This is a genomic window from Amycolatopsis sp. NPDC104775, from assembly GCF_055583325.1.
In genome coordinates this window covers 1-115,343 of record NZ_JBVJOE010000014.1, presented here as the reverse complement: position 1 = coordinate 115,343, position 115,343 = coordinate 1, and the positions used below count along the sequence as shown (strand labels likewise).

Here is a 115,343-nt window from a genome sequence, read left to right as displayed (position 1 = left end):
GCGTCGGGCAGCACCATCACCCCGGCGGAACTGAAGGCGAAGTTCGACTCCGGCGAGGACTTCGCGCTGATCGACGTCCGCGAACCGCACGAGTACGAGATCGTCAACATCAAGGGCGCCACGCTGATCCCGAAGGACCGGATCCTTTCCGGCGAGGCGCTGGCCGAACTGCCGCAGGACAAGCCGATCGTCCTGCACTGCAAGTCGGGCGCGCGCTCGGCCGAGGCGCTCGCCGCCTTGCACGCGGCGGGTTTCAAGGACGCCACCCACCTCGGCGGCGGAGTGCTGGCCTGGGCCCGGCAGATCGACCCGAGCCTGCCGACCTACTGAGGTTTGCCCGTGAAGGACTCCTTGCCGGACTTGGCTTCCGGCAAGGAGTCCTTCACGCGTTTTCGATCCAGTACCGCAGGTGCGTGACGCCGCGGCCTTCGAGCCGCCGCACCAGCTCCAGTTCGACCTGGCCCAGTCCGGTCGGCTCGAACAGCCGCCGTCCGTCGCCGAGCAGCACCGGGATGAGATGCAGTTCCAGTTCGTCTAGCTGGCCCGCTGCCAGGAGAGCCTGTGCCGCGCCCGCGCCGTGCACCAGTACGGCTCGGTCTCCCGCTTTGTCCCGGGCCTCGTCGGCACACGCGTTGACGTCGGTGTAGAACTTCGCGCTGCCCGGCGGCTCGTCGGCCGGGTCGATGCGGTGAGTGAGCACGTGGATCGGGACGCCGTCGTGGTGGTCGCCGTTCCACCGCTTGGCCAGCTCGAACGTGCGGCGTCCGGAGATTACGGCACCGGTTGCCGAGGCCTCGGCGTACACCTGCCCGTTGACGCCGTCCGACACCCGGTCGTCGAGCCAGTCGAACAGCCGGAAGCCGTCGCGGCCGAGTTCCTGGCCCGGCCGGTCGTCGGGTCCGGCGATGTATCCGTCGACCGACATGGACATGTACAGCCGCACTGGTGTCCTGCTCATTTCTCGTTCCCCTTTTCCGGCCAGTCGGCGGCCGTCATGCCGTCGGCGTGGCCCGCGGGCCACTGGACTAGTTCGATGCGGCGACCGTCCGGGTCGGCGATGAATGCCGTCCGCATGCCCGCTCCGTGTTCGTGCACCGGGGAGACCGGCTCGATCTGGTGGCTGGCCAGCACGGCGAGCGTGTCGGCCATCGACTCGACCTGCACGACGAGGTGGCTCACGTCGGTGCCGCGCTCGACCGGCTCGCCGTCGTGCACGAGTTCGACGGTGACGAACTCGTCGCCGGGGAGCTTGAGCATGGTCAGCTGCCCGACCGGCGTCTCGGGCACCGTGCCGACGGTCTCGTAGCCCAGTGCCGTGTAGAACTCCAGCGACCGCTGGATGTCGGTCACCCGCAGTCCGATGTGCAGGGTCCTCATCCCGGTACCTCCCGTCTGGCCCGCTCTCACCAGTGCGTCGATCGAGGAGCGCCGGATTCGACAACCGGGATTGCCGCTCGGCCATCCGGGCGTTGCGCCCGCGAAGCCGCCGATGACCAGCGAGTCTCGCCAAGAACTCGCCGCGCACCGGCGTACCCTTCCCCTTTGTGCGGTCAACCCTCGAACGTCCCTCCGAACGCGTCTGCTCCGCGTTCGGCAGCGACGCCGACGCCATCACCCTCCTGCCGGACTCGGAGGCCTGGCACGCCGGAGACCTGGTCTTCAAGCGCGTAACCGACCGCTCCCGAGCCCTCTGGACCGCCCGGGCGCTGGACTTCGCTGAGGACCCCGGCCTGCGCATCGCCAAGCCGGTGCGGTCGAGGGACGGCCGCTGGATCGTCGGCAACTGGTCGGCCTGGCGCTACCTTTCCGGCACCACCGAACACCGCTGTGACGAAGCCGTTCTGGCCGCGGTCCGGCTGCACCGGGCCACCGCCGACCTGCCGCGTCCGGATTTCCTCTCCGCCCGGGACGACCGGGACGCCATCGCCGACCGGATCGCGTGGGAGGAACTGGACCGTGCACTGCCTGAGGAAAAAGGCGGCCGCTGGTTCGAGATCCTCGCCCCGGCTCGCCGCCCGATCAAACTCCCGCACCAGGTCGCCCACGGAGAACTCCTGTCCGGCCTGCTCTTCGACGGCGACGCGGCTCCCGGAGTGGTCGATTTCGCCGCGTACTACCGCCCGGGCGAATGGGGTGCCGCGATCGCCGCGGTCGACTCCCTGAGCTGGGGCGGAGCGAGCGGTGCGCTCCTGGAACGCTGGGCGCACCTCCCGGAATGGCCACAGCTCTTGCTGCGCGCCATGCTCTTCCGCCTCGCCTCGCACGCGCTGGACCCCCGGTCCACCAACGCCGCTCTGGACGGCCTGCGCGCCGCGGCCCGCGAGGTCAGCGCGATCCTCTGACTCACTGCGCACCTCCGCCACGACGGCGGGCAATGTCAACTCCCCGAAACATTTCGGCACTTTGAGGTAACACGGCCTCCTTACCGTCGGGTCATCGCCGATCCGAGGAGCGCCTTTGCCGCACGTCGACACACATTGCCCGTACTGCGCTCTGCAGTGCGGGATGCGCCTGGATGAGACCCGGGTCACGCCAAGGGATTTCCCGGTCAACGCGGGCGGTCTGTGCCAGAAGGGCTGGACCGCCGGCGCGCTGCTGGAATCCGGTGCGCGGCTGACCTCGCCGTTGCTTCGCCGAGACGGCGAACTGCGGCCGGTTTCCTGGGACGAGGCACTGGATTTCGTCGCGGATCGGCTGCGGGCTTCGCGTCAGGACCATGGTGCGGATTCGGTCGCGGTGTTCGGCGGCGGCGGTCTCACCAATGAAAAGGCTTACCTGCTCGGGAAATTCGCCCGGGTCGCGCTCGGAACGTCGCAAATCGACTACAACGGCCGATTCTGCATGTCGTCGGCCGCCGCGGCCGGGATGCGCGCGTTCGGTGTCGACCGTGGGCTTCCGTTCCCGGTCACTGATCTCGCGGGCGCGGAGGTCGTCCTGCTCGCCGGGGCGAACCCGGCCGAGACGATGCCGCCGTTCATGCAGCATCTGGACAACGCGGAACTGATCGTGGTCGACCCGCGCCGCACCCCGACCGCCGAGCGGGCCGCGTTGCATCTCGCACCAGCACCGGGGACGGATCTCGCGCTGGCCCTGGGAATTCTGCACGCGGTCGTCGCCGAGGGGCATCTGGACAAGTCCTATGTGGACCTTCGGACGTCCGGGTTCGACGAGATGTGGCGCATCGCCGCCACCTGGTGGCCGGAACGGGCCGAGCGAGTGACCGGGGTCTCGGCCGCGGATCAGCGGCGGGCCGCGGAAATGCTGGCCCGGGCGGGCAACGCGTATGTGCTTACCGCGCGTGGGACGGAACAGCACGCGTCCGGCACCGCGACCGTGGGCGGTTGGATCAGTCTCGCACTCTCGCTGGGGCTGCCCGGTCGCGCCGAGTCCGGGTTTGGCTGCCTGACCGGGCAGGGCAATGGCCAGGGCGGACGTGAGCACGGACAGAAGGCGGATCAGCTGCCCGGCTATCGCAAGATCGACGACCCGGCGGCGCGGGCGCACGTCGCTCAGGTTTGGGGTGTACCAGCGGAGAGTTTGCCGGGACCGGGACGGTCCGCGGTCGAGCTGCTCGACGCGCTGGGGGAGTCGGTCAAGGCGTTGCTGGTGTTCGGAAGCAATCCGGTGGTCTCGGCTCCGCGCTCTTCCCGAGTGCAGGACCGGTTGACCGGACTGGATCTTCTCGTGGTGGCCGACTTTGTCTTGTCGGAGACGGCGGCGCTGGCGGACGTGGTCTTCCCGGTTACGCAATGGGCCGAAGAAGAGGGCACGTTGACCAACCTCGAAGGCCGAGTCCTGCTGCGTCAACGGTCCATTGAAGCTCCGGACGGAGTGCGCAGCGATCTGTCGTTGCTGCAGGGGCTCGCAGTCCGAATTGGACAGCCAGCGGACCGTTTTCCGGACGACCCGGCGGAGGTCTTCGAAGAGCTGCGTGCCGCGTCGAAGGGCGGAGCCGCGGACTACTCCGGCGTGACGTACCAACGGCTGCGGTCCGGGGAAGCGTTGCACTGGCCGGTTCCGGCCGAAACGCATCCCGGCACGCCGCGAATGTTTCTCGACGGTTTCGCGCATCCGGACGGGCGAGCGCGGTTCGCGGATGTCGACCACAGTGGACCCGCCGAACTTCCGGACGAGGCGTTTCCCTTGCAGGCGACCACCGGCCGAGTGCTGCAACACTACCAATCCGGCGCGCAGACTCGCCGGATCGCGGAACTGACGGCGGTCGTGCCGGAGGCGTTCGTCGAGGTGCATCCGGACACCGCGGCTCGCTCCGGACTGGCTGACGGCGACCACGCGGTGGTGCGGTCGCGCCGCGGGGAGACCGTCGCACGGGTGCGGTGTGTGCCGTCGATGCGGGCGGACCTCGTGTTCATGCCGTTCCACTTTCCCGGTGTGGCGCGGGCGAATCTGGTGACCAACCCGGCACTCGACCCGGTGAGCCGGATGCCGGAATTCAAGGTGTGCGCGGTGTCGTTGGCGAGGGCGGAAGCATGAGCGCGCGGAACGTCGTCATCATCGGTTACGGCATGGCCGGGGCACGGCTCGCGGACGAGATCCGGCGGCGTGACCCGGAAGGCGACCGGGTGCGGCTGACTGTGCTCGGCGAAGAACCGCATCCGGCGTACAACCGCGTGTTGCTGTCCACTGTGGTCGCTGGCGGAATGAGCCCGGACACGGTGCGGCTGCACGATTCCGCGTGGGCGGCACAGACGCGGGTCGAGCTGCGGCTGGGAACCCGGGTGGAGCGGATCGACGCGACGCGACGGGTGGTCTGCACGGAAACCGAGGATTTCCCTTACGACGCGGTTGTTCTCGCGACCGGAGCCGCGCCTTGGCTGCCGCCGGTGGAAGGGCTCGAACTCGGACCGGAAGTCGTCACGTTCCGGACCCTGGATGACTGCGCCCGCATTGTGGCCGCGGCACGTCCGGGCGCGCCGGTCGCGGTGCTCGGCGGCGGGTTGCTCGGACTGGAGGCGGCGCGCGGGCTGGCGGGGCGCGGAGCGAACGTCACGGTGGTGCACCCGCAACCGCATGTGCTGGAACGCCAACTGGACTCCGGAGCCGGCCGGGTGCTGGCGCGCCGGTTGGCGGAGCTGGGCGTGACGTTCCGGTTCGAGGTGACGGCTGCCCGCCACCTTCCCGGGGACGGCCTGAAACTCGACGACGGGAGTTTCGTCCCGGCGGATCTCGTGGTCGTCGCGGCCGGGGTGCGCCCGGAGACGTCGCTCGCCGAAGAAGCCGGACTCGCGGTGGATCGCGGGATTCTGGTGGACGATCTGCTTCGGACCAGCGACGGCCGGATCCACGCGCTGGGCGACTGCGCGCGGCATCCGGGTGCGCCAGCGGGGCTGGTGCAGCCCGCGTGGGAACAGGCCGCGGTGCTCGCCGACCTGCTCACCGGCGCGGACGCCACGGCGCGCTATCGCGGCACGCGGACGGTCACCCGGCTCAAAGCCCGCGACATCGACCTCGCCGCGCTTGGCGAAACGCAGGTGACCAGCGAGGACGCCACTGCCGAGGTGGTGACCTTCGACGATCCGACCGGCGGCCGGTACGGCAAGCTCGTCGTGCGCGGCGACCGCGTGACCGGGGCGATCCTGCTCGGCTTGCCAGACGCGGCGGCGACCGTGACCCAGCTGCACGACCGAGGCACGCCGGTGCCCGAAGATCGGCTCGCAGTGCTGCTCGGCCGTGCACTGCCCGCGGGCGCGCCCACGGCGGCGAGCCCGGCGGATCTTCCCGCGTCCACAGTGATCTGCCGCTGCAACGCGGTGACCAAAGGCCGCCTGATCGAAGCCTGGCGGGGTGGCGCCACCGACGCTGCCGCACTCGCCCGCACTACCCGCGCCACGACTGGATGCGGCAGCTGCCGCGACACGGTCGGCGCGGTCGCGGACTGGCTGGCCGCGCAATGACCGCCCCCGGCAACGAGGAGGACGCCATGACCCGCCGTTGGATCGAGCACTGGGATCCCGAGGACGACGAGTTCTGGGAAGCGACCGGCAAGCGCGTCGCCCGGCGCAATCTGTGGTTTTCCGTGTTTTCCGAGCACATCGGCTTTTCGATCTGGACCCTGTGGTCGGTCGTGGTGCTGTTCATGGGCCCGGCCTACGGGTTCTCCGCGGCGGACAAATTCCTGCTCGTCTCCACGCCGACGGTGGTCGGCGCGATCATGCGGATCCCGTACACCTTCGCGGTCGCGCGTTTCGGCGGTCGCAATTGGACAGTCGTCAGCGCCCTGCTGCTGCTCATCCCGACGGTGCTCACCGCCATCGTGCTGCACCCGGGCACCTCGCTCGGCACCTTCGTGCTGATGGCGGCGCTCGGCGGTGTCGGCGGCGGGAACTTCGCGTCCTCGATGGCGAACATCAACACCTTCTACCCAGAGCGGCACAAGGGCTGGGCGCTCGGGTTGAACGCTGGTGGCGGAAACCTTGGTGTCGCGGTGATCCAGCTGGTGGGGCTCCTCGTCATCGGTACCGCTGGTGCGACCGCGCCACGACTGGTGCTTTACATCTACCTCCCCCTGATCGTCATCGCCGCGACTTGCGCCGCGTTGTTCATGGACAACTTGGCCAGCGTTCGCGGTGACACCAAGGCAATGCGCGAGGTAGTCCGTTACGGACACACCTGGGTGATGTCGCTGTTGTATGTCGGGACCTTCGGTTCCTTCATCGGATACAGCTTCGCGTTCGGGTTGGTGCTGCAGAACCAGTTCGGCCGGACGCCGTTGCAAGCGGCGGCAGTGACGTTCCTCGGTCCGCTGCTGGGTTCGCTGTCCCGGCCGATCGGCGGGTGGCTGTCGGATCGCATCGGCGGCGGGCGGGTCACCTTCGCGACCTTCGGGGCGATGGCGTTGGCGACCGTGGTGCTGGTGCTGGCTTCCTCGTCGAAGTCGCTGGGGCTGTTCACCGCGGCGTTCATTGTCTTGTTCGTGCTCACTGGGATCGGGAACGGCTCGACCTACAAGATGATCCCGGCGATCTTCCAGGTGAAGGCGCGCGCGGCGATTCAGGCCGGTGCGGACGAAGCGACGGAACTGCGCAATGCGCGGCGGCTGTCCGGAGCGTTGATCGGCTTGGCCGGTGCGATCGGCGCGCTGGGCGGGTTGTTCATCAACCTGGCGTTCCGGCAGTCGTTCGCCAGCGCGCACAGCGGCGTTCCGGCATTCGTCGGATTCCTGGTCTTCTACGCGGTGTGCGTGGGTGTGACGTGGTTCGGCTATCTGCGCAAGCCGGCGGTGCGCGCGCAGGTGGCGTTGGCAGGAGCGGAGGTCTGAAATGCCTACAGTGGTGGTCGCCGGGCACGGAATGGTCGCGCACCGGTTCGTGGAGGCACTTCGAGCGGCGGACGCGGCGGGCGAATGGCGGGTAGTCGTCTTCGGCGAGGAAAACCGTCCCGCTTACGACCGGGTCGCGCTGACTTCCTATGTGGACAGCTGGGATCCGGCCGCGCTGGCGTTGCCGGGTTCGGACTACGCGGACGACGACACGGTCGATCTCCGGCTCGGCGAAGTCGTCGTGTCAGTGGATCGCGATGCGAAGACGGTGACGACGGCTTCCGGACAGGTCCAGTCGTATGACTCGCTGGTGCTGGCGACCGGTTCCCGTCCGTTCGTCCCGCCGGTGCCGGGGCGGGACCTGCCGGGCGTGTTCGTGTACCGGACGATCGAGGACCTCGACGCGATTCGCGCGGCGGCTGAACGGCAGGGTCGCGGCCGCCGGGCGGCGATGGTGATCGGCGGTGGGCTCCTCGGACTGGAGGCCGCGAAGGCGTTGCGGGACATGGGATTGTCACCGCACGTGGTGGAGATGGCACCGCGGCTGATGCCGTTGCAGGTCGACGATGGCGGCGGCGGTTTACTGCGGCGGCTGATCACGAATCTCGACGTGACCGTCCACACGGGAACGTCGACGGAGGCGATCGAGGCTGACGGGTCACGGCTGTTGGCTCGACTGGGCAATGGCACGGAACTGGACGTCGACCTGGTGGTGTTCTCCGCCGGTGTTCGGCCTCGGGACGACCTGGCCCGGCAGTCCGGTTTGGACGTTGGCGAGCGTGGTGGCGTGCTGGTCGACGCGACGTGCCGGACCAGCGACTCGGCGGTCTACGCGATCGGTGAGTGTGCGGCGGTTGAAGGCCGGGTGTACGGCATTGTCGCGCCCGGGTATGCGATGGCGGAGGTGGTCGCGGCGCAGCTCACCGGCGCGACGGCGAGCTTCCCCGAACCGGACACCGCGACGAAGCTCAAGCTGATGGGCGTGGATGTCGCCAGTTTCGGCGATGCGCACGCGGCCACCGAGGGAGCGCTGGAAGTCGCGGTGAACGACGCCGTGGCCGGTACGTACAAGAAACTCGTCGTCACCGACGATGGCCGGACGCTGCTCGGCGGAGTCCTGGTTGGCGACGCGGCGGAGTACAACACGCTGCGGGCTTTGGTCGGCCGCCCGCTGCCTGCCGACCCGGGTGCGTTGCTCGCCCCTGCTGGCGGCGGCGCGGCGGTCGGCGTGGACGCCTTGCCGGACGAGGCGCAGGTCTGTTCGTGCAACGGAGTTTCCAAGGGCACGTTGACCCGCGCGATCACCGAGGACGGCTGCGATTCGGTCGGGAAGCTGAAGGCGTGCACTCGCGCGGGGACGTCGTGCGGCTCGTGCGTGCCGATGCTGGCGAAGTTGCTGAACGCGTGCGGGGTCGAGCAGTCCAAGGCGTTGTGCGAGCACTTCACGCAGTCGCGCGCGGAGTTGTTCGAGATCATCCGGGCGACGCGGATGACGACGTTCAGCGAGGTAGTGAGCCGGTACGGCACTGGAACCGGTTGCGCGGTGTGCAAGCCCGCGGTGGCGTCGATCTTGGCGACGCTGGGCAACGGGCACATCCTCGGTGGTGAGCAGGCGTCGCTGCAGGACACGAACGACCGGTTCCTCGCGAACCTGCAGCGCAACGGAAGCTATTCGGTCGTGCCGCGGATTCCCGGCGGCGAGATCACGCCCGAGAAGCTGATGGTGATCGCTCAGGTCGCGCAGGATTTCGGGCTGTACACCAAGATCACCGGCGGACAGCGGATCGACCTGTTCGGGGCCACTGTGGACCAGTTGCCGGACATCTGGCGGCGGCTGGTCGACGCGGGGTTCGAGTCCGGGCACGCGTACGGCAAGTCGTTGCGGACGGTCAAATCGTGCGTCGGCTCGACCTGGTGCCGTTATGGCGTACAGGACAGCGTGGGGCTGGCGATCGATCTGGAACTGCGGTATCGAGGGCTGCGCTCGCCGCACAAGATCAAGGCTGGGGTTTCCGGGTGTGCGCGCGAATGCGCCGAAGCACGCAGCAAGGACTTCGGCGTGATCGCCACCGAACACGGATGGAACCTCTACGTCGGCGGCAATGGCGGAGCGACCCCGCGGCATGCGGAACTGCTGGTGTCCGATGTAGACACTGAGACTCTGGTGCGCACGATTGACCGGTTCCTGATGTTCTACGTGCGCACGGCGGACCGGTTGCAGCGCACGGCGCCGTGGATCGAGGAACTGGACGGCGGCCTCGACCACCTGCGCGCGGTGATCGTGGACGACAGCCTCGGCATCTGCGAGGACCTGGACGCGGCGATGGCGAAACACGTCGAGGGTTACACCGACGAATGGCGAGGTGTGCTGGAGGATCCGGACAAGCTGGCGCGGTTCAGTTCGTTCGTGAACGCGCCGGGGACGCCGGACCCGTCGATCTCGTTCCGGGCGGAGCGGGAGCAGAAGGTCCCGGTGCTGCTGGGTGTTCCGGAGGTGCGGCGATGACGATGACCTCATCCTGGACCGCGGTGTGCTCGGCCGCGGACATCCCGGAGTTCTCCGGGGCCGCGGCGTTGATCGACGGTCAGCAGGTCGCGGTGTTCCGTGCTGGCGATCGCTGGTACGCACTGTCCAATTGGGACCCGTGCAGTGGTGCGGCCGTGCTGTCGCGCGGGATCGTCGGCGACGCCGGGGGAGAACCGGTGGTCGCGTCCCCGGTCTACAAAGAACGGTTCTCGCTCATCAGCGGTGCGTGTCTCGACGCGGAGGGGGTTTCGGTGCCGGTGTATCCGGTTCGCGTGCGGGACGGGGTGATCGAGGTGGGATCGCCGTGACCGACGTCCGGCCGCTGGCCGGGTTCACGGTGGGAATCACGGCAGCGCGCCGGGCTGAAGAGCTGGGCGCGCTGCTTGTGCGCCAGGGCGCCGCGGTCCGCTATGGACCGGCGATCCGGATCGTGCCGCTGGCCGACGACACCGAGCTGCACGCGGCGACGATGCGGTTGCTGGAGTCGCCAGTGGACATGGTGGTGGCGACGACGAGGATCGGGTTCCGCGGCTGGATCGAGGCCGCGGAAGGCTGGGGCCTCGGTGAAAAGGTGCTCGATCACCTGTCCAACGCTTCGCTGCTGACTCGGGGTCCGAAAGCGGCCGGGGCGGTGCGGACGGCAGGCCTGGCGGAGGACTATTCGCCCGCGTCGGAGAGCAGCGCGGAGCTGCTGCAGTATTTGACCCAGTCCGGAGTGGACGGACGCCGGATCGCGGTGCAGTTGCACGGGGAGCCGCTGCCGTATTTCACCGAGACCCTTCGGGAAGCGGGTGCGGAGGTCATCGAGATCCCGGTCTACCGCTGGGTGGGCCCGGCCGATCCGGGGCCGCTCGACCGGCTGCTGGACGCGGTCTTGGAGGGCACGATCGACGCGTTGCCGTTCACGAGCGCGCCCGCTGCCGCGTCCACCGTCGCGATGGCCCGGCGGACTGGACGGCTCGCCGCGTTGATCGAGGCATTGAGCAGCCGAGTGGTCGTGGCGTGCGTGGGCCCGATCGCGGCCGGGCCGCTCGCTTCACTGGGAATCCCGACTGTCCAGCCGAGACGGTCGCGAATCGGTGCACTGGCGAGGACGGTCGCCGACGCCTTGGTCGCTGCCTCGCCGACGCTGTGTACCGCTGGTCATGTGCTGCAGATCCGCGGCACCGGCGCGTTGGTGGACGGCGAGTGGCGCGAGATCGCGCCGGCCCCGATGGCGCTGCTGCGCGCTCTCGCCCGGCAGCCCGGCCGGGTGGTCACGCGCCGGGAGCTGTCGGCCGAGCTTCCAGCCGGTGGCGAGGCGCACGCGGTGGAGACGGCGATCGGCCGGTTGCGGACTTCCCTCGGCGGCGCCGGAGTGGTGCAGACGGTGGTCAAGCGCGGCTATCGGCTGGCGGTCAATCCCGGCGACACTCCGGCGTCGATCGGCTAACCTCGGCGCGGTGCGGATGGTGCCCATTCCGCCGGGAACGGTGACGCTCACCGACCGGCGGACAGAACGTAGCTGGACAGTCGACGTGGCCGCGTTCGAGCTAGGCGCGGTCCCGGTCACTCAGGAGCACTACCGCGGCGGCGGGAACCTGCCTGCGGTCGAGGTGTCCTGGCTGGACGCGGTGCGGTTCTGCAACACACTGTCCGAACGGGACGGTCTGCCGCCCGCTTACCGCATCGAGGACGAAGTGACCTGGGACCGGTCCGCTTCCGGGTACCGGCTGCCTACCGAAGCGGAATGGGAACACGCCTGCCGCGCGGGCACCGAAGGCCCGAGGTATGGCGACCTGGATGAGATCGCTTGGTACGAAGGAAACTCCGGCGGCCGGTTGCATCCAGCTGGCGAGAAGCTCCCGAACGCCTGGGGCGTTTACGATTTGCTCGGCAACACCTGGGACTGGTGCTGGGATCTCTACGACCCGGCGGTCTACGGCGAGTATCGCGTCCTCAAGGGCGGCGGTTGGGCCGACGAACACTGGAGCGTCCGGGTGTCCGTGCGCCGGCGGAGCCATCCGACGTTCCGGGTCGACGACGTCGGCTTCCGCGTCGCGCGGTCCAGTTAGGACTGTGCGGAGTCCCACCAGGACAAAATCCGGGTGCCGTACAGCGTCAGCCATTTCGAGGGTTCCCCAGCCGGGACGTCGACCTCGAACCACATGTCACCGGGCAACCGGCCGTCTTGCAGCCAGGTACCGTCCGGCTGCCGGGCCGCGCGAATCCGCTCCACGGCGTCGGCGAGGCGCGGGTCGGGCGGAATGTCGTCGACGATGGCGGCTTCGCGGAAGTATTCGACCGCGTTGATCGCGCTGTAGTGCCACCGCACCGGGTACGCGAAGTGATCCACCCACGACGCCACCTGCTCGCCGGTCGAGAGCCGGTACAGCAGCCGGCGTTCCAGCAGGTACTCCTCGCCGGCGCGGCGGGCGGCGTGCGTCTCGTCGGTGCCACCGGTCGCGACGTCGTAGGCGAGCAAGCCCTTCACCGCGTTCAGCGTCGAGTGGAAGGACGAGCGCTTGGACCCGTCGACCCATTCGCAGTTCCAGCCGCCGTCGGCCATCTGGTGCTCGGGGAACCAGCGGGCGAGTTTCGAGACGTCCACGCCCAGCCAGCCGCCGTTCGCGAGCGTCCAGGCGTTGATGCAGACGTCGACCTCACCGTCCCAATACGGCAGATCGTGATATTCCCACCGGGAATTCTCCGCGATCAATTCCGCGGTGCGGTTGGCGCGCAGCACCGCCGGATCCATGCCCCATTCCCGCAGCATGGTGAGCGACCACGTGGTGGCCGTCCACGGCTGTCCGGTGTCCGGTCCGGGGGTGAAATCCGCCGGGAAGAAAGCGCCGCCCGCCCACTGTCCGTCCGGGTCCTGCCGCGCGAGAAGCTGCGCGCCGAAGCCCTCGGTCGCGATCTTGTGCCGGGTGGCCGTCCACACTTCGGGCGGCGCGTCCGCTAAGTCCCGTTCGACCTGCCAGCGCAGTGCCGGGTCTGAGTCCAGCAGCCATTTCAGCACGTCAGGACTCTAGCTCGCCGGTCAACCCCACGTCACGGAAAAGTCCGGATAGCCCCGCGCGGACGCGACCCGGGCGGCCTCGTCCTCGGCGGCTGTGCGGTCCGATCGGCGGAGCGGGTCGAATTCGGCCAGCGTGAAGACCAGCCGTTTGCCGGACGCCTTCATCCGCCACGTGCCCAGGATCTCGCCGTCGACTAGTAACGCGCCCGGGCTGCCGAGGATTTTCCACACCTCTTTCGCCCGCGCTTTGTCCGGAACGAGGACGGCTTTATCGCGGCCCTGCGTGTACGGATCGAGCGGCGGAAGCAGGCGTACCCCGGAGGGCGACGGCGGATTCTCCAACGCGGCTAAACGATCATTCGGAATGAAGGCCCGCCGGTTGTCCACTTTGACCTCGGTGACCGAGGAAGGCCAAGTATCGCGAACGCAAGTCTTCGCGGTGCCAGCGAAACCGGCCGCGTCACCTGGCGTCGCGGGACCGTTGAAGCGCAAATACCGTTCCAGCACCCGCGAAACCGCGGCGGGAACCGGACGCGTGGACATCCGCCCGCGATCTTCCAAAGGCGCGAGGGTCGCCGGACTCTGCCCGGCCTCGAGCCGCGCGCCACCGTGCAGGGAGGCGATTCGCATGAGCTGTTCGTGCACATGGGTCGCGTTGCAGGGACGGCACCACCGGCTGAACGCGGGCGGCAGCAGCTTGGTGATTTTGGCGCTGACCACGCCCTTGGCCATCGGCTTGGTGACCACTTTGCGAATCGCCCGCGCGGTGGTGAAAAGAATGTCCACGGGGGACACGTCCGCGGCCTGGATGTCTTTCTTCTGCCACAGCATCCGGGCCAGCGCGTCCGAATCGTCCATCGGCACCAAAGCGGATACCAGCTCAGGCAGGTCCGCGCGGCGGTGGAAATGCGGCGCGCCCCGGTGCGACCACACCAGGGCGAACCGCTGATCGTCCACAAGAGACTCCGGCGAGACCGGATCCGGCAACCGCGCGGCCAGCGAGAGCAAAGCGGTGTCGCGCATGCTGTCCTGCAAACCGAGGTCCAGCAGCGGCAGGTCGTACGGATCGGCGACGGAGCGGTGCAGCCCCTGCTCGGCGATCCGGTACGCCAGCGCTTGTTCGCGCGACACCTCCAGCATCGCGGCCTCCTTCAGAGCGTGTAGTCGAAGGTGTAGGACACGGTCGGCTCGCCGAGCACGCCGTGCACCGTCCCGCTGCCGCCGATGCCGCTCAGTTCGCCCGTCCCGGCGCCCGGCACGACCTCGAATTTCGAGCTGATGCTCTTCGGGTCGAAGCTCCACTCCTGGCGGACGATGAACGTGCCGCGGCGGCCGTCGACCGTGCCCTCGAACCGGTCGTAGCCCGGCGACGTGGTCGCGCCGCCGTCGTAGCCCTCGCCCGGGTAGTACAGCAGGTAGTCGCCGGTGGCCGCACCCTGGATCACGCCCGAGTACTCCATCGCGGCGTGCACGTAGGCGACGCGCGGGCCGCCCTCCTCGCCGCTCGCCACGTGCTCTTCCCACTTCGTCATGCCAAACGTGTTCATGCCGCTGAGTTAACCAGCCATACCTGCCATCCTGTGTCAGGTATTTCAGCCATACTTGGCGCATGCGTGCCGGACGTTTGCTGACCGTGCTTCTCCTGCTGCAGAACCGCGGCCGGATGACCGCCGAGGAATTGGCCGCTGAGCTGGAGGTTTCGGTCCGGACGGTGTATCGGGACATCGAAGCGCTGTCGGCCTCGGGCGTGCCGGTGTACGCCGACCGCGGCCGCAGCGGCGGCTACCAGCTCGTCGACGGCTACCGGACCCGGCTGACCGGCCTGAACGAGGACGAAGCCCAATCACTGGCGCTGGCCGGACTCCCGGTGGCGGCCGCCGAGCTCGGGCTCGGCACGGTGCTGGCGGCGGCGCAGCTGAAGCTGTATGCGGCCTTGCCGCAGGAGCTCCGCAGCCGGGCCGGTCGCGTCGCCGAACGCTTCTACCTCGACGTTCCCGGCTGGCATCGCGGCATCGAAAGCCTGCCGACCCTGTCCGCGGTCGCTGACGCGGTGTGGGCCGGGCGAAGGGTCCGCGTCCGTTATGAACGATGGGGACAGCGCGAGGTCGAGCGGGTGCTGGAGCCACTCGGGCTGATCCTCAAAGCGGGCAACTGGTACCTCGCCGCCCGGTGCGAGGGGACCGATCGCACCTACCGGATTTCGCGCATCCACGAGCTGACCGACCTCGGCGAGGAGTTCGAGCGACCGGCGGATTTCGACCTCGCTCGTTACTGGCAGGAGTGGTCGGAGCAGTTCGAGCGCCGGATGTACCCCCGGAAGGCGACAGTCCGCCTCTCCCCGCGGGCACAGGCTCTCGTACCGTTCTATGCGGGCAGTGTCGGCGCCCGGGCTCTTCGGGAGGCAGCCGCCGCCGGAGCGGAACCGGACGGCGACGGATGGTTGACGATCGAGCTGCCGGTGGAACCGGGAGAAGCGGCGATCGGCGAACTGCTGCGGTTCGGGCCGCATCTGGAAGTGCTCGCGCCGGCAGACCTGCGGACGGAACTGGCGGCGGCGATCCAGGAGATGGGGCAGGCGTATGGGTGAGCTGGACGGAGTGCGGATCGGCGTCACGGCCGAGCGGCGCGCGGACGACCTGATCGGCGCGTTGCTCCGGCACGGCGCGGAAGTGCGGCACGCGCCGACGATCACGATCGTCCCGCTGGCCGACGATCCGGAACTGCGCCGCGGCACCGAAGCGGTGCTCGCCGCGCCGGTCGACCTCACCGCCGTCACCACCGGGGCGGGATTCCGCGGCTGGCTCGACGCCGCCGAGGGGTGGGGGCTTCGCGAACCCCTGCTGGACATCCTGTCCAGGTCGCGCATCTTCGCGCGCGGGCCGAAAGCAGTCGGCGCGGTGCGGGGCGTTGGCCTGCGCGAGGAGTACTCCGCGCCCGGCGAGTCCAACGACGAGCTGTTCGGCGCGCTCACCGACGCCGGTGTCCACGGCGCGCGCGTGGCGCTGCAACTGCACGGCGCACCGCTGCCGGAGTACAGCGATCCGCTCGCCGCGGCCGGGGCGTCGGTGCTCGCCGTGCAGCCCTACCGCTGGCACACGCCGCCGAATCCGGAGCCGGTGTTCTCGTTGATCCACGAAGTACTGTCCGGAGAACTGGCCGCGTTGGTGTTCACCAGCGCCCCGGCCGCGACGAACTTCCTGGCACTCGCCGACGAATCCGGCCGCGGCGCGGAACTGCGCGAGACCCTGCGCGGAGGCACGGTCGTCTGCGCGTGCGTCGGCCCGGTGACCGCGGCACCGTTGGAGGCAGCCGGAATCAGCACGCTACAGCCGGAGCGGCAGCGGCTAGGCGCGTTGGTGAAGCTGGTGGTCGCGAAGCTCAGTTAGGACGCTTCGGCCTGCTGTCGTCCCGCGGCTTCTTCGCTGAGACCTTGCCGCCAGTAGCCGGTGAAGCAGATGGCTGTCTTGTCGAAGCCGCGCTCGCGCACAAGGTGTCGCCGAACCAGCTTCACGACGCCTGCTTCCCCGGACACCCACGCGTACGGCGTGCCGTTGGGCAACTCGGCCGCGCGTACGGCCTCTACGAGCGCTTCACCGTGCGTACGCGCGCCGCGGACCACCCAGTGCACCTCGACCGCACCGTTGGTCTCGAAGGTCTGTCGCTCCGCGCGGTCCGGGATCTCGACGTACACCGACGCGCGCGCCGACTGCGGCAGCCTCTCGAGAATCCCGCCGATCGCCGGCAGCGCTGTTTCGTCGCCCACTAGCAGCTGCCAGGTCGTCCCGTCGGGCACGTCGTAGAGCCCGTGCGGCCCGAGGAACGTCACCCGGCCGCCGACCTCCGCCTGCCCCGCCCAGGTCGACGCCGGGCCGCCGCTTTCCTCGTGCAGCACGAAGTCGACGTCCACCTCGCCGCTCTCCGGACGCGCCGCGCGCACCGTGTACGTCCGCATCGGCGGCCGGACGTCGTCGGGCATCGCGAGGTACCGGCGATACCAGGACAGGACGTCGCCGTCCTCCGTCTCCGCGGGCGGCAGGTGCGGCTCCTCGTCGCCGGGGAGCGGGAAGAACACCTTCACGTACGCGTCCGGCGCCACCGGGCCCGCCGCGGCGAGACCCGGGCAGTCGAAGGTGACCCGGGCCATGTGCGGGGTGACCCGCCGGACCGCGGTGACCTTGCCGGGGTGGTAAGTCAGGACGCTCATGAGGTGAGGCTAACCTAAAACGGACGCTTCGGGCTATGGCTGGAGAGGATGGCGGAGGCCACGCTTTTCGGCCCGGCGCGATCGGTGCGCCGGGGTGCTGGCCGTGGGCGCGCCGCTCCGCTCGAGTGCCGCGCCGTATTACGGTGCGGGTTTGGCAGAGGTCCGTGAAGGGCTCCCCGACGAAATCAGATTCTCAAGGAGCCCTTCACGGACGTTCGTATCGGGGAACCGCAGCGTCGGCTGGAAGCTGCCCGTCCGGAAGCCGAGCTAGAACAACCCGGGCGGCTCGTCCTCGCCGGGCTCGTCCCCGTTCGGGCGCCAGCGGTACTTCCGCAGGTCCACCTTGTCGCCGTCCGCCAGCACGCCCTCGGCGCGCAGCCGCTCCAGCTGGTCGTGCAGCAGATGCGGCGCGGGGGTGCCGTTCGCGCGCAGGACGCGGTGCCAGGGCAGGTCGTTGCCGTCCTCGGCGAGGACGCGGCCGACCAGGCGCGGGGAGGGGGCACCGGAGAGCGCTGCGATGTCGCCGTACGTCGCGACTGTCCCCGTCGGTACGTCGGAGATGACTGCGCGTATCCGTTCGTGCAGTTCGTCGTTCATGACCCAGCAGAGGATAGTCCTGCCGAGGGGTGTGCCGGTGCGCCACCCGGGTGAGCGGGCATGGTTCCATCGCTGATGTGCACGTGCGGAGAGCAGGGAACGGGCAGGCGCGGCTGGTGCGCCCGCCGGTCCCCGCCGCACCCACGTTCGCCTGGGACGAGGACGCCCGCAGGCTGCTGTCGGCTCCCGCCGGGTTCCGCCGGGTGCTCGGCGGGCCAGGCACGGGCAAGACGGCGTTGCTCGCCACCGCCGCCGCGCGCCGGATCTCGGAGGGGGCGGATCCGGAGAGCGTGCTGCTGCTCACGACGTCCCGCCGGGCGGCGGACGCGTTGCGGGCCGACCTCACCCGGAGGCTCACGTCGGACCCGGATCAGGAGTCCCCGCTGCCGCGCACGGTGAGCGAACCGCTGGTGCGCACAGTGCATTCGTACGCGTTTTCGTTGCTGCGCCTGGAAGCTCGCGCCGAGGAACTGCCGCCGCCGCGGTTGCTGGCCGGGGCCGAGCAGGACGTCGTCGTGCGCGAGCTGCTCGAGGGCGACCTGGAGGAAGGCGCGACCGGGTGGCCGGAGCAGCTGCGTCCGGCGCTGACCGTGCCCGGGTTCGCCGAGGAATTGCGCGACCTGCTGATGCGGGCGGCCGAGCGCGGGCTCGGGCCGGAAGACCTGACCGAGCTCGGGCATCGCCAGGATCGCGAGGAATGGGTCGCCGCGGGCCAGTTCTGGGCGCAGTACGAGGAAGTCACCCAGCTGCAGGGTGCCGGCGGCAACGCGCTCGGCCTGCCCGCCGCGCCCGCGCTCGACGCCGCCGAGCTGGTGACGTCGGCGCTGCTCGCACTGGAGGACGACGAGGAGCTGCGCGAACGCGAGCGAGGCCGGGTCCGGCACTTGTTCGTGGACGACGCGCACCACCTGGATCCGTTGCAGGTGCAGCTGATCCGCACGATCGGGCACACCGCCGAGGAATTCGTGGTGGCCGGCGATCCGGACCAGTCGGTGTTTTCCTTCCGCGGCGCGGACCCGAAGCTGTTCGCCGATTCCGACAACGACGGCGACCGGACGGTCATGCTGACCACCTCGCATCGGCTCGCGCCGACGGTCCGGGCGGCGGTCGCGAAGCTCGGCGCGACCTTGCCGGGTGCGTCTCCGCATCGGAAGCTGGTTACCCCGCAAGGGAAACGCGGCGGCAAAGTACGGGTGCGGCTGATGCCGACACCGGCGGCGGAGGCCAGCTGGATCGCGGACCAGTTGCGTCGCGCCCATCTTGTCGACGGCGTTCCGTGGTCGGAGATGGCGGTGCTGGTGCGGTCTCCGGCGCGGACTTTCCTGGTGCTGCAGCGTGCTTTGCGGGCGGCGGGAGTGCCGATCGGGTCGGCCACTGAGGAATTGCCGCTGGCGAAACATTCCGCGGTACGGCCGTTGCTGGCGGTGCTGCGGATCGCGGCGGAGCCGGACTTGCTGGACGTCGACATCGCGGAAATGCTGCTGTCCTCGTCGCTCGGCGGGGCCGACCCCTTGGCGTTGCGGCGGTTGCGGCGCGGTCTTCGTCGGCTCGAACTGGCTGGCGGCGGGCAGCGGTCGAGTGACGAACTGCTGGTGGAAGCGTTGCGCGGCGGCGACATTCTCGTCGGTCTCGCGGACAACGAGTCGTTGCCGGTCCGTCGCGTCAGCGAACTGCTGAGAATCACGCACCAGGCGGTGACTCGCGGCGAAGGCGTCGAGCAGGTGTTGTGGGAGCTGTGGCAGGCGAGCGGGCTGCAGGAACGGTTGCTGCGCTTGGTGGATCGCGGTGGCTCGCTCGGTGCGCAGGCCGATCGGGACCTGGACGCTGTGGTGGCGTTGTTCGACTCGGCGGGCCGGTATGCCGACCGGTTGCCCAAGGCGAGTGTCGCGGCGTTTGCGGATTACCTTTCGTCGCAGAACATCGCGGGGGACACGCTCGCTCCGGCCGCGATTCCGGGTGAAGGGGTTTCGCTGCTTACCGCGCACGCGTCGGCGGGTCGCGAGTGGACAGTCGTCGCGGTCGCCGGGGTGCAGGAGGGCGCGTGGCCGGACATGCGGCTGCGTGGTTCGTTGCTGGGGGTCGAGCGGCTCGTCGACTTGCTGTCCGGAGTGGACGAACACGACAAGGTGTCCGCCATCGCGCCGATCCTCGCGGAAGAGAGGCGGCTGTTCTACCTGGCGGCCAGCCGGGCGCGACGGACGCTGCTGGTGACCGCGGTGGCTGGAGAAGACGAGCAGCCGTCCCGCTTCCTCGACGACCTCGAGGAAAATGGTGCCGACGACGGCATGCTCGATTCGCGGATGAAGCCGCCGGGCCGGTCGCTCGTGCTGGCGGAATTGGTCGGCGAGCTGCGTGAGGTCGTGTGCGACGACAAGGCGGAGCCGGAACGCCGGAAGCGGGCGGCGAAGCAGCTCGCCCGGCTGGCCGCGGCGGGGGTTCCGGGGGCGCATCCAGACACCTGGTACGGGTTGATGGAAGCGTCCACCGAGGATCCGGTGCACGGGCCCGGCGACCTGATGCGGATCTCGCCGTCCACTGTGGAAATTCTGGTGAAGTGCCCGCTGCGCTGGCTGATCGAACGGCATGGCGGCAGCGATCCGGCGCAGCTGGCCGCGGTCACCGGAACTCTGGTGCACGGCCTGGCGCAGGCGATCGCCGGGGGCAGCACCGAGGAGCAGATCCAGGCCGCGCTGGACGAAGCGTGGGTGCGCGTGGACGCGGGTGCGCCGTGGTTTTCCCGGCGTGAGCGGTCCCGGGTGGAGCAAATGCTGCGCAACTTCGTTTCATGGCTGGAAAAGTCGCGGCAAGAGCTGATCGAGGCCGGGGTCGAGCAGGACATCGAGGTCGAGTTGCCGATGGGCGACGAAGAGGTGCGCGTGCTGCTGCGCGGGCGCGTCGACCGGGTCGAGATGGACAAGGACGGCCGCCCGGTGATCGTGGACATCAAGACCGGCAAGGTCCCGGTGTCCGGTGCGGACGCGGAGAAGCATCCGCAGCTCGCGGCGTACCAGCTGGCGGTGCTGCTGGGCGCGGTCGAAGGCAAGAACACGCCCGGCGGCGCGAAGCTCGTGTATGTCGCGAAGGGGAACAACAAAACAGGTGCCACGCAACGGGACCAGCCGCCGATGGACGAGAACAGCGGGCGCGAATGGCTGGAACTCGTGCGGTCGGCCGCTGCTGCCGCGGTCGGTCCGGACTACCAAGCGCACGAGAACGCTGACTGCGACCGGTGCCCGGCGCGCGGGTGCTGCCCGCTGCGTCCGGAAGGGCGTCAGGTGACCGGACCGTGAGCCCGGTGGTTATCGCCAACCCCGTCGGACCCGCGGAAATCGCCGATGCCCTGGGGTTGCACCGTCCGACACCCGAGCAAGCGACCGTGATCGCGTCGCCGGTCGAACCTTCGCTGGTCGTCGCGGGTGCGGGCGCGGGCAAGACCGAAACCATGGCCGCGCGCGTGGTCTGGCTGGTGGCCAACGGAATCGTGAGTCCGGAGCGGGTGCTCGGCCTGACCTTCACCCGGAAAGCCGCGCGTCAGCTCGGGGAGCGAGTGCGGGCTCGGTTGCGACGGCTCGCCGGTTCGGGACTGCTGGAGCGGATTGATCCGTCGGGTGCGTTGCGGGCCACTGTGGTCGCGGGCGAGCCGACGGTGCTGACTTATCACGCGTATGCCGGGCGTTTGTTGTCGGAGCACGGTTTGCGGCTTCCGGTACAGCCTGGCGTACGGTTGCTGTCGGAGACTTCCTCATGGCAGCTGGCACATCGGGTAGTGTCCACTTGGGACAATGACCTGGACACCGACCGGGTGCCGCCGACGGTCACCGCGCAGCTGCTCGCGCTCGCCGGTGAGCTTGGCGAGCATCTGATTTCGACAGAGAAGCTCGCGCAGTACACCGAGTGGTTGTGCGAGGTCATCGAAAACGCTCCGCGCGCTAAAGGGCAGCGTGCGTCGCTGCCGGTGAAACTACAGGAAGTGCTGGCGGCTCAACGGTTCCGGCTCGCCTTGCTGCCATTGGTCGAGGATTACCACCGGCGTAAACGGGCGGAAGGTGCGCTCGACTTCGCGGACCAGATGTCCCTCGCCGCGCAGCTCGCGGACGGGTATCCGGCAGTGGTCGCGGGGGAGCGCGAACGTTACGGCGCCGTGCTGCTGGACGAGTACCAGGACACCGGGCACGCGCAACGAGTGTTGCTGCGGTCGTTGTTCGGTGGCGTGGAGCATCCACCGATGCCGGTGACTGCGGTCGGTGACCCGGCGCAGGCGATCTACGGTTGGCGCGGCGCGAGCGCGGCGAACCTTCCCCGATTCACCACGGACTTTCCCCGGCGTGGTGCGGAACGGCTCGAAACCGCGCACGAATTCGGGCTGCTCACCAGTTTCCGCAACCCGCCGGAAATCCTGGAACTGGCCAACGCGATCTCGGAACCGCTGCGGCAGCGCGGACTCGGTGTTGAACGGCTGCGGGCGCGGGACGGGGCCGGTCCGGCGGACATCGCGGTCGCGTTGCTGCCGGACGTGCGCGCGGAACGCGAGTGGGTCGCCGACGCGATGGCACAGCGTTGGCATGCGCAGAAAGAGGAATCCGGAAAGCCGCCGACCGCGGCGGTGCTGGTGCGTCGACGCGCGGACATGGCTCCGATCGCGGCGGAAATGCGGATGCGCGGGCTGCCGGTGGAAGTCGTGGGTCTCGGCGGGCTGCTGGACGAACCGGAGGTCGCCGACCTCGTGTCCACACTGCGGGTGCTCGCCGATCCGCTGGCCGGCAGCGCGGCCGCCCGATTGCTGACCGGTGCGCGCTGGCGGATCGCGGCGGCGGACGTCGCGGCGTTGTGGCGGCGAGCCAACGAGCTCACCTCGCCGGAGCCGCGCGCGAAGGAGGGCGAGGAACCAGAACTGGTCGCCGAACGCGCGGAACAGGCCGGGCTGATGGACGCTGTCGACGACCCCGGCGCGCCCGAGCGTTATTCCGCCGAGGGGTACCGGCGAATTCGCCGACTGGGCGCGGAATTGACCGCGTTGCGGCGCCGGCTGGACCAGTCGTTGCCGGAATTGGTGGCGGACGTCGAACGGACGATGCTGCTGGACGTCGAATCGTTGGCCCGGCCTGGATCGGCGGGCCGCGCGCATTTGGACGCGTTCGCCGAAGTCGTCACGGATTACGCGGAGACCGCGCCGACCGCGACTCTCTTGTCCTTTGTGGACTACCTGAACACCGCGGCGCACGCGGAAGACGGCCTCACGCCGGGCGAGGTGCAGGTGGTTCCGGATCGGGTGCAGGTGCTCACCGTGCACTCCGCCAAGGGGCTGGAGTGGGAAGTGGTGGCTGTCCCGCACTTGGTCGCCGAAGTGTTCCCGGGCAAGCGCCGTTCGTCCTCGTGGCTGCGTACTTCCACCGCGTTGCCCGCGCATTTGCGTGGTGACGCGGCGGATCTCCCGAAGCTGCGGATCGCGGAAGGCTATGACCGCAAAGAAGTGCAGGAAGCGCTGGAACTGCACGAGGAAGGATTCGTCGCGCGTGAAGCCGACGAGGAGCGACGGCTGTGTTACGTCGCGCTGACCCGCTCCGAGCGCGCGCTGCTCGTTTCCGGGCATTGGTGGAACGAAAGCAGTACGCGCGCTAAAGGCCCGTCTATCTTTCTGTCCGAGATCGCCGAGGTGATGCACGAGGCCGATCCGCCGCTGGGCGTAGTGGACGCCTGGGCGGGCGAACCAGCCGAGGACGACGAAAACCCGCTGGTCGCGGACTCGCGGACAGGGCAGTGGCCGGTGGACCCCCTGGGCGACCGGCGGTCCGGCGTGGCCACCGGCGTGGAGCTGCTGCTCGCGGAAATGGCCGCGCTCAAGGAAGAGCCCGAGCCGGAGCCGGAAACTGAGCCGCTCCCGGCGGCTGACGACGACGAAATCCCGCTGCCGCCAGAACCCGAAGACGAAGACGACTACCTGCCGGACGACGAGTACTTCGAGGACGACGAGGACGTCATCGATCCGGAAGACCCGGACGGCTGGGCCGCCGACACCGACGTCCTTCTCGCCGAACGCGCCCGCTCACAGTCCACTGTGGATCGTGTCGCGCTACCGGCGCAGCTGAGCGTGAGCCAGCTGGTCGACCTGGCGTCCGACGCGGATGCTCTGGCGCAACGTCTGCGTCGCCCGCTTCCATTGCCGCCTAACACCTTCGCTCGTCGAGGCACCGCGTTCCACAGCTGGCTGGAGCAACGCTTTTCCGGTGACCGGCTGCTGGAGATCGACGACCTTCCCGGTGCGGCGGACGTCGGCGAGGCCCCGGACACCGATTTCGAGGCCCTGCAAGAAGCGTTCGAGAACAGCGAATGGGCGGACCGGGTGCCGGTGGCGGTGGAGGTGCCGTTCTCCGCGGACGTCGAAGGCATCACTCTGCGCGGCCGGATGGACGCCGTGTACGCGGATCCCGACGGCGGCTGGACCGTTGTGGACTGGAAAACCGGCTCCGTTCCGTCCGAGGAACGCTTGCCAGCCTTGGCGATTCAGCTCGGCGCGTACCGATTGGCGTGGGCCGCGCTCAAGAAAGTCCCAGTGGAACGGGTACGTGCGGCCTTCCACTATGTCCGACATGGACACACGCTGCGCCCGGCCGACCTCCTGGACGCGGAAGGCCTGCGCGCCTTGCTGCGCAACGTTCCGCAAGAGTGAAGCTAGGCCCGATCGCGCACCGTCAACGCCCAGCTCACCAACGGCCACTGCAGCGGCAACCGCAGCCAGGCCACCGCGCGATCCCGAGCCGGACGGCCGCGGCGCTGATAATCCAACGCCATTTTCACATTCCCGGGAAACACGCCGACAAAGAGCAGTGCCGCCGCCAGCCCGCCCAGCCGGCGCGTGCGCGGCAGCGCGATCCCGGCGGCCACCGACAGCTCGGCGACGCCCGAGGCGTACGTCCAAGTGCGCCGGTCACCGGGCAACTCCTTCGGGACCAGCGCGTCGAACTGCTTCGGCCGAGCGAAGTGCAGGACGCCCGCCCCGGCCAGGAGAGCTGCGAGAAGATGCGCCGGACGTTGCGACGCGCGAGGCTGCGACATGCGGCAAGCCTGCCACAGCAGGATCCTCGCGACGGGTGTGCGGGTGCTCCGATTGGGTTATCCTCCCCGCTGTGAGTGACGCCGAACGCCCGCGGGGAGCCGGTGCATGAAGGCCTTGAAACGGCTGCCCCTCAACGTCCGGTTGAACGACCGGCCCGACCACGAGCTCGTCGGCGTGATCCGGATGCCGGAGCTGACGGTCAGCCCGATGCGGTCGATCGTCAAGCGGATCATCGGCGCATTGCTGGCTCTGCTGGCCACGGTGCTGATCGTCTACCTCGACCGGGACGGCTACCGCGACGCGAACGGCGACGGCCTCTCGTTCCTCGACTCGCTCTACTACGCGACAGTTTCCCTTTCGACCACCGGCTACGGCGACATCGCCCCGGCCACCGCGTCCGCGCGGCTGGTGAACGTCATCGTGATCACGCCGCTGCGGGTGCTCTTCCTCATCGTCCTCGTCGGGACCACCCTGGAAGTGCTCACCGAGCGCTCCCGGCAGGCGTTCAAAATCCAGAAGTGGAGGACGAAGGTGCGTGACCACACCGTCGTCGTCGGTTTCGGCACGAAGGGCCGTTCGGCGGTCAACGCGCTGCTCGGCGACGAGGAGGTGCAGGCCAACCGCATCGTGGTCGTCGACACCGACCAGCAGGCGCTGGACGCGGCGAGCGCTCTCGGCCTGGTCACCGTGCACGGGTCGGCGACCAGGTCGGACGTCCTGCGCGTCGCGGGCGTGCAGCACGCGCGAGCCGTAGTGGTCGCGCCGAACCGCGACGACACCGCAGTGCTGGTCACCCTCACCGCGCGCGAGCTGGCCCCGAAGGCGCACATCGTGGCGTCGGTGCGCGAGGCCGAGAACGTCCACCTGCTCAAGCAGTCCGGGGCGAACCAGGTCGTGGTGTCGAGCGAGACCGCGGGACGGCTGCTCGGGATGGCGACGTCCAGCCCGCTCGTGGTGGACATGGTCGAGGACTTGCTGACGCCGGAGTCCGGCTTGGCGATCGCCGAGCGCAGCATCGAACCGAGCGAGGAAGGCGGATCGCCGCGGCATCTGGCGGACACGGTGCTCGGAGTGGTGCGCGACGGCATTCTCTACCGGGTGGACGCCCCGCAGGCGGACGCACTGGAGCCGGGGGACCGGCTGCTGTATGTCAAGAAAGTCACCCAGGTGGACAAGATCGAACGCTGAGTTTCCGGGTCGTGAGGGGAACCCTGGGGGAATCTGATTCCCTCAGGGTTCCCCTCACGGGCGTTTCCTGCTGTGAGCCGGGGGCCAGAGGTGAACGGCGCGTGAGGTCGCGGCCGCGCGCCGCGCCGGGGTCCCCCGTGCGCGGGCACCTCACTGGGTTTTGCCCCCGGCATCTGGAAGCATGGCGTCGTGCAGGTTTCCGACCCCCCGCATAAGAGCCCCGTCAAGCGCGGGCTGCAGGTGGGCATCCCGGTCGCGGTCGGGGTGCTCGTCGTGGTCTTGACGTGGCTCGCCGGCCCGGGGCTGCTCGGCATCCACCCGAAGTCCCCCGGCGCGCCCGTGGACGCCCAGATCACCAAGGCCGTCGACTGTTCCGTCCCCGGGGCGGCCGAATCGGTCTCGTTCCAGCTCGGCGGCAAACCGCGCCAGGGCACCCTCGACGGCTGCGGGCACGGCAAGAACGAGCACCTCCAAGTGCTGGTCCCGGACGACGCCCCGGCCGACGGCGTCGTCTCGGTCAGCATGCCGGACACCGCGGTGGGGGCACAGGACCTGCGCGCGCCGATCGCGCTGGCGCTGCTGGTGTTCGCCTGCTTCTGCGGCGGGATGTACGCCTACCTGGTGATCCGCGGTCCGGGCAAGCTGGCCCTGCTCAGCTGACCACTCCGGACGCAGTGCCGGAGCGGGTCAGCTGACGTCCGACGAGGACGCGGCGAAGGTGTTGCAGTCGGCAATCCGGTTGTCCTTCGCCCCGGCGCGCCACCACTGCGCGTAATGCGCGTTGGTGCCGTGGTCGTGGCTGCGGGAAGTGTTGTCGCCTCGGGTTTCCTGGTCGTTCCAGGCCTTGTTGTACATGTCGCGGGTGATCGTGCCGCCGCGGTCGACGTGCGCGCCCAGGAACATCCCGGAGAAGCACTGCGCCTGCAGTTCTTTGCGACGGGACATTTCGAGGCCCTCGGGGCTGTTCTGCCCGGCCGCGTAGATCTTCTGCCACGCGGCGTCCATGATCCCAGCGACTTCCTGCACGTGGTGGCCGTACTCGTGGGCGAACAACGCCAGGTAGACGCCGGGGTTGTTGCCGTACTGGTCGGTCTGCAGGCCCTTGAACGGGACGTACAGGTTGTTCTCGCAGTAGTACGCCGCGGTCGCGATGCCGACCTGGATGGTGCCGCATTCGGTGTCGAAGCTCGGCCCGGTGGGGAAGTGCAGCGCGGGCGGCGTGAACGGCAGGTTGTAGGACTCGAGGAACGGTCCCCAGGCCGCGTCGAGGCATTTGCTCGCGGCGGTGAAGAACGCTTCCGCGCCGTCCTGCGTGCTCGTCCACGGCGGCAGGTTGCAGACCAGGTTCTGCAGGCCGGCGTTGCGATCCTGCAGGATCGGGTGGTCGGCCAGCTGGAGGATCTTGTGCGGGCCCGCGCTGGTAGAGGTGCTCGGACTCTCCGACGAGCTGGTCGGGGCGCTCGACGCGGTGGACGAGCCGCTGGTGGGCGGCAGCTCGTAGCTGGAGGTCGGCGAGGGCGGCGCGGCCTGGTAGCCGGTGTTGCCGGAACCCGACCCGCGGTTCAGCGAAACGATCGCCACGACGCCCAGCGCCAGCACCGCGACCGCGCCGAGGCACAGCCCGACGATCAGCCCGGTCGGCTTGCGCGGAGGCACCGGATAGGACGGCGGCTGCTGCCACTGCGGACCCTGCGGCGGCGGACCCTGATACGGCGGCTGTTGTCCCTGGTAGGGCCCCTGCCCCGGCTGAGCCTGGTAGGGACCTTGCGCCTGGCCCGGGTACTGGCCCGGCGGCACCGGTCCTTGGCCCGGCACCGGCGGCGGTTGAACGGTCCCGCGTGGCGGCACCTGGCCGTAGGGCGGTTGCGTCATCAGGGCAGTCCCGGTGGGTCTCGGCGCGGGCCGGGCGTTCCCCGGCTTGCCGTTCAGCATATCGGGGGATGCCCGCTCCGCCGCAGCACTTCGCCGGACTGGCTTCCCGTCCGGACGTCCCCCCAGGTCTGGCCGGGTTCGGACGGCTCTGGAAGAGTGACGGCAGCAACCGCAGGGCCGTGCAGACGAGGGGCTCCGATGACAAACTCACCCGGTGCGCCCGGGCCGGGGGACGACACGCCTACGCCGAGCCGGGGCTTCGCCAGTCCCGATCCGGGCGCGTCCGCCGCCACCCCGCCAGCCACTCCACCAGCCACCCCGCCGCGGACCGGCGAAACGGACACTTCGTCCTCGCCGTCCGGCGCGAACGCCGGAAGTGCGCCGTCCGCTGGCGAAAACCCGGCTGGTTCGGCTTCGCCTTCGGACAGTGCGAACCCGGCTGGTTCGACGCCGCACTCCAGCGGCGAAACCCCCGCCGGAACCACTCCGCCGCAGCCGGGCGCGACCCCGCCCGCCGGGGAAACCCAGCACTCCGGCGTTTTCCCGCCGCCCGGAGGGACCCCGCCCCCGCCTCCCGCGGGCGGCCAGTGGCAATCTCCCGGCCAGCAACCGCTCCCGCAGTACCCCGGCGGCCCCGGCCAAGGCTGGAGCCCGAACGGACTGGGCAAACCGGGCGTGATCGCGCTGCGCCCGTTGAACCTCGGCGACATCCTCGACGGCGCGATCACCGCGATCCGCCGGTATCCGCTGCTGATCCTCGGGGTGGCCGCGATCGTCGCGGTGGTCTCGGCGGGGCTGAACCTCGCCGCGTCGCTGTGGCTGGTGCCCGATTTCAACCGGGTCACCCAGCTCGGCCCGGCCGCCACCCCGCAGCAGCAGCTCGACGCGGCCTACAGCCTGCTCGGCTCCGCGCTCACCGCGCTGCTTCCGGTGCTGGTGATCTCCATGCTGGCGCAGACTTTCCTCACCGGGTTTCTCACCGTGGTGATGGGCAAGGCGGTGCTCGGCCGTCCGGTCGACTTCGGTTCGGCGATGCGCGAGGCCGCGCCGCGCCTGCTGCCGCTGCTGGCGGTGACCGTGCTGTACACGCTGGCCACGATCGTCGCCGCGGCGTTCTGCCTGCTGCCCGCTGTGCTGCCGTACGTGTTCTGGTCGCTCGCCGGCCCCGCGCTGGTGCTGGAACGCGGCACCATCGGACAGGCGTTCTCCCGGTCGCGCCAGCTCGTGTCGGGCATGTTCTGGCGGGTGTTCGGGGTGCTGCTGCTGGCGGCCGTGATCGGCTGGCTGATCTCGGCGATCATCGGCATTCCGTTCAACCTCGGCTCGGGCGCGTTCAGCAGCTTGTTCGACCCGCAGGGGGGCGTGCCGAAGCTGACGACCGGCGGGCTGGTGCTGCAGTCGGTGGGCAAGGTGATCGCGGAGACGATCGTCATGCCGTTCACCGCGCTGGTCACCGTGGTGCTCTACATCGACCAGCGGATGCGCCGCGAGGGCATGGACATCGAACTGGCCAGGGCGGCGGGCATCCAGCCGCCGCAACCGCCGCGGCAGGCGTGGTGATCGGTTTTCTCGGCGACGTCCCGGTCGACATCGACCGGGACCCCGCCCGGCTGCGGGCGGTCGAGGAACTGACCGACCCGCGTTACGCGGCCGCGCAGCCGGGCTTTCTCGAGCGGGCCTCGCAGTGGCTCGGGCAGCGGATTTCCGAACTGTTCGACGCGTTGTCCGGGGTGCCCGGCGGCCCCTTCGGCCTGCTGCTCGTCCTGGCGCTGGTGATCGTGCTGATCGTGGTCGTGCGGCTGCGGGTGGGCAAGGTCGGCCGGTCGGCGAAAACGTCCGGCGAGGTGTTCAGCGGACGGCGGCGGACCGCGGACGAGTACCGGAAGGCCGCCGAGGACGCCGCCGCGCGCGGTGATTTCGCCGACGCGGTGCGAGAACGGTTCCGTGCGCTCGTGCGGGGGATGGAAGAACGCGCGCTGCTCGACGTCCGCTCCGGCCGGACCGCGGACGAAGCCGTCGCCGAAGCCGGGAGGTTCCTGCCGGATCTGGCGGTTGAGCTGACGGCTGCCGCACGGCAGTTCGACGACGTGCACTACGGCGGACGGCCGGGTACCGAAGCCGGTTACCGCACACTGTCCGAATTGGACGAACGGGTCCGGCGCGCGCGGCCCGTTTTGGCGGACGCATGAGCACAGCCGTTTCACCGGATCTGCGCCGGATCTGGCGTGGCGCCCGGGTTCCGCTGGCGATCCTCGTGCTGATCGTCCTCGTCGCGCTGGCCATCGTGCTCAGCCGCGGCAAGCAGACCAGCGGGGAATTCGACCCCGGTTCGTACGAGCCGCGCGGCAGCCACGCGCTCGCGCATTTGCTGGAGAAGCAAGGCGTGCAGATCCGCGCCGCGCATTCGCTCGCCGAGGCACGCGAGGCCGCCGACAGCGGAACCTTGCTGATCACCAACCCGCAGCTGGTGCCGTCGAACGGGGTGGCCGAGCTGCGCCGCCGGGTCTCGCACCTGGTTCTCGTCGCGCCCGGAGCGACTGCGCTGGGCATGGCCGCGCCGACTGTTTCGCCGGTGGGTGAGGGAGAGGTCCGTACGCTGCAACCGGGTTGCACGGTCGGTGCGGCGGTCAGCGCGGGTTCGGTCATGCTTGGCGGACGGCATTACCGCACGGACGACACGACGGCGCGAGCCTGTTACCGCGACGACGGCGAAGCGACCTTTGTGCAACTGGCCGACCGTACCGGCACGGTGACCGTGCTCGGCTCGGCGGAAGCGTTCACCAATGACCAGATCGCCAGGGAAGGCAACGCGGCGTTCGGCATGCTGCTGCTGGGCGATCACCGGCAGCTGGTCTGGTATGTACCGTCCACAGAGGACCCAGCGCTGGATGGCGAGAAGAAGCCGTTCGTCGACCTCATCCCGCCCGGCTGGCGCTACGGCGCACTGACCGCGGGTATCGCGATCGCGCTTTTCGCGTTGTGGCGCGCGCGGCGGCTCGGGCCGGTGGTGCGCGAACCGCTGCCGGTGGTGGTGCGGTCGGCGGAAACGGCGGAGGGCCGCGCCCGGCTGTACCGGCGGGGCGGCGCGAGCGGGCACGCGGCGGAAACCTTGCGCGAGGCGGCCCGGACGCGGCTGCGGAAGAGATTGGGATTGCCGCGCGACGCCGGCCCGCCCGCGGTGGTGGAGACGGTGAGCGCGCGGACCGGCCGGGCGCCGAACGAGGTCGGGGCGGTGCTGTACGGCCCGTCGCCGTCCGACGAGGCGGCGCTGGTGCGGCTGGCGGACGAACTGGACGCGGTGGAACGAGAGGTGGAGCGTTCTTGAGTACCGAACAGATGCAGGACGCGCGGGCGGCCCTGATCGCCTTGCGCGCCGAGGTCGGGAAGGCCGTGGTCGGCAACGACGCGGCGGTCACCGGGCTCATCCTCGCGTTGCTCTGCCGGGGGCATGTGCTGCTGGAAGGTGTTCCGGGCGTCGCGAAAACGTTGCTGGTGCGGGCGTTGGCGGCGTCGCTGGACCTCAAGACGACGCGCGTGCAGTTCACCCCGGACCTGATGCCGGGCGACGTCACCGGGTCCATTGTGTACGACGCGCACAGCGGCGAGTTCTCCTTCCGCGAGGGCCCGGTGTTCACGAATCTGCTGCTGGCCGACGAAATCAACCGGACGCCGCCGAAGACGCAGTCGTCGCTGCTGGAGGCGATGGAGGAACGGCAGGTGTCGATCGACGGCGTCTCGCGGCCGTTGCCGGATCCGTTCCTGGTGATCGCGACGCAGAACCCGGTCGAATACGAGGGCACGTACCCGTTGCCGGAGGCGCAGCTGGACCGGTTCCTGCTGAAGCTGACCATGCCGGCTCCTTCGCGCGGGGACGAAATCGGCATTCTTTGGCGGCACGCACAGGGTTTCGACCCGCGCGACCTCGCCGCCGCGGGGGTCCGCCCGGTCGCTGGCGCCGCGGAACTCGCCGCCGCGCGGGAGGCGGTCGCGAAGGTGACCCTCGGCCCGGAAGTGATCGGCTACGTCGTCGACCTCTGCCGCGCGACCCGGGAACTCCCGGCGGTGCGGATCGGCGTTTCTCCGCGTGGGGCAACGGCTTTGCTCGCCGTCACGCGCGCGTGGGCGTGGCTGTCGGGCCGGGATTACGCGACGCCGGACGACGTCAAGGCGCTCGCCCGTCCCGCGCTCCGGCACCGTCTCGACGTGCGGCCCGAAGCCGAACTCGAAGGCGTCACCTCGGACGGCGTCCTCGACCGGGTGCTGGCCTCCGTGCCGGTGCCGCGCTAAATGGCAGTCACCGGGCGGCTCGGACTGCTGGCGCTGCTGGGGGCGCTGGTGGTCGGGCTGCTGTTCCCGTCCGGCACCGGCGTCGCGGTCGTGGTCGCGGTGCTGCTGGTGCTGGTCGTCGTGGATCTCGTGCTGGCCGGGAGTGTGCGGGCGCTGCGGTTTTCGCGCAGTGGCACCACTTCCGTCCGGCTGGGGGAGCCCGCCGAGGTCACGCTGACCGTGACGAACCCCGGCGGCCGCACCGTCCGCGGCTCGCTGCGGGACGCCTGGCCGCCGAGCGCCGGTGCCGACGACCGGCACGCGTTGGTGGTTCCTTCCGGCGAGCGTCGTGCCTTGACGACCGCGCTGCTCCCGACCCGCCGCGGCGACCGGATCGCGGCCCGGGTGACCGTGCGTGCGGTCGGCCCGCTGGGATTGGCCGCGCGGCAGGGCTCGCATGAGGTGCTGTGGAAGGTTCGGGTGCTGCCGCCGTTCCACAGCCGCAAGCATCTGCCTTCTCGGCTGGCTCGGCTGCAGCAGCTAGACGGCCGCAACGCCGTGCTGATTCGGGGCCAGGGAACGGAATTCGACTCCCTGCGCGAGTACGTCATCGGCGATGACGTCCGGTCGATCGACTGGCGCGCGACGGCCCGCGCGGCGGACGTGATGGTGCGGACGTGGCGTCCGGAACGCGACCGGCAGGTGGTTTTGGTCCTGGACACTGGCCGGGTGTCGGCGGGGCGGGTCGGCGACGCACCGCGGCTGGACGCGGCGATGGACGCGGCGCTCTTGCTGGCCGCGCTGGCTTCCCGGGCGGGCGACCGGGTCGATCTGGTCGCTTACGACCGGCGTGTGCAGGCTTCGGTGCCGAACGCTTCAACGCCGTCTTTGGTGAACGCTCTAGCCACGATTGAACCGTCGCTGGTGGAGACCGACGCGCGGGGAATGGTGGCGGAAGTCCTGCGCCGAACGCGGCGGCGGGCTTTGGTGGTACTGCTGACCGGTCTGGAACCGGCCCCGTTGCAGGAGGGCCTTTTCCCAGTGCTGGGGTCGCTGACGGCTCGGCACGAGGTGCTGGTGGCTTCGGTGGCGGACCCGAGGGTGGCGGAGATGGCGGGCGCGCGGGGTTCCGCGGAGGCGGTTTACGACGCTGCCGCGGCGGAACGGGCGCTGGCGGATCGGGAGTCTTCGGTGGCGTGGCTGACCCGGCACGGGGTCGGGGTGGTGGACGCGGTGCCGGAGGAACTCCCACCCGCGCTCGCCGACCGCTACCTGGCCCTGAAAGCCGAAGGCCGCCTCTAGCCAGCCTCGGGAAGCGCGTCCCCGGCGGCCCGGCGGTCGACGTCGCCGGTCTCGCCGTCTCGGGCGGCTCGGCGTCCCAGCGTGAACACGTACGTCAGGAACAGCAGCTCCACCGCCGCCCCGATGCCGATCCGCAGCCACGTCGGCCAGCCGGACGGCGTCACGAACGCCTCGATCACGCCCGACACCAGGAGCACGCACGCCAGTCCCAGCGCGATCACCACTACCGAACGGCCTTGTTCGGCCAGCGCCGCACTCCGCGACCGGCGGCCTGGATCCACGACGGTCCAGCCGAGTTTCAGTCCGGTCCCCGCCGCGATGAACACCGCCGTCAGTTCCAGCAGGCCGTGCGGCAGCAGCAGGCCCAGCAGCACATCGCCGCGGCCAGCGGAGGACATCAGGCCGATCGCCATCCCGGCGTTCAGCGAGTTCAGCCACAGCGCGCCGATCACCGGCAAGCCGAGCGCGACGCCCAGGAACAGGCACGTCGCCGCCACCCAGGCGTTGTTCGTCCACACCTTCGCCGCGAACGACGCCGCTGGGCCGTTCGAGTAGTACGTCTCGTATTGGCCGCCGGGCGCGGTCATCGCCTTCAGCTCGTCCGGCGACACCAGCGACGCGCGCACCTGCGGGTCGCCCGCGATCCACACGCCGACCACTGCCATCACCGCGACCGACAGCAGCGCTGCGGGGATCCACCAGCGCCGGCTCAGGTACACCGCGGCCGGGAAGCGGTGGGTGAAGAAGAGCCCGACCTCGCGCCACGCCGGGTTGTGCGAGCCGGCGACCGCCGAACGGCCGCGCGCGACCAGTGCCGACAGCCTCGCCAACAGTGCCGGGTCGGGTGCGGTCGAGCGGAGCATCGACAGATGCGTCGCCGTGCGCTGATACAGCGTGACCAGCTCGTCCGCCTCCTGGCCGGTCAGCTTGCGCCGTCCGGCGAGCTCGCCGAGCCTGCTCCATTCGGCGCTGTGCGCCGCGACGAACACGTCGACGTCCACCGGCCACCTCCTCGACCGTCAGGATAGAGGCACCGGCGGCGCTCTACGCTGGCCTCGTGCAGGAAGAGTCCGATCTCGTCACCGGTGAGGCCGTCGTCCTCGACCTGCGGGTGGCGAAGCTCGCCAGCCGCGCGGTCGCGATGCTGCTCGACGTCCTCGTCCAGGCCGCGTTGCTGCTGCTCGTGTTCGTCGCGCTGACGCTGACCGCGGGGTCGTTCGACTCGGCGCTCACCGTCGCGCTGATGCTGACCATGTTCGTGCTGGTGGTGATCGGCTACCCGGTGCTGTTCGAAACGCTCAGCCGCGGCCGTTCGCTCGGGAAACTCGCGCTCGGCCTGCGCGTGGTGCGCCTCGACGGCGGCCCGATCAGCTTCCGGCACGCGCTGACCCGCGCGCTCGCCGGGTTCTTCGTCGACTTCTGGGCGCTCGGCTTCCTCGGCGCGGTGGCCGTCATCGTGTCGCTGACGTCGTCGAACGGCCGCCGCGTCGGCGACTACCTCGCGGGCACCCTGGTGATCCGCGAACGCGTGCCGCAGTCCGCGCAGGCGATTCTCGTCGTGCCGCCCGGTCTGGAGGCGTGGGCCGCGCACTTCGACCTCAGCGGACTCTCCAACGACCTCGCCATGGCCGCCCGCCAGTACCTCGGCCGCTACCACGAACTGCGTCCGGAAGCGGCCGCGTCGCTCGGCTTCGGCCTGGCGCAGCAGGTTTCGGCGGCGATCGGGGTGCCGCTGCCGCACGGGATGCCGCCGTGGGTCTTCCTCACCGCGGTGCTGGCCGAACGCCGCAACCGCGACCACGCCCGGATCGCGCCGATGCAGTACGGCCCGCCCGCGTACCCGCCGCCTGCCTACGCACCGCCGCCCGTTCCGCCTCCGGCACCGCCGAAGTCCGACAACCCCTTCACCCCGCCGAGCTGAGGTCATGCTCGCCGACGACGTCACCGTCACTACTGCCCAGGACGGTCAGCTCACGGTCATCGAGCGCATCGTCACCGACGCCCCCGCCGTCCACCGCATTGCCGAACGCGTACCGGTCACCGACGACGAGGACCGGCTTTACGCGATCACTGACCTGCGTCTCTCCGGTGCCGCTTCCGCCGACGGAACGACGATCACGGTCACCGGGCCAGCGACCGTGACGTACACAGTTGACGGTGCGGTCGCCGCTGGCGGACAGGTGCGGGTCCAGCTCACCGGTGGCTGGGACCATCGGCTCGACCGCGTCACCGCCACCTTCACCGGCCCCGGAGTGTCCACAGCGGACTGTTACGCCGGTCAGCCCGGATCGTCCCGGCAGTGCACTTTCTCCGAACTGCGGACCGGGGGAGCGCACGCCGAACAGAACGGGTTGCGGCCAGGGGATCGGATGGACCTGGCCGTCCAAACCGGGCCGCTGCCAGAGAACGCCCGGTTTGTCCCGGCTGGACCGCTGGCCGCCTTCGCGCCTGGCTTCCCGACCGTCCTCAGCGGTCTGGCCCTCATGCTTTACCTCCTCTTCGGCGCGAGCCTGTGGCGACGGCGCAGCGGGCCACCCGCTCCGGGAGTGCCGCCCGCGTACCTCGCGTATGTCGCGCGCGGGGAAGTCGACCTCACCGGCACCGTCCTCGACCTCGTCTCCCGCGGTCATCTGCACATCGCCGACGGGCAGGTCATCCATTACGAAGCCGACCCGCTCACACCGTTCGAGCAAGCCGTCAAAGCCGCTTTCCCGCCAGGGCCGCTCGCTGCCGCACGGCCGGATCAGACGGAACTGCGAGCCCTGCTCGACGCCGAAGCGCGCCGCCAAGGCTGGCTGTCCGCGAGAGAACCCCACGTTCGCCGAGCCGGGCTCGTCCTGGCCGCCGCGGGAGTCGTGGCGACCGTCGTCCTGGCGCTCACCGTCGGCGAGGCGTTGATCGGCGTCGCACTCCTGATCACCGGGCTAGCCACCTTCGCCGCCGCTCCGTTGGTCCCGCCGCAAACCCGCCGGGGCCGTGCGCTGGGGACCCCGGCCGCGCGGGTCGAATCCCCGCTGGCGGCGGAGATCGACGCGATCCAAGCCATGGCCGAACGCCGCGCGGTGGTGTCCGCGCAATGAAACTCGCCGCCCTGCTGGCCATTCCGTTCCTGTGTGCGACGCCCGCTGCAGCGCAGGACCAGCCGTCGCTGCCGGGACTGCCGCAGAGCGTCGAGGTGGCGTTGAAAGTCCAGCGCGACGGCAGCTTGTCCGTCACCGAAGCGGTTTCGGTACCGCACGACACCTCGATGACCCGCACCATCCCGTTGCGCGCCAACGCCCGGGTGCTCGGCATCCGCGACATCAGCATCGAAGGCGCGGGCAACGCCGAATCCGGCAATGACCAGGTGACCTTCTACCTGCGCGGCGGAACGTCGGTCCTCCGGTACACAGTGGACGGTGCGGTCGGCACCAGCCTCGGCGTCGAGCACGTGACCTGGGATGTCGCCGGTGGCTGGGACACCCGCCTCGAACTGGTCCGCGCGACCTTCGCCGCACCCGCCGTCCCCGACGCGCTCAGCTGCCTCGCCGGTCCGCCCGGCTCGGCGACCCGCTGCGGAGCCGCGCAGATCGACCACTCCGGCCTGACCCGCGTTTCCGTGCCGAACCTCCAACCCGGCTCGCGCGTACAGTTGACCGCCGAACTCCCCGGCGGCACTGTCGCCGCGACTGAGCGTCTCGTCCCCAGCGGCCCCTTCGCGGCAAGCGCGCCAGTGTGGTGGGCCTGGCTGGCCTTCGCGGTGCTGGCCCTCGCAGGCGCGGTCATTGTGTTCGTACGCCGCCGAGAAGACCGACGGCCCGGCCGCGCCACTCCCGTACCGCTCCTGGACAACGGCCGCTTCTCTTCACCGGACGGCGTGCTCCCTGGACACGTAGGACTGCTTCTCACCGGACGCGTCAGCTCTATCGATCTAGCCGCGACAGTGCTCGACCTATGCGTCCGTAACTATCTATGGGTCAGCGAAGACGGCCCGCGCAACTGGGTGCTCGTGCGCCGTAACCCACCCGACGAACACCTGACCGCCTTCGAGCGCGCGGCCTACGACGCCGCTGTACCCGGCGAAGCCGCGACGCTCGCAGAGATCCGCGAAGCGGGTGTACGCGAGCTAACCGCCGATACTGTCCGTCGCGGTTGGCGTGCTCCGGAGCGGCTGTCGAAGATCGGCCCGCGGCTATGTGGGTACGGCGTCTTCCTCACCGTCCTGCTGGCCTTCACTGTCGGTTACGCACAACTCGGGTTGGTGCTTCTCGCTGCCGGCATCGCGGTGACGGCAGCCGCTCGGCTCCTGCCGGAGCGAACGAAGGCAGGACTAGACCTCCGAGACCGCCTTCTCGGCCTGAGTGCGCAACTGCGCACGATGGAAGCGCCAGACGACGAACTGCTCGCCTCTCGCGCGCTTCCATACGCGTACGCGCTGGGCGAAGCAGACGCTTGGCTTGTTAACGCTTGTTCGCTGTCGGCGTACTGGTATGGCACCTCCGCCGTGGACGCTGTGCCATTGGCGCGGACCAGCGGATTCGTGGCCGCACTGAGCGTCGCGTTCGAGGGCGCGAGGCACCTCCGACCGGACGAGCCGAAGACGCCCGCGCCTGCGTAGGGTGGAGGCATGGCCGATCCCGAGCTCTTCCGTTTCACGATCGACAACGGTCTGCGCGTGGTGCTCGCTCCTGACCCGACCGCGCCGGTGGTCGGGGTCAGCGTGCACTACGACGTAGGCTTCCGCTCCGAGCCGGAGGGGTTGACCGGTTTCGCGCACCTCTTCGAGCACCTGATGTTCCAGGGCAGCGAAAGCCTGGAGAAACTGGCGCACTTCCGGCACGTGCAGTCCAGCGGCGGCACCTTCAACGGTTCCACGCATCCGGACTACACCGACTACTACGAGGTGCTGCCCGCGGCGGCGCTGGAACGCGCGCTGTTCCTTGAGGCCGACCGGATGCGCGCGCCGAAGCTGACCGCGGAGAACCTGGCGAACCAGATCGAGGTCGTCAAGGAGGAAATCCGGCTGAACGTGCGCAACCGGCCGTACGGCGGATTCCCCTGGATCCTGCTGCCGCCGGTGCTGTACTCCACGTTCGCCAACGCGCACGACGGCTACGGAGCCTTCGAAGACCTGGAGGGCGCGACGCTGGACGACTGCGCCGCCTTCTTCGACACCTTCTACTCGCCGGCCAACGCGGTGCTGACCGTCGCGGGCGATTTCGAGGTGGAAGAGGCGAAGGCGCTCGTCCAGAAGCACTTCGGCGACGTCCCGCACCGGCCGGCTCCGGTCCGTCCGTCGTTCTCCGAACCGCTGCCCACCACGCAGCTGAACGGCGAGCACACCGACCCGCACGCGCCGCTGCCCGCGCTGGCCGTCGGCTACCGGATGCCGGACCCGATCAACGACCTCGACGGCTACCTCGCCTATCTGGTGCTGGCCGGCGTGCTCACCGACGGTGACGGCTCGCGGCTGCAGCAGCGGCTGGTGCACGTCGAGCCGCTGGTGGTCGACATCGGCGCGGGGGCCGGGCTGTTCGGCCCGTTCGAGGCGCGCGATCCGGACACGTTCACCATCACCGCGATCCACCCGCCGGACGTGCCGCGCGAGCGCGTGCTGGCCGCGCTGGACGAGGAGCTGGAGAAGCTCGCGTCCACGCCGCCGGACGAACAAGAACTCAAGAAGGTCACCGCGCGCTGGGCGGCGAGCCTGCACGCGGAGCACGACCGGCTCGTGTCGCGCACGCTCGCGCTCGGCGCGTTCGAACTGCTGTACGGCGACGCGTCGCTGGTCTACCAGCTCGCCGACCGGCTGTCCGCGGTCTCCGGCGAGGCGGTGTCGGCGGCGGCGAAGGCGCTGCGCCCGGACGCGCGCGCCGTGCTCGTCGTCAAGCCCGCAAGCACCGAAGGGACGGAACAGTGACCTCGGCTGAACAGGTCAAAGCCGCACACCGCAGCGCCGAGGAGATCGGCCGCACCGCCACCGGACCGCGTCCGCTGCCCGCGCTCGGGAAGCAGCGCGCCGCCGCCGATCTGTCCCATGTGGACACCACGCTTTCCAACGGGCTGCGCGTGCTCGCGGTGCGCAAGGCGAGCGTCCCGATGGTGGAACTGCGGCTGTGGATCCCGTTCGCGGGAGAGGACCGGATGCACGCGGCCACCGCGGAGGTGCTCGCGGAAACCGTGCTCACCGGAACCGCTCGGCGCGACCGGGTGGAAATCGACGCCGAGGTCGCGCTGATCGGCGGCGACCTCAACGCGGGCGTGGACCCGGAGCGGTTGTACTTCGGCGGCACCGCGCTGTCCGACGGCCTGCCGACGCTGCTGGACGTGCTCGGGGACGTGCTCACCGGTGCGACGTACGGCGACGCGGAGGTCGCGCGCGAGCGGGAGCGGTTGATCGAGCGCATCGCGGTCTCGCGGACGCAGCCGCGCACGATCGCGCGGGAAGCACTGCAGAAGCACCGGTACGGCGATCACCCCGCGACTCGCGAGGTCCCGCAGGCCGAGGATGTCGCCGAGGTGACCGCGGAGCAGGTGCGCGCGTTGCACACCGCTTCGGTGCTGCCGCGCGGTGCCGTGCTCGTGCTGGTCGGAGACCTTGACCCGCAAGAAGTTCCGGCCGAATTGGAGCGCGCGCTCGGCGGCTGGAAGTCAGACCGCTCGGCCGTGGTGCTGCCGCCGCTGCCGACGCTGACCGGCGGCAACGTCCTGCTGGTGCCGCGCGACGGCGCCGTGCAGTCGCAGATCCGGTTGTCCGCGCAGACGGTTCCGCGGGTCGACCCGCGCTACCCGGCGCTGCAGCTGGCGAATCTGGCGTATGGCGGGTATTTCTCCTCGCGGCTGGTGGAAAACATCCGCGAGGACAAGGGATACACCTACGGCGCGCACTCCGGCTTCGAGTTCACCGGCGACACGGCAGTGGTCAATGTGGACGCGGACACGGCCAACGAGGTCACCGCCGCGGCGTACCTGGAGACCCGCTACGAGCTGTTCCGGCTCGGCACCGTGCCGCCGACCGCGGAAGAGGTCGAATCGGTGCGGCAGTACGCGATGGGCTCGCTGGTCACCGGCACGTCCTCGCAGGGCGGGCTCGCCGGGCAGCTGATGGCGCTGGCGTCGAACGGCCTCGGCATCGACTGGCTGCAGACGCATCCGGAGCGGCTCGCGGCGGTCACCGCGGACGAGGTCGCCGAAGCCGCGGCGGAGTTCTTCGCGCCGGGCCGGTTCACCGGCGTCGTGGTCGGCGACGCGGACCTGCTCGCGCCGAAGCTGGCCGCGCTCGGAGTTTCCACCAGCGAGAAGGACTGATGAGCGTTCCGTTCGAACTAGGTTCCCTGCCGACCCTGTCGCGTTCCACAGTGGACCGTCAGGAAACCTTGCGCACCAACCCGGAGCGGCTCGCCGCGAAATGGTCGGAAGCCCGCGTGGTGCTGCTCGACGACACCGGCCGCACGCCGGTCGTCGAAGGCAGCTCCGCGCTGGCCACCCGCAAGGCGATGGACTTCGGCACCGAACCGCCCGCCGACGCGGTGTTCCTCGGCGAGTGGGAGGACGTCGACTACTGGTCGCTGCCCGGTGCCATCGAGGGCGACGCCGACACCGTGCGGCTGGCGGGCAGCTGGGGCGTGATCGAAGAGGTCCCGCGCGCCAACGGCGAGCTGTGGGTCGAGCTGCGCGGCTACGGCGAACAGCTCGACGACACGTCGGCCGGCCTGTTCACCACCGCGCAGGCGCTGCGGAACTGGCGGCGGCAATCGCGCTTCTGCAGCCGCGACGGCTCGCCGACGCGGCTGATCCAGTTCGGCTGGGCCAGCCGCTGCGAAGCCAAGGGCCACGAGGAATACCCGCGCACCGACCCGGCGGTGATCTGCCTGGTCCACGACCTCGATGGGGTCAACGGTTCGCACGTGCTGCTCGCCCGGCAGCCGATCTGGCCGCCGGACCGGTACTCGGTGCTCGCCGGATTCGTGGAGGCGGGGGAGTCCCTGGAGGGCTGCGTCGTCCGCGAAATCCGCGAGGAGGCCGGGATCGAGGTGCGGGACGTGCGGTATCTCGGCAGCCAGCCGTGGCCGTTCCCGCGCTCGATCATGCTGGGCTTCACCGCGCGCGCGGACCGCGAAGCGCCGCTGGTCCCCGCTGAGGGGGAGATCGAGGAAGCGCTGTGGGTGTCCCGAGAGGACGTCCGCGCCGCGTTCCGCAACGCCGGGACCGGCGTGCCGACGCCGATCGCTGGCGGGGCGTCGAACCTGCTGCTGCCGGGGAACTCGTCGATCGCCCGCGTGATGCTGAAAGCCTGGGCCGAAGCCGAGGAGTGACGGGCTCGTGAGTGGCGAGGCCGGGAAGAACCGTCGCCTCGCCACCCACGACCTCCGGCTCCGCCCTTCCGCGCTAGCGCCGCTCGCCGGGAGGGCGCTGCCCCACCGCCAGGGGCTTGAGCGGGGTGGCCGCACCGGCTGCTGAGCATCCACAAAGGACGCCCAGGCCCGCGAAGTACCCGATTCGCCGCAATCTGGCTGGTTCGTGCGGGGACTCCTCACGGACTACGAACCAGCACCCGGCCGCCGGGCTAATCCGCCCGTGGTCGATGCGTGCCCCGCGCTGCCCCGGTGGCCCCTCCCTTTCCCGAAATTCCCGGACCACCCCTTCCCGCTGGTCTGCACCACGTACGGTCCGCGCTCGCCCGGTCACCCTGTGCCGGTCGCCGACATCCCGCGGTATCAAGCCGTTACCCCGCTGTTTCCCGAGCCCATTGACGCCGTGTGGCCGCGCTCACTACAGTCCCGGAAAACCGTCTGTAAAGTTTCCTAATAAAGGAGCAGCCAGGTGCGAGCCGGCAGTCCGCGAACGTTGCGCGAGATGAACGACCGCGCGGCGATCGAGGCGTTGCTGCGGAGCGGGCCGCTCACCCGGGCCGAGCTCGAGGCCGCCATCGGGCTGTCCAAACCCGCTACCGCGCAGCTGCTCACCCGGCTGGAGCAGGAGAATCTCGTCGGCAAGGCCGGGGAACGCGCCGGTGGCGGACGCGGGCCGCGCGCTCAGCTGTGGGCGGTCAACGGCGGCCTCGCGCACGTCGCGGCCGTCGACCTCACCCCGCGGGTCGCGGACTTCGTGGTCGCCGACGTCGCCGGGGCCGTGCTCGCCGAGTACCGCGTGCAGCTTCCGGTGGCCGAGGACGCGGACGTGGTCGGTTCGTTCGGGCAGGCGCTGCGCCGGGTCGCCAAGGCCGCGGGCCTGCAGCTCGACGATCTGTCCAATGTGGTCATCGGGGCGCAGGGCGCGTTCGACCCGCGTACCGGACTGCTGTCGTCGGCCCCGCACATCCCGGGCTGGCTCGGGTTCAACGTGCCGAAGCGGCTGAGCGACGAACTTGGCGTGACAGTCAAGATCGAGAACGACGTAAACCTTGTCGCGGTCGAGGAAATGACCGTCGGCAACGCGCAGGGCGTCGACGATTTCGTGCTGGTGTGGCTGTCCGAGGGCGTCGGCGGCGCGGTCGTCATCGGACAACGGCTGCTGCGCGGCGCCACCGGTGGCGGCGGCGAGATCGACTGGATGCGCGTTCCCGATCCGGCCACTGTGGACACTGGCGACAGCTGGCCGTCCGCCGGGGCCCGGTACGGCAACCTGGTCGATTCGTCGGCGATCGTCCGGCTCGCCAAGGCGCACGGCATCACCGCGGACAGCGGGTGGGACGCCGTCACGCAGGCACGACGCGCGGCACACCAAGGGTTTCTGGACGATCTCGCACGGCGCGTCGCGAGCGGGGTCGCCAGCCTCGTCGCGGTCGCCGACCCGCAGCTCATCCTGCTGTGCGGCGAGACCAGCCGCGCCGGCGGCGACGAGTTCGCGGCGATCGTCGCGGAAAAACTGCACGAACTGGTCCTGCCGCGCACGCCCGTCGGCGTCGCTTCGGTGCAGGGCAACGCGGTGCGCGCCGGTGCGCTGCAATCCGCGCTCGCCACCGCCCGTGAGGACGTCTTCGGCGTCGTCACCCCCACGCTTCTGCGGCCGCGCCGGTCCGCCGGAGAGCAAGCCCCGTCCCCGACCGAGTAGACCCACCGATGGACAGGAGGGTTCATGTCCGCTCCCACCCGCATCCGGAGAATCGTGCGCAAGCGCGGGTCTCTGCTGCTCAGCGCCTTCGCGGCGAGTTCGCTGCTGGCGACTGCCGCGTGCGGCGCCGCCGCGCCCGCAGGCGGCGGTGACGCCGCGGCCCCGCCGAACAAGGACGACAAGCTCACCATCACCGTCTACAGCAAGTTCACCGACCGCGAGTATGGCGTGGTCACGAAGGCGCTGGACAAGCTCAAGGCGAAGTTCCCCAACATCACCATCAAGCACGAGGGGAACCAGGACGACGACAAGCTCACCCAGTCGATCCGCGGCGGCAACCCGCCGGACGTGGCGATCTCGTTCTACACCGACAACCTCGGCGCCTGGTGCTCCACCGGCAGCTTCCAGGACCTGAAGCCCTACATCGACCGCGACAAGATCGATCTCGAGCAGATCCCGCAGGCGGTCCGCGACTACACGTCGTACCAGGGCAAGCGGTGCGCGATGCCGATGCTCGCCGACGTGTACGGGTTCTTCTACAACAAGGCGCAGTTCGCGGCCAAGGGCATCGCCGGTCCGCCGAAGAACACCACGGAACTGTTCGAGGACGTCAAGAAGCTCACCGAGTTCAACCCGGACGGCTCGATCAAGACCGCGGGCTTCCTGCCGTCGATGCCGTTCTACGCCAACCAGGCGCAGTACTGGGCGCCGAACTTCGGCGCGAAGTTCATCGGCCCGGACGGCAAATCGTCGCTCGCTTCCAGCCCCGGCTGGAAGGAGATGTTCGAATTCCAGAAGAAGCTCATCGACTTCTACGGCGGGCACGAGAAGGTCGAGAAGTTCAAGGCCGGTCTCGGTGACGAGTACTCGAAGGACAACGGCTTCCAGACCGGCAAGCTGTCGATGATCTACGACGGCGAGTTCCGCACCGCGTTCATCAAGGATCAGGTGCCCTCGCTCGACTACGGCACCGCGCCCGCTCCGGTGCTCGACAGCCTGGCCGGCCAGTACGGCGGCGGTTTCGGCACCGGCACGATCATCGCGATCCCGAAGGGCGCGAAGAACCCGGGTGCCGCGTGGGAGCTGATCAAGCAGGCCTCGCTCGACACCGACACCCTCGTCGAGATGGCCAACGGCCTGAACAACGTGCCCAGCACCAAGGATTCGCTGAACTCGCCGAATCTGAAGATGCCGCCGCAGTTCAAGACCTTCACCGACATCTACAACAGCGGCAAGCTGGTCGCCAACCCGACCACGCCGATCGGCGACGCGTTCCTCAAGGCGGTCAACGACTTCGCCGAGAAGTGGCAGGCCGGGTCGGTGCCGGATCTGGACGCCGGCCTCAAGAAGGTCGACGCGCAGATCAACGACGAACTGGCGCAGAAGGGCGCCGGCGGATGACCACGCTGACCGCACCGGAAACCGGAACCTCCTCCGTGCCGAACCAGGCGCGGAGGGGGTCTCCCCGGGCCAAGCGCAGGCGCACGGTGTTCTGGTTCATGGCACCGGCCACCCTCGGGTTCCTCATCTTCTTCGCCTACCCGCTGGGCGCCACGCTGTTCTACTCGTTCACCCGCTACGACCTGATCAACCCTCCACAGTGGATCGGGTTCGACAACTACGTGCGCATGTTCACCAGCGAGCCACTGGTGAAAACCGCCGCGTACAACACGTTGTGGCTGGTCATCATCCTGACCGTCTGCCGGGTGCTGTTCTCGCTCGGCGTGGCGTCGGTGATTTCGCGGCTGAAATCGGGCGTCGGCATCGTCCGCACGCTCTGCTACCTGCCCGCGCTCGCCCCGCCCGCGGCCGCGACGCTCGCCTTCGTCTTCGTGTTCAACCCGGAATTCGGGCCGGTGAACCGGTTCCTGCGGCTGGTGGGCATCGACGGCGGATTGTGGTTCAACAGCCCGGAAATGTCGAAGCCCGCGCTGACCCTGCTCGCACTGTGGGGTTCGGGCGAGCTGATGATCATCATTCTGGCCGCGTTGCTGGACGTTCCGCAGGAGCAGTACGAGGCCGCGGAACTCGACGGGGCCGGGCCGGTGCGCCGGTTCTGGCACGTGACGCTGCCGTCGATCTCGCCGGTGCTGCTGTTCGGCGTGGTCAACTCGATGATCTACGCGCTGCAGTTCTTCACCCAGGCGATTGTCGCCGCGTCCGCTTCCGCGGGTACAGCTGACGTCGCGGGGAACTCGAAACTGATCGGTGCGCCGGAAAACTCGACGCTGACGTATCCGATCTGGTTGTACGTACAGGGTTTCCGGTACTTCAACATGGGTTACGCGGCGGCGATGGCAGTACTGCTGTTCCTGGTCTCCGCGGGCTTCACCTGGATTTTGGTGCGGCAAATGCGTAAGACGCAACATCAGGAGGATGGAGCATGACGACGCTTTCGGCACCACCGCGTCCGGCTGCTCCGGTGCATCCGCGGGAGAAGTTCAAGCGGCGCTGGGACAAGAAGCTGTCCTTTGTGGCCACGCACGCGGTCGGCATCGCACTCGGCGTGATCTTCATGCTGCCATTGCTGTTCGTTTTCCTCACCTCGGTGATGAAGAGCGACCAGGCGATGACCTCCAGCCTGTGGCCGACCGAATGGCATTTCGAGAACTTCGTCGAGGTGTTCCGGAAGGCACCGCTGCTGGAGTACTTCGGCAACAGCCTGCTGTACTCGGCGCTGGCCACGATCGGCGCGCTGGTCTCGGCGATCCCGGCGGCGTACGGGCTGGCGAAACTGCGGTGGCGCGGGCAAAACCTGTGCTTCATGCTCGTGGTGGTCGCGATGATGCTGCCGCCGCAGGTCACCGTCGTTCCGCTGTACGACCTGTGGGTGCGGCTCGGGTTCACCGGCACGCTGGTGCCGCTCATCGTGCCGTACTTCTTCTTCGACGCCTTCTCGATCTTCCTGCTCCGGCAGTTCTTCCTCACCATTCCGAAGGACTACCTGGAAGCGGCGAAGATCGACGGCTGCAACGAGTTCCGGGTGCTCACGCGGGTGCTGATCCCGATGGCGAAGCCGGGGATCGCGGCCACCGCGATGTTCTGCTTCCTGTTCACCTGGAACGACTATTTCGGTCCGCTGCTCTACACCGGCGAGAACAAAGACAACTGGCCGCTTTCACTGGCGATCGCGTCCTTCCGAGGCATGCACCACGTCGAATGGAACCTCACGATGGCCGCCACCGCGCTGATCATGCTGCCGGTGATCGTGCTGTTCGTGTTCGCGCAGAAGTCGTTCGTCAAGGGCATCACGTTCACGGGAGTCAAGGGATGAAACTGGCAGTGGTCGGCGGTGGGTCCACCTACACGCCGGAGCTGATCGACGGCATCGCCGGACGGCGGGCCTCGCTCGACGTCGACGAGATCGTGCTGATCGACCCGGACGCCTACCGGGTCGAAGCGGTCGGCGATTTCAGCCAGCGGCTGCTGAACCACGCGGGGCATTCGGCCCGCGTGCGCACGACGGCGAACCTGGAGGAAGGCGTCGACGGCGCGTCGGCTGTCCTCATCCAGCTGCGCGTCGGCGGCCAGAAGGCACGCGCCTCGGACGAGACGTTCCCGCATCTGTGCGGTTGTGTCGGCCAGGAAACTACCGGTGCGGGCGGGTTGGCGAAGGCGCTGCGTACGGTGCCGGTGGTGCTCGACATCGCTGAGCGCGTGCGCAAGGTCGCCGGCGACGACACCTGGATCGTCAACTTCACCAACCCGGTCGGCATCGTCACCCGTGCGCTGCTGCAGGAAGGCCACCGTGCGGTCGGCCTGTGCAACGTCGCGATCAACCTGCAGCGCAAGTTCGCGAAGCTGCTCGGCGCTTCGACCGGCGACGTCAAGCTGGTGCACACTGGACTGAATCACCTGAGCTGGGAACGCGGCGTCCTGGTCGACGGCGTCGACCGGCTGCCGGAACTCCTTGCCCAGCACGCGGAATACCTCGGCGAAGAGGTCAGCGTGCCGGTCGAGTGGATGCAGCGGATGCAGGCCGTTCCGTCGTACTACCTCAAGTACTACTACTCGCACGACGCACAGGTCGCGAAGCAGCGGACCGAGCGTCCGCGGGCCGAGGTGGTCAGCGACGTCGAGGAAGAACTGCTGAAGATCTACCTCGACCCAGAGCAGGTCACGAAGCCGGAGTCGCTGGAGAAGCGCGGCGGCGCGTACTACTCGGAGGCGGCGGTGCAGCTCGTGCACGCGCTGACCTCCGGTGGTGCGGCGGAGGAACACGTGGTGAACGTCCGCAACAACGGCACGTTCGACTTCCTTCCGGACGACGCGGTCATCGAAGTCTCGTCCACTGTGGACTCGGCAGGCGCGACCCCGATTCCGCAGCCCCCGGTCGACCCGCGGTTCGCCGGGCTGATCGCCGGGGTCACCGCCTACGAGTACCTGGCACTGGACGCCGCGATCAAGGGCGGCCGGGACCGGGTCGCGGACGCGCTGCTCGCGCATCCGCTGGTCGGCCAGTACACCAAGGCGGACCAGCTCGCGGACGAACTCGTCGCTCGCAACCGGGATTTCCTGCCCTGGGCGCGGGCATGAGCGACGCCGTCGTCGCGATCGACGGGGGGAACAGCAAAACCGAGGTGCTGGTGGTTTCGCGGGACGGCGTCGTGCTCGGCGCCTCCCGCGGTCCCGGCGTTTCTCCCCAGCGCGTCGGAGTCGACGGATGCGTTGCCGCACTGGAAGAATTCGTTCAGGAAGCCCTCCGCTCCGGCGGCCTGCCGACTGAACCGCCGTTCGCCGTGCACACTTCGGCCTACCTGGCCGGTCTCGACTTCCCCCGCGAAGAAGAGGCGCTGCACGAGGCTTTGTCGGCGCGGGGCTGGAGTTCCACTTTGGACGTCGGCAACGACGTGCTTGCTCTTCTCAGGGCTGGAAGTTCCGACGGCACCGGGGTAGCGGTGGTGTGCGGCGCGGGCATCAACGGCGCCGGCTTCGCCCCGGACGGCCGGTCGTACCGGTTTCCCGCGCTGGGCAAGGTATCCGGCGACTGGGGCGGCGGGTACCGGCTGGGCGAGGAAGCGCTGTGGTGGGCCGTCCGCGCGGAAGACGGTCGTGGTCCGCGCACCGCGCTGGAATCGGCGGTAGCGGAGTACTACGGCGCCTCGACGCTCCTGGACGTGGTGCAAGGCCTGCATTTCGAGGAAATCGACGCCGCCTCGATCCACGGCCTCTGCCCGCTGCTGTTCGAGGTGGCCGCGGCCGGTGACGAGGTCGCCCAAGACGTGGTGACCCGGTTCGCGGAGGAAGTGAGCCTGCTGGTGGCCGCGATCCTGCGCCGCCTGGACCTCACGACGTCGGCCCCCGAGGTCATCCTCGGCGGCGGGGTGCTGACCGGGGTCAGCGAGCCCGTGATCGCGGATATTGAACGGCGGTGCCTGAAAGTGGCACCCCGGGCGCAAGTGCGCGTGGTGGAGGTGAACCCGGTTGTCGGAGCCGCACTGTTCGGTTTGGACAAGCTCGGGGCTTCCGACGCCGCGAAGGCCGCGTTGAAGGCTGCGACGCAACGCGTGTGAAAAGTGGGGTGGCTGCCCGAAAACAGCCACCCCACCCTCGCGTCAGGCGGTGAGGTTCTTGCCCGTCTCCAGGACGGACTTCAAGTCCGACAGGACCCACGCCCAGCCGCCGCCCGCGTTCTCGCCCGGACCGGCGTTGACATCCTCGTGCTGGCCGGACACGAGGGCCGCGTGGTTGGGTGCACCGGTGACGTCGTGCGTGACGGTAAGCCGGGTACCTGCGGTCTGCGTTTGCTCGATGTCGTAAGTGACTGTGGTGTACGGCTCGGCGACCAGGCTCGGGTCCATCTGCAGTTTCCACGTGATCACCAGCTTGCGCGGCGGATCGACTTCGAGCACTTCGCCGTCGAGGAGGTCGCTGGTGAATCCGGAATCGATGAACTCCTGGGTCGGCTTGGTGCGGTGCTTGCCGCCGCGCTTGAGGTCGAATTCGGCCAGGCCGGTGTAGCCGTACTTCGCCGTCCATTCCGGCTTGGTGAGGGCGTCCCACACTGCCTGCGGGGTGGCCTTGATGTAGACGCGGTTGATCTGAACGGTCGTGGTGTCACTCATTCTTCGGGCTCCTTCAAGGATTCTTCGGCTTCGAGCTGGGCTTTGAGGTCCAGCAGCGCCGACGTGTGGTGTGCGGTGTACTTGTCGATCCAGCGGTCGTGGATCTGGCGGATCGGCACCGGGTTCAGGAAATGCCGCTTTTCCCGCCCCTCCTTGCGCGAAATGACCAGCTCGGCCTCCTCGAGCAGCTTGAGGTGTTTCATCACCCCGAACCGGCTCATGTCCACTTCGGACTCCAGCTCGGTGAGCGTGCGGCCGTCCCGCGCGTAGAGCAGGTCGAGCAGGAACCGGCGGGTCGGATCCGCCAGAGCCTTGAAAACCAGGTCCTCGTCGGGCACGCACCGAGAATAGGTGACCAAAAGGTCACATGTCAACCACGAAAACGGCCGCTGGGCTCCACGCGAGGAGTCCAGCGGCCGAGGGGTTCGAGCGCTAGAGCAAGACGCCCAGCGGCAGGATCAACGCGATCGCCACCACCGAGATCACCGTTTCCATCACCGACCAGCTCTTCAGCGTCTGCCCGACCGACATCCCGAAGTACTCCTTGACCAGCCAGAACCCGGCGTCGTTCAGATGCGAGAAGAACAGCGAACCGGCACCGATGGCCAGCACCAGCAGGGCGTTGTGCGTCGGGTCCAGCGTCGCGGCGAGCGGGGCCACGATGCCCGCCGCGGAGACCGTCGCGACCGTCGCCGAGCCCGTCGCCAGGCGGATCGCCACCGCGACCAGCCAGCCGAGCAGCAGCGGGGACAGGTTCGCGCCCTTGGACAGGCTGGTGATCACGTCGCCGACTCCGGCGTCGACCAGGGTCTGCTTGAACCCGCCGCCGGCGGCGACGATCAGCACGATCCCGGCGATCGGGCCGAGGGAATCGCCGATGATCGACGACAGCCGTTCGCGGTTCAGCCGCGCCGGGCGGCCCAGCACGACCATCCCGACGAGCACCGCGAGCAGCAGTGCGACGAGCGGGTCACCGATGAAGTCGAGGACGCGGCGGGCAGGGTTTCCCTTGTCCGCCAAGATGTCCGCGAGTGCCTTGGCCAGCATCAGGACCACCGGCAGGAGCACTGTGGACAGCGTCGCGAAGAAGCTTGGGCGGTGCTTTTCGTCGGTGCCCTCGGATTCCGGGACCAGCCGGGCGGGCGGCGCGGCGTCGGGCACCATCTTCGCGGCGAGGCGGCCGAACAGCGGTCCGGCGATGATCACTGTCGGAAGCCCGACCAGCAGGCCCAGCCCCAGGGTGAGGCCGACGTTGGCGTTCAGCGAACCGGCGGCGGCCAGCGGGCCGGGGTGCGGCGGGATCAGGCCGTGCAGCACCGACAGCCCGGCCAGCGCCGGAATTCCCAGCAGCAGCACCGGTTTCCCGCTGCGCTTGGCCACCAGCAGCACCACCGGGATCAGCATCACGAGGCCGATCTCGAAGAACATCGGCAACCCGATCAGCGCGGCCACCAGCGCCATCGCCCAGGGCAGTCCGGGGCCGCGGACCCGGCCGAGCACGGTGTCCACGATCCGGTCCGCGCCGCCGGAATCGGCGAGCAGTTTGCCCAGCATCGCGCCGAAAGCGATCAGCACGCCGACGGAGGCGACGGTGCTGCCGACGCCGGTGGTGAAGCTTTTCAGCAGCTTGTCCACCGGCATCCCGGCGACCAGGCCGAGCACGCCGGAGCCCAGCGTGAGCGCGAGCAGCGGATGCAGTTTGACCTTGCTGATCAGCACCACGATCACGGCGATGGCCAGCACCGTGGCGAGGATCAGGCGGGTGTCGTGGCCGGTCCAGCCGGCGGCGAGGGTGTTCATGCGGACTTCCGGAAGGCGGTCAGCGCCGACTCGACGAGGTCGGCGGGGGAACGGCTGATGTCGAAGGTTTCGCCGGGCTCGTCGGGCTCGAGCGGTTCGAGGTCGGCGAGCTGGGAATCCAGCAGCGAGACCGGCATGAAGTGGCCGCTGCGGGTCTTCATCCGTTCGGCGAGCAGGTCGCGCGAGCCGTGCAGGTGCAGGAACCAGACGTCCCAGCCGCCGCGCAGCACGTCGCGGTAGCGCCGCTTCAACGCCGACGAGCTGACCACGCCGCCGCTTTTCTGGTGCTCGGCGATCCACAGCGCGATCGCGGCCAGCCACGGCTCCCGGTCTTCGTCGGTGAGCGGGTGGCCCGCGGTCATTTTCTCGATGTTGGCCTTCGGGTGGAAGGTGTCCGCCTCGGCGTACTCGACCCCGAGCGCCTCCGCGACGGCCTTGCCGACCGTCGTCTTGCCCGAGCCCGATACGCCCATCACCACGATGACCGTCATGCGTACCTCCCACGTCTTTGTGCCTTGGAGAGTCAAACTCAAAAGTACTACTTAATCAAGAAGAAGTAGTACTTAATCGAGTCAGAGGGTTAAGTTGAACCGGTGGGGAATGATCGGCACGAGGACATGCTCGACGAGCTCGGCGCGGCCATCGCGAGCGGCGAGCTGGCGCCGGGCGCGGTGTTGCGCTCGGAGGAGCTGCAAGAGCGGTACGGGGCTTCGCGGACGGTCGCCCGCGAGGTCGTGCGAGTTCTCGAGACGATGGGGTTGACCAGCAGCCGCCGCCGCGTCGGGGTCACCGTCCGCGAGCCGGCCGAGTGGAACCACTATGACCCGCGGCTGATCCGCTGGCAGCTCGACGGCGCGGACCGGGGGACGGCGCTGCGCACGCTGACCGAACTGCGCTCGGCCGTCGAACCGTGCGCCGCCCGCTTCGCCGCGCTCCGGGCGACGCCGGAGGAACGCGGCCGGCTTCGCGCGCTGGCGGTGCATCTCCAGCGGACGGCGCGCGCCCGCGACCTGGACGCCTTCCTCGGCCACGACGTCGCGTTCCACGATCTGCTGCTGTCCGCGTCGCGGAATCCGATGTTCGCGCAGCTGTCCTCAGTGGTCGCCGAAGTGCTCGCCGGGCGTACCGGGCACGGCCTGATGCCGGACGAACCGCAGCCCGAGGCGGTCGCATTGCATGTCGAGGTCGCCGAAGCGATCGACCTCGGCGAGGCGGAACGCGCCGAACGCGCGATGCGCGACATCGTGGAGCAGGCACGCGAGGAGATCGCCGCCGCGGTGTCGAGTAATCTCGGCGGCTGAATCGTCCACGTTCCGGGGGGCTACTGGTGAGCGCGGCGCGCGCGATCGGCTTGATTCTGGGTTTGGCCGCCGACGGGGCACTCGGCGATCCGCGGCGACGGCCGCCGGTCACCGCCTTCCGCCGGGCGGTCGCCGCGACCGGTTCGCGGCGCACGGCCGGGCTCGGAATCGCTGGTGCCGCGATTGCCGCTGGAGTGCTGGCCGAGCGCGTCGGTCGCCGCGGCCCCGTTCTGCAGGCGACGGCCACGGCGGTCGCGACCTGGGCGGTCGTCGGCGCGGCCGGGCTGGCCACGCAGGGCACCGAGCTGGCCCGCGATCTCGAAGAGGGCCGTCTCGAACCGGCGCGCGGCACACTGTCCGAACTGGACCCCCGCGTCACCGACGGGCTCAGCACGATCGGGCTTTCCCGGGCAGCGGTGGAAACTCTGGCCGAGAACACGTCCGAAGTGGTCGTCACGCCGCTGCTGTGGGGTGCGGTCGCGGGCGTTCCCGGACTTCTCGCGGCGCGCACGATCGGACTGCTGCGGCGGCTGCTTCCCGGACATTGGGTCATCGACCGGCTCGACGAACTCGTGCACCTCCTGCCGACCCGGGTCGCCGCCGCGCTGACCGTTCTGGGTGCGCCGGTGGTCGGCGGTTCCGCGGGCGGCGCGTGGCGGGCTTGGCGGCGGGACACGATCGCGCATCCGAGCCCGAACGCCGGTCGCGTCGAGGCGGCTTTCGCCGGAGCGCTGGAGATCCGGGTGGGCGGGCGGACCGAGTATCCGCACGGGGTCGTGGAATTGCCGGTGCTGGGCGTCGGCCGGAATCCGGACGCCGGGCACGTGACGCGGGCGGTGGAACTGTCCCGAGTGGTCGGTTGGCTGGCCGCGGGTACGTCCGTGCTCGTCGCCCTGCTGAGCGGAGTGCGTCGCCGAAACCCTTGAGCCGTCAGGGTTTCAGGTGGGCCACGGCCTCCGCGTCGTGGAAACCGTCCCGTTCGGACAGTAGCGCGCCGATCCGTTGCCGCTCCTCGGATTTCTTGTTCCCGCCGTACTTGAACTTCGCCCGCACCTCGGTCACCGTCAGCTCGATGCCGCGGATTCCCGGCAGCAGCCGCCGATCCGGAGCGTCCACAGCGGACACTGGGGTGCGCTTGCCGTCCGGTTCGAAATGCACCAGCTGGCGGTTCAGCAGCGCGGCCTTCTCTTCGGGGTCGTCGACGAGCCGGACGTCGCAGGCCAGCTGCACGCTCGCGTAGTACGAGGTGGGCACGCCGAGCGCGGGGTCGTCGGTGGTGTTCCAGTCCGAGCGGATATAGGTGTAATCCCCGGTCACCGTGAGCAGCGCGCGCGGGTGCTCCTCCAGCAGCGGCCACACCGGGTTCGGCCGGGCGAGATGCAGCCGGACGGTCGCGTCGCCGTCGAAGACGAAATGCGTCGGCACCACCACGGGAAGATCACGGCCGCGGCCGCCGGCGACCAGTTCGCCGAAATCGTGTCCGGCGAGCCATTCCCGCCATTCGTTCTCGTCCGCGGCGTCCCAGGGATGGATCAGCATGCGGTCAGTATCCGGGCGGCAAGTGGCCCGGGCAAAGGGCCATTTTCCAGCAAAACGACCAGGCCACTCAGGCGGTCGGCGAGTACTCGTCCTCGTCTTCGGCGAGCATCTCCGCGACCGACTTGCGCCGGCCGCGCTGCGGGCGCTCGGTCGTCAGCGCGCCGCCCGGACGCAGTTCGCGAATCGTGAAGTACAGCCAGCCCAGCAACGCCATCGTGCCGAACGCCAGCCATTGCAACGCGTACGAGAAGTACGGGCCCGATTCGAGCTGCGGCAGCGGCAATGGGCTGAGCACCCCGGGCTGGTTCTGGTCGAGCTGGAAGTAACCGGGCCGGATGGTGAGGCCGGACGACTTCGCCACCACTCGCGAGTCGACGGTGTAGCTCTGCAGCTTTCCGTTCGTCGAGGCGTCAGCGAACGCTTCGCGGTTCTTCGGGTCGGTCTCGTCGCTTCGCACGCGCGCGACGACCGTCACCTGTCCGCCTGGCGCCGCCGCGTACGGAAGCACGCCGGAGTCGCTGCTGAGCCCCACGTAGCCGCGGTCGATCAGGTACACAGTGCCGTCTGTGGCGCGAAGCGGGGTGAGGACCTCGAACGCGCCTTGGCCCTGCACAGTGCGCAGCCGCGCGACGACTTCCGCCGAAGGAAGGTACGTGCCGGTGATCGACACGAGGTGCCACTCGGTGTTCTTGTCCGGCTTCGTCCCCGGCGGCAGCAGCTGCGCCGCGGGCGCGGGCTTCGCGGTGAACGACGTGGTCAGCGCGTTGTTCTGGGTGACCTGCTCGCTGTCGCGGCGGAACTGCCACGGGGCCAGCAGCGTGTAACAGCAGATGGCGAACGTGAACACCACCACTGTCAACGCCAGCCATCCCGGCCGGAGCAGAAACCGCAACCGCACCCCTCTACGGTAGGCCGTCGCGTTCCGTGCGCGCACCCGGACCGGACGTCACGCCTGTTCGCGGACCCAGTCCAGCAGTCCCGGCACGCTCCGCTCGATCATCCCGAGCACGTCCTCGAAGCCGTCGTCGCCGCCGTAATACGGGTCCGGCACCTCGGCGCCTTCCGGGGCGGACGGGTCGAATGAACGCAACAGCCGCACCCGCGAAGGGTCTTCGACGCGGGACTGCAGGAAGCCCAGGTGACTCTCGTCCGCGGCGAGCAGCAGATCGGCTTCGAGGTCTTCGTCGCTGACCTCGGCCGCGATGTGCTCGGTGGGGTAGCCGTGCGCCTTCAACGTGGCCCGCGCCCGGCGGTCGGCCGCCTCGCCGACGTGCCACGGACCGGTGCCCGCACTGGACACCCGCACGGCGTCCGCGAGGCCCGCGTCGGCGAGCTTCGCGCGGAAAACGAGTTCCGCCATCGGGGACCGGCAGATGTTCCCGGAACAGACAAACACCAGCTTGCACTTTTCTTTGGACGCCACACTGGGAGGGTAGACGTGAGCCTCAGCGACAGCGGACTCCCGAAGTCGAATGCAGCATGGTCGGCAGTCTTCCAGAGCGGCCGTGCGAGGATCCCCGGGTGCCTGCATTAGCCGAGATCATCGCCGTCCTTGAACGCAGTTACCCGCCCCGGCTGGCGGAGAGCTGGGACGCGGTCGGGCTCGTCTGCGGAGATCCGGCCGAGGACGTCCGCCGCGTGCTGTTCTGCGTCGACCCGGTCGAGGAAACCCTCGCCGAAGCCGAGGAAATCGGCGCGCAGCTGATCGTCGCGCACCATCCGCTGCTGCTGCGCGGCGTGCACGGCGTCCCAGCGGACACCGCGAAGGGCTCGCTCGTGCACCGCATGATCCGCGGCGCCGTCGCGCTCTATTGCGCGCACACCAACGCCGATTCGGCCGACCCCGGCGTCTCCGACGCGCTCGCACAGGCCATCGGGCTGGAGGTCGACCGGCCGCTCGACCCGCACGAGCCGGGCGGCGCCACCGGGATCGGCCGGATCGGGCACCTGCCCGCCGCGGAGCCGTTCGCGCGGTTCGTCCAGCGGGTCGCCAACGCGTTGCCGGTTACCGTCCCGGGCGTTCTCGGGGCGGGAGACCCGGACCGGACGATCCGCACCGTCGCGGTTTCCGGCGGCGCGGGCGACTCCTACCTGGCGAAGGCGACGGCCGAGGGCGTCGACGCGTACGTGACCGCGGATCTGCGCCACCATCCGGCCGGCGAACACCTCGCCGCGGCGCCGACCGTGCCCGCGCTGGTCGGCCTGACGCACTGGGCCAGCGAGTGGCCGTGGTGCGGACAGGCCTCGGCCCTTGTCGGCGCGGCCTTTGCGGGTACCGTCGAAGCTCACGTCTCCACGCGGTGCACCGACCCGTGGACCATCCGCGCTACCGCCCAGTAACTAAATCAGGGAGCACAGTGAAGGCCGACCCCGCCGTCCAGCGTCAGCTGCTCGAACTCGCGAAGGTGGACGCCGAGCTTTCGCGCGTCGCGCACCGCCGCCGCACTCTGCCCGAACTCGCCGAGATCGAGGCAGGCGAGAAGGCCGCCCGGGAGAAACGCGACGCGCTCGTGTCCGTCGAGACCGCGACGTCCGACCTCGACCGGGAGATCGCCCGGCAGGAGAAAGAGGTCGAATCGGTGCGGGCGCGCGTGGACCGCGACCGCAAGCTGCTGGAATCCGGGTCGGTCGGCGCCAAGCAGATGACCGACATCGAGCACGAACTGCAGACCCTCGGCCGTCGCCAGGGCGCGCTCGAGGACGACCTGCTGGAGCTGATGGAAAAGCGCGAGGCGCTGGACCTGGACGCGCAGCGCACCAGCGCCGAGGTCGAGAAGGCGACGCAGGCGGTCGAGGCGGCCAAGGCCCGGCGCGACGAGGCGTTCAAGGACCTCGACACCACCGAGGCGCGGCGCAAGGAAGACCGCGCGAAGCTGGTTCCGCGCTTCCCGGAGCCGCTGCTCAAGCTGTACACCCGGGTGTTCGAGCACAAGGGCATCGGAGCGGCGCTGCTGCGAGCCCGCCGGTGCGGCGCCTGCCAGCTCGAACTCGACCGCAACACCGTCTCCGAGATCAAGGCCGCGGCCGAGGACAGCGTCGTGCAGTGCGACAACTGCGGCGCGATCCTGGTCCGCACGCTGGAGTCGGGGCTGTGACCGAACGGGCGATCGTCGAGGCTGACGGCGGGTCCCGGGGCAATCCGGGCCCGGCGGGCTACGGCGCGGTCGTGAAGGACGCGGCCACCGGCGAGGTGCTCGCCGAACGCCACGAATACCTCGGCATCGCCACGAACAACGTCGCGGAGTACTCCGGGCTGGTCGCCGGGCTCGCCGCGGCCGCCGAACTCGGAGTGTCCATTGTGGACGTCCGGATGGATTCGAAGCTCGTGGTCGAGCAGATGTCCGGACGCTGGAAGATCAAGCACGCCGCGCTGCAGCCGCTCGCCGCGCAGGCCCGCGAGATCGCGGCGGGCTTCGACCGGGTCAGCTACACCTGGATCCCGCGCGCGGAGAACTCGCACGCCGACCGGCTCGCGAACGTCGCGATGGACAGCGCCGGATCCGCCGCCACCTCGTCCGCCCCGGTCGCCGAGGTGCGGGAAAAAGCCGCGGCTTCCGAGCCGGACCGGGTGTCGCCGGCGGGCTGGACCGGAGCCCGCGGCACGCCCACCAAACTGCTTCTGCTGCGTCACGGCCAGACCGAGATGTCGGTCGACCGCCGCTACTCCGGGCGCGGCGACGTCCCGCTCACCGAGCACGGCCGGGGCCAGGCCGTGCTCGCCGCCAAACGGCTGGCCGCGATGCCGGGGCTGATCGGCGAGGACGGCGAGCCCGCTCCGATCGTCTCGTCGCCGCTGATCCGCACCAAGCAGACCGCGCAGGCGGTCGCCGACGCGCTCGGCGGCCGGGTCGAAACGCATCCCGGCCTGATCGAAACCGACTTCGGCGAATGGGAGGGCCTCACCTTCGGCGAGGCCGCCGAGCGCGACCCGGAACTGCACCGCTGCTGGCTGAGCGATTCCTCGTGCTCGCCGCCCGGCGGCGAGAGCTTCGACGCGGTCCACCGGCGGGTCGGCAAGGCCCGGCGCGACCTGGTCGAGCAGTACGACGGGCGCACGCTGATCGTGGTCAGCCACGTGACGCCGATCAAGACCCTGCTGCGGATGGGGCTCGACGCCGGGCCGTCGCTGCTGTTCCGGCTGCACCTGGACCTGGCGTCGCTTTCGATCGTCGAGTTCTATCCGGACGGCAACGCCTCGGTCCGGCTGGTCAACGACATTTCGCACCTGTCCTGAGCGGTGCCGCTGTGAGGTGGATCACGCTCGGGGATGACGTGTGAAACGGCCCGGATGAGGTATTGGCTAGAGTGCGATGTCGACCGCGGCGCCGCGGCGCAGGTCCCGGCCGGGACTTCAAGGGGGGCGCAGGCTCGTGCGTTTCTTCGGCAGAATCCGCAAGTGGAAACAGTGACGAGGACATGACGGCTAGCGCACTCACCGCAGTATCCGAGCCCGACCTGCCGGGGGAGGAGACGACCGACCCGCCCGCGCGGTTCAAGCTCAGCTGGCTGGCGTCCACGCTGGCGGTGCTCGCCGGCGTGGCCGCCCTCGCCTGGCACGCCACCCGCTACGGGCACTGGATCGTCGACGACGCGGCCATCACGTTCTCCTATTCGCGCAGCGTCGCCGAAGGCCTCGGCCCGGTGCTGGCCCCCGGCGCCCCGCCGGTGGAAGGCTTCTCGGACCCGACCTGGATGATCCTGCTCGCGCTGGGCAAGGTCGTCGGCCTGTTCGACAAGGGCCTGCTGTTCGGCATCCCGGACTACGTGCTGTTCCCCAAGCTGCTCGGCCTGTTCTTCGCCGCGGGCATCCTGGTGCTGTGCCATCTGGTGGCCCGCCAGGTGTTCCGCCGGCACGCGTGGGCGATCACGCTGGCCACCGGCCTCGGGCTGGCGGCGATCCCGTCGTACGCGATCTGGGTGGTCTCCGGCCTCGAGAACTCGCTGTTCGCGTTCTTCACCACCGCGCTCGCCGCGCTGCTGTTCACCGCGCTGCGCAAGGAAAACTCGCTGTCGTTCAAGGTCGCGATCGTCGCCGGCGTGCTCGTCGCCGCGGCCGCGCTGACCCGGCCGGAAGGCCTGATCTACGCCAGTGCTTACCCGATCGTGCTGCTGTTCGGCGTGAAGCGCGAGGGGTTCTGGCCCAGCTTCCGCTCCGCGCTGGTGTCCGTCGCGGCGTTCGCCGTGCTGTTCGGCGGCTACGTCGTGTGGCGCTACACGGAATTCCACCGGCTGCTCGCCAACCCGTCGGTCGCCAAGAAGCAGGGCCTGCCGACTTTCGCCTCGATCATCCGGCCGCACCAGCTGGTGGAGTACATCGGCATCGCGCTGACGCTCGTGCTGCTCGCCGCGGTCGTGTGGGCGCTGGTCAAGGCGCCGTGGCGGCGTCCGCTGATCGGCCTGGTCACGCCGCTCGCGCTCGGCGTGATCGCGTACGGCGTGATGGTGCCGGACTGGATGGCGCAGTATCGCTTCGCGACGCCGGTGTGGGTGCTCGGCACGCTGGGCGGCGTCATGGCTTTCGCCGAACTGATGCGTTCGCTGGCGAAGGTGCAGTGGCGGGCGGTCGCGGCGCTCGTGCTCGTGGCCGCGGCGGTGCCGTCGGCGATCGGCTTCGTGCAGCACGACGAAGAGTTCGTCAAGAGCCCGACCGTGCCGGCGTGCCTGATCGCCGACCGGTTCGGCCGCGGGTTCAACACCTACGCGGACATGCTCGGTCTGCAGCACGCGTCGCTGCTGCTGCCGGACCTCGGCGGCTCGTCGATGACCAGCCGGCTCGAACTGGTCGACATGGCCGGCCTGGTCAACGCGCCGATCGCCGACCTCACGCACAAGGAAGACATCGCCGGTCTGCGCGACTACGTGTTCGACACGGTGAAGCCGACCTTCATCCACTCGTGGGGCCCGTGGGCGGACGGCAACGAGATCAGCATCGACCCGCGCATCGACCGGGACTACCTGCCGATCCTCATTTACCCCGGCCCGGGCAAGCGCCAGGGCGACTTCGTCCGCAAGGACGCGGTCACCGACCCGGCCAAGCTCGCCGCGGTGCAACACTACGCGCAGGTCACCATGATGGACGTGGAAGCGCAGCGGTTCGGCGACGGTCTGGACGACTGCGGCCCGACGCTGTCGCGCGGCAGCACGATCGCCCCGCGCGGCTAGAGCACCAGCCACAACGCACACGTCGCCGCTGCCAAGGACAGCGGCGTCGTGAGCGCGCCGAGCTTGAGGAATTCGCCTACCGGCGGATGCTGGCCGTGCCGGACCACTACACGTCGCCACAGCAGCGTCGCGAGTGAACCGAGGTAGGTAGCGTTCGGGCCGATGTTCACGCCCAGCAGCACGGCGAGCAGCACGCCCTGATTCGGGTGCGGGCCGAGCACTGACAGCAGGATCAGCGTCGCGGGCAGGTTGTTGACGACGTTCGCCAGCACCGCCGCGACCCCCGCGGCGAGCAGAAGTTCGGGCAGCCCGGCCGTCGTCGGCAGGATCGTGCGCAGCAGCCCGCCTAGGACGTGCTCGTCGACCGCTTCGACCACCACCGCGAGGGCGAGCACGAACAGGACCAGCAGCGGGGACGCTTCGGTGAGCACCTGCCAGGGCCGGATCTTGCGCTCTGCCAAGGCTTTCGCGGCCAGGACCACCGCGGTCAACGCGGCGATCCAGACCGGCTCGACGTGCACCAGCTGTCCGGTCGCGAAGCCGACCAGCATGACCGCCAGCACGACGAGCGTGAAGACCGGCGCTTCGCGATGCTCAGGCCGGCGGTTGCTGGCCGGTTCGCGGAGGTCCTTGCGGAAGAACCAGGCGAACGCGGCGAGCTCGACCGCGAGCGTGACGAGCCAGGGCAATGCCATCAGCGCGGTGAAACCGGCGAAGGTGAGGCCGGAAGCGGTGAAGGCGAGCAGGTTCGTCAGGTTGGAGACGGGGAAGAGCGTGGACGCCGAGTTGGCCAGGTGCGCGCACGCGTAGACGTGCGGACGGGCGGTGAGTTTCAGCTCCGCGGCGGTGGCGAGGACGACCGGGGTCAGCAGGACGACGGTGGCGTCGAGACTGAGCACGGCGGTGACGATCGCGGCCGCGGCGAAGGTGAGCAGCAGGAGCCGGGGTTGCCGTCCCCGGCAGATCTCGGCTAGTTCGGCGCCGAGCCAGGTGAAGACGCCTTCCACCGCGGCGAGATGGCTGACCAGCAGGATCGCCGCGAGAAAGCCCATCGTGGGCAGCATCTGGACGACCCGCTCGCCCGCTTCGTGCGGCGAAGTCAGGCCGAGCGCGAGGACGATCCCGGCGGCGGGGACCGCGAAGACGGCTTCCGGGAGTCCGCGCGGACGCGCCATGGCGAACCACAGCGTTCCGGCCAGAAGCAGCAGGGAAAGGGCACCGTTCACGCCCGAACGCTAGCCGCAGCGCGCGCTCAGATCCCCGCCGGTTCCGGAACTCCCGCGCCGCGGTCGAGCACCCGCTCCTTTTCGCGGATCACCGGCAGCACCTCCCGGCCGAAGTGCTCCACGTCCTCCAGATAGTGCAAGAAGCCGAGCAGCAGCAGGTTCGCGCCGCGCTTTTTGTACTCGATCGCCCGATCCGCGATCTGCTCCGGCGTGCCGATCAGCCCGGTCCGGAACCCGTCGTTGTACTGCACCAGGTCCGCGAACTCCGAATCCGCCCACATGCCCTTGGCGTCCGAAGTGGACTTCCCGGCCTGCTTGACCGCCGAGCGGAATCCTTCGACGGCGGGCACGTTCGCCTTCGCCACGATCTCCCGCAACACCTCGCGCGCCTCGGCTTCGGTCTCTCGGGCGATGACGAATCCGTTGAGCCCGAACCGCACCGCGTGGTCGTTCTGGGCGGCGTACCCGCGCACCTCGTCGACCTGCTCGCTGAAACCGGCGAAATCCTTGCCATTGCTGAAATACCAGTCGGAAACGCGACCGGCCAGCTTGCGCGCCGCCGTGGAATTGCCGCCCTGGAAGACTTCCGGATGCGGCCGTCCGGGACCGGCGACCGGTTTGGGTTTGATGTCGAAATCGTGAATCCGGTAGAAGTCGCCGCCGAACTCGGCGTGGTCGTCGGTCCACAATCGCTTGAGCACGCGGATGAACTCCTCCGAGCGGCGGTAGCGCTCGTCGTGCTCCAGCCAGGGTTCGCCGAGACCGGTGAACTCGTCTTTGAACCAGCCGCTGACCACGTTCACCGCGGCCCGGCCGCCGGAGATGACGTCGGCGCTGGCGATGAATTTCGCGAGCACGCCGGGCTGCCACAGTCCAGGATGGACGGCCGCGATGACCTTCAGCCGCTGCGTCGCGAGCAGCAGCGCGAGGCTGAAACCAGTGGATTCGTGCTGGTAGGCGGCACCGTAGCTGGCCGTGTAGCGGACCTGGGTGAGCGCGTATTCGAAGCCGTTGTTCTCGGCGAGCACAGCCAGGTCGCGGTTGTACTCGTAGCTCCAGTCGGTGCGCTGTTCGATGTCGCTGGTGACCAGGCCGCCGCTCACATTCGGGACCCAGTAAGCGAATTTCAGGGGTTCGGGTGCGGTCATGCCGGGAGTGAAACAGCGGCGGCCGGACGGGCCAAGCGCGTCCACGCGGTGGAATGTGCCAGCCCGTGCCCGGGACGCCGCGGTCTCCCGGGTAGGCTGTTTCGGCGGACGAGCTGGCAGGACGGTCGCGGCCCGGGTTCTCCCGGTCCGAGGAAAGTCCGGACTCCGCAGGGCAGGGTGGTTGCTAACGGCAACCCGGGGCGACCCGCGGGACAGTGCCACAGAAAACAGACCGCCCCCGTCTCCGGACGGGGGTAAGGGTGAAACGGTGGTGTAAGAGACCACCAGCATCCCGGGTGACCGGGGTGGCTCGGTAAACCCCACCCGGAGCAAGGCCAAGAGGGAGCGACGCTCCTGCGCAGGCGATCGAGGGCGGCCCGTCCGATGCCTGCGGGTAGGCCGCTGGAGCCTGCCGGCGACGGCAGGCCGAGATGGATGACCGTCGCCCGGTCCGCCGCGAGGCGGCCCGGGAACAGGATCCGGCTTACATGCCAGCTCGTCCGCCCGATCGCTACGATCGGGCGCATGGGTCAAGCCGTCGCCGCCGCTGTCGCCTTCCGGACCACATTCGACGCTCTGCACGCCCCCGTCTACTTCGCGCCCGAGACCCAGGAGCGGCTCGCCGCCGTGGGTCTCAAACCGGGATCGATGACCTACTTCGCCAGCCGTGCCGCGGCGATGGGCCCGGTCGGACCGGGCCCGGTCGCCGCCACCTTCTACAGCTTCAACCCGGGGCTGATCGCCCACTTCGTCCCGCGCGTCTGGACGCTCGCCGCCCCGGAGACCGTCCTGGAAGCCCGGCTCGTCGCCGTCGACGAGATCTACCGGCGGCTGTTCGGCGACGAGACGCTCGCGTCCGCGGAGGTCGCCGAGGCGGCCGCGCTCGCCCGGGAGGCCACCGAAGGCTGCCGTCCGGAAGGCCGCCCGCTCTACGCCGCCCACGCGGATCTGGACTGGCCCGAACAACCGCACCTCGCGCTCTGGCACGCGATCACGCTGCTGCGCGAACATCGCGGAGACGGCCACGTCGCAGCGTTGACCACGAACGATCTGTCCGGCCTCGAAGCACTGGTCACGCACAGCGCCACCAGGAACGGGACTCCGCCGGACACCGCCAAACGGACTCGCGGGTGGAGCGACGAGGAGTGGGACGCGGCCGCCGCCCGGCTGACCGTCGACGGCGTCCTCGACGCGGACGGCGCGCTCACCGAGCGCGGACTGGAACTGCGCGAGCGCGTCGAGGCAGCGACGAACGCGGCGGCGCAGGGCCCGTGGCGGCACCTCGGCGAGGAGAAGACGGCTCGGCTGGAGCAGCTGTGCGCTCCGCTGAGCCGCCGGGTGATCGAAGCCGGCGCGATCCCGAGCGCGGCGTTCCGGACCTGATCGGGGAGACGGTCCGGAGCTGCCCGGGATCACGCTTTGTAGTGAACAAATGCGCACATCGGACGTGATGGTGACCGTTATCGCATCAGAGAGTGATCAATTCCAGATTGTTTTCCACACCGGTTGTCACTCACCGGACTCGCGGCGGAACGCCAATCGGGGCATGCCACACTGGTGCCTGCCCGACACGCCGGTCCGGGGCGCACCGAGAGTGAGCACCGCACGATTTGCGGAGCCGCACCGCCGGGAGACTGCGCAATCCGGGTGGCTTGGGTTATTCCGGAGCACCCTTGCCACGATGATGGAGGGCGAGGAATCCTGACCATCGGACAGCACCACCCGCCCCTTGACCACAAGTCGACATTCCACCGACGCTTCACGCAGCGCGCTTTGACCATTACCCCTTGTAACGCCATGATGGTGTTCGTAGCTTCGCCGAAGCCAGAACAGCACGGCGCCAGCCGTGCACCGGGAGTATCGCGATGACCAGCATGACCGCCCTCGAGACGTTTGTGGCCGAAGGGCTCAGCACCGGCAACGTCCGGACCTGGCTGCTCGACAACATCATCCCCCTCGTGCTGCTCGCGGTGGCTCTGCTCCTGCTGTGGCTCGGCGGCGGCAAGGGCGACAACGCGGGCGTCATGCGGCGGCTCGCCGGCGTGGTCATCGCGCTCGCGATCATCGGTCTCGCGGTCAGCGGCGCGGGCGTGAACGTGGGCCAGTGGATCGCCGGCCTGTTCACCGGCTGAGGCGGAGCAGGCGTGCGGATCAGGACCGATGACGAGGTGTACCGGGTCGATGCCGTCTGGCTCGGCCCGCCGAAGGCGACTTTTCCCTGGCGAGCCCGTTATGTGGCCTGGCTCGTCGGCATTCCGGTCTTCCTGGTCGTGCTCACCGTGGAGCGGTGGGTCGGCTGGAGTTTCGGGTTTTTCTCCACGGCGTGGGCGTTCGTGGCCACGATCGTGATCACCCGGCTGATCACCGCCAAGATCAGCCACGAGCGCCCGCTGGGCGCGGTGATCGCGATGATGGGCCAGGAACTGCGCACGCCGAGAGAGCGGACCTCGGGCGAGGGCGGCGCGGCGAGCGCCAGCCGGGTCCGGGTGCGGGCGGAGCGCCCGCTGCCGAAGCACAAGAGAAGGCGGCAGTACCAGCACCGCGACCCGCGTCGCGGTGCTGGCGCGAGTGCCGGGAAACAGGGAGCACCACGAGCGCGCCGGAGCCGCCCCGCGGCTCGGGCCGGGAGGTAGTCGTTGTTCGGTCGCGGCGGAAGCCGAGGGAAGCGGGAGCAAGACGTCCCTGCCGGTGCGTGGAACGCGCCTCCGCAGGGAGGCCGTCCGCAGTCCGGCGGCAAGAAAACCGGCGGCAAGGGCCGCCGGCTGCCCGGTGAGCAGGCGATACCGGCGTACACGCCGTCGATCGCCGCCCGCAGCATCGACGGGCACCTGCTGCGGACCGGGTACGAGGTGTACGCCTGGTACCGGCTCGCGCCGCAGCGCTGGTCGTTCCGTTCCGATTCGCAGCGCCGCGACCTGATCGCGGCCATCGCGGGCCAGTACGCCGAACTGCAGGGCCGCTGGCTGCACCTGCGCGTCACCAACCGGCCGTATCCGATCCGGATGTGGGCCGAGGCGCACGTGCACAACGCGGTCGGCAGGCCGAACGACGTGCCGGGCGCGCTGTCGTTCGACGACTACCTGATCGGCGAGCAGCAGCAGCTGATGGGCCGCTCGATGGCGGAAAAAGAGGTCTACCTCGGCGTCCAGGTGCAGACCCGGCGCATGGTGGACCGCGCGGTCGAACGCGCCGCGCCGGTGCTGCGCCGGATCCTGCCCGAGGCGGTCGACGCCGAACTGGCCGCGCTCGACTCCGAGATCGAGCACCTCGACCAGATCATCGGCAGCGCCGGGCTGGAAGGCCGTCCGGTGCACGCCGAGGAGATGTCCTGGCTGATGCACCGCTCGTGCTCGCTCGGCCTGCCCGCGCCGCGGAACATGCCCGCGGTGCCGGGCGCGGCGTGGGAGCCCGAGGACCTCGCCAGCTTCACCGACGCGGCTGATTTCCACGCCGACCCGTACGCGCCCACGGTGACCGTGCGCGGCCGTACCGGGTCGAACGCCGGGGTGTCGCGGCATCTCGCGGTGCTCACCGTCGGCCAGATGCACGGCCTGCAGATCCCCGAGGTCGACGACCCGTGGATCCAGCACGCGGACCGGCTGCCCGCGGCGGTCGAGGTGTCCGCGCGGATCTACGTGCGGCGGCCGGAAGAGGTGTCCGGGGAACTGCAGCGGCAGATGAACAAGGTCCGCTCGCAGGTCAAGCACTACACCGACGAGCACGAGCTGGAGCCGCCGCAATCGCTGGCCCGCCAGGCCGGCCGGGTGCTGGAGATCGACGACGAGATGACGTCGGGCTTCACCGCGCTCGCCACGCGCGTGCGGTCGTGGTGGCGGCTGGCGGTGTCCGGCCCGACCGAGCGCGACGCGCTGCGGCTGGCCCAGCAGTTGCTCGACCTGTACAAGCCGAAGATCGCCATCGAGCACCCGGAAGCGCAGTACGCGATGGCCCGGGAGTTCATCCCGGGCGAGCCGCTGGCCTCGGGCGCGTACATGCGCCGCGGTTCGGTGGTGTGGACGGCGTCCGCGGTGCCCACCGCGACCGCGGAGGTCGGCGACCGGCGCGGCATCCTGCTCGGCGAGACCGTCACCGCGACGCGCCGGCCGGTGGCCTGGGACCCGTGGATGGCCCAGGAAATCCGCGACGGTTCCGGCCTCACCGCGATGGTCGCCGGACTCGGCGGCGGCAAGTCGTTCCTCGGCGGCGGCATCGTCTACAAGACGCTGCGCGCCGGGGCGCACTGGACGATCCTCGACCCGTCCGGCCCGCTGTCGCGGCTGTGCGACCTGCCGGAAATCCGGCCGTACGCGCGGCCGATCAACCTGCTCAACGCCCAGCCGGGCATCCTCAACCCGTACCGCGTGGTCGCCGATCCGCTGATCGAGCACTTCATGGACGAGGAGGACCCGGAACGCTCGTGGCGGCGCGAGAAGGCGCTGGCCGGGGCGACCCGGCGGCGGCTCGTGCTCGACGTGCTCACCGGCGTGCTGCCGTACGAGGTGTCGCGGATGGCGCAGACCCGGATCGTGCTGCTGCGCGCGGTCCGCGCGGTCGGCGGCCGGTTCGACGCCGACCCCGGCCAGGTCATCGACGCGCTGCGGCGGGATTCGAGCGAGCACCACGAGCACGCGGTCGTGGTCGCGGACTTCCTGGACGAGATGCGCGAGCGGATGGCGCTGCTGATCCCGGAATCCGACGCGGACCCCTACTCCGAGACCCGCGACGACCGGATGACCGTGCTGACCATGGCGGGCCTGACCCTGCCGAAGGACGGCGTGCCGCGCGAGTACTGGACCGACGCCGAATCGCTCGGCGTGGAAATGCTGAACCTCGCCGCCTGGCTCACCCAGCGGTCGGTGTACGAGAAGCCGAAGGAACTGCGCAAGGGCGTCTGGATCGACGAGGCGTTCTTCCTGTCCGAGGTGCCGACCGGGCGCGTGCTGATGAACCGGTTCGCGCGCGACTCGCGGAAGTGGAACGTCCGGGTGCTGCTGTCGTCGCAGATCCCGGCGGACTTCCTGAAAATCCAGGGTTTCGTGGCGCTGCTGGACTCGGTGTTCGTCGGCCGGCTCGACGACGACGACGCCCAGGCCGACGCGCTGCGGCTGCTCAAGGTGCCGGTCGGGGTGGGCTACGAGCAGGTCGTCGCCGCGCTCGGCCGCCGTCCCGGAGCCCAGCGCGGGCTGGAACGCGACATGGAGCCCCGCCAGTTCATCTTCGGCGACGGAGCGGGCGGCGTGGAGCGCATCCGCGTCGACTTCTCCGGCCCGCATCTCGACTCGCTTCGCGCGGTCATGGACACCACTCCTGGCTCGCCCGACGCGCGCAGCAAGCCCGGCAGCGAACTCGTGGTACCCCACGAGGACGAGGCCGCCCCGCACGTCCCCGCCCCACCGGAGGACGACGAGCTGGAGCCCGACTTCGAATTCCAGGCGGAACTCGAGGTCGGACTCGCCGACGAGCAGCTGCTGGGCTCGCCGGACCCGCTCGCTTCGGAAACCGGCGAGGTGGAGGGTGCAGTGCGCGACGGACGGCAGGAGGACCGGCACGCCCGTGCCGGCGGCAAGGGCGGCGGCACCGGCAGGGATGCGGCATGAACCCCGGTGATCCGGGCCGGCCCGCGCCGGCCGTGAGGAGGCCTGCGTGAACACCGTCTTCACGCTGGCGTTCGTCCTCGCGTTCGCCGCCGGCTGGCACGCGCTGCGCAAACGCGTCAAGGAAGGCCCGAAGCCAGGCGGCCGCCGTCCCAGCCGGCGCGCGTCGCTGCTGGCCGTGGTGGCGGTGATCGGGCTGCAGACGGTGCTGTTCGCGCCCGCGGCCAACGCGGCGGCGTGCGGGGAATCGCCGAACCCGGAGCGTCCGGGAGCGGGGATGGTCGGTGCGCTCGACCCCGCCGAAGGCCACGGCGAGGCGGGCAGCCCGTACATCGATTACAGCTACGCCGGATTCGTCTGGAACACCTATCAGACGAACTGCACGGCGCTGTCGGCCATCGCCTCGCCCAGCTCCACTATCGACACGTGGGCGGGCAACCAGCTCTTCAACGTCGGCAAGAACATCGTCGGCGCCACCAACTCGCTGCACTACACGGTGCTCGAGGGCGGTCTGCTCAACCCGATCTACAACGCGGTGAAGTCGGGCGCGGAGAAGGTCTACAACAACATCTACGCGCAGTTGTTCGGGCTGGTCGCGCTGATTCTGTCGATCATGTTGTTCCGCAACATCTGGCGCGGTGACCTGGCCGGGGTCAGCAAGCGGGCGCTGTACGCGATGGCGGGCGTGTGGCTGGCCGCGTCGTCGCTCGCGATGCTGCGGTATTTCGATCCGATCGACAAAGCGATCGTGCAGACCACCACGAACATCCAGGCCGGGTTCGTGGACGAGTCCGAGAACCGGGTCGTCCGGCACATCCTGCCGACCGACCTGCACAACGAAGTGGTCTACAAGAACTGGATGCGCGGGGAGTTCGGGTCGCCGGACGCGCCGCAAGCGGCCCAGTACGGCCGCCCGTTGCTCGACGCGCAGGCCTTCACCTGGGAGCAGTTGCGCAACGGCGACGACGCCAAGCAGAACGTCGTCGACGCCAAAAAGGCCGCCTTCAAAGACATCTCCACCAAACTCGGCCCCGCCACCGGCTACTTCACCGGCGAGGCGGGCGGCCGCACCGGAGCCGGGTTCCTCGCGCTCGGCCAGAGCCTCGTCTACTCGCTCTTCCAGCTGCTGGCCAAGGCGTCCGTGCTGCTCGCGCAGGTGCTGATCCGCCTGTTCGCGCTCACCGCGCCGCTGATCGGCCTGGTCGCGCTGCTGAACCCGGAGATCCTGCGCCGCGTGCTCAAGGTCGCCGGCGGCATCGCGTTCAACCTGGTCGTGCTGTCGGTGCTGGCCGGCGTGCACGCGCTGCTGCTGCAGGCGATCTTCGCCGCGGGCGACGGGCTGAACCTGCTCACCAAGATGGTCCTCGCCGGGCTCATCACGGTGCTGCTGTTCCTCGTCGGACGGCCGGTGCGGCGGCTGTGGCAGATGGTCGAGATGTCGGTCAGCATGGTCGGCGGCGCGGTGCCGACGCCGGGCGGCGGGCTGTTCTCCCGGTTCCGCCGCAAGAACGAGCCGACGCCGCAGGACCAGTTCTGGCAGAACGTCCGCGACACCGACGACGTCGTCGACGGCGACCAGCGCGGTCCGATCGGCGCGACGGTCGGCGGCGGCCGGTACCGGCCCGAGGCGGCGGTGTTCGCCAGTTCGCAGCGGCTCGACAACGGCTCCCGGGCGGCCCGGCCCGCCGCGGCCTGGTCCGGTGCTCCGTGGCCGGGCGCGGTCGGTCCCGCGCAGTCGGCCGCGGGCGCACTGCCCGCGGGCGGCCGGGGAGGGTCTCCGGTGTTCGGCCAGTACCACCCGGTCGCTGGTGCGCCCGGCGACTACGTGATGGCGGGCGCTCGGTGGCCGGTCAAGGAAAGCCGCCAGGTCGACACGTCCCCGGTCGCCGACCGGCGGTGGAGCGACGAACCGGAACCGGTGGTCGTCCCGTCGCGGATGAGCGCGCCGGAGCGCGGCTACTCCGCCCCGGCTCCGGACCAGCCAGGGTTCACCGTGCCGACGCAAGGCGTGCGGGCCCAGCCGCGCCGGGTGGACCCCGAGGTCGTGGCCGGGAAACCGGTGTTCGTGCTGTACCGCCCGTCGCGCGGCATCGAGGTCCGCGACACCGACCAGGTCATGGGGCGGTGAGGCGATGCCGATCCGCACCAACCGCGGCCGGACCGCGGTCTACCGCCGCCTGTGGGGTTTCCCGCTCCGCTCGCCCCGGCACCTTGTCGGCACGCTGGTGTTCCTCGCCGTGGTGATCACCGCGCTGGGCATCGCCCTGCCCAAGGTGCTGGGCAAACCGGCGTCCGCGCATCCGGGTACGGGACCGCTGAGCTCGTCGGCCGGTCCGCGCACCGGGGTCGCGGCCCCGGTGCCGAGCACGGAAACCCTGCCGACCCGGCTGTCCCAGCCGCTGATCACCCCGACGTCGGCTCCGCCGAGCCCGGAGGCGCTGAACGTCGCGAAACAATGGGCGACGGCGTGGGTCCGCCATCCGGCGGGCATCTCGAACGCCGACTGGCTCAACGGGATGCGCGGGCTCACCACCGACGAGTACCTGCCCGTCATGTCCACTGTGGACCCCGCGAACATCCCGGCGACCAAGGTCACCGGCGAGCCGACGGTCGCGCAGTCCTACTCCAGTTCGGTCAAGGTCGTGGTCCCCACCGACGGTCCGAGACTCAGCATCACCGTGGTCAAAACCGACGCGGGATGGCGAGTGTCGGACTATGACCAGGCGAGCTGACCGTGAAGCTGGCCATTCTCGTCTCGGTGGTGATCGCCGCGGTTTTCGCCACGGTGCTGACGACCAACGTCGTGCAGAAGGCGGTGACCGACCAGCAGCAGGCGGCGGCCGGCGGGATCACGCTGACCTCGTGCGACGCCGCGATCGGCCCGACTCAGCCCGGGGAGCCGGAGCAGGGCGGATCGGACGCCGCCGAACTCGACCAGGAGTCGCGCGGCACGGTTTCGCTGATCATCGCGATCGGCAAGCAGCGCAGCCTCGCGCCGCGCGCGTGGCAGGTCGCGATCCAGGCCGGGATGACCGAATCGCGGCTGCACAACCTGAACTACGGCGACCGCGATTCGCTCGGCATTTTCCAGATGCGCCCGTCGATGAACTGGGGCAGCGCGGCCCAGGTCACCGACCCGAACTACGCGATCAACAAGTTCTTCGACGTCCTGCTCGGCGTCCCGGACTGGGAAAACCTGCGTCCCGGCGACGCGGCGCAGCGGGTCGAGCGTTCCGGTTTTCCAGACCGCTATCACCGCTGGGAGGCCATGGCGGCCACGCTGGTGCAGAACATGGGCCAGATCGCCGACGTGGCCGGCTGCGGGCAGGGCATGGGCGCCGCGCTGCCGCCGAGCCAGGCCGCCGCGCAGGCGATCAAGTTCGCACTCGGCGAGCAAGGCAAGCCCTACGTCTGGGGCGCGACCGGCCCGGACTCCTATGACTGCTCCGGCCTGATGCTGCGCGCCTACGAGTCGGCGGGCGTGATCCTGCCGCGCGTCTCGAAGGACCAGTACAAGGCGGGCGCGATGCTTCCGGTGCGGGAGGCGCAGCCCGGCGACCTGATCTTCCTCGCCACCGACCCGGCCGATCCGTCGACCATCCACCACGTCGCGATGTACCTGGGAGACGGCAAGATCGTCGAGGCCCAGCAGACCGGCGTGCCGGTGCACATCCGCCCGTTCTCGTTCGACGAGCACGAAGTCGTGCCGCAGGCGGTGCGCCCCGGCGTCTAGCATGGGTGCGGGAGGCACCGGCTCTTGACCCGCGGGTGCCCAGTACCGCGGGTCCGGATTCACCCCGAAGTCGCGGCCTGTCCACGAGCACGTGGCCGCGCGCTGGCAGAGGATGGCACACGTGGCACGGAAATTCGGCAAGCGAGGCAAACCGGGCCAGAGCGAGCCCCAGGACCCGGCGGCGCTGTTCGGCGCACCGCAGCCGCCGCGCCAGTCCGCGCACCCCGCGTCCAGCACCCCGTTGGCGGACCTGCTGAACCAGGGAATGCCCGGGGTGGACGGCGGGTACGTCGTCCTGCCGCGTTCCCTGGCGGAGAGCATGTCGCTCCCGTGGCAGCAGCAGATGGCGGCTTTGCTGGCCCAGTTCCACGGCGAGCACGCCCGCTTATCGTGGCCGGTCTACCGGGTGGTTCCGTCCCGCTACGAGCGGTTGGTCGATCTCGACGAGGAACAGCTGGCCGAGGCCGGTTACCTCGTGGAGATGGACGCCGAGGGGGAGATGGTCTACCGGGAACGGAGCGGCCGGAAGGTCCAGGACCCGGACCGGACGACGGTGCTGGTGTCCTGCCTCGATCCCATCCCCCGCCCGGCCGCGGCTGGCCCGGCGCCCGCGGAGGCGCCGCTGATGGGGCCGTTAGCCGCGCCAGTGCCGATGAATATCGGACCGGCTCCGGTGTGGCGGTCGGTGCCGCATGGGGTTGCTCCGGGAGAGTCCGCTGGTTCGGCTCAGCCGCCGGTGAATCCCGCCCAGGCGGCTGGCCCAGTGGCGCGTCCGCCGGAAGACACGGCCCGATCCTCGGCGGAGAGCGGTCAGCCTGCCCCGGAACAGCCTGTTGCCCCTGCGCGACCAGAAGAGCCGATCTCCGAGGCAGCCCAGCCCAGCCCGGCTGCCGAGGCACCGGTCACCGCGGACTCGATTGAGACCACCGAGGAAGAGCCAGCCAGCGCAGCCCCCAGCGCGCCCGATACGGCCGCGGTTCCTCCCGCCGTGGACACTCCGAACGATCCGCAGCTGCGCGCGAGGCAAGCGTGGCAGCCAAAGCCGTATGTGCACGAGCCACGTCAGCCCGCACGCCCGGCGGAAGCGTTGCCGCCGCAAGGGAATCCCGCTGGCGGAGCCCCCGCGCACGGTCGGCACGAGGCAGCTCCGCAACCGACGTGGCAGGCGCACAACCCGGCGGGTCAGGTTTCTTCGCCTGGGGTGCAGCAGTACGGGCCCGCTCAGTCGGCGTCGCCTATGCCTGCCGCACAACCGGTTCAGCCCCAACCGGTCACTCCGCCGGTGTCCAACGTGGAGCAGCCCGCGTCCGGTATGGCACAACCGATCCCGCCCGCGAATCCGGCACCGCACCAGGCTCCCTCGGCTGGCGCGGAGTCGCTGCCCGGAGCGTCGCAACCGCCCTCACAAGTGAATCCTCCGGCGGTTTCTCCCGCGGCCAGTGCTGAGTCGGCGCTGCCTGTATCCGGCTCGGCGCAAGCGGTTCCGCCTGCGGCGCAGCATCAGCCTCCGGCGGGTTCTCCTGTTCCCGGCGTGGGGCCAGCGAATCTGCCTGCATCGGGCGTGTCGCAACCGATCCAGCCCGCGGTTAACCCGGAGTCGGCGAACCCGCCTGCCTCCGTCGCGGGACCAGCGGTTCCGTCTGCGGTTCAGCATCAGTCGCCGCAGACTGCTTCTCCCGTTCTCGGCGCAGAACCAGCGAACTTGCCCGCATCCGGCGTGCCGCAACCGATTCCGCCTGCGGCCAGTGCGGAGTCGGCGAACCCGCCCACATCCGGCTTGGAACAACCGGTTCCTCCTGCAGCGCAGCACCAGGCTCCGTCGGCAACTCCGGTGCCTGGCGCGGAGTCAGGGAACGCGCCCGCAGCATCGCAACCGCTATCGCAGGGCCAGCAGTTCCCGCAGGTGGCTCCCGGCACAGAGTCGGTGAGCTCGTCCGAGTCCGGTGCGGCGCAACCGGTTACGGCCGAGGCACAGCATCAGCCGCCGCCCGCTGCTCCTGTCTCGCGCGGTGTGGAATCGGTGAACCCGCCCGTCGGTGGCGTGTCGCCTGCGGTGCAGCATCAGCCGCCGCCCGCCGCCCCCAGTGCGAACCCGCCAGCGTCCGGTTGGACACAACCAGTCCCGCCCGCGGGGCAGCCCCCCGTTCCGCCCAGCACGCAACCTCCCGCGACGGGCGCACCGTTCCAGTTGCCGCAGCCCAGCGGGCGTCGGCGATCCGAGACTGGGCCAGACGGGCGGCCGTTGCCGGTGTTTCCGGGGCAGGGGAATGCTCCGGCCGGACCGCCGCCGTCGCGGACGTATCGGGACGAGCTGCCGGTTTTTCCGGGCAAGAAGTCCGCGGTACCGCCGGTGCCGGACTACAGCGCTCCCTCGCCGACGGACGACGCGGCGACCCCTCCCCGCGGCATCCCGATCGGGGACGCTCGCGGGTGGTTCGACGAGCACCCCGACCACGAGGACGACGGTCCCGCCGACTTCGGGCCTACCGGGAATCCCACGGAGATCCCGTTCCGCTGGCGGAAGTGAGCGGGCAGGTGTCAGGCTGAACCCATGTCTGACGACCCGAACCCGGACCAGGGCTGGTACTACAACACCCGAACCCACGAAGTCGAGCATCTGGAACGCAGCCGAGGGGTCGACCTCCTCGGCCCCTATCCGGACGAGGCCACGGCCCGCCGCGCGCTCGACATCGCCCGCGAACGCACCCGCCAGGCCGACGCCGCCGACCGCGCCTGGGACGGAGACTGACCGCGAACGCGGGAAGGAACCTCGACGCCCGGAGTTGCCGATCTTCGCCGGGAGCAGAGCATCCCAAGCGACCGAACCGATCGGGCTGACGTGGTTCGGCAGCCAGGGCCGCGGGCGCGCCAAGAGTGGGCGATCCACGCCGCCCTGTGCCTGGAGTGGATGGGCCGGGGCTGCGCCCGGGGCGATCGCCAGGCCGTGCTGTGCCTGGAGTGGATGGGCGGGGACTGCGCCCGGGGCGCGCCAGGCTGTGCTGGACCTGGAGTAGATGGGCCGGGACCGCACTGCGCATGGAGGACGTGCGCCGGGCGGTGCCGCGCCAGAGAGTGGGCAGGGCGGTGCTGTGTCAGCAGAGGGCGAGCCGGGCCGCGCTGTGCCAGAAGGAGCCGTGCCGCGCTGAGCCAGGAGGGCGGGGCTGGGGCGTGCTGCGCACGGAGCGGATGAGCCGTGCTGCGCTGAGCCAGGAAGGGCACGGCTGGGGCATGCCGTGCCAGTAGCGGGTGAGCCGCGCCGCGCTGAGCCATGAAGAGCGCGGGCTAGGGCCGTGCGCCCGGAGCCGGATGAGCCGGGCCGGTGAGCCAGGAGGGCGCGGGCTGGGGTCGCGCCAGGAGCGCATGAGCCGCGCCGCGCTGTGCGAGGGAGTGGTGGGCTGGGGCCATGGGCGCGCCGGGCGTGGGTGAGTCGCGCTGGGAACCTAGCCCAGACCGTTAACAGCCACCGCCCCACAACCGCGGCGACCCGAGTCCTCGTCAAGGGCGGCAAAACCAAACCGCCGACCGGACAAGTCACCGTCCGGTCGGCGGCATAAAGCGGGTCAGCGCACGAAACACCCCGCGGCCGTCACCCGGCCACCAAAGCCGGGTCCAGCACGAAGTCCGGATCCACCTGCGACTCCAGATCCGCCCCTACCCGCCCGTTCCCCCAAGCCCGCGCGTTCCTCAGGTGGAACTCCACCCCTTGCCGCTGGTATCGCGCCCAATCCCGGGGCGTCGTGTCCACCTGGTCCTTCATCGCGGCCAGGGTCGCCAGGTTGCGCGGTTCCAGTTCGCTGATCGGCCGGGTGGTCCCGCGTTCGGCGGCGCGGACGTGGCCGGACGTGGTCATCCATCCCAGCAGCACGGAACCCAGCTGTTCGGTCAGGAAATCGACATCGTCGCTGTCGGTGACCTTGTTCCCGACTGCTACCAGGTGAACCCCGAAGTCCCGGGCGTGATCCGCGTACTGCCGGTAAACGCCGACACTGCGCAGGGTCGGTTCGCACACCAGGAAGGTCACGTCGAAACGCGTGAACAGACCGGAGGCGAACGCGTCGGCTCCGGCGGTCATGTCCATCACGACGTACTCGTCCGTGCCGTCGACAAGGTGGTTCAGCAGCAATTCAGCCGCGCCGACCTTCGAGTGGTAGCAGGCCACGCCCAGGTCGTCCTCGTCGAACTGGCCGGTGACGCCCAGCCGGACGTCGCCCAGCGGGCGGAAGCAGGCGTCGAAGATGGGGTTGTCCTCGAAGGGCCGCACGAGGCGCGAACCCCGGCCGGGCGGCGTGGTTTTGATCATCGCTTCGGCGGAGGGGATTCGCGGGTTGTCGCCGCGCAGGTAGTCCTTGATCAGCGGCATGTGCTCGCCGAGGGTGGGCCACGCCAGGGCCTGCTCCTCGGTCGCGCCCAGGGCTACCGCCAGGTGCTGGTTGATGTCGGCGTCGATGGCCAGCACCGGTTTGCCCGCGCTGGCCAGATACGAGACGAACAGCGACGAGAGCGTGGTTTTCCCGCTGCCGCCCTTGCCGACGAACGCGATCTTCACCGATCCGAACCCTTCTGAAAATGAAGACGGTTATCAATGCCAGGCAGGCTACACCCGACCGGCCCGCGCCCGAACGGGCGATCACCGGCGGTTCGGCGGGATAGTGTTGGAACGTGCCGCCACTCGTGCTGAGGACACCAGCGTCGGGAGGGGACTTCGGTCGTCTCCGGGCGGAGTTCGCGCTGCCGGAGTCGTTCGGGCCCGCGGTGCTCGCGGAGGCCGAGGCGGCCGTGGTCGATCCGCTCGCATCGGCAGGCGGCCGCGAGGACGCCACTGACCTGCCGTTCGTCACGATCGATCCGCCAGGGTCCAAGGACCTCGACCAGGCGATGGTGCTCGAGCGCCGCGCGGGCGGTTTCCGGGTGCAGTACGCGATCGCGGACCTGGCGGCGTTCGTCCCGCCGGGCGGGGCGCTCGATCACGAGGCGCGGCGGCGCGGGCAGACGCTGTATCTGCCGGACGGCAATGTCCCGTTGCATCCGCCGGTGCTGTCGGAGGGGGCGGCGAGCCTGCTGCCGGGCGAGATCCGGCCGGCGGTGCTGTGGACGATCGATGTCGACGAGGCCGGGGAAATCGTCGCCACCCGGGTCCGGCGGGCGCTGGTGCGTTCTACCGAGCAGCTTGACTACGAAGGCGTCCAGGCTTCGCTGGACGCCGGGCGGCCGCATCCGTCGGTGGCGGCGCTGCCCGAGCTCGGCCGGTTGCGGCGCAGTCTCGCGGTGCGGCGCGGGGCGGTCGAATTGCAGTTGCCGGAGCAGGAAATCAGCGGCGACGTCGACGGCGGCTGGATTCTCGCGCGCCGGCCGCGAACGGTCGTCGACGCCTGGAACGCCGAAATCTCTTTGCTCACCGGGATGGCCGCGGCGCGGATCATGATTGACGCCGGGATCGGGGTGCTGCGGACGCTGCCGTCCCCGGAGCCGGACGCGGTGGAATGGCTGCACCGGTCCGCGACGGCGGTGGGGCTGGCTTGGCCGGTCGAGCAGACAGTGTCCGAGTTTTTGTCTACTTTGGATCCGGGGCAGCCCGCCTCGATGGCGTTGTACGCGGACACCACGCGGCTGTTGCGGGGCGCGGGATACACGGCCTTTGCCGGGGAACTGCCCGCGGTTACCACGCATGCGGGAATCGGCGGCGCGTATGCGCACGTCACGGCACCGATCCGGCGGCTGGTCGACCGGTTCGGCACTGAGGTGTGCCTCGCGGTGACGGCCGGGCGCGAGGTGCCGGACTGGGTGCGGGAGGCGTTGTCCGAAGTGCCCGCACAAATGTCCGCTTCGGACAGTCTGGCCGCGCGGGTGGAACGGGCGTGCATAGATCAGGTCGAAGCGTGGGTACTCGCTGAGCATGTGGGTCGCGAATTCACCGCGGTGGTGTTGCGAGCGGACGAGAACCGGGCGGAGATCCTGGTCGAGCATCCGCCGGTGATGGCGAAGTGCTCCGGCGAGAAGTTCCCGGAGGGCGAGCGGATCGCGGTGCGGCTGACCGAAGTGGACGTCGAGCAGCGGAAGGTGTCGTTCGAACGAGTATGAGGAACGCGGAACTGGTCGACGATCTCGGCGAGCCGGTGCCGATCGAGGGCTCGCCGCGGCGGGTCGTGTCGCTGGTGCCGTCGCTGACCGAGGCGGTCGAGGTCAGCGCGCCGGGGCGGCTGGTCGGGGCGACGGACTACTGTACGCATCCGGCTGATCTGGACGTGGAACGGGTGGGCGGGTCGAAGTACCCGAAGCTGGACCGGGTGCTGGCGCTCGAACCGGATCTGGTGCTGGCGAATTCCGAGGAGAACCGGCCGGAGGACGTGGAAACCCTGCGCGCCAACGGGATTCCGGTGTTCGTCATGGCGGCGGCGGAGTCCGTGCCTGCCGCGCTCGGGTCGTTGCGGCGGATTTTCGGCCAGGTGTACGGCATCGACGAACCGGAATGGCTCGACACCGCGGACGAGTTGTGGCGGGAAGTGGCACCGGTGCGGTACCGGGCGGTGATTCCGGTGTGGCGCAAGCCGTGGATCGTGTTAGGGCGCGACACGTTCGCTGGCGACGTGCTGCGCCGAATCGGGATCGAGAATGCCTACTCAGGACACTCCGAGCGCTATCCCCGGCCGTCGCTGGAAGAACTCCAGAAGACCGGAGCCGACCTGGTCGTACTGCCCGACGAGCCGTACGAATTCACCCAGGACGACGGCCCCGGCTTCTTCCCGGAGATGCGCCCGGTGCTGATTTCCGGGCGCTACCTCACGTGGTACGGACCGTCCCTCGTGGACGCCTACGCGGCGCTCAGAGAGTCAGTCCGGTAAGGACAGTCACGCGTTCCTCGGTGAAGTCCGCCATCGCCGCGGCCGGGCCTTCCCGGCCGACGCCGGAGTCCTTCACGCCGCCGTAAGGCATCTGGTCGGCGCGGAAGCTCGGCACGTCGCCGACCAGCACGCCGCCCACCTTGAGCCGCGCCGACACGTCGAACGCGGTCGGCAGGTCGCGGGTGAACACGCCGGTCTGCAAACCAAAGCGGGAGGCGTTGATCCGCTCCACTCCGTCGTCCACAGAGGACACCCGGACCAGCGAGACCACCGGACCGAAAACCTCGTCCGCCATCACCGAAACGTCCTCGGGAACTTCGGAGAGCACGGTCGGCTCCACCGTCGCACCCGAACGGCCGCCGCCGGCCAGCAGCTTGGCCCCGGCGGCCACCGCGTCGGTCACCCAGGACTCGACCCGCGAAGCGGCAGCCTCGTTGACCAGCGGACCGACGTCGACGCCGTCCTCGCGCGGGTTTCCCGTGCGCAGCGCGGCAACCTGCTCCAGCACCTTCTTCTGCAGCTCGTCGTAGACGTCGGTGTGCGCGTACACGCGCTGCACCGAGATGCACGACTGCCCAGCCTGATACATGGCGAACGTCGCGATCCGCTGCGCGGCGAAGTCCAGGTCAGTCCAATCCGGACAGACCAGTACCGCGCCGTTTCCGCCGAGCTCCAGCGCGACGTGCTTGCGCGGCACGCTGTCGCGGATCGCCCAGCCGACCGGAACCGAACCGGTGAACGACACGACGGGCAGCCGCGGGTCCTTCACCAGTTCAGCGGTCGCCTCGTTGCCCAGCGGCAGGATCGACCAGCTGCCCGCCGGAAGGTCCGTCTCGGCAAGGATTTCCCCGAGAAGCAACGCGGTCAGCGGCGTCGCCGGGGCGGGCTTGAGCACGATCGGCGCGCCGACCGCGATCGCCGGGGCGACCTTGTGCGCCACCAGGTTCAGCGGGAAGTTGAACGGCGTGATGCCCAGCACCGGGCCGCGCGGCACGCGCCGGACGAGCGCGAGCCGTCCGGTGCCGCCCGGGTCGGTGTCGAGGCGCTGCAGGTCGCCGGAGAACCGGCGGGCTTCCTCGGACGCCCAGCGGAACGTCGACACCGCACGGCCGACCTCGCCGCGCGACCACTTCAGCGGCTTGCCCGATTCGGCGGTGATCAGCTGGGCGATTTCCTCGGTCCGCTCGGAAAGCCGCCGCGAGATGTGGTCGAGCGCGCCTGCCCGGACGTGCGCGGGAAGCGTCGCGAACTCGTCGGCGACGTCCGCCGCGGCCTGGACTGCGGATTCCACTTCGGACGGTCCGGGCACGTAGTGCGAACCGGCTTCGGAACCGTCGAACGAATGCCGGACGACGGTCGTTTCACTGCTGGTGACCGGCTTTCCGGCTACCCAGAACGGTAAAGTCACTTGCGGGCCTCCGTGCGGATCGCGTACTCGAGAACGGCGAGGCCTTCGTCGAGCAGCTCGGTGGACAGGGACAGCGGGGGAAGCAGCCGGACGACGTTGCCGTACGTGCCGCAGGTCAGCACCACGACACCCTGCGCGTGGCAGGCGGCGGCGATGCGCTTGGTGAGGTCGGCGTCCGGCTCGTTCGTGCCCGGCTTCACGAACTCGGCCGCCAGCATCGCGCCACGCCCGCGGACATCGCCGATCACACCGGTTTCCCCGGCCAACGCCCGAAGTCGCGGCAACACCCGCTCTTCGATGCGCTGTGCGGAACCGGCCAGGTCCTCATTGCGCATGGTCTCGATCGCGCCCAGCGCCGCGGCGCACGCGATCGGGTTGCCGCCGTAAGTGCCGCCGAGTCCGCCCGGGCCGACGGCGTCGAGCAGTTCCGCGCGCCCGGTCACCGCGGCGAGCGGCAGGCCGCCCGCGATGCCCTTGGCCGTGCACACCAGGTCCGGGACGACGTCCTCGTGCGCGGAGGCGAACCAGCTGCCGGTGCGGCAGAAACCGGTCTGCACCTCGTCGGCGACGAACACGACGCCATTCGCCTTGCACCACGAGGAAATCGCGGGCAAGAAACCGGGAGCGGGTTCGATGAAGCCACCCTCGCCCTGGATCGGTTCGAGCACGACGGCCGCGACCTGGTCGCCGCCGATCTGCTTCTCGATCCGGTCGATCGCCTGCCGCGCGGCCTCCGGGCCGGCCAGCCCGTCGCGGTATGGGTAGGAGCCCGGCACGCGGTACACCTCGGGCGCGAACGGACCGAAACCGTGCTTGTAAGGCACCGATTTCGCGGTCATGCCCATGGTCAGGTTGGTGCGGCCGTGGTAGGCGTGGTCGAACACCACGACGGCCTGGCGACCGGTAGCGGTGCGGGCGATCTTCACCGCGTTCTCGACTGCCTCGGCGCCGGAGTTGAACAGCACCGACTTCTTCGCGTGGTCGCCCGGCGTCAGCTCGGCCAGCGCCTCGCACACCTCCACGTAACCCTCGTACGGGGTCACCATGAAACAGGTGTGGGTGAACAGCGCCGCCTGCTCGCGCACCCGGTCGACCACCTCGGGCGCGGAGTGCCCGACGCTCGTCACCGCGATCCCGGAACCGAAGTCGATCAGCACGTTGCCGTCGGCGTCGGTGAGCAGGCCGCCGCTGGCGGAGGTGATGTAGGCGGGCAGCGTGGACGCCACCCCGGCGGCGACCGCGTTCGCGCGGCGCTCGTGCAGTGCGCGGGAGACGGGCCCGGGGATCTCGGTCTGCAGCCTGCGCTGCCGGGGTGCCGGAGCCTGCGGCTCGGCGGCGGTGCTGGTGGTCAAGGCTCGCTCCTGTACGCGTGGGTGGGTCGCCCCTCAGGATGGGGCTTGCGCCGCCCGCCGTCAGCTGGCCGTTCTGTCCAATTCGGCAGCTACAATTGGCCGTTATGGCACTCACCCTGCGGGCGCTGGCCGCCGAACCCGCCCTCGGCCTGCGCGTGGTCGCGGGCGAGGCCGGGCTGGACCGCCCGATCGGCTGGGTGCACCCGACCGAGCTGACCGACCCGCAGAGCTTCCTTGAAGGCGGGGAACTGCTGCTCACGACCGGTCTGACGCTCTACAGCGCGACGTACGCGGCGTACGTCCGACGGCTGGTCGATGCGGACGTCGCCGGGCTAGGTTTCGGCGTCGGGCTGAGCCACGCGAAGGTGCCGGACGCCTTGGTGGCGGCGGCCGACGAGGTCGGCTTGCCAGTGCTGGAGGTGCCGCGGAAGACGCCGTTCATCGCGATCACGCGCGCGGTGTCCCGGTCCGTCGCTGCCGACGAGTACGCCGCGACGGTCCGGATCGGCCGCGCCCAGCAGGAGTTGACCCGCATCGCGGTCGGCCGCAGCGGTGCCGGGGGAGTGGTGCGTAGACTCGCACGGCTCATCGACGGCTGGGTGGTGCTTTACGACTCGGCCGGACGCGTACGCGAAGCCTCGTCCGCCAAGGCACGCAGTGTCGAACTCGACGTCACTGGCCTTCGCGCGGGCACGCGCGTGGTGTCTCATGGCGACGACGAGGTCGTACTCCAGACCCTGCACACGCGCGGCGCGTTGGCGGTCGGCACTGCGGAACCGTTGGACAGCACCGGCCAGCACATCGTCAACACGGCTGTCTCGCTGCTTTCCCTTGCCCTGGAACAGGATCGAGCCCAGCGGGTTTCCCTCTCCCAACTGCATACCGGCGTACTGGAGCTGCTGGCCGCTGGACACCACGAGCTGGCGCGCGAGGTCGTACCGGATCTTCCGCGGGAACCGTGGACAGTGCTGGCGGTAAAGGGGAGCAAGTCCGCCCGGAATACGCTGTACGAACGACTGGAAACCCTTGCCGGGCAAGTGTTCGCCGCCCATCGCGGAGACAAGCTGATCGTCCTGGCCGAGAACGACGAGGTAAGCGCGATCGTCGCGGAAACCGGGGAATTCCACAGTGGACTGTCTGCCGCCAAAGAGTTCCCGACCGCGCTCCGGCAGGCGGAAGAAGCGGCCGAGGCAGCGCGGACGCAGCGAGTGCCGCTGCTGCGCTACGCCGACCACGCTGGTGCCGGACTGCTCGGCTTGGTCGATCATCAAGCCGCCCAAGCGTTTTCCGATCAGCTCCTCGCTCCGCTGCGCGAGTTCGACCGGACCGGACGCGGCGATCTGGAGCTGTCCCTGCGCTGCTGGCTCGAACACCACGGCCACTGGGACCTCGCCGCGACGAAGCTCGGCGTGCATCGGCACACCTTGCGCAACCGGGTCACTAAAGTCGCCGAGCTGCTGGGTCGGGACCTCGACGCGCCGGGCGTCCGCGCGGAGCTGTGGTTCGCGCTCCAGATCAGGTAGTGACCAGCAGCGTGATCGGCGAATCCCCGCACCGCCGCAACGTCATCCCGCCCGGCGCGGTGTACGGTTCCGCCCCGGACGCCCACCAAGCAGGCACGTCGATCTCGCGCACCAGCGACCCCGTCGCCTTCCGCACGCTGTTCGACACGATCACCCGTCCCTGCGCGTTGAGCAACGCGGCGGTCCGGCCGAGCGCGCGCAGCCGGCGACTCACCGTGCGCTCGAACTCGCGCACATACACGTCCGCACCAACGACTCCGGCGAATTCCTCACCGCGCGTAACGGGAACCGTGAAGGTGAGCGTGTACTCGTCGGTGCAGAGATAGTCCACGTACGGCCCGTTGACGTGTCGCCGTCCGCTGTCGCGCGGGACGGTGAACCACGATTGCCGCGTGTAGTCAAGGAAATTAGGACTCTCCGGATCCAGGCTGATGAACAGCTGTTCCGGCGCCTCGTCTTCGGTGCGGCAGGAGGTCCACCACTCGAAGCCGAGTTCCTGATCGGCCAGGACGTTCGGCGCGCTCACGAAGCCCGCGCCGACCACCAGGCCGCCGAGCGCCTCGATGACCTGCGGCCGGATCGCGTGCAGTGCCTCGGCGCTCAGGTCGCCCGGTTCGGCGAGCAGTGTCTCCGCGGCGGCCAGAACTGGTTTCAGGCGCGCGAAAATCTCCTCGACGAGGGAGGAAACCTGGGTCACTACCTCTTCGCCGGTCAGCGTGCGGGTGTCGGTCACGATGCTCACCTCGTGATGCGGGTCATCGGAGCTTACGGCGTTTCGAGGGTCAGGTGCAGATCCGCGAGCCGATCAAGCGCGCCGAGAAGGTGTTCTTCGGTCAAGGCGCGCGCCCGATCGCCGTCGGCCGAGGCGATCGCGGAGACGATCGCCTGGTGCTCAGCGTAGGACCCACGGCAGGTTTCCTTGTCGCCGAGGGGCGCCCAGAGCAATACGCCGTGTTCGCTTTGCAGCTGAACTTCCTGGTTGGTGAGCCGCGGGGACTGCGCGGCGGCGGCGACTTCGAGGTGGAAGTGCCGTTCCGCGCGGGTCGCGTCGGGGCCGCTCGCGCCGAGGAGGTCTTCCGCGGTGAGCCGGAGCCGTTCGAGATCTTCGGGGGTGCTGCGTTCCGCGGCGAGTTTCGCCGCCGAGCCCGCGACGGCGAGGTAGTGGTCGCCGAAGTCGCGAAGTTCAGCCATTGAGACCAATCGCAGGCGTTCGGCCCACGAGCTCTGCGCGGGCCAGTCCGGAGTGCGCACGAAGCTGCCGCCGCCGCGCCCGCGCCGCGTTTCGACGAGACCCTGCTGCCGGAGCACCGCGAGCGCCTCGCGCACGGTGACCGTGGAGACGCGGAACTGCGCGGCGAGTTCGGCCTCGCTCGGCAATTGCTCGGCGTCGTCGAGGAGACCGAGCGTGATGGCGTCGAACAGCCGCGCCGCGACCGCCTCCGCGCGCCCCACCTGTTCCAGCGGGGCGAACATCGCCAGTCGTGCGCTGTTCGACATCTCCTTGCGCATCGTTGGTCCACCCGTCTCGGCATCCGTTGGAGCCAATCCTGCCCCAGGGCCTTGTCATTTGAAATATGGAGTTATATGTTTCATCCTGCCACGGAGAGTCAGGAGGCGCACGCGTGCTGGAGTTGAAGCACTACATCGGCGGGACTTTCGTCGACTCGCTGTCCGGAAAGGTCGCGGAAATCGTCGACCCGGTCACTGGGCGTGCGTACTGCACCGCGCCGGTCGCCGGAGCCGAGGACGTGGACCGCGCGCTGAAGGTCGCCGCGGAAGCGTTCGAAAGCTGGCGCGAGACCACCCCGGCGCAGCGGCAGCTCGCACTGCTGAAGATCGCTGACGCGCTCGAAGCTCGCGGCGAGGAAATCATCCGGGTCGAAGCGAAGGACACCGGCAAGCCGTTCGCGCTGACCATGGAAGAAGAACTGCCCGCGGTCATCGACCAGGTGCGCTTCTTCGCCGGTGCCGCGCGCGTGCTCGAAGGCCGCTCCGCCGGCGAGTACATGGAAGGCCACACGTCGTTCATCCGCCGCGAGCCGGTCGGCGTCTGCGCGCAAGTGACGCCGTGGAACTACCCGCTGATGATGGCGATCTGGAAGATCGCGCCGGCGCTCGCCGCGGGCAACACCATCGTGCTCAAGCCGTCCGACACCACTCCCGCCTCCACGCTGCTGCTCGCCGAGATCTGCGGCGAGCACCTGCCCGCCGGCGTGTTCAACGTGATCTGCGGCGACCGCGACACCGGGAGGGCGTTGGTGGAGCACGACATTCCGGCGATGGTGTCGATCACCGGTTCGGTGCGCGCGGGCATCGAGGTCGCCGGTTCGGCGGCGCACGACGTCAAGCGCGTCCATCTCGAACTGGGCGGCAAGGCCCCGGTGATCGTGTTCCCGGACGCCGACCTCGAAGCCGCCGCCGAAGCCATTGCCGCGGCCGGATATTTCAACGCGGGCCAGGACTGCACCGCGGCGACCCGGGTTCTGGTGCACGAGGACGTGCACGACACGTTCATCAACGCGCTCACCCGCCAGGCCGAGGCGAACAAGACCGGCACGGGCGACGACGTCGCCTTCGGCCCGCTCAACAACGCCGCGCAACTGGAAAAGGTCTCCGGCTTCATCGACCGGCTGCCGGAGCACGCGACCGTCCACTGTGGAGGACGGCGATCCGGCGACGAGGGCTATTTCTACGAGGCCACCGTGGTTTCCGGTCTCCGCCAGGACGACGAGATCATCCAGAACGAGGTCTTCGGCCCGGTCATCACCGTGCAGCGCTTCACCGAGGACGACGAGGCGCTCAAGCACGCCAACGGCGTTCCCTACGGCCTCGCTTCCTCGGTGTGGACCAAGGACCACCAGCGCGCCATGAAGTTCTCGGCGAAACTCGACTTCGGGTGCGTGTGGATCAACACGCACATTCCGCTCGTGGCCGAGATGCCGCACGGCGGGTTCAAGCGGTCCGGCTACGGCAAGGACCTCTCGCTGTACGGCCTCGAGGACTACACCCGCGTCAAGCACGTGATGAGTGCGCTGTAGCCGTCGTGACCAGATCCATCGGAAGGCCTGTCATGCCCCATCAAGCCCCCGCCGAGACCCGGCCGCCGGGAAGGCGTCCGCAGTCCGCGCAGCCGGCGATCCGGCTCACCGGACTGGAAAAGCACTTCGACAAGGTGCGCGCCGTGGACGGGGTCGACCTCGACATCCCGCCCGGCGAGTTCTTCTCGATGCTCGGCCCGTCCGGTTCCGGCAAGACCACCGTGCTGCGGATGATCGCCGGGTTCGAACTGCCCACCGCGGGCACGATCGAACTCGAAGGCAAGGACGTGAGCCAACTGGCTCCGTTCGACCGCGACGTCAACACCGTGTTCCAGGACTACGCGCTCTTCCCGCACATGACGGTGCAGCAGAACGTGGAGTACGGCCTGAAAGTCAAGCGGGTCGCGAAAGCCGAACGCCGCGAACGCGCGAAGGAAGCGCTGCGCACGGTGCGGCTGGAGGATTTCGGCGATCGCAAACCGTCGCAGATGTCCGGTGGACAACGGCAACGCGTAGCACTTGCCCGCGCTCTCGTGAATCGCCCGAAAGTGTTGCTTTTGGACGAACCCCTTGGCGCGCTTGACCTCAAGCTCCGCCAGACCATGCAGATCGAGCTCAAGCAGATCCAGCGCGAGGTCGGCATCACCTTCGTCTTCGTCACCCACGACCAGGACGAGGCGCTCACCATGAGCGACCGGATCGCCGTGTTCAACGCGGGCCGGATCGAACAGGTCGGCACCCCGGTCGAGGTGTACGAGCGGCCGGCAAGTGCTTTCGTAGCAGGGTTTGTCGGCACGTCGAACCTGCTCAGCGGGCGCGGCGCGGAGGCGGTGATCGGCAGGCCGGGCGTGTACAGCATCCGGCCGGAGAAGATCCGCATCGACGGAGACCTTGCGTCGCCGGCCGGTCCCGGAGAGACTTCTGCGACCGGTTCGGTCACGGATGTCGTTTATGCCGGTTCGACGGTGCGCTACGCTGTCGCGCTCGATGCCGGGGGCCAATTGTCCGTGGTCCGCCAGAACACCAGCGAGCCGACCGAGTTCGCCGACGGTCGCGTTCGCCTGCGCTGGCGCCGCGAACACAGTTTCCGGGTCCCCGAAGCCGGCTAGTTCCTCACGGGAAGGTTTCTCTCGCTATGAAGAACAGGAAGACGCTGCTCGCAGGGCTGTGCGGCGTGAGCCTCCTGCTCGCTGCCTGCGGCACCTCGGGCTCCGACTCCAAAACGGGGTCGGCGCCGGGCGCACAGGGCTTCACCCCGCCGAAGCTGAACGCGCTGACGCAGCTCGGACAGCCGGAAGGCCAGCTGAACGTGCTGGCGTGGCCCGGTTACGCGGAAAACGGCCAGAACGACGCGAAGGTCAACTGGGTCACCCCGTTCGAGCAGCAGACCGGCTGCAAGGTCAACGTCAAGCCGTTCGGCACCTCGGACGAGGCCGTGACGCTGATGAAGACCGGGCAGTACGACGTGGTCTCGGCGTCCGGCGACGCCTCGCTGCGGCTGGTGGCCTCGGGCGACGTCGAGCCGATCAACACCGCGCTGGTGCCGAACTACAACGACATCTACCCGTTCCTCAAGAACAAGTCGTGGAACAGCGTCAACAACGTCGCCTACGGCATCCCGCACGGCTGGGGCGCGAACGTGCTGGCCTACCGCACCGACAAGGTGCAGCCGGAGCCCACGTCGTGGTCGCCGATGTTCGACGAGAAGACGCCGTACAAGGGCAAGATCATCGCCTACGACTCCCCGATCTACATCGCCGACGCGGCGCTGTACCTGATGGCGCACCAGCCTGATCTGGGCATCAAGAACCCGTACGCGCTGGACGACAAGCAGTTCAAGGCCGCGACGGACCTGCTCAAGAAGCAGCGCCCGCAGGTCGAGGAGTACTGGTCGGACTACCTCAAGGAAACGCAGTCGCTCAAGAGCGGCGACGGCGTGATCGGCACCGCGTGGCAGGTGACGGTGAACCTCGCGAAGAGCGAGGGCGCGCCGGTCAAGGCCACCGTGCCGAGCGAGGGTGCGACCGGCTGGTCGGACACCTGGATGGTGTCCGCTAAGTCGCAGCACAAGACGTGCGCGTACAAGTGGATGGACTACATCACGAGCCCGAAGGTGAACGCCCAGGTCGCCGAGTACTTCGGCGAGGCCCCGGCGAACTCCAAGGCCTGCGCGGAGTTCAAGGACAAGTCGCTGTGCGACACCTACCACGCCAACGACGCCGCGTACGCCGCCAAGATCCAGTACTGGACCACGCCGATCCCGCAGTGCCTCGACGGCCGCACGGACGTCAAGTGCAAGGACTACGGCGACTGGACCCGGGCCTGGACCGAGATCAAGGGCTGAACCGACTCTCGCGGATGCCGGTTCCCACCGCGCCGGCATCCGCGAGTCCGCCGGGGGCCGCGGGCCCTCCCCAATGTTCCCGCGGCCCTCGGCTTTTCTCCCTCCGCACCCGAAAGCGCTAAGACATGACCGCCGTGAGCCCGCCGAGTCACCGCATCTCGGCCTTCTTCCACCGCAAACCCCAGCTGCGCCTCGGCCTTCTCCTCACCGCTCCGATGCTCTGGCTCGGCCTGGCCTACCTCGGCGCGCTCGCCGCCCTCTTCATCACGGCCTTCTGGTCCACCGACGTCTTCACCGGCAAGGTGGTCACCGACTGGTCCTTCGACAACTTCGTCACTCTTTTCAGTGATTCTGTTTATCGCACGATCACGTTCCGCACCGTCGGCATCGCGTTGCTGGTGACCGTGATCGACGCGGTGATCGCCTTCCCGATGGCCTTCGCCATGGCCAAACTCGCCTCGCCCAAGGCGCAGCGCGTGCTGGTGATCATGGTGATGACGCCGCTGTGGGCGAGCTACTTGGTCAAGGCGTACGCGTGGCGGACCCTGTTGTCCGGCAACGGAGTGCTGAACTGGCTGCTGGACCCGCTCGGCCTGTCCGGGCCGGGATACGGCGTCACCGCGACCGTGATCACGCTGTCCTATCTCTGGCTTCCGTACATGATCCTGCCGATCTACGCGGGCCTCGAACGGCTTCCGGTGTCCCTGGTGGACGCTTCCGGCGACCTCGGCGCGAAATCGTTCCGCACGTTCCGTTCGGTGATCCTGCCGCTGACGTTCCCGGCGATCGTCGCGGGCTCGATCTTCACCTTCTCGCTGTCGCTCGGCGACTACATCGCGGTGAAGATCGTCGGCGGCACCTCGCAGATGCTCGGAAACGTCGTGTACGACAACATCGGCGCGGCCAACAATCTGCCGTTCGCCGCGACCGTCGCGACGGTTCCGGTCGTGATCATGCTCGTCTACCTGGCCGCGGTGCGTCGCACCGGTGCGCTGGACAACCTCTAGGAGACCGCCGTGCGGATGTCGAAACCCGCCCGGGTGCTGTTGTGGACCGCGCTCGGAGCCGGATTCGCGGTGATCTACTTCCCGCTGCTGGTGGTCCTGCTGAACTCGGTGAACGCGGACACCACGTTCGGGTGGCCGCCGAAGAGCTTCACACTGGAATGGTGGGGCCGGGCGATCACCAACGAGGGCGCGCTGAACGCCTTGTGGACCAGCGTGATCGCCGGGCTTTCGGCGACGGCGATCGCGTTGGTGCTCGGCACGATGGCCGCGTTCGCGTTGCAGAAGTACCGGTTCTTCGGGCGCAACTCGTTGTCGTTGCTGGTGATTCTGCCGATCGCGCTGCCGGGCATTGTCACCGGTATCGCGCTGAACAACGCGTTCCGGACGATCTTCGGACTGGACCTCGGGCTGATGACCGCGATCGTCGCGCACGCCACGTTCTGCATCGTGGTGGTGTTCAACAATGTTGTCGCGCGGTTGCGGCGGATGGGCGGGAATCTCGAAGAAGCGTCGATGGATCTCGGCGCGGACGGGATGACGACGTTCCGGCTGGTGACGTTCCCGATGCTGCGATCCGCTTTGCTGGCGGGCGGATTGCTGGCGTTCGCGCTGTCGTTCGACGAGATCATCGTGACGACATTTACGCTCGGCACCGGCATGGAAACACTGCCGATCTGGATTTACAACAACCTGTTCCGGCCGAACCAGGCTCCGGTGGTCAACGTGGTCGCGGCGGTGCTGATCATCGTCTCGACGGTGCCGGTCTACCTGGCACAGCGGCTTTCCGGCGGCGACAGCACGAGCGGCGGCCGGATCTAGCTCCGCGAAGGTCTGTGAGGGCCGCCTTGAGGGAAGCAGATTCCCTCAAGGCGGCCCTCACGGCTTTTACCGGAAGCTGTCGGTGGCCTCGCGGAGGGCGGCGAGGATGCCCGGGTCGGTGACGGCGTGGCCGGCGGACTCGGTGAGTTTCAGCGTCGAGCCAGGCCAGGCACGGTGCAGCTGGTACGCCGTGATGGGCGGGCATACCGCGTCGTAACGCCCTTGCACCAGCACTCCGGGAATCCCGGCGAGCCGGTCGGCGTCCCGGATCAGCTGGCCTTCTTCGAGCCACGCACCGTGCCGGAAGTAGTGCACGGCAAGGCGAGCGAACGTCAGCGCGAACTCCGGGTTGGCGTATTGGTTCACAAAGGACTGTTGGGGCAGCAACGCCACCGTCGCGCCTTCCCAGACACTCCAAGCGATCGCGGCCCGCTCCCGCACCGCACGGTCGGGGGAGTGGAGCAGTTCGGCGTACCCGGCTAGCGGGTCTTCCCGCTGCCGCTCGTTCAGCGGCTCAAGAAAGGCGTCCCATTCGGCGGGGAAGAGATTCGCCGCCCCGCCGCGGTAAAGCCAGTCCAATTCCCGCTGGCGCACGGTGAAAATCCCGCGCAGCACCAGTTCCGACACTCGTGACGGGTGGGTTTCCGCGTACGCCAGGGCAAGCGTCGAGCCCCACGAACCACCGAAGAGCTGCCAGCGGTCGATGTTCAGTCGTTCGCGCAGCAGTTCCATGTCAGAGACCAAGTGCCACAACGTGTTTGCCGACAGGTCATCGTCGCCCGCGTTGGGGGTGCTGCGGCCGGCGCCGCGCTGGTCGAACAGGATGATCCGGTACGCCTCGGGGTCGAAGTGCCGCCGGGTCATCGGGGCGGTGCCGCTTCCCGGCCCGCCGTGCAGTACCACCACCGGTTTCCCTTGCGGATTCCCGGCTTCCTGGCAGTAGATCCGATGCCCGTCGCCGACGTCCAGCATTCCGTCGGCGCGCACCGGGGTCGGCGGGTACAGCTCGTCCATGCCGGACACTCTTCCCGAAGACGTCCGGCTTGTCGCAAGTAGGGTGGGGGCCCGCCCCCGCCGCCGGGCTGAGCGGGCCCCCGTCTGTGATCGCGGTCAGCAGCCTGGTGTCGCGGCTACGTTCGCGAAGCCCTTCCCGGCGTTCGTCACCTTGTTGCTGGCGCAGACCTTGTTCCCGGTGGCCGCCTTGACCACGTAGAACCCGTAGGCCGAGGGCGCCTGCACGTCCGCGGTGTTGTCCGAGAAGGTGTTGTTCTGGCCCCAGCCGTCGACCTGCACGTGGACCTCGAAGGATCCGTAAGTCGCGTCGTGCACGAAGACCTTGCTGCCCTTGTTGCCGGTGACCAGGTATCCGTTGCCCTTCACGTCGACCCAGCTGTCGGCGTAGTTCTCGCCGCTCTGGCCGGTGCCGTCGAAGGTGTTGCCGCGCAGTTCGCCGCCGGTGGTGCCTTCCTTGACGTCGATCGATTCCGCGCGCACGTTCGGGCCGATCTTGTTGCCGATCGCCTTGTTGCGGTCGCTGTGATCGGGCTTCCCGTCCGGCCAGTTGCTGTTCGCCGAGCCGAAGTAGATGCCCTCGCCGAAACCGCCGTTTTCCTTGCCGGTGTCGGAGATTTCCGAGTTCTGCACGACGTTGTCGCTGCTGCCGTGCTGGAAGTGGATGCCTTCGTTGCCGATGCCGGTCACCTTGAGCCCGTCCACCAGCGTGTGGTTGACGCCCAGCGCCATCACGCCTTTCTGGCCGCCGGTGACGGTGAACCCGGACAGCGTCCAGTAGCTGCCGGTCAGCTCGATGGTGCGGCCGCCGGACGCCTGCACGACCGCGCTGCGCGGGCCGGTGAGCGTGATCCGCCCGTTCGCGGTGCCGTTGACGGTGGCCTTGAAGTTGCCGGTGTAGGTGGTGTTCGTGGCCAGCTGGATCGTGGTGCCCGGCTTGGCCGAGGCCAGCGCCGTCTTCAGTTCGGCGGAGTTCTTGACCGGGACGGTCCCGGCGGACGCCGCGGGTGTGGCGAGTGCGAGCAGTGCTGCGGCTCCGGCGGTGACCGCCAGAACTCGATCGCGGACGCGCATTCCAACCCTCCTCGTCGAGGCTCGATGACTTCGGATGCGGCGTGCGCTCACGCTAAAACATCGAGAGAACGCTGGTCAAGTACATGATTGATGTTCATGGATGTGAACAGAATGAACACGGGATGGCCGGGAAGTGTCGGCTGCTTCTGTTCCCGCCCGGCTTGCTCGGAGTTAACCCGAACCCCGGTAGCTTTTCCGCGGAATGCCCGAACTGCGGTGAGAAAGGCCCGGTGAATGTCCGCGGTCAGCTACCTCGAGTCCATTGTCGTCGGCGCTTTGCAAGGCGTGTCGGAATTGTTTCCGGTGTCCAGTCTCGGACACAGCGTCCTGTTGCCCGCGCTCGTCGGCGGAAGCTGGGGACGCGACCTGAGCATCGGGAAGGATTCGCCGTATCTCGCCGTGCTGGTGGCGATGCACGTCGCCACCGCGATCGCGCTGATCCTGTTCTTCCGGCGCGACTGGGTGCGCATCGTCACCGGCCTGTGGACGTCGATCCGCCGCCGCGAGGTCCGCACGGCTGATCAGCGGCTCGCGTGGCTGCTCATTCTCGCCACGATTCCGGTCGGAATCGCCGGGCTGCTGCTGGAAAGCCTGCTGCGCGACGTCCTCGGAAAACCGGTACCGTCGGCGATCTTCCTGGCGCTCAACGGCGGTGTGCTCTACGCCGCGGAGAAGTTCTCGCGCAAGCCCGCCGCGGCGGTCTCCCGTGAGGAGGAGACGATCGACTTCAGCGCCGAGGACACGATGGTGATGCGCGCGGTGACGGTCGACGAGGCCACCGACGTCCGGCTGTCGAAGCTGAGCGTGAAGGAGGCCGTGCTCATCGGGTCGGCGCAGATTTTGGCTCTGCTGCCCGGAATCAGCCGCTCCGGCATCACCATGGTGGCCGGTCTGCGCCGAGGGCTCGACCACGAGGACGCTGCCCGTTTCGCCTGGCTGCTGGCGACCCCGGTGATCCTCGCCGCGGGTGCGTTGAAGATGCCGACGCTGTTCACGCCGGAGAACAAGCCGTCACTAGGCCCGGCGCTGGTCGGGAGCGTGGTGGCGTTCGTGGCGTCCTATATTTCTGTCCGTTTTCTGACGAAATACTTTGAAACGCGCACCTTGACCCCCTTCGCCATCTACTGCGCGGTCGCCGGAATCGGCAGCCTGATCTTCTTCGCGGTCTCAGGGGCGGCGTAAGGCGCAATTTCGCCGGGTGCACACTGAACGCATCGAAATCGTGCCTGACCTGCCGCCGCTGAGCGGATCGACGCTGTTCACGGCCTGGACCTTCGACGTCCCGGCCGTCCTTGTCGCGCTCGCGCTCGGCGTCGGTTACGTCGTGGCGGCCCGCCGTCAGGAGTGGCCAGCCGGACGGACCACAGCGTTCCTGTGCGGGCTGGCGACCCTCATTCTGGTCACGTGCTCGTTCCTCGGCGTGTACGACACGACGCTGTTCTGGGTCCGCGCTACGCAGAACACAGTGCTGCTGATGGTCACGCCGCTGCTTCTCGCGCTAGGCGCGCCTGTGACGCTACTGATGCGCACGGCTCCTCCCAGGCTCGCCGCGTGGCTGCGTACGCACGGCCGTGGCCGGTTCGCGCAGTTCATCACCTTCCCGCTGTGCGTCACCGTGGTGCTCATCGCGCCGTTCCTGCTCATCTACCTCACGCCGCTGTACGAGCTTTCGCTCGACTCAGCGGTCGTCGGCGGCCTCGTGCGCGTAGCGCTTGTACTGGCTGGCTTCCTGTACTTCTACAGCCGCGTGCAGCTGGATCCGACGCCGCGCAAAGGCTCGCACCTGGTGTCGGTGTGGATCTCGTTCACCGAAGTGGTGTTCGACGGCGCGCTCGGGCTCGTGCTGTGGCTCGGCCCGCTGCTCGCGCCCGCGCACTACGACGCGGTGCACCGCGACTGGGGACCGGACCGGCGCACCGACCAGATCATCGGCGCGGGCGTGCTGTGGATCGGCGGAGACGTCGCCGGGTTGCCGTTCGTCGGCGCGCTCTTCATCAGGTGGGCGCGCGACGACGAAAAACGGGCGAAACGGCTCGACAAGAAGCTGGACGAGGAGGCAGCGGCAGGCGAGGCACCGGCGAAGGGATTGTGGTGGGAGAACGATCCGGAACTCGCCGAACGGTTCCGCCGCTCGTGAGTGCCGGCTCGCACCGGCACTCACGAGGCAGCTCAGTGGAACGCGTGTTCCGGCGCCGGGAACTCGCCGCGCCGGACGTCCTCGGCGAACGCCGTCGCCGCGCTCTGCAGCACCCCGGCGACATCGGCGTACCGCTTCACGAACCGCGGCGCCTTGCCGCGGCGCAGCCCGGCCATGTCCTGCCAGACCAGCACCTGGGCGTCGCAGTCCGGACCGGCTCCGATGCCGACCGTCGGGATCTTCAGTTCGTGCGTGACGCGCTTGGCCGCCTCGGCGGGGACCATCTCCATCACGACCGCGAACGCGCCGGCTTCCTGCAGGGCCAGCGCGTCGGCGAGCAGCTTGTCCGCCGCTTCGCCGCGCCCCTGCACCCGGTAGCCGCCGAGGTTGTGCTCGCTCTGCGGGGTGAAGCCGATGTGTCCCATGACCGGGATCCCGGCCGAGGTGAGCGCCTCGACGTGCGGCGCGAACCGGTGCCCGCCTTCGAGCTTGACCGCGTGCGCCCGGCCCTCCTTCATGAACCGGACGGCCGTGGCCAGCGCCTGCTCCGGGGAAAGCTGGTAGGAGCCGAACGGCAGATCGGCCACGACGAGCGCGCGTTTCACCGCCCGGGTGACCGAGCGGACCAGCGGGAGCAGTTCGTCGACCGTCACCGGCAGCGACGTGTCGTAACCGAACACGTTGTTCGCCGCGGAGTCGCCGACCAGCAGCACGGGGATGCCTGCCTCGTCGAAAAGCTCGGCGGTATACATGTCGTAAGCGGTGAGCATCGGCCACGGTTCGCCGCGGTCCTTCAGCTCGCGCAGATGGTGAATCCGGACTTTTCGCGGCTTGGCCGTGCCGGTGCTCGCGGGGCCGGTTCCGTAAGGGGCGGCCACCTCGCCGGCGGCGCCATCGGGTTGGGCAGACTGGGCAGACATCGTCGTCGACCGTCCTTCCCTCGAGGCCTCGCGGAGGTCCCCGGGTCGTGGAGTCAGTACCGGACACAGCGTGACACGCGCGCCGGAGGGCCCCAAGGTCGTGCGACCAGCTTCACACGGCCGGGTAGCGACAACCGTTTTGCCTCCTGTGACGTCTTGATAGGCATCGGGCCGATATGCGCCCGATGGTGAGAAGGTCCGGCGCGTCCCTGACTCGGGACGGGTCGCAAGAAAGCCCGGCTGCCGCCCCACCACCTCCCTCAACGGAGCGGCTGCGCCGCCCAGGAAGGATCCAATGGGAACCCCAGTGAGCGCCCGCCCGCGCGGCCTCGGATGGAAGGCCCGCGCCGGCGGTCTCGTGGCCACTGTCGTGCAGCTGGCAGCGCTTTTCTCGGTTGTGCTGCTGCTCTCCGGCGGGCGGCACGGGCACCTGCTGAACGGCATCGATATGGCGTTCGGCGTGCTGAGCGTGCCGACCAGCTCGAGCCTCGTGATCGTGCTGCTGCTCGTCGTGCTCGGCGCGGCGCTGCGCAGGCGCAAAAAGGCCGCGCTGTACGTGCTGGTGCTGTTCCAGGTCGCCGGCCTGATCACGACGCTGGTCCTGCAGGCGCTGCTGCTGTGGGCTCCCGACCTCCTCACGCTCAACGCCCGGCAGATGCGGCACATCCCGACCCAGGTGGGCGCGCTGGCGATCGCGGACGCGATCTCGATCCTGCTGATCGTGTTCCTGCTGTCGCTGCGCCCGGCGTTCCCCGCGCGGCTCGCTCCCGGCGCCTGGTGGAACGGGCTTTCCGTGCTGTTCGCCGGGTTCCTCGGCGTGATCGTGCTCGGCTGGGCGCTCACCGAGGTATTCCCGGGCAGCCTTGGCGACACGTGGGAGCGGTTCGCCTGGGTGGTCAACCATGCCACCGGCGAGAACCTGCAGCTGCGCCGGATCGGCGTCGGCGAGGGACCGGCGTGGATCGACGTAGTCCTCGACCTCGGTGCGACCTTCGTGTCCACCGCCGCGCTGTACACGCTCTTCCGCGGCGTACGCAGCCGTCGCATTCGGACAGACGACGAAGAACTGCGGCTGCGCCGTCTGCTGGCTGAGTTCGGCGAAGATGACTCGCTTGGCTACTTCGCTACGCGTCGCGACAAGAGCGTCATGTTCGCGCCCAACGGTCGTGCCGCAGTGACGTACCGCGTCCTCGCTGGCACCACAGTGGCGAGTGCGGACCCGATCGGCGACCCCGAGGCCTGGCCGGACGCGGTGCAGGCGTGGCTCCACGAAGCGCGTACGTACGGCTGGACGCCAGGCGTACTCGGCGCGAGCGAGAAGGGCGCGAAGGTCTACGCCGCGGCGGGGCTGCGCGCGCTGCAGATCGGCGACGAAGCGGTCCTCGACGTCCGCGAGTTCTCGCTGACCGGCCCTGAGCGGAAGTCCGTGCGACAGGCGGTGAAACGGATCCAGCGCGCCGGGTACACCGCGCAGGTCCGGCGGCACAGCGAAATCCCCGAAGACGAGATGGTGCAGCTGCTCGCTCGCGCGCAGCAGTGGCGCGTCGACGAGACCGAGCGCGGCTTCTCGATGGCTCTCGGCCGTCTCGGCGATCCGAGCGACGGCCGCAGCGTGATGGTCGAGGCGTACGACGCGCACGGCGAACTGCGCGGCCTGCTGTCCTTCGTGCCGTGGGGCCGCCGGGGTCTCTCACTCGACCTGATGCGCCGTGACCGGGACGCGGAAAACGGGCTCAACGAGTACATGGTCGCCGAGGTCGTCGCGGCAGCGCAGCACATCGGCGCGCAGCGGATCTCGCTGAACTTCGCGATGTTCCGCGCGGTCTTCTCCGAGGGCGAGCGCATCGGCGCCGGCCCGGTGCTGCGCGCGTGGCGGGCGGTGCTCGGCGTCGCTTCGCGGTTCTTCCAGCTGGAATCGCTGTACCGGTCGAACGCCAAGTACGGCCCGGCCTGGGAACCGCGGTTCCTCTGCTACTCCTCGGCACGACGGCTCCCTCGGGTCGGCATCGTCGCGGGCGCGCTGGAGGGTTTCGTGCCCACCGGACGCTCGCGGTCGCTGCGGCTGGAGAACGTGGGCGAGGACTTCGTCGCGCAGGTCCGGCGGATCGACGAGGAGGCGGCGCAGGTCGTGCCGCGGGCCAAGCGCCGTCCGGAACAGGTCCGCGTGCGCGTGGCCAAAGTGGACAAACTGCGCGAACTCGGGGTCGACCCGTACCCGGTCGGTTTCTCCCGCGAAGACCACCTCGGCGACGTCGTGCACGCGTTTTCCGGACTGGAACCGGATTCGCACACCGGAAAACGCGTGCGAGTGGCCGGTCGGGTACTCGCCCTGCGCACCCTCGGCGGGTTGTGCTTCGCGCGGATCAAGGACTTCTCCGGCGAACTGCAGCTGATGCTCGACGCCAAGGTCCTTGACCTGTCCGGCTGGCGCACCGGCGTCGACCTTGGCGACCACGTCGGCGTCAGCGGCGAGGTCATCACCTCCCGCCGCGGCGAATTGTCGGTGCTCGTGGACGAATGGACCGTCACCGCGAAATGCCTGCACCCGTTGCCGGACAAGCGAAAGGGTCTCACCGACCCGGAGACGCGCGTCCGCCAGCGCTATCTCGACCTGGCGGTCAACCCGGACTCCGCGAACATGCTCCGCCTGCGCTCGACGGTCGTCCGAGCCGTCCGCGAACGCCTCCATCAGGGCGATTTCCTCGAAGTCGAAACCCCCATGCTGCAGACCATTCACGGCGGTGCCAACGCGCGGCCGTTCGTCACGCACATCAACGCGTACGACATGCGGATGTACCTGCGCATCGCTCCGGAGCTGTACCTGAAACGGCTGTGCGTGGCCGGTGTGGAGCGAGTCTTCGAACTGAACCGGAACTTCCGCAACGAGGGCGTGGACGCGACCCACAACCCGGAGTTCACGATGCTGGAGGCTTACCAGGCGTACGCGGACTACAACGCCATGCGTCACCTGATGCGCGACCTGATCCAGTACGCCGCCGAAGCCGCGTACGGCGCACAGGTCGTGCGACGCCCCGACGCCGACGGCCGCATCGTCGAACACGACATCTCCGGCGACTGGCCCGTCATCCCGGTCCACAAAGCCGTCTCGGACGCACTGGGCGAGGAAATCGACTCGCACACGCCCATCGCCACGTTGCGAAAACTGTGCGCCGCCGCCGGAGTCCCCGTGCCTGAGGAAGCCAGCGCGGGCGACCTGGTCCTCAAGGCGCACGAGCATCTGGTCGAAGGCTCGACCGTGCTGCCGACGTTCTACACGGACTACCCGACCGAGGTTTCCCCACTGACCCGCCAGCACCGCACGGACCCGCTCCTGGCAGAACGCTGGGACCTGATCGCGTTCGGGTCGGAAGTCGGGACCGCGTACACCGAACTGACCGACCCGCTCGAACAACGCCGCCGCTTGGAGGCGCAGTCGCTGCGAGCCGCGAGCGGGGACGTCGAGGCAATGGAACTGGACGAGGACTTCCTGCTGGCGCTGGAACACGGAATGCCGCCGACGGGCGGTTTGGGCCTGGGCGTGGACCGGCTGCTGATGATGCTGAGCGGGACGTCCATCCGGCAGACTGTGCTGTTCCCGTTCGTTCGTCCGCAGGGGTGAGGGTCGTGCTGAGGTTGGGCGGGGAGTAGCTGGGGTGGCGTCGGTGCAGGTCTTTTGTCGGCACCTGCAGACACCTCTCTGCGGCAGCGGCTCGCGGGGATCTGCGGGTGCGGGAATTCTCTGCTCCGGCTGTTCCTCGGATGTCGGCAGTTGTAGACAGCTCCGGGTACGCGGTATCTGCTATCGGTGGCTTAGCACCTGGCTAGGCGCAGGCCACAGCCCAGTGCCGTCCGCTACGTCCAGCCGCCTCGCCGGTCTCGCTGGCATGGTGCTCGGCTGAGCACTGCCCGCGGTTCAGCGCCGTCCGCTCCGGCCGTCTCGGCGGCAAGTCGCTAGCCGCCGTTTCAGGTCGGCTGTCCCCGGTGAGACGTCCCAGGTCGTCCCCGTGGCTAGTCGCGCTGGCTGTTCCAGCGGCCGGACCCCTCCAGTCGTCGATCGCCGTCCGCCCCGCAGCGAGTCACTCCCGACCAGCCGCCCGAAGGCCTCATCCCCGCCTGCTTCCGCCCCACCTCTCCCGCCATCCCCGGCTGAACAGGCCGTTCTCGCCGCGGAGGCAGGTATTGGCCGTACGCCAACCAGGGTCCGGTACCCTCCACCAGGGATTCGGTGCGTGAGTTCGTGGTCGCGGATGGTGTCCGGAACCTCCGGTAAGTCACGGGTGTGACACCATCCGGCACTTCGTCGCAGAGATTCGCTTAGGGTGGGCAAGTGCATGCTGCGCGGGTGGCTTCGATAGTCCTGCTCGGACTGGGTTTGGCGGGGTATTCCGCGTGGCTGCTGGAGTTCTTCATGCAGACCGGGGTGTCGCTGACCGACCAGCCGGTCTGGGATTTGTTCTACGCGCAGCCGGTGTTCCAGATCGCGACCGGCATCGGCGGCCTGGCCTTTTTCCTCACCGGCCCGGCTTTGATGCGGCTCGCGCCAGTCCACTGGACCGGGCGGCTGACGTCGGTTTCGGTGTCGACGTTCGGGATCGTCTTGATGGTGTACGCGGGCGTCCCGGAGACCACCGTGACTCCGCAACTGCTGGACGCGGCCTTCGCCCTCGGCGCGCTGAGCCTCGTGTTCTGGTGGCCCGCGGGCTGGCGGGCCTGGGCAGTGAGCGGCTTGGTCGTCGTGCTCATCGCGTGGGCGCTAGTGGCGGCATCGATGCTGGCCGGGCAGCTCGAGGGCGTGTTCACCCGGGTGCAAATGGTGGTGCACGCGGTGGAGATCGTGATCGGCGGCGCGTACGTCGTGCAGACCCCGGTTCCGGTCAGCGGCCGAAAATTGTCGGTGGCGGGTGCGATGCTGCGGAGCAACCGACACCGGAAGTGAGGCCACCATGGCTGGCAAAGTCTCCACCACCCCCGACGAACGCGGCGGTTTGCTCGGTTTTCTGGCACAGCAGCGGCAGGCGATGAAGATCGCCACGTACGGCTTGACCGACGACCAAGCGCGCGCCGTGCCCAGCGCGAGCGCCCTGAGCGTGGGCGGACTAGTGAAACACGTGTCGTCCACCGAGAGCGGCTGGATCGACCTGGTGCTGAGAATCGAGCCGAAACCGTTCGCCGAAAGCATGGCGGCCTACCAGGAAAACTACCGGCTGGGCCCGGACGAGACGCTGAAGTCGGTCCTCGCCTCCTACGACCAGGTCGCCGCCAGGACCGAAGAGGTCATCGCCGGTATCGCGGACCTGAACCAGGAAGTCCCGATTCCGAAAGGCGTGCCCTGGTACCCGGACGACGCGTCGGTCTGGTCCGTCCGCTGGGTGCTGCTGCATTTGATCGAGGAAACCGCCCGGCACGCCGGACACGCAGACATCGTCCGCGAGTCCCTGGACGGTGCCACCGCGATGCCCCTGCAAGCCGCAGCGGAAGGCTGGCCGGAGACGGACTGGTTGAAGCCGTGGAAACCGGCGGCGTGGTGAGCCTTCCGGATCGGCCCGCCATGAGCCGCGCCTGAGCCGTCGGGGTCGGGTCTAGCCGGACCTTGCGCCACCTCCGAGCTCCTCGGCTGCAGCTGGCAGCATCCGCGGCGAGCTAAAGAGCATGGTGTTGCTGCTGGGCTTGCTGGTGAGTGGAGCCGGTTGGCTGACAGGGAGGGCTGAGCCAACCGGACCGTCACGCTCGGCCCGACGCGGCTCAGGAACCTGCGCGCTGGTCAGCCGGATGGTTCCTCAGCACTCGCCGCGAGACCCGGCTGGTTGCGGGAGACGGGTCTGCGAGTGCCAGCGGCGCGACTAGGCGGGTAGGTCGACGGCAAGTTGATGCGGCCAGCGGCACGAGCTGGTCGGTGGGTCGAGTTCCCCGACTGGCCGACGGCGATGGGGAGCGGGTGCCAGTGCGCCGCGGTCGGTGCCTGGCGGCACGAGCCGGGGTGCCCCGGTGGGTTGCGGAGTTTGAGTTCGTGGCTGGCTGATAGCGATTGGACTGCGGGCGCGGTGCGCCGCCCAGTTGGTGTGGGGCGGCACGGGCGGGGGCGACCCGGTGGGTTGTGAGCGTCGAGTTCGTCGGCTGGCTAACGGAGACGTGCTGCGGGCGTCGGTGGGCACCTGGTCGGTGTCCGGCAGGAACGGGGGAGATCCGGTGGGTTGCGGAGGTTTGGCCTCGTCGGCTGGCTGATAGCGACGGGGCTGCGTGCGTCAGTGGGCCGCATGGTCAGCGTGCGGCGGCACGAGCGGGGAGATTCGAGGCTGGTCGCGGACGTTGAGGTTGTCGGCTGACTGACAGCGATCGGGCTGCCAACGTCAGTGCGTCGCCCGACAAGGTGGGGCGTTTCGCATGGCAAGTCGGTGCGCTCGGTCGGCGTCCAGCGGCACTGGGGGTGCGGCTGGACGCCGACCGGGCGCGCCAAACCTTCCGGCAGACCAAGGCATTTCGTCCGGGAGCGAGACCGGCTTCCCCTGCAGGCCGGTCAGAACAGAGTCGGTTCCTCCGGAAACGCCCCTTCGATCACCAGCATGCGCCGTTTGGTCTCGACCCCGCCCGGTGCCGAAAAACCGCCCGGGTTCTTGCCCGCGCCCAGAACCCGGTGGCACGGCACGATGATCGGGAACGGATTGTTCCCCATCGCCTGCCCGACAGCCTGCGCGGAACCCGGCGCACCCAGTTGATGCGCGATGTCTCCGTACGTCAGAACTTTCCCCGGCGGGATAGCCCGCGCGACGTCGTACGCGCGCCGGTTGAACTCCGGCACCTCCCGGTAATCCAATGGCACCGCACGCAAATCGCGGGACTCTCCCGACAACAGCGCGACCACATCGTCCACCACCGCGCGCAGTTCCTCGGGCACCGGCGATTCCACCGCGTCCGGGAAACGCTTCGCGAGGTGTCCGCGCGTCCGCTCAGCCGTGCCGCCCGGCAGCGCGGTTCCGATCACCGCACCGTCCCGCCAGGCGAGGCCGCACGCCCCGATCGGGGTGTCGAACACCGTGTACCCAACCGTCATGCCGTCCAGCGTACGACCCGGCACCGACAGAAACTGGCGAGAAAACGACACGACCCTGGACCCAGCCGGGCACCGCGGCCGCAACCGCTATGCGGGCAAGCCGATCGCGACCGCGGCAAGACAAGCCCCCACCTGACACCCGTCACCGACACCTGCGCCGCGTTCAGCGACCTGGCTGACCATGCCGAACTCGTTCGATCGCGCCGAGCCCGGCCGACCTCTCCGAACCCAGGCGACTTCGCCGAGCCTGGCCGGACCACGCCAAGCCTGGCCGATCTCTGGCCGACTTCACCGAACCCGGCTGACTGCGCCGAGGTTGGTGGACTGCGCCGAGGTTGCCGATTGTGCTGAGCCCGGTCGACCTCGCCGAGCCCGGCTGACTGAGCAGAACCTGGCCGACTTCACCCAACTTGGCTGACTGAGCCGAACTCGGTGGAATGCGCTGAACTTAGCTGGCTGCGCAGAATCTGGCCGACTGCGCCGAGTCCGATGGGCTGTGTCGAACCTGGCCGACTGCGCCGAGTCCGATGGGCTGCGTCGAACCTGGCCGATTGTGCCGAACCCGGCTGACTGCGCCAAGCCCGGTGGACCGCCGAACCCGGCGACTGCGTCGAGCCTGGCAGGCCGCGCCAACCCGGTCGGCCGCGCCGAGCCGAAACGACCGTGCCGAACCGAAAACGACCGCGCCGGACAGGCTTGCCGATCGCCTCCAAATCTCAGCCCGCTGAGCCCGGAACCTGATCCCGCGAGCAGCAACCTCGCTCACCAGCGCGCGAATCCCGCTCAGCTGATCCCCGTGCCCGATAAGCACCGGAACTCCCGTCAGCTGAGCCCAATCCCGCTGACCCGAGCCGGAATCCCCGTCAGCCGAGCCCTTTCCGGACTGAGCCGAGCCTGGAGCCCCGTCAGCCGACCCTAATCCCGCTCAGCCAACCCATTCCAGGCTCAGCCAAGCCAAAAACCCCGCTCAGGACTTCCGTTCCCGCCACCCGTTGGTCATCGGAAGCCGCCGGTCCCGGCCGAACGCCTTGAACGTGATCTTCGTGCCCGGCGGGTACTGCCGCCGTTTGTACTCCGCCCGGTCGACCATCCGCACCACCCGGTCGATCGTCTCCGGGTCGAATCCCGCCTCGATCAGATCCGCGTACCCCCGGTCGTTCTCGACGTAATCGTCCAGAACATCGTCCAGCAGTTCGTAGTCCGGCAGCGAATCCGTGTCCTTCTGGTCCGGCCGCAGCTCCGCCGACGGCGGCTTCGTGATCGAGTTTTCCGGGATCGGCGGGGTTTCCCCGCGCTTGGCCGCTTCCTCGTTCCGCCATCGCGCCAGCTGCCACACGTGCGTTTTGAACAAGTCCTTGATCGGCGCGAACGCTCCGACCGCGTCGCCGTAGATGGTCGAGTAGCCGACGGCCAGTTCGGTTTTGTTGCCGGTCGCCAGAACCAGGTGTCCGTCCAGATTGGACAGAGCCATCAGCAGCATCCCACGCACCCGCGCCTGGATGTTCTCCTCCGCGAGCCCGGTCAGCTGCAGCTGCTTGACGTAGACGTCGACCATGTCGCCGATCGGCTCGACCCGGTAGTGCGCGCCGATTCGCTGTGCCAGGTCGGAAGCGTCGTCCCGCGAATGCGAGGACGAGTACTTCGACGGCATCGAAACGCCGTACACGTTGTCCCCGCCGAGTGCGTCCGCCGCCAGCGCCGCGCATACCGCCGAGTCGATTCCGCCGGAAAAACCGAACGTGACTGTCGAGAAGCCGTTCTTGTGTACGTAATCGCGCAACCCGACGACCAGCGCCGACCACACCTCGGCCTCGTCCGAGAGAGGTTCGCTGATGGTCCGGGCCGAAAGCGGCTCGTACGCGGGCAACGGCGCATCGGTGAGCACTCGGCGGTGGACCTCAAGGCCGTCGAAAGAACCGGTGGCTGATGCCTCCGCGGCGCGCAGGTTCAAGTCCAGCACCAGCAGGTGTTCCACGAACTGCGGCGCCCGCGCGAGAAGCGTCCCGTCCGAGCCGACCACCAGCGAGTCACCGTCGAAGACCAGGTCGTCCTGGCCGCCGACCTGGTTCGTGTACACCAGCGGCGCGCCCGCCTCGGCCGCCCGGCGGGCGATCAGCGGCAGCCGTTGTTCGTCCTTCGAGCGTTCGTACGGCGACGCGTTCGGCGCGACCACCAGGTCGACCCCGGCCTTGCCCAGCGCGGAGATCGGGCCGCCGTCCTGCCAGATGTCCTCGCAGATCACCATGCCGATGTCGACGCCGTGCAGCCGCAGCACCTCGAGTTCGGTGCCCGGTTTGAAGTACCGGTGCTCGTCGAACACGCCGTAGTTCGGCAGGTGGTGCTTGAACTGCCGGGCCACGACCTCACCGCGGTAGAGCGCCGCCGCGGCGTCGCGTGGGCCGACCTCGTCGTGGTCGAGGTAGCCGACGTACGCCAGCACCTCGCCGCAGCCTGCTTCGTCGAGCCGGCGCGCCAGTTCGGTCACCGAGCGCCGGGACGCGTCGGCGAACGTCCGCCGGAGCGTCAGGTCTTCGACCGGGTAACCGGTCTGGGACATCTCCGGGAACACGACGACGTGCGCGCCCGCCTCGGCGGCCTTGCGGGTCCACTCGACGGTGAGCGCGGTGTTCCCGTCGATGTCGCCGACGGTGGTGTTGACCTGGGCCAGTGCGATGCGCAGTTGCGGCATGCCGCCATTCTGTCCCACCGGACCGACAGAAACTACGCGGAGGTGAGCCAGAGAACGGCGAAGGGCCCCTCGCCCGCGGCGAGAGGCCCTCCGAAAGAAGGAATCAGGACTTCTTCATCCGCATCATGCTGCGCACCTTCTTGACCGTCTGCTCGAAGTCCGAGTCGAACGGATTGTCGTGCACCAGGTACGTCCACGTGGTGTTCGCCCGCCGCACGCCGACGTCCTCGAGGTCGAGGCCGTTGTCGGTGATCTCGGCTTCCTCGAGCGTCTTCGCCGCCCGCGAGGCGGATTCGGCGATGATCTTGTGGAACTCCGGGATCGCCGCGCGGTGGAATTCGTCCAGCGGCGTCTCGCGGGCCAGCGCGCGCAGGTGGATGCTCTCGCGTACGTCGGTGAGGTACGCCAGGTGGTCCGACCACAGCTGGTCGAGATGGAACAGCCGCACCTCGCGGCACACCTGCTCGAGCCGCTCGTCGTCGTCCAGCTTTTCTTTCAGCTCGGCGAATTTCTCCGGCTGCGCCTTCTCCAGTTCTTCGGCCGCGAGCCCGGTGTGCAGCACCTTGTCCCGGTGCTCCAGCAGTTCGGCGCGCTGCCGCTCGATCAGCCGGGTGTAGCGCCAGGTGTTGCGGTGGATTTCCAGGTCGACGCCCTCGGCGACGCGCTGGGCGTGGTTGAGCTGCCGGTGCGCGGCCGGGTCGGTGATCTCGCCGGTCTCGGGGTCCGCGTCGATGCCGTCCGGCAGGTCCGGCGCGTTCGACAGCACGAGATCGTCGTTGAGGCTCGCGAAGAAGATCGCGCTGCCCGGGTCGCCCTGGCGTCCGGACCGGCCGCGCAGCTGCCCGTCGAGCCGGCTGGAGGGATACCGCGCGGTGCCGATCACGTGCAGACCGCCCAGCTCGGCGACCTCTTCGCGGGACGCGCCGTCGCTGCCGCCGAGCCGGATGTCGGTACCGCGGCCCGCCATCTGCGTGGACACGGTGACCGCGCCCTTCTTGCCCGCTTCGGCGATGATCGCGGCCTCTTCCGCGTCGTTGCGCGCGTTCAGCACGACGCACGGCAGGTCGACCTTCGCCAGCTTCTCCGCCAGTTCCTCGGACTCGGCGACGTCCTGGGTGCCGACGAGAATCGGCCGCCCGGTCTCGTGCACCGTCCGGATCTCCTCCTCGATCGCGCGCAGTTTCTGCGACGGCGAGGCGAAGACGCGATCCGGCTGGTCCTCGCGGACGTTCGGAGTGTTCGGCGGGATGACCGCGACTTCGAGCTTGTAGAACTCGCGCAGCTGCTCGGCGACCGCGACCGCGGTACCGGTCATGCCCGCGACCTCGGGGTAGCGCGCGAGCAGCGCCTGCACGGTGATCGAGTCGAGGATTTCGCCCCGGTCAGTAGCGGTGACCTGCTCCTTCGCCTCGACCGCGGCCTGCAGGCCGTCCGGCCAGCGCTGCAGTTCGGCGACGCGGCCGCGGGCGGCGTTGATCAGCTGCACCTTGCCGTCGCGGACCAGGTAGTCGACGTCCCGGGTGAGCAGGGCGTGCGCGTGCAGGGCGACGTTCACCGCGGCGAGCCGGTCCGAACCGGACTCGTCGTACAGGTCGACGCCGCCGAGCGACTTCTCCACGACCGACGCGCCCGCGCTGGTCAGCCACGCGTTGCGGCCCTCGGAGTCGGTCTCGTAGTGCAGGCCGAGCCGCAGCCGCCGGACGATCTTGGCGACCTCCTCGTCGGCGTCGTTGTGGTCGATCGAACCGGCCATGACCAGCGGCACCCGCGCCTCGTCGACCAGCACCGAGTCGGCCTCGTCGACGATCGCCACCTCGGGAGCCTTCTGCACCAGGTCGTCGGGGTGCGTGACGAGGCGGTCGCGCAGCACGTCGAAGCCGATTTCGGCGACCGCGCCGTAGGTGACCTCCTTGCCGTAGGCCTCCTTGCGCTCCTCCTTCGAATGCGCCGGTTCGACCCAGCCGACGGTGACGCCGAGCAGGTCGTACACCGGGCCCATCCACTCCGCGTCGCGGCGGGCGAGGTAGTCGTTGACCGTGACCACGTGCACGCGACGGCCGCGCAGCGCGTAGCCGGCCGCGGCCAGCGCACCGGCCAGCGTTTTGCCTTCACCGGTCTCCATCTGCACGACGTGGCCGGTGAGCAGGCCCATCGTGCCGAGCAGCTGGACGTCGAAGGCCCGCTCGCCAAGTGCGCGCCGGGCGGCCTCGCGGCCGAGCGCGCAGACCTCGATCAGCTGGCTGTCGGTGAACGAGGCGGCCCCGCCGATGGAGTCCCGCAGCTTGCCCGCGCGCTCGGTGAGCTCGGCGTCGGTGAGTTTCTCCAGCTCCGGTTCGAGCTTCTCGGCGGCGGGCAGCAGCGCTTCGTAGCGGGTCAGCTCGACGCTGCCCGGCCGCTGGATGATCCGGCGGAGCCGCTTGCCCACTCGGCTGATCAGTGCCACCCCTGGTCTCCTCGTGTCGATGTGTCTCCGGTCGCACCCGCACTGCCCAACGCGCCGACGGTGCGTTCGAGTTCCGCGCCCGGATGGCACGATCAAACCGTGTCCCGTCATCCCAGCGCCAGCCCGAAAGTCCATCCGATAGTCGCGTTATCGGCTGCCGGCCTGCTCGCGACCACGCTCGTGGCGTGCTCGTCCCAGCCCGGCCAGGCCGCGCTCGCGCCCACGGTCGAATCGCACGCGCCGGTGGGCCCGGTGCCCGCCGGACTGGAGAGGTTCTACGGGCAGAGCATGACCTGGTCCGCGTGTGCACCCTACGCGACCTCGGCCGACGCGCAGTCGGCCTTCAAAACGCAGGGAATCGAGTGCGGACGCCTCACCGTTCCGTTGAACTATGACAAACCGGGCGCGCAGACGATCACCATCGGCGTGCTGCGGCACCGCGCGAGCGATTCGGGCGGGAAAATCGGTTCGCTCGTGGTGAACCCGGGCGGACCGGGCGCTTCGGGCATGGTCGCCGCGGCGAGCCTGCTCGACCAGGTGTCGAAATCCGATCTCGGCGACCGGTTCGACCTCGTCGGCTTCGACCCCCGCGGGATCGGGGCCAGCGAGCCGCAGATCAAATGCCTGACCGGAGCCGAGCGCGACGCCGACCGCGCTGACGACAGCGAGACCGACGGTTCTCCAGCGGGCGTCGCGAAGCAGGAAACGGAACAGAAGGACTTCGCCGCGAAGTGCACACAGCGGACGAAGTACGGCGACGACATGCTCGCGCACGTCGGCACGCGCGACGTCGTGAAGGACATGGACGTGCTGCGAAGCGTCCTCGGCGACGAGAAGCTCACGTACCTCGGTTACTCGTACGGCACGCGTATCGGTTCCACTTACGCGGAGACCTTCCCGAAGAACGTGCGCGCGCTCGTTCTCGACGGCGCTGTCGACCCGACGCAGAGCCCGGAAGACTCGCTCGTCGCGCAGGGCCAGGGCTTCGGCGGCGCGTTCAACGAATTCGCGAAGTGGTGCGCGGCGCGACAGGACTGCGCCCTCGGCCATGACCCCGCCGAAGCGACGAAGCAGTTTCAAGAGCTCACGCGGCGGCTGATCGACTTCCCGGTGCCCGTCGGCGACGGCCGCAAGCTGTCTTACGAGGACGCCACCACCGGTGCCATACAGGCTCTCTACCAGCAGAGTCTCTGGGAGTACCTGAACACCGGGCTGAACGAGCTGAAGCTCCAGCGCGGTGCGACGCTGGAGAAGCTGGCCGACATCTACAACGAGCGCAATCCGGACGGCAGCTACGGCACCACGCAGGACGCCTTCACCGCGATCCGATGTGTCGACGACCCGCGAGTCACCGATCCGAAGCAGATCCTCGAAGGCCAAGAGAAATACGTAAAGGCCGCGCCCTTCCTCGACGACGGCCGCCCGGCCAGCTCCGCCCGTGACGCCTGCGCGTTCTGGCCGGTGCCGAACACTTCGAAGCCGCACGAGCCGAACGTCGAAGGCCTGCCGAAGACGTTGACGATCTCGACGACGAATGACCCGGCGACGCCGTACCAGGCGGGCGTGAATCTCGCGAAGGCGTTGAAGGGGTCGCTGCTCACCTTCGAGGGAACGCAGCACACTGTGTTCCTGCAGGGCAACGCGTGCGTCGACAAGGCGGGGACCGCTTACCTGATCGACGGCACGACGCCTCCGGACGGCACTCGCTGCAAGGCCAGCTGAGGTCGCGCTGGCTCGCGACCGCTGTAGTGGCGAAGCTGCTACGGCTCGCGAGCCAACGTCAGGGCTGCTGATCCGTCAACAGCACTTCGTACATCACCGGGCTATCGCGCGGCGTCGCTGGCGGCACCTGCAGCCACATCCGCGCGAAGCGGCGCGGTTCGGCAACAGTCACCCAGACCTTCACGTTCACGTCGGCGTGGATCTGCGGCACCAGCTTCGTCGCGACCGCCTGGGGCACGGTTCCGCCGACGCGGTAACCGTCGATGTGCTGGATCGTCTCGCGGATTTCGGTTTTCGGCTGCTGGAGCGAGTCAAGGAGCTGGATCAGGCCGCCGTGCGGGCCGAGGAACCGGTCGACCGGGAAGGTCGTGGGGCCGTTCGTTTCGCGACCCTTCGTGTCCTTCGCGGTCGCGGTGTGCCCGGAGACGGTGAACGTGAACGACCGATCGGTGAATTCCGCGCTTCCGCTCGCCTGTCCGCCGTTCTTGAGGGTCGCGTTGCCGACGAGCTTGGTCAGCGGCAGGCCCGGCAGCACGCCGTTGACACCGACCGAGAAATGCAGGGTGGTGACCTTGGCGAAGTTCGTCTTGGCGGCGGCGAGCAACCCGTCCGCCGCGGGCAAGGCAGGTGCCGAGGTGCAACCGCCGACCAGTCCGAGGAGCAGCAGCGCCGGCAGGACACGTCGGCTGAGCATGGCCGAAGCCTACTTGGCTGGCCCGATCCTTTCGCATAGTGTCCTTCCGGCCACTGTCGACCTCGCGTCCAGCACACCAGACTGAGTGCTCGTGACCGTTGAGACTCGTCCCGCCCGCCGCCTGCACCGCGCCTGGTTCGTCGCGGCGGCCGCGTTCGTCGCCCTCCTCGCCGCCGCCGGCTTTCGCGCCGCGCCAGGCGTTCTGATCGATCCGCTGCACGAAGAGTTCGGCTGGTCCCGCGCCACGATCGGGTCCGCCGTCTCGGTCAACCTCGTCCTGTACGGCCTCTTCGCGCCCTTCGCCGCAGCGTTGATGGAGCGGTTCGGTATCCGCCGAGTCGCGGCTACCGCGCTGTGCGTCGTCGCTCTCGGCGCGGGCGGCACTGTCTTCATGAGCGCCAGCTGGCAGTTGATCCTCTGCTGGGGCGTGCTCGTCGGCCTCGGCACCGGTTCGATGGCGATGAGCTTCGCCGCGATGGTCGCGACGCGCTGGTTCGTCCGCCACCGCGGCGTCGTAACCGGCGTGCTGACCGCCGCGGGGGCGACGGGACAGCTGATCTTCTTGCCGTTGATCGCGTCGCTCGCGGTGGACGACGGCTGGCGGACAGCGTCCATGGTCATCGCCATCGCGGCTCTCGCGGTGGTCCCGGTCGTGCTGTTGGCCGTACGCGACCACCCCGCCGACGTCGGCACTGTGGCGTACGGAGCGCCCGAAGGCACCGAAGTGGCACGTCCGGCTCCGAAGGTCGGCACTGTTCGCCGAGGGTTGAGCGTGCTGTTCCAGGCCGCGCGCACCCGTACGTTCTGGCTGCTCGCGGTCGGATTTGCCATCTGCGGGGCGACCACGAACGGGTTGGTCAGCACGCACTTCGTCCCGGCGGCCCACGACCACGGAATGCCGCAGACGACCGCGGCGAGCCTGCTCGCACTGGTCGGCGTCTTCGACGTGGTGGGAACGATCGCGTCGGGATGGCTCACCGACCGTGTCGACCCGCGAATCCTGCTCGGCATCTACTACGCGTTGCGGGGAGTTTCCCTCGCCCTGCTGCCGCAGCTGTTCACGGATTCGGTCCAGCCGAGCATGTGGGCGTTCATCCTCTTCTACGGCCTCGACTGGGTGGCTACCGTCCCGCCGACGGTCGCGCTCTGCATTCGCTCGTTCGGGGAAGCCGGTCCGATCGTGTTCGGCTGGGTTTTCGCCTGCCACCAGCTGGGCGCGGCGTTCGCCGCTTCCGCCGCCGGCGCGGTGCGCGACCAGCTCGGCGATTACGCGCTCGCCTGGTATGTCGCCGCCGGGCTCGCGGTGATCGCCTCGGTCGCGTCGCTGTCGATCACCCGGTCCAGAAAACCCCAGCTCGCGCAAGTGGCGTGAACCCGCCGCCGAAGTGGGTGACCCGTGAAACATGGCGTTAACACGTGCTGGTTAGGGTTCGGCCATGGATCGCCAGCAGGAATTCGTGCTCCGCACTTTGGAAGAGCGCGACATCCGTTTCGTCCGCCTGTGGTTCACCGACGTGCTGGGGTTCCTGAAGTCCGTCGCGGTCGCGCCCGCCGAACTGGAGGGCGCGTTCAGCGAGGGCATCGGGTTCGACGGCTCGGCCATCGAGGGATTCGCGCGCGTCTACGAGTCGGACATGGTCGCCAAGCCGGACCCGTCCACGTTCCAGGTGCTGCCGTGGGAGACCCCCGAGGGCAGCCCGTACTCCGCGCGGATGTTCTGCGACATCGCGATGCCCGACGGTTCGCCGTCCTGGGCCGACCCGCGGCACGTGCTGCGCCGTCAGCTGTCGAAGGCCAGCGAAGCCGGGTTCACCTGCTACGTGCACCCGGAGATCGAGTTCTTCCTGCTCGCCAACCTCCCCGACGACGGCAGCGAGCCCGAGCCCGCCGACAACGGCGGCTACTTCGACCAGGCCAGCCACGCCACCGCGACGCACTTCCGCCGGCACGCCATCGAAACCCTCGAGGCGATGGGCATCTCGGTCGAGTTCAGCCATCACGAAGGCGCGCCGGGGCAGCAGGAAATCGACCTTCGCTACGCCGACGCTTTGACGATGGCGGACAACGTGATGACGTTCCGTTACGTCGTCAAGGAGGTCGCGCTGACCCAGGGCGTGCGCGCGACCTTCATGCCGAAGCCGTTCACCGACCAGCCCGGCTCCGGCATGCACACCCACGTGAGCCTGTTCGAGGGCGACCGCAACGCGTTCTACGACGCGGAGGACCCGCACGAGCTGTCCGAGACCGGCAAGGCGTTCGTCGCCGGGGTCCTGCACCACGCCAAGGAAATCTCCGCCGTCACCAATCAGTGGGTCAATTCCTACAAACGGCTGATCAGCGGCAGCGAGGCTCCGACGACCGTGTCGTGGGGGAGGGCGAACCGTTCGGCGCTCGTGCGCGTGCCGATGTACTCGCCGGGCAAGGCTTCGTCGCGGCGCGTGGAGATCCGGACGCTCGATTCGGCGTGCAACCCGTACCTGGCCTACTCGGTGATACTGGCCGCGGGGTTGAAGGGCATCGAAAAGGGCTACGAGCTGCCGCCGCCCGCCGAGGACAACATCTGGCAGCTGTCGGACTCCGAACGCCGCGCCGCCGGCTACGCGCAGTTGCCGCAGAACCTCGGCGAGGCGCTCGCCGAGATGGAGAAGTCGGAGCTGCTGCCGGAAGCGCTCGGCGAGCACGTTTATGACTTCTTCTTGCGCAACAAGCGGGTGGAGTGGGACAACTACCGGAGCGCGGTCACCCCGTACGAGCTCCGGACCCTGTTGCCGATGCTCTGACGGCCCCCGGGCCGTGCTCCGACGTTGGGGAGGCATCGGACCATGGGAAAAAGACTGCCCGCCGTACTCGCCGCACTGGTCGCTGCGGCGGGCTTGGCCACCGCGCCGCCGGCGGTCGCGATGCCGGATGACCACTCGGACCCGGCCGAACTGCACTTCGACCTCGACCGCGCCGACATCCCGTCGCTGCAGCGGCGGATGGCGTCCGGCCAGCTCACCGCGATCCGGCTGACCAGCGCGTACCTCGCCCGGATCCGGGTGCTGGACCCGAAGGTCAACGCCGTCCTCGCGCTCAACCCGGCCGCGCTCGCGCAAGCCGCGGCCAGCGACGTCCGGCACCGCACCGGCCACACCCTCGGTCCGCTCGACGGGATTCCGGTGCTGGTCAAGGACAACGTCGACACCCACGACCAGCAGACCACCGCCGGTTCGCGCGCGCTGCGGAGCCGCCCGGCCAAGGACGCCACGCTGATCACCCGGCTGCGCGACGCCGGCGCGGTGATCCTCGGCAAGGCGAACCTGTCGGAATGGGCCAACTTCCGTGCCGCGAAGCCGACTTCCGGCTGGTCCGGCGTCGGCGGCCAGACCAACAACCCGTACGTGCTGGACCACAACCCGTGCGGGTCGTCCGCTGGATCCGCGGCTGGCGTCGCCGCGTCGCTCGCGCAGGTCGCGATCGGCAGCGAGACCGACGGGTCGATCGTGTGCCCGGCCGGGATGACCGCGACCGTCGGCCACAAGCCGAGCCTCGGGCTGGTCAGCCGCACCGGCGTCGTGCCGATCTCCGCGGAGCAGGACACGGCGGGACCCATCGCGCGCAACGTCGTCGACACCGCGCTGACGCTCTCGGTGCTCCAGGGCCGCGACCCAGCTGACCCGGCCACCCTGCGCTACCCGTCGACCCAGCCGACTGACTACGCGAAACTCCTCCGCCCCGGCGTCTTGCGCGGCGCCCGGATCGGCCTGTGGCGGTTGCCGGTGCTCGGCCCGGACACCGACGCCGTGGTCAGTAAAGCGAAAGCTTCGCTGGAACGCGCCGGCGCGACGGTCGTCGAGGTGACGCTGCCGTACCAGGACCGGCTCTCGGAACTGGAGTTCCCGGCGCTGCTGACCGAGTTCCACCGCGACATCGACGCCTACCTCGCCACGCGTCCCACCGGCCCGCGGACCCTGGCCGACCTCATCGCGTACAACCGCGCTGACCCGCTGGAACGCACCTGCTTCGCTGGTCAGGAGCTGTTCGAGCAGGCGCTCGCCGCTCCCGGCCCGCAGGATCCGGCCTACCGGAAGAACCGCGCTGAGCTGACCGACCTGGCACGCCGGTCGCTGGACGAGACCCTCGCGAAGTACGACCTGGACGCCATCGCGTCGCCGACCAACCCGCCGGCCTGGAAGACGGACTGCAAGGTCGGTGACGACGACGTGATCCCGTCCTCGACCCCGGCCGCGGTGGCGGGCTACCCGGACGTGACTGTCCCGGCCGGTTCGGTCGGACCGCTGCCGGTGGGGATTTCGTTCATGGGCGGACAGTGGACGGACGGGAAGATGCTCGCGCTGGCCGCGGACTACATGCGGGTCGCGCCGGTCCGGGTTCCGCCTCGGTATCTGCCCAAGTTGCCCGGGTAGTCCTTTCGAGGTTGCCCGGAGCGGGTGAAGGTTTGTGGCGGCCGCCGGTCAGTGCACTAGTGCTGACCGGCGGCTTTCGTTGTGCGGGGGCTCGGTCGGTGTGCGGCGCGGAGCTGGTGCGCTGACCTGCGGAATCAGGCTGGGTGCGCAGGTCGGGGCGGTTCTGCGGCTCGTCTGCTGGGGGAGACCTGGGTCACTCGAGGGCGATCAGAGCCTCCGCCGAGGGCGGTCCGCCGCTCGCAAACCGGTCGAATGGGGCCGCTGGCAACCCTCTGACCAGGGGCGATGCCGTTAAGTGACCCCCCTGTTTTCGGGGGGTTGGAGGGCATGTAATCTTCTCTTCGTCGCCAGGAACACCGGGCCGGCGGGGCCGAAAGCCTCACCGACCAGGAGCCAGAGCCGAGCGGGTTGACACCGCGAAACGGACCAGGTAGTGTTCAGCGTCGGCCCACGAGCGGCCGCCGACTCCCTACGACTAACCTCGTAGGTACCGGCATGCTCGACCAAAAGCTTGAAATAACGCATCGGGTCTGGCCTGGTTGATTCTGGGTTGGGTTCGGGGTGTGTTGCTTGAGAACTCAACAGTGTGCTAGTGAACTAAGCCAGTAGAGCTTATATTGAAACCCCCTCGTCGGGGTTTCCTTTGAGAATATTGATTGAGAGTAGTCTCGATCGAACTTTACAGCATTGTTGGAGAGTTTGATCCTGGCTCAGGACGAACGCTGGCGGCGTGCTTAACACATGCAAGTCGAACGCTGAACCGGTTTCGGCCGGGGATGAGTGGCGAACGGGTGAGTAACACGTGGGTAATCTGCCCTGTACTCTGGGATAAGCCTGGGAAACTGGGTCTAATACCGGATATGACCACTGCAGGCATCTGCAGTGGTGGAAAGTTCCGGCGGTATGGGATGAACCCGCGGCCTATCAGCTTGTTGGTGGGGTAATGGCCTACCAAGGCGACGACGGGTAGCCGGCCTGA

At 69.3% G+C, this 115,343-nt stretch carries 95 protein-coding genes, 1 rRNA gene and 1 other RNA gene (1 of these 97 running past the window's edge); 66 read left to right on the top strand and 31 right to left on the bottom strand.

Annotation, left to right across the window (positions count from 1 at the left end; genetic code table 11):
• On the top strand, positions 1-330 hold the end of the coding sequence (gene moeZ, locus ACZ63D_RS39600; protein ID WP_465359460.1) for an adenylyltransferase/sulfurtransferase MoeZ. 852 nt of this gene lie to the left of the window's left edge; only the last 330 of its 1,182 coding nucleotides appear in the window; the start codon falls outside the window, past its left edge; the stop codon is at positions 328-330.
• Between the two features lie 52 nt (positions 331-382).
• Here moeZ and ACZ63D_RS39595 read toward each other — a convergent pair whose 3' ends face one another.
• Both ACZ63D_RS39595 and ACZ63D_RS39590 read right to left on the bottom strand, forming a co-directional pair.
• Complete coding sequence (locus ACZ63D_RS39595) at positions 383-958, bottom strand: dihydrofolate reductase family protein (RefSeq protein ID WP_465359459.1); 576 nt, start codon at positions 956-958, stop codon at positions 383-385.
• On the bottom strand, positions 955-1,377 hold the full coding sequence (locus ACZ63D_RS39590; RefSeq protein WP_465359458.1) for a VOC family protein: 423 nt from the start codon (positions 1,375-1,377) through the stop codon (positions 955-957). Before ACZ63D_RS39590 ends, ACZ63D_RS39595 begins: the two co-directional genes overlap by 4 nt.
• Positions 1,378-1,544: 167 nt before the next feature.
• On the opposite strand from ACZ63D_RS39590, the gene ACZ63D_RS39585 reads away from it, so the two are divergent.
• The 8 genes from ACZ63D_RS39585 (at position 1,545) to ACZ63D_RS39550 (ending at position 11,860) form a co-directional block, all read left to right on the top strand.
• On the top strand, positions 1,545-2,342 hold the full coding sequence (locus ACZ63D_RS39585) for a TIGR02569 family protein (RefSeq protein ID WP_465359457.1): 798 nt from the start codon (positions 1,545-1,547) through the stop codon (positions 2,340-2,342).
• A gap of 115 nt (positions 2,343-2,457) precedes the next feature.
• Positions 2,458-4,494, top strand: coding sequence for a molybdopterin oxidoreductase family protein (locus ACZ63D_RS39580; RefSeq protein ID WP_465359456.1), 2,037 nt, complete (start codon positions 2,458-2,460; stop codon positions 4,492-4,494).
• A complete protein-coding gene (locus tag ACZ63D_RS39575) occupies positions 4,491-5,915 on the top strand; it encodes an FAD-dependent oxidoreductase (RefSeq protein ID WP_465359455.1) in 1,425 nt (474 codons plus the stop codon). Before ACZ63D_RS39580 ends, ACZ63D_RS39575 begins: the two co-directional genes overlap by 4 nt.
• Positions 5,916-5,941: 26 nt before the next feature.
• Positions 5,942-7,279 carry a nitrate/nitrite transporter gene (locus ACZ63D_RS39570; protein ID WP_465359454.1) on the top strand — a complete coding sequence of 446 codons (1,338 nt, stop codon included), beginning with the start codon at positions 5,942-5,944 and terminating at the stop codon, positions 7,277-7,279.
• 1 nt (position 7,280) lies between these two features.
• Positions 7,281-9,785 carry a nitrite reductase large subunit NirB gene (nirB, locus tag ACZ63D_RS39565; protein ID WP_465359453.1) on the top strand — a complete coding sequence of 835 codons (2,505 nt, stop codon included), beginning with the start codon at positions 7,281-7,283 and terminating at the stop codon, positions 9,783-9,785.
• A complete protein-coding gene (nirD, locus tag ACZ63D_RS39560; RefSeq protein ID WP_465359452.1) occupies positions 9,782-10,114 on the top strand; it encodes a nitrite reductase small subunit NirD in 333 nt (110 codons plus the stop codon). The genes nirB and nirD overlap by 4 nt, the downstream gene beginning before the upstream one ends.
• Positions 10,111-11,238, top strand: a complete 1,128-nt coding sequence (locus ACZ63D_RS39555) for a uroporphyrinogen-III synthase (protein ID WP_465359451.1) — start codon at positions 10,111-10,113, stop codon at positions 11,236-11,238. Before nirD ends, ACZ63D_RS39555 begins: the two co-directional genes overlap by 4 nt.
• A 16-nt stretch (positions 11,239-11,254) precedes the next feature.
• A complete protein-coding gene (locus ACZ63D_RS39550; protein ID WP_465359504.1) occupies positions 11,255-11,860 on the top strand; it encodes a formylglycine-generating enzyme family protein in 606 nt (201 codons plus the stop codon).
• On the opposite strand, the gene ACZ63D_RS39545 is transcribed toward ACZ63D_RS39550, so the two are convergent.
• The 3 genes from ACZ63D_RS39545 to ACZ63D_RS39535 are packed head-to-tail and all read right to left on the bottom strand — an operon-like array spanning position 11,857 to position 14,354.
• A complete protein-coding gene (locus ACZ63D_RS39545) occupies positions 11,857-12,807 on the bottom strand; it encodes a prenyltransferase/squalene oxidase repeat-containing protein (protein ID WP_465359450.1) in 951 nt (316 codons plus the stop codon). The genes ACZ63D_RS39550 and ACZ63D_RS39545 overlap by 4 nt on opposite strands.
• Before the next feature lie 21 nt (positions 12,808-12,828).
• A complete protein-coding gene (locus ACZ63D_RS39540) occupies positions 12,829-13,947 on the bottom strand; it encodes a winged helix DNA-binding domain-containing protein (RefSeq protein WP_465359449.1) in 1,119 nt (372 codons plus the stop codon).
• Between the two features lie 11 nt (positions 13,948-13,958).
• Entirely contained in the window at positions 13,959-14,354 is a 396-nt protein-coding gene (locus ACZ63D_RS39535) for a DUF3224 domain-containing protein (RefSeq protein ID WP_465359448.1), read from the bottom strand.
• 62 nt (positions 14,355-14,416) lie between these two features.
• Here ACZ63D_RS39535 and ACZ63D_RS39530 point away from each other — a divergent pair, with 62 nt between their 5' ends.
• Both ACZ63D_RS39530 and ACZ63D_RS39525 read left to right on the top strand, forming a co-directional pair.
• A complete protein-coding gene (locus ACZ63D_RS39530) occupies positions 14,417-15,394 on the top strand; it encodes a helix-turn-helix transcriptional regulator (protein ID WP_465359447.1) in 978 nt (325 codons plus the stop codon).
• The gene (locus ACZ63D_RS39525; protein ID WP_465359446.1) at positions 15,387-16,193 is read left to right on the top strand and encodes a uroporphyrinogen-III synthase; all 807 of its coding nucleotides are present in this window, start codon (positions 15,387-15,389) and stop codon (positions 16,191-16,193) included. The genes ACZ63D_RS39530 and ACZ63D_RS39525 overlap by 8 nt, the downstream gene beginning before the upstream one ends.
• On the opposite strand, the gene ACZ63D_RS39520 is transcribed toward ACZ63D_RS39525, so the two are convergent.
• Positions 16,190-17,011, bottom strand: coding sequence for a siderophore-interacting protein (locus ACZ63D_RS39520; RefSeq protein ID WP_465359445.1), 822 nt, complete (start codon positions 17,009-17,011; stop codon positions 16,190-16,192). The two genes, ACZ63D_RS39525 and ACZ63D_RS39520, sit on opposite strands and share 4 nt — an antisense overlap.
• A gap of 267 nt (positions 17,012-17,278) precedes the next feature.
• Positions 17,279-17,608, bottom strand: a complete 330-nt coding sequence (locus ACZ63D_RS39515) for an MGMT family protein (RefSeq protein ID WP_465359444.1) — start codon at positions 17,606-17,608, stop codon at positions 17,279-17,281.
• Between the two features lie 116 nt (positions 17,609-17,724).
• On the opposite strand from ACZ63D_RS39515, the gene ACZ63D_RS39510 reads away from it, so the two are divergent.
• Complete coding sequence (locus ACZ63D_RS39510) at positions 17,725-20,898, top strand: ATP-dependent helicase (RefSeq protein WP_465359503.1); 3,174 nt, start codon at positions 17,725-17,727, stop codon at positions 20,896-20,898.
• On the top strand, positions 20,895-24,275 hold the full coding sequence (locus tag ACZ63D_RS39505) for an ATP-dependent helicase (RefSeq protein WP_465359443.1): 3,381 nt from the start codon (positions 20,895-20,897) through the stop codon (positions 24,273-24,275). The genes ACZ63D_RS39510 and ACZ63D_RS39505 overlap by 4 nt, the downstream gene beginning before the upstream one ends.
• 2 nt (positions 24,276-24,277) lie before the next feature.
• On the opposite strand, the gene ACZ63D_RS39500 is transcribed toward ACZ63D_RS39505, so the two are convergent.
• Positions 24,278-24,661: a DoxX family protein gene (locus tag ACZ63D_RS39500; protein WP_465359442.1), complete on the bottom strand. Its 384-nt coding sequence runs from the start codon at positions 24,659-24,661 to the stop codon at positions 24,278-24,280.
• A 106-nt stretch (positions 24,662-24,767) separates the two neighbouring features.
• On the opposite strand from ACZ63D_RS39500, the gene ACZ63D_RS39495 reads away from it, so the two are divergent.
• Positions 24,768-25,850 (top strand): potassium channel family protein, encoded by a 1,083-nt coding sequence (locus ACZ63D_RS39495; protein ID WP_465359441.1) that lies wholly within the window; start codon positions 24,768-24,770, stop codon positions 25,848-25,850.
• 189 nt (positions 25,851-26,039) lie between these two features.
• On the top strand, positions 26,040-26,510 hold the full coding sequence (locus ACZ63D_RS39490; protein ID WP_465359440.1) for a hypothetical protein: 471 nt from the start codon (positions 26,040-26,042) through the stop codon (positions 26,508-26,510).
• 27 nt (positions 26,511-26,537) lie between these two features.
• Here the strand turns inward: ACZ63D_RS39490 and ACZ63D_RS39485 are convergent, their stop codons facing one another.
• Complete coding sequence (locus tag ACZ63D_RS39485) at positions 26,538-27,722, bottom strand: neutral zinc metallopeptidase (protein WP_465359439.1); 1,185 nt, start codon at positions 27,720-27,722, stop codon at positions 26,538-26,540.
• A gap of 198 nt (positions 27,723-27,920) precedes the next feature.
• Here ACZ63D_RS39485 and ACZ63D_RS39480 point away from each other — a divergent pair, with 198 nt between their 5' ends.
• The 5 genes from ACZ63D_RS39480 to ACZ63D_RS39460 are packed head-to-tail and all read left to right on the top strand — an operon-like array spanning position 27,921 to position 33,290.
• Entirely contained in the window at positions 27,921-29,282 is a 1,362-nt protein-coding gene (locus ACZ63D_RS39480; RefSeq protein ID WP_465359438.1) for a hypothetical protein, read from the top strand.
• The gene (locus ACZ63D_RS39475; protein WP_465359437.1) at positions 29,276-29,911 is read left to right on the top strand and encodes a DUF4129 domain-containing protein; all 636 of its coding nucleotides are present in this window, start codon (positions 29,276-29,278) and stop codon (positions 29,909-29,911) included. Before ACZ63D_RS39480 ends, ACZ63D_RS39475 begins: the two co-directional genes overlap by 7 nt.
• Entirely contained in the window at positions 29,908-31,047 is a 1,140-nt protein-coding gene (locus ACZ63D_RS39470) for a DUF4350 domain-containing protein (RefSeq protein WP_465359436.1), read from the top strand. The genes ACZ63D_RS39475 and ACZ63D_RS39470 overlap by 4 nt, the downstream gene beginning before the upstream one ends.
• An 11-nt stretch (positions 31,048-31,058) precedes the next feature.
• A complete protein-coding gene (locus ACZ63D_RS39465) occupies positions 31,059-32,009 on the top strand; it encodes an AAA family ATPase (RefSeq protein ID WP_465359502.1) in 951 nt (316 codons plus the stop codon).
• Positions 32,010-33,290 (top strand): DUF58 domain-containing protein, encoded by a 1,281-nt coding sequence (locus ACZ63D_RS39460; RefSeq protein WP_465359435.1) that lies wholly within the window; start codon positions 32,010-32,012, stop codon positions 33,288-33,290. It abuts the gene before it with no gap.
• Here ACZ63D_RS39460 and ACZ63D_RS39455 read toward each other — a convergent pair.
• Entirely contained in the window at positions 33,287-34,291 is a 1,005-nt protein-coding gene (locus ACZ63D_RS39455; protein ID WP_465359434.1) for a stage II sporulation protein M, read from the bottom strand. The two genes, ACZ63D_RS39460 and ACZ63D_RS39455, sit on opposite strands and share 4 nt — an antisense overlap.
• A 56-nt stretch (positions 34,292-34,347) precedes the next feature.
• Between ACZ63D_RS39455 and ACZ63D_RS39450 the strand changes: the two genes are divergently transcribed.
• From ACZ63D_RS39450 to ACZ63D_RS39395, 12 genes are all read left to right on the top strand, one after another.
• Positions 34,348-35,211, top strand: coding sequence for an RDD family protein (locus ACZ63D_RS39450; protein ID WP_465359433.1), 864 nt, complete (start codon positions 34,348-34,350; stop codon positions 35,209-35,211).
• Between the two features lie 4 nt (positions 35,212-35,215).
• Positions 35,216-36,370, top strand: coding sequence for a DUF2207 domain-containing protein (locus tag ACZ63D_RS39445; RefSeq protein WP_465359432.1), 1,155 nt, complete (start codon positions 35,216-35,218; stop codon positions 36,368-36,370).
• Positions 36,367-37,887: a DUF2207 family protein gene (locus ACZ63D_RS39440; protein WP_465359431.1), complete on the top strand. Its 1,521-nt coding sequence runs from the start codon at positions 36,367-36,369 to the stop codon at positions 37,885-37,887. Before ACZ63D_RS39445 ends, ACZ63D_RS39440 begins: the two co-directional genes overlap by 4 nt.
• A gap of 9 nt (positions 37,888-37,896) precedes the next feature.
• Positions 37,897-39,189 (top strand): M16 family metallopeptidase, encoded by a 1,293-nt coding sequence (locus tag ACZ63D_RS39435; RefSeq protein WP_465359430.1) that lies wholly within the window; start codon positions 37,897-37,899, stop codon positions 39,187-39,189.
• Entirely contained in the window at positions 39,186-40,577 is a 1,392-nt protein-coding gene (locus tag ACZ63D_RS39430) for a M16 family metallopeptidase (protein WP_465359429.1), read from the top strand. The genes ACZ63D_RS39435 and ACZ63D_RS39430 overlap by 4 nt, the downstream gene beginning before the upstream one ends.
• Positions 40,577-41,584, top strand: coding sequence for an NAD(+) diphosphatase (nudC, locus tag ACZ63D_RS39425; protein WP_465359428.1), 1,008 nt, complete (start codon positions 40,577-40,579; stop codon positions 41,582-41,584). Before ACZ63D_RS39430 ends, nudC begins: the two co-directional genes overlap by 1 nt.
• Positions 41,585-42,125: 541 nt before the next feature.
• Positions 42,126-43,322 carry an ROK family transcriptional regulator gene (locus ACZ63D_RS39420; protein ID WP_465359501.1) on the top strand — a complete coding sequence of 399 codons (1,197 nt, stop codon included), beginning with the start codon at positions 42,126-42,128 and terminating at the stop codon, positions 43,320-43,322.
• A 24-nt stretch (positions 43,323-43,346) separates the two neighbouring features.
• Entirely contained in the window at positions 43,347-44,723 is a 1,377-nt protein-coding gene (locus ACZ63D_RS39415; protein WP_465359427.1) for an extracellular solute-binding protein, read from the top strand.
• Positions 44,720-45,709: a carbohydrate ABC transporter permease gene (locus ACZ63D_RS39410; protein ID WP_465359426.1), complete on the top strand. Its 990-nt coding sequence runs from the start codon at positions 44,720-44,722 to the stop codon at positions 45,707-45,709. The genes ACZ63D_RS39415 and ACZ63D_RS39410 overlap by 4 nt, the downstream gene beginning before the upstream one ends.
• Positions 45,706-46,596, top strand: a complete 891-nt coding sequence (locus ACZ63D_RS39405) for a carbohydrate ABC transporter permease (protein WP_465359425.1) — start codon at positions 45,706-45,708, stop codon at positions 46,594-46,596. The genes ACZ63D_RS39410 and ACZ63D_RS39405 overlap by 4 nt, the downstream gene beginning before the upstream one ends.
• On the top strand, positions 46,593-47,858 hold the full coding sequence (locus ACZ63D_RS39400) for a 6-phospho-beta-glucosidase (protein ID WP_465359424.1): 1,266 nt from the start codon (positions 46,593-46,595) through the stop codon (positions 47,856-47,858). The genes ACZ63D_RS39405 and ACZ63D_RS39400 overlap by 4 nt, the downstream gene beginning before the upstream one ends.
• Positions 47,855-48,835, top strand: coding sequence for an N-acetylglucosamine kinase (locus ACZ63D_RS39395; RefSeq protein WP_465359423.1), 981 nt, complete (start codon positions 47,855-47,857; stop codon positions 48,833-48,835). Before ACZ63D_RS39400 ends, ACZ63D_RS39395 begins: the two co-directional genes overlap by 4 nt.
• A gap of 42 nt (positions 48,836-48,877) precedes the next feature.
• Here ACZ63D_RS39395 and ACZ63D_RS39390 read toward each other — a convergent pair whose 3' ends face one another.
• From ACZ63D_RS39390 to ACZ63D_RS39375, 4 genes are all read right to left on the bottom strand, one after another.
• The gene (locus tag ACZ63D_RS39390) at positions 48,878-49,387 is read right to left on the bottom strand and encodes an SRPBCC domain-containing protein (RefSeq protein ID WP_465359422.1); all 510 of its coding nucleotides are present in this window, start codon (positions 49,385-49,387) and stop codon (positions 48,878-48,880) included.
• Positions 49,384-49,725 (bottom strand): ArsR/SmtB family transcription factor, encoded by a 342-nt coding sequence (locus ACZ63D_RS39385; protein ID WP_465359421.1) that lies wholly within the window; start codon positions 49,723-49,725, stop codon positions 49,384-49,386. The genes ACZ63D_RS39390 and ACZ63D_RS39385 overlap by 4 nt, the downstream gene beginning before the upstream one ends.
• Positions 49,726-49,819: 94 nt before the next feature.
• Positions 49,820-51,187 carry a GntT/GntP/DsdX family permease gene (locus tag ACZ63D_RS39380; protein WP_465359420.1) on the bottom strand — a complete coding sequence of 456 codons (1,368 nt, stop codon included), beginning with the start codon at positions 51,185-51,187 and terminating at the stop codon, positions 49,820-49,822.
• On the bottom strand, positions 51,184-51,678 hold the full coding sequence (locus ACZ63D_RS39375; RefSeq protein ID WP_465359419.1) for a gluconokinase: 495 nt from the start codon (positions 51,676-51,678) through the stop codon (positions 51,184-51,186). Before ACZ63D_RS39375 ends, ACZ63D_RS39380 begins: the two co-directional genes overlap by 4 nt.
• 126 nt (positions 51,679-51,804) lie before the next feature.
• On the opposite strand from ACZ63D_RS39375, the gene ACZ63D_RS39370 reads away from it, so the two are divergent.
• The gene (locus ACZ63D_RS39370; protein WP_465359500.1) at positions 51,805-52,488 is read left to right on the top strand and encodes a FadR/GntR family transcriptional regulator; all 684 of its coding nucleotides are present in this window, start codon (positions 51,805-51,807) and stop codon (positions 52,486-52,488) included.
• 26 nt (positions 52,489-52,514) lie between these two features.
• On the top strand, positions 52,515-53,414 hold the full coding sequence (locus ACZ63D_RS39365; RefSeq protein ID WP_465359418.1) for a cobalamin biosynthesis protein CobD/CbiB: 900 nt from the start codon (positions 52,515-52,517) through the stop codon (positions 53,412-53,414).
• Between the two features lie 4 nt (positions 53,415-53,418).
• On the opposite strand, the gene ACZ63D_RS39360 is transcribed toward ACZ63D_RS39365, so the two are convergent.
• From ACZ63D_RS39360 to ACZ63D_RS39350, 3 genes are all read right to left on the bottom strand, one after another.
• Positions 53,419-54,027, bottom strand: a complete 609-nt coding sequence (locus ACZ63D_RS39360) for an FMN-binding negative transcriptional regulator (RefSeq protein WP_465359417.1) — start codon at positions 54,025-54,027, stop codon at positions 53,419-53,421.
• Between the two features lie 67 nt (positions 54,028-54,094).
• A complete protein-coding gene (locus ACZ63D_RS39355; protein WP_465359416.1) occupies positions 54,095-54,925 on the bottom strand; it encodes an SURF1 family cytochrome oxidase biogenesis protein in 831 nt (276 codons plus the stop codon).
• Between the two features lie 48 nt (positions 54,926-54,973).
• Positions 54,974-55,450, bottom strand: coding sequence for a low molecular weight protein-tyrosine-phosphatase (locus ACZ63D_RS39350; protein WP_465359415.1), 477 nt, complete (start codon positions 55,448-55,450; stop codon positions 54,974-54,976).
• Between the two features lie 98 nt (positions 55,451-55,548).
• On the opposite strand from ACZ63D_RS39350, the gene ACZ63D_RS39345 reads away from it, so the two are divergent.
• The 4 genes from ACZ63D_RS39345 to ACZ63D_RS39330 all read left to right on the top strand — a co-directional run bounded on the left by ACZ63D_RS39345 (position 55,549) and on the right by ACZ63D_RS39330 (position 60,189).
• Positions 55,549-56,367 (top strand): Nif3-like dinuclear metal center hexameric protein, encoded by an 819-nt coding sequence (locus tag ACZ63D_RS39345; RefSeq protein WP_465359414.1) that lies wholly within the window; start codon positions 55,549-55,551, stop codon positions 56,365-56,367.
• Between the two features lie 17 nt (positions 56,368-56,384).
• Complete coding sequence (locus ACZ63D_RS39340; protein WP_465359413.1) at positions 56,385-57,122, top strand: zinc ribbon domain-containing protein; 738 nt, start codon at positions 56,385-56,387, stop codon at positions 57,120-57,122.
• Positions 57,119-58,261 (top strand): bifunctional RNase H/acid phosphatase, encoded by a 1,143-nt coding sequence (locus ACZ63D_RS39335; protein ID WP_465359412.1) that lies wholly within the window; start codon positions 57,119-57,121, stop codon positions 58,259-58,261. Before ACZ63D_RS39340 ends, ACZ63D_RS39335 begins: the two co-directional genes overlap by 4 nt.
• Positions 58,262-58,443: 182 nt before the next feature.
• On the top strand, positions 58,444-60,189 hold the full coding sequence (locus ACZ63D_RS39330; RefSeq protein ID WP_465359411.1) for a hypothetical protein: 1,746 nt from the start codon (positions 58,444-58,446) through the stop codon (positions 60,187-60,189).
• On the opposite strand, the gene ACZ63D_RS39325 is transcribed toward ACZ63D_RS39330, so the two are convergent.
• Positions 60,186-61,415: an SLC13 family permease gene (locus ACZ63D_RS39325; protein ID WP_465359410.1), complete on the bottom strand. Its 1,230-nt coding sequence runs from the start codon at positions 61,413-61,415 to the stop codon at positions 60,186-60,188. The two genes, ACZ63D_RS39330 and ACZ63D_RS39325, sit on opposite strands and share 4 nt — an antisense overlap.
• A 26-nt stretch (positions 61,416-61,441) precedes the next feature.
• Positions 61,442-62,563 (bottom strand): dimethylsulfone monooxygenase SfnG, encoded by a 1,122-nt coding sequence (gene sfnG, locus ACZ63D_RS39320; protein WP_465359409.1) that lies wholly within the window; start codon positions 62,561-62,563, stop codon positions 61,442-61,444.
• A 109-nt stretch (positions 62,564-62,672) separates the two neighbouring features.
• Here sfnG and rnpB point away from each other — a divergent pair.
• From rnpB to ACZ63D_RS39270, 10 genes are all read left to right on the top strand, one after another.
• Positions 62,673-63,066: RNase P RNA component class A (gene rnpB, locus ACZ63D_RS39315), an RNA gene on the top strand.
• 22 nt (positions 63,067-63,088) lie between these two features.
• Positions 63,089-63,946 carry an SCO6745 family protein gene (locus ACZ63D_RS39310; RefSeq protein ID WP_465359408.1) on the top strand — a complete coding sequence of 286 codons (858 nt, stop codon included), beginning with the start codon at positions 63,089-63,091 and terminating at the stop codon, positions 63,944-63,946.
• 482 nt (positions 63,947-64,428) lie between these two features.
• Positions 64,429-64,695 carry a hypothetical protein gene (locus tag ACZ63D_RS39305; protein ID WP_037815757.1) on the top strand — a complete coding sequence of 89 codons (267 nt, stop codon included), beginning with the start codon at positions 64,429-64,431 and terminating at the stop codon, positions 64,693-64,695.
• Between the two features lie 12 nt (positions 64,696-64,707).
• On the top strand, positions 64,708-65,196 hold the full coding sequence (locus tag ACZ63D_RS39300) for a hypothetical protein (RefSeq protein WP_465359407.1): 489 nt from the start codon (positions 64,708-64,710) through the stop codon (positions 65,194-65,196).
• A 3-nt stretch (positions 65,197-65,199) separates the two neighbouring features.
• Positions 65,200-68,160 (top strand): ATP-binding protein, encoded by a 2,961-nt coding sequence (locus ACZ63D_RS39295; RefSeq protein WP_465359406.1) that lies wholly within the window; start codon positions 65,200-65,202, stop codon positions 68,158-68,160.
• 46 nt (positions 68,161-68,206) lie between these two features.
• Entirely contained in the window at positions 68,207-70,285 is a 2,079-nt protein-coding gene (locus ACZ63D_RS39290; RefSeq protein WP_465359405.1) for a magnesium transporter, read from the top strand.
• A gap of 4 nt (positions 70,286-70,289) precedes the next feature.
• Positions 70,290-70,889 carry a hypothetical protein gene (locus ACZ63D_RS39285; protein ID WP_465359404.1) on the top strand — a complete coding sequence of 200 codons (600 nt, stop codon included), beginning with the start codon at positions 70,290-70,292 and terminating at the stop codon, positions 70,887-70,889.
• A 2-nt stretch (positions 70,890-70,891) separates the two neighbouring features.
• Positions 70,892-71,890 carry a C40 family peptidase gene (locus tag ACZ63D_RS39280; RefSeq protein WP_465359403.1) on the top strand — a complete coding sequence of 333 codons (999 nt, stop codon included), beginning with the start codon at positions 70,892-70,894 and terminating at the stop codon, positions 71,888-71,890.
• Between the two features lie 2,242 nt (positions 71,891-74,132).
• Entirely contained in the window at positions 74,133-74,417 is a 285-nt protein-coding gene (locus ACZ63D_RS39275) for a hypothetical protein (protein WP_465359402.1), read from the top strand.
• A 24-nt stretch (positions 74,418-74,441) separates the two neighbouring features.
• Positions 74,442-74,639, top strand: a complete 198-nt coding sequence (locus ACZ63D_RS39270; protein WP_037368770.1) for a hypothetical protein — start codon at positions 74,442-74,444, stop codon at positions 74,637-74,639.
• A gap of 837 nt (positions 74,640-75,476) precedes the next feature.
• Here the strand turns inward: ACZ63D_RS39270 and ACZ63D_RS39265 are convergent.
• Complete coding sequence (locus ACZ63D_RS39265) at positions 75,477-76,436, bottom strand: ATP-binding protein (RefSeq protein ID WP_465359401.1); 960 nt, start codon at positions 76,434-76,436, stop codon at positions 75,477-75,479.
• A gap of 113 nt (positions 76,437-76,549) precedes the next feature.
• On the opposite strand from ACZ63D_RS39265, the gene ACZ63D_RS39260 reads away from it, so the two are divergent.
• Positions 76,550-77,968 (top strand): RNB domain-containing ribonuclease, encoded by a 1,419-nt coding sequence (locus ACZ63D_RS39260; RefSeq protein ID WP_465359400.1) that lies wholly within the window; start codon positions 76,550-76,552, stop codon positions 77,966-77,968.
• Entirely contained in the window at positions 77,965-78,729 is a 765-nt protein-coding gene (locus tag ACZ63D_RS39255; protein ID WP_465359399.1) for a helical backbone metal receptor, read from the top strand. Before ACZ63D_RS39260 ends, ACZ63D_RS39255 begins: the two co-directional genes overlap by 4 nt.
• Here ACZ63D_RS39255 and ACZ63D_RS39250 read toward each other — a convergent pair.
• Positions 78,710-80,137 carry an aldehyde dehydrogenase family protein gene (locus tag ACZ63D_RS39250; protein ID WP_465359398.1) on the bottom strand — a complete coding sequence of 476 codons (1,428 nt, stop codon included), beginning with the start codon at positions 80,135-80,137 and terminating at the stop codon, positions 78,710-78,712. The two genes, ACZ63D_RS39255 and ACZ63D_RS39250, sit on opposite strands and share 20 nt — an antisense overlap.
• On the bottom strand, positions 80,134-81,489 hold the full coding sequence (gene gabT, locus ACZ63D_RS39245; protein ID WP_465359397.1) for a 4-aminobutyrate--2-oxoglutarate transaminase: 1,356 nt from the start codon (positions 81,487-81,489) through the stop codon (positions 80,134-80,136). The genes ACZ63D_RS39250 and gabT overlap by 4 nt, the downstream gene beginning before the upstream one ends.
• Before the next feature lie 104 nt (positions 81,490-81,593).
• Here gabT and ACZ63D_RS39240 point away from each other — a divergent pair, with 104 nt between their 5' ends.
• The gene (locus tag ACZ63D_RS39240; RefSeq protein ID WP_465359396.1) at positions 81,594-83,012 is read left to right on the top strand and encodes a PucR family transcriptional regulator; all 1,419 of its coding nucleotides are present in this window, start codon (positions 81,594-81,596) and stop codon (positions 83,010-83,012) included.
• Here ACZ63D_RS39240 and ACZ63D_RS39235 read toward each other — a convergent pair.
• Positions 83,005-83,745 (bottom strand): cache domain-containing protein, encoded by a 741-nt coding sequence (locus tag ACZ63D_RS39235; RefSeq protein ID WP_465359395.1) that lies wholly within the window; start codon positions 83,743-83,745, stop codon positions 83,005-83,007. The genes ACZ63D_RS39240 and ACZ63D_RS39235 overlap by 8 nt on opposite strands.
• 32 nt (positions 83,746-83,777) lie before the next feature.
• Positions 83,778-84,521: a FadR/GntR family transcriptional regulator gene (locus ACZ63D_RS39230; RefSeq protein WP_037815737.1), complete on the bottom strand. Its 744-nt coding sequence runs from the start codon at positions 84,519-84,521 to the stop codon at positions 83,778-83,780.
• Positions 84,522-84,634: 113 nt separating this feature from the next.
• Here ACZ63D_RS39230 and ACZ63D_RS39225 point away from each other — a divergent pair, with 113 nt between their 5' ends.
• From ACZ63D_RS39225 to ACZ63D_RS39205, 5 genes are all read left to right on the top strand, one after another.
• On the top strand, positions 84,635-86,050 hold the full coding sequence (locus ACZ63D_RS39225) for a gamma-aminobutyraldehyde dehydrogenase (RefSeq protein ID WP_465359394.1): 1,416 nt from the start codon (positions 84,635-84,637) through the stop codon (positions 86,048-86,050).
• A gap of 32 nt (positions 86,051-86,082) precedes the next feature.
• On the top strand, positions 86,083-87,159 hold the full coding sequence (locus tag ACZ63D_RS39220) for an ABC transporter ATP-binding protein (protein WP_465359393.1): 1,077 nt from the start codon (positions 86,083-86,085) through the stop codon (positions 87,157-87,159).
• A gap of 26 nt (positions 87,160-87,185) precedes the next feature.
• Positions 87,186-88,394, top strand: a complete 1,209-nt coding sequence (locus tag ACZ63D_RS39215; protein WP_465359392.1) for an ABC transporter substrate-binding protein — start codon at positions 87,186-87,188, stop codon at positions 88,392-88,394.
• A gap of 125 nt (positions 88,395-88,519) precedes the next feature.
• Positions 88,520-89,401, top strand: coding sequence for an ABC transporter permease (locus ACZ63D_RS39210; protein WP_409183090.1), 882 nt, complete (start codon positions 88,520-88,522; stop codon positions 89,399-89,401).
• A gap of 15 nt (positions 89,402-89,416) precedes the next feature.
• On the top strand, positions 89,417-90,220 hold the full coding sequence (locus tag ACZ63D_RS39205; protein WP_465359499.1) for an ABC transporter permease: 804 nt from the start codon (positions 89,417-89,419) through the stop codon (positions 90,218-90,220).
• Between the two features lie 66 nt (positions 90,221-90,286).
• Here ACZ63D_RS39205 and pip read toward each other — a convergent pair whose 3' ends face one another.
• Positions 90,287-91,234, bottom strand: coding sequence for a prolyl aminopeptidase (gene pip / locus ACZ63D_RS39200; RefSeq protein WP_465359391.1), 948 nt, complete (start codon positions 91,232-91,234; stop codon positions 90,287-90,289).
• Between the two features lie 96 nt (positions 91,235-91,330).
• Entirely contained in the window at positions 91,331-92,305 is a 975-nt protein-coding gene (locus ACZ63D_RS39195) for a right-handed parallel beta-helix repeat-containing protein (protein WP_465359390.1), read from the bottom strand.
• A 234-nt stretch (positions 92,306-92,539) separates the two neighbouring features.
• Here ACZ63D_RS39195 and ACZ63D_RS39190 point away from each other — a divergent pair, with 234 nt between their 5' ends.
• Positions 92,540-93,487 carry an undecaprenyl-diphosphate phosphatase gene (locus ACZ63D_RS39190; protein WP_465359389.1) on the top strand — a complete coding sequence of 316 codons (948 nt, stop codon included), beginning with the start codon at positions 92,540-92,542 and terminating at the stop codon, positions 93,485-93,487.
• Between the two features lie 16 nt (positions 93,488-93,503).
• Positions 93,504-94,442, top strand: a complete 939-nt coding sequence (locus tag ACZ63D_RS39185; protein WP_465359388.1) for a cytochrome c oxidase assembly protein — start codon at positions 93,504-93,506, stop codon at positions 94,440-94,442.
• A gap of 32 nt (positions 94,443-94,474) precedes the next feature.
• On the opposite strand, the gene panB is transcribed toward ACZ63D_RS39185, so the two are convergent.
• Entirely contained in the window at positions 94,475-95,362 is an 888-nt protein-coding gene (gene panB, locus ACZ63D_RS39180; protein ID WP_465359387.1) for a 3-methyl-2-oxobutanoate hydroxymethyltransferase, read from the bottom strand.
• Positions 95,363-95,657: 295 nt separating this feature from the next.
• Here panB and lysX point away from each other — a divergent pair, with 295 nt between their 5' ends.
• The 3 genes from lysX (at position 95,658) to ACZ63D_RS39165 (ending at position 100,890) form a co-directional block, all read left to right on the top strand.
• Positions 95,658-98,981, top strand: coding sequence for a bifunctional lysylphosphatidylglycerol synthetase/lysine--tRNA ligase LysX (lysX, locus tag ACZ63D_RS39175; protein WP_465359386.1), 3,324 nt, complete (start codon positions 95,658-95,660; stop codon positions 98,979-98,981).
• 723 nt (positions 98,982-99,704) lie between these two features.
• Positions 99,705-100,298, top strand: coding sequence for a hypothetical protein (locus ACZ63D_RS39170; protein WP_465359385.1), 594 nt, complete (start codon positions 99,705-99,707; stop codon positions 100,296-100,298).
• A gap of 7 nt (positions 100,299-100,305) precedes the next feature.
• Positions 100,306-100,890: a DinB family protein gene (locus ACZ63D_RS39165; RefSeq protein ID WP_465359384.1), complete on the top strand. Its 585-nt coding sequence runs from the start codon at positions 100,306-100,308 to the stop codon at positions 100,888-100,890.
• 986 nt (positions 100,891-101,876) lie between these two features.
• Here the strand turns inward: ACZ63D_RS39165 and ACZ63D_RS39160 are convergent.
• The 3 genes from ACZ63D_RS39160 to secA2 all read right to left on the bottom strand — a co-directional run bounded on the left by ACZ63D_RS39160 (position 101,877) and on the right by secA2 (position 107,542).
• Positions 101,877-102,410, bottom strand: coding sequence for a methylated-DNA--[protein]-cysteine S-methyltransferase (locus tag ACZ63D_RS39160; RefSeq protein ID WP_465359383.1), 534 nt, complete (start codon positions 102,408-102,410; stop codon positions 101,877-101,879).
• Between the two features lie 967 nt (positions 102,411-103,377).
• A complete protein-coding gene (locus ACZ63D_RS39155) occupies positions 103,378-105,099 on the bottom strand; it encodes an NAD+ synthase (protein ID WP_465359382.1) in 1,722 nt (573 codons plus the stop codon).
• Between the two features lie 103 nt (positions 105,100-105,202).
• Positions 105,203-107,542: an accessory Sec system translocase SecA2 gene (gene secA2 / locus ACZ63D_RS39150; RefSeq protein ID WP_465359381.1), complete on the bottom strand. Its 2,340-nt coding sequence runs from the start codon at positions 107,540-107,542 to the stop codon at positions 105,203-105,205.
• A gap of 138 nt (positions 107,543-107,680) precedes the next feature.
• On the opposite strand from secA2, the gene ACZ63D_RS39145 reads away from it, so the two are divergent.
• On the top strand, positions 107,681-109,264 hold the full coding sequence (locus ACZ63D_RS39145; RefSeq protein WP_465359498.1) for an alpha/beta hydrolase: 1,584 nt from the start codon (positions 107,681-107,683) through the stop codon (positions 109,262-109,264).
• 58 nt (positions 109,265-109,322) lie between these two features.
• Here ACZ63D_RS39145 and ACZ63D_RS39140 read toward each other — a convergent pair whose 3' ends face one another.
• A complete protein-coding gene (locus tag ACZ63D_RS39140) occupies positions 109,323-109,958 on the bottom strand; it encodes an LppX_LprAFG lipoprotein (protein ID WP_465359380.1) in 636 nt (211 codons plus the stop codon).
• Between the two features lie 91 nt (positions 109,959-110,049).
• Between ACZ63D_RS39140 and ACZ63D_RS39135 the strand changes: the two genes are divergently transcribed.
• The 4 genes from ACZ63D_RS39135 to ACZ63D_RS39120 form a co-directional block, all read left to right on the top strand.
• On the top strand, positions 110,050-111,330 hold the full coding sequence (locus tag ACZ63D_RS39135) for an MFS transporter (protein WP_465359379.1): 1,281 nt from the start codon (positions 110,050-110,052) through the stop codon (positions 111,328-111,330).
• Between the two features lie 64 nt (positions 111,331-111,394).
• Complete coding sequence (glnA, locus tag ACZ63D_RS39130; protein WP_465359378.1) at positions 111,395-112,738, top strand: type I glutamate--ammonia ligase; 1,344 nt, start codon at positions 111,395-111,397, stop codon at positions 112,736-112,738.
• Positions 112,739-112,780: 42 nt separating this feature from the next.
• The gene (locus ACZ63D_RS39125) at positions 112,781-114,364 is read left to right on the top strand and encodes an amidase (protein WP_465359377.1); all 1,584 of its coding nucleotides are present in this window, start codon (positions 112,781-112,783) and stop codon (positions 114,362-114,364) included.
• Between the two features lie 687 nt (positions 114,365-115,051).
• Positions 115,052-115,343: ribosomal RNA gene (locus tag ACZ63D_RS39120) — 16S ribosomal RNA — on the top strand; the annotation flags it as partial.

Excerpts from the sequence above, each read along its gene's own strand:
- ACZ63D_RS39595 (WP_465359459.1), bottom strand. The coding sequence starts at position 958 with ATGAGCAGGACACCAGTGCGGCTGTACATGTCCATGTCGGTCGACGGA.
- ACZ63D_RS39590 (WP_465359458.1), bottom strand. The coding sequence starts at position 1,377 with ATGAGGACCCTGCACATCGGACTGCGGGTGACCGACATCCAGCGGTCG.
- ACZ63D_RS39575 (WP_465359455.1), top strand. The coding sequence starts at position 4,491 with ATGAGCGCGCGGAACGTCGTCATCATCGGTTACGGCATGGCCGGGGCA.
- ACZ63D_RS39570 (WP_465359454.1), top strand. The coding sequence starts at position 5,942 with ATGACCCGCCGTTGGATCGAGCACTGGGATCCCGAGGACGACGAGTTC.
- nirB (WP_465359453.1), top strand. The coding sequence starts at position 7,281 with ATGCCTACAGTGGTGGTCGCCGGGCACGGAATGGTCGCGCACCGGTTC.
- nirD (WP_465359452.1), top strand. The coding sequence starts at position 9,782 with ATGACGATGACCTCATCCTGGACCGCGGTGTGCTCGGCCGCGGACATC.
- ACZ63D_RS39550 (WP_465359504.1), top strand. The coding sequence starts at position 11,255 with ATGGTGCCCATTCCGCCGGGAACGGTGACGCTCACCGACCGGCGGACA.
- ACZ63D_RS39540 (WP_465359449.1), bottom strand. The coding sequence starts at position 13,947 with ATGCTGGAGGTGTCGCGCGAACAAGCGCTGGCGTACCGGATCGCCGAG.
- ACZ63D_RS39535 (WP_465359448.1), bottom strand. The coding sequence starts at position 14,354 with ATGAACACGTTTGGCATGACGAAGTGGGAAGAGCACGTGGCGAGCGGC.
- ACZ63D_RS39530 (WP_465359447.1), top strand. The coding sequence starts at position 14,417 with ATGCGTGCCGGACGTTTGCTGACCGTGCTTCTCCTGCTGCAGAACCGC.
- ACZ63D_RS39525 (WP_465359446.1), top strand. The coding sequence starts at position 15,387 with ATGGGTGAGCTGGACGGAGTGCGGATCGGCGTCACGGCCGAGCGGCGC.
- ACZ63D_RS39520 (WP_465359445.1), bottom strand. The coding sequence starts at position 17,011 with ATGAGCGTCCTGACTTACCACCCCGGCAAGGTCACCGCGGTCCGGCGG.
- ACZ63D_RS39515 (WP_465359444.1), bottom strand. The coding sequence starts at position 17,608 with ATGAACGACGAACTGCACGAACGGATACGCGCAGTCATCTCCGACGTA.
- ACZ63D_RS39500 (WP_465359442.1), bottom strand. The coding sequence starts at position 24,661 with ATGTCGCAGCCTCGCGCGTCGCAACGTCCGGCGCATCTTCTCGCAGCT.
- ACZ63D_RS39495 (WP_465359441.1), top strand. The coding sequence starts at position 24,768 with ATGAAGGCCTTGAAACGGCTGCCCCTCAACGTCCGGTTGAACGACCGG.
- ACZ63D_RS39485 (WP_465359439.1), bottom strand. The coding sequence starts at position 27,722 with ATGACGCAACCGCCCTACGGCCAGGTGCCGCCACGCGGGACCGTTCAA.
- ACZ63D_RS39480 (WP_465359438.1), top strand. The coding sequence starts at position 27,921 with ATGACAAACTCACCCGGTGCGCCCGGGCCGGGGGACGACACGCCTACG.
- ACZ63D_RS39470 (WP_465359436.1), top strand. The coding sequence starts at position 29,908 with ATGAGCACAGCCGTTTCACCGGATCTGCGCCGGATCTGGCGTGGCGCC.
- ACZ63D_RS39465 (WP_465359502.1), top strand. The coding sequence starts at position 31,059 with ATGCAGGACGCGCGGGCGGCCCTGATCGCCTTGCGCGCCGAGGTCGGG.
- ACZ63D_RS39460 (WP_465359435.1), top strand. The coding sequence starts at position 32,010 with ATGGCAGTCACCGGGCGGCTCGGACTGCTGGCGCTGCTGGGGGCGCTG.
- ACZ63D_RS39445 (WP_465359432.1), top strand. The coding sequence starts at position 35,216 with ATGCTCGCCGACGACGTCACCGTCACTACTGCCCAGGACGGTCAGCTC.
- ACZ63D_RS39440 (WP_465359431.1), top strand. The coding sequence starts at position 36,367 with ATGAAACTCGCCGCCCTGCTGGCCATTCCGTTCCTGTGTGCGACGCCC.
- ACZ63D_RS39435 (WP_465359430.1), top strand. The coding sequence starts at position 37,897 with ATGGCCGATCCCGAGCTCTTCCGTTTCACGATCGACAACGGTCTGCGC.
- nudC (WP_465359428.1), top strand. The coding sequence starts at position 40,577 with ATGAGCGTTCCGTTCGAACTAGGTTCCCTGCCGACCCTGTCGCGTTCC.
- ACZ63D_RS39420 (WP_465359501.1), top strand. The coding sequence starts at position 42,126 with ATGAACGACCGCGCGGCGATCGAGGCGTTGCTGCGGAGCGGGCCGCTC.
- ACZ63D_RS39415 (WP_465359427.1), top strand. The coding sequence starts at position 43,347 with ATGTCCGCTCCCACCCGCATCCGGAGAATCGTGCGCAAGCGCGGGTCT.
- ACZ63D_RS39410 (WP_465359426.1), top strand. The coding sequence starts at position 44,720 with ATGACCACGCTGACCGCACCGGAAACCGGAACCTCCTCCGTGCCGAAC.
- ACZ63D_RS39405 (WP_465359425.1), top strand. The coding sequence starts at position 45,706 with ATGACGACGCTTTCGGCACCACCGCGTCCGGCTGCTCCGGTGCATCCG.
- ACZ63D_RS39400 (WP_465359424.1), top strand. The coding sequence starts at position 46,593 with ATGAAACTGGCAGTGGTCGGCGGTGGGTCCACCTACACGCCGGAGCTG.
- ACZ63D_RS39395 (WP_465359423.1), top strand. The coding sequence starts at position 47,855 with ATGAGCGACGCCGTCGTCGCGATCGACGGGGGGAACAGCAAAACCGAG.
- ACZ63D_RS39390 (WP_465359422.1), bottom strand. The coding sequence starts at position 49,387 with ATGAGTGACACCACGACCGTTCAGATCAACCGCGTCTACATCAAGGCC.
- ACZ63D_RS39380 (WP_465359420.1), bottom strand. The coding sequence starts at position 51,187 with ATGAACACCCTCGCCGCCGGCTGGACCGGCCACGACACCCGCCTGATC.
- ACZ63D_RS39375 (WP_465359419.1), bottom strand. The coding sequence starts at position 51,678 with ATGACGGTCATCGTGGTGATGGGCGTATCGGGCTCGGGCAAGACGACG.
- ACZ63D_RS39370 (WP_465359500.1), top strand. The coding sequence starts at position 51,805 with ATGCTCGACGAGCTCGGCGCGGCCATCGCGAGCGGCGAGCTGGCGCCG.
- ACZ63D_RS39360 (WP_465359417.1), bottom strand. The coding sequence starts at position 54,027 with ATGCTGATCCATCCCTGGGACGCCGCGGACGAGAACGAATGGCGGGAA.
- ACZ63D_RS39330 (WP_465359411.1), top strand. The coding sequence starts at position 58,444 with ATGACGGCTAGCGCACTCACCGCAGTATCCGAGCCCGACCTGCCGGGG.
- sfnG (WP_465359409.1), bottom strand. The coding sequence starts at position 62,563 with ATGACCGCACCCGAACCCCTGAAATTCGCTTACTGGGTCCCGAATGTG.
- ACZ63D_RS39310 (WP_465359408.1), top strand. The coding sequence starts at position 63,089 with ATGGGTCAAGCCGTCGCCGCCGCTGTCGCCTTCCGGACCACATTCGAC.
- ACZ63D_RS39305 (WP_037815757.1), top strand. The coding sequence starts at position 64,429 with ATGACCAGCATGACCGCCCTCGAGACGTTTGTGGCCGAAGGGCTCAGC.
- ACZ63D_RS39285 (WP_465359404.1), top strand. The coding sequence starts at position 70,290 with ATGCCGATCCGCACCAACCGCGGCCGGACCGCGGTCTACCGCCGCCTG.
- ACZ63D_RS39270 (WP_037368770.1), top strand. The coding sequence starts at position 74,442 with ATGTCTGACGACCCGAACCCGGACCAGGGCTGGTACTACAACACCCGA.
- ACZ63D_RS39255 (WP_465359399.1), top strand. The coding sequence starts at position 77,965 with ATGAGGAACGCGGAACTGGTCGACGATCTCGGCGAGCCGGTGCCGATC.
- ACZ63D_RS39240 (WP_465359396.1), top strand. The coding sequence starts at position 81,594 with ATGGCACTCACCCTGCGGGCGCTGGCCGCCGAACCCGCCCTCGGCCTG.
- ACZ63D_RS39230 (WP_037815737.1), bottom strand. The coding sequence starts at position 84,521 with ATGCGCAAGGAGATGTCGAACAGCGCACGACTGGCGATGTTCGCCCCG.
- ACZ63D_RS39220 (WP_465359393.1), top strand. The coding sequence starts at position 86,083 with ATGCCCCATCAAGCCCCCGCCGAGACCCGGCCGCCGGGAAGGCGTCCG.
- ACZ63D_RS39215 (WP_465359392.1), top strand. The coding sequence starts at position 87,186 with ATGAAGAACAGGAAGACGCTGCTCGCAGGGCTGTGCGGCGTGAGCCTC.
- ACZ63D_RS39210 (WP_409183090.1), top strand. The coding sequence starts at position 88,520 with ATGACCGCCGTGAGCCCGCCGAGTCACCGCATCTCGGCCTTCTTCCAC.
- ACZ63D_RS39205 (WP_465359499.1), top strand. The coding sequence starts at position 89,417 with ATGTCGAAACCCGCCCGGGTGCTGTTGTGGACCGCGCTCGGAGCCGGA.
- pip (WP_465359391.1), bottom strand. The coding sequence starts at position 91,234 with ATGGACGAGCTGTACCCGCCGACCCCGGTGCGCGCCGACGGAATGCTG.
- ACZ63D_RS39195 (WP_465359390.1), bottom strand. The coding sequence starts at position 92,305 with ATGCGCGTCCGCGATCGAGTTCTGGCGGTCACCGCCGGAGCCGCAGCA.
- ACZ63D_RS39190 (WP_465359389.1), top strand. The coding sequence starts at position 92,540 with ATGTCCGCGGTCAGCTACCTCGAGTCCATTGTCGTCGGCGCTTTGCAA.
- panB (WP_465359387.1), bottom strand. The coding sequence starts at position 95,362 with ATGTCTGCCCAGTCTGCCCAACCCGATGGCGCCGCCGGCGAGGTGGCC.
- lysX (WP_465359386.1), top strand. The coding sequence starts at position 95,658 with ATGGGAACCCCAGTGAGCGCCCGCCCGCGCGGCCTCGGATGGAAGGCC.
- ACZ63D_RS39165 (WP_465359384.1), top strand. The coding sequence starts at position 100,306 with ATGGCTGGCAAAGTCTCCACCACCCCCGACGAACGCGGCGGTTTGCTC.
- ACZ63D_RS39160 (WP_465359383.1), bottom strand. The coding sequence starts at position 102,410 with ATGACGGTTGGGTACACGGTGTTCGACACCCCGATCGGGGCGTGCGGC.
- ACZ63D_RS39155 (WP_465359382.1), bottom strand. The coding sequence starts at position 105,099 with ATGCCGCAACTGCGCATCGCACTGGCCCAGGTCAACACCACCGTCGGC.
- ACZ63D_RS39140 (WP_465359380.1), bottom strand. The coding sequence starts at position 109,958 with ATGCTCAGCCGACGTGTCCTGCCGGCGCTGCTGCTCCTCGGACTGGTC.
- glnA (WP_465359378.1), top strand. The coding sequence starts at position 111,395 with ATGGATCGCCAGCAGGAATTCGTGCTCCGCACTTTGGAAGAGCGCGAC.
- ACZ63D_RS39125 (WP_465359377.1), top strand. The coding sequence starts at position 112,781 with ATGGGAAAAAGACTGCCCGCCGTACTCGCCGCACTGGTCGCTGCGGCG.